We start from the raw sequence: 86,819 nt of genomic DNA on the forward strand, positions 1-86,819 counted from the left end.
CGCCGGCGCCCACCCCCCAGCCCGAGCAGCCGCCCGCCGAGACGGTCGCCCCCGAGCGTCCGCAGCCGGTGCCCGCCGAGTCCGCGCCGCCCGCGGACACCTCGAAGCTCACCGACAAGGACAAGAAGTACCTCGACGCGCTCAAGCAGCAGGGCGTCACCCCGTCCACCCCGGATATCGCGCTGAGCGTGGCGAACTACGTCTGCCAGGGCACCGCGTCCGGGGCCTCCGATCAGGATCTGATGACCTTCGTGACCGCGATGGCCGGCTCCGATCCCTCCTTCGATCCGGCGAAGATGCCGGTCGAGAAGGCCGGAGAGGTCTACATCAGCGCCGCGAAGCAGACCTACTGCAAGGCGTGAGCGACGTGAAGGAGCGCGGCGAGTGAACCGGGAACACAGCTGCACCGCAGGCACGACCGCGCCGAGCGCTAGCGAGGCGCAGCTGTGAATGCGCGCCGTGGCGGCACATCCCGCCGGTCGAGGCCGGTGGGATGTCTCCTGCTGATCGGGATCCCCGTCCTGATCATCATCGTGGTGTTGCTGCTGTGGTACCTGCTCGCCGGGCTGCTGCGCCAGCCGAAGCCGGGACCGAAGCCGCCCGAGGAGCCGACCTCGCAACCGGCGAGTTGTCCGGACGTGCAGATGATCTCGGTGCCGGGCACCTGGGAATCCAACAGCAACGACGACCCGCACAACCCGACCGCGAACCCGATCTCGCTGATGCTCAACATCTCCAACCCGGTCGGCCAGCAGTTCCCGAAGGAACGGCTGGACGTGTACACCGTCCCGTACGTCGCGCAGTTCTCCAATCCGATCGCCATCCCGCCGGACGGCCAGCAGTCCTACAACAACAGCCGGTCCGAGGGCACCCAGCGGATGATCGACGCGATGCAGCAGCGGCACCGCGAATGTCCGTTGACCACCTACGTGATCGCCGGGTTCTCGCAGGGCGCGGTGATCGCGGGTGATGTGGCTTCGCAGATCGGCCAGGGCAAGGGGCCGGTGCCTGCGAACAAGGTGCTCGGCGTGACGCTCATTTCCGATGGCAGGCGCACCGGCGACACCGGTCCCGGTCAGCCCGTCCAGATCGGGGCGGTGCCCGCGGGCGTCGGTGCCGAGGTCGCGCTGAAGGGGCTCAACGTCCCCGGTATCACGATGACGGGCCCGCGCCCGGGTGGTTTCGGCGAACTGGCCGAACGCACCTTCACGATTTGCGCGCAGGGCGACCTGATCTGCGACGCACCGCGCGAAGCACTGAGCCCGTGGAACATCATGGGCAGCGTCGGCGCGCTGGTGCGTGCGGCGGGCAACCCGGTGCACGCGCTGTACAACGGTTTCATCGTCGACGAGAACGGCACCACCTCCACCCAGTGGGCCGTCAACTGGGCGAACGGCCTCATCGAATCGGCACCGCATCCGCCACATTCGTGAGTGCGCGAGCCGGTGATACAGCGTGGAATCGTGAGATTTCACAGTCAGCGCTGAGGTCGGCACGCAGAAGACCAGTACTGCCCCGACAAGCGCGACTCCCGTTGGACAGCACGCTGTAAAGTGCCGCAGGTGATCGCGACGCAGGTAGCACCGACGCCGTGTTCGGGACTTCACCCTGCACCGTCGCGCCCGAGTTTCCTTACAGCCAGGAGCATGAGTTCATGACAGAAGCCGCCGCACCAGCCGGTGAGTTGACCGCGCTGGGTACGCCGCTGCGCAGCTTCCGCTTCGCGGCAGCGGGCGAGGGAAATAAGCAAGAGGGTGGCGCCCGCAAGTTCATCCAGACGGCGCAGCAGGCCGAGGAGTACGGCTTCGACACCTTCGTCGTGCCGGATCACCTGGGTGACCAGATCGGCCCGATCGCCGCCCTCGGCGCGCTGACCCAGGCCACCGAGAAGATCCGCCTCGGAACGTCGGTGCTGGCCAACGGTTTCCGGCACCCCGTGGTGCTGGCCAAGGATCTGGCCACCATCGACGTGCTGTCCAAGGGCAGGCTCGAGGTCGGTCTCGGCGCGGGCTGGAAGCAGGACGAGTTCGTCGCCGCGGGTCTGCCCTATGAGACGCCCGGTGTTCGGCTCGCGAAGCTGGACGAGGCGCTGACCATCCTGGACGTGCTGCTGCGCGGCCAGGAGTGCACCTTCGAGGGCAAGTACTACCAAGTACAGGGCATCAAGGGCACGCCGAGGCCACGGCAGGGTCCGCGCCCGCCGATCTGCACCGGCGGCGGCGGTCCGAAGATGCTGCGGCTGGCCGCCAAGCACGCCGACATCATCTCGGTCGTGCCGGTGACCACCAAGAACGGTAAAGGCCTCTTGTCGGGCATCACGCTCGAGAAGACGATCGAGAAGGTGAACCTGATCCGCGAGGCCGCGGGCGACCGGTTCGCCGATATCGAGCTGAACTGGGCCATCACCGCCATCGTCATCACCGACGATCGCGAGAAGACCGCTGAGATGGCGCTTTCCGCGATCGACCGCGGTCTGCACCCGGATCTCGAGGTGGACGTGAAGCTTTCGGTCGAGGACATCTTGAACTCGCCGTACGTGGCCATCGGCAGCTTCGAAGAAATCGCCGAGCAGATCCGTCGTGTGCGCCAACTCACCTCGATGTCGTATGTCGGGGTCTTTCCCACCCAGATGGACGCATTCGCCCCCGTTATTCCCCTGCTGCGAGACGAGTGAGCCGGTCTTCTCTGTAACATGACTCTGGTTTGAGTACATCTAGCCGATAGCGGTCACCGCGCAGACCGCCCAATAACTGCAGGCTGACTCGAGCACTTGGAGCCACCCGCGGGCGAAAGCGAGTCGGGGCCTCACAGGTAACAACGGCGTTGTCGCCGTCTTGCTGCGTGTGCCTCGGAGGAGAAGAAGGAATGGAAGAGACTTTCGACGACTACCTGGACGAGACCGGGAACATCCGAATTCCCGAGGATCACACCCTGGTCGATCACGTCGAGAAGCACACCCGGAACGACGCGAACACTCTGGCGTACCGCTACATCGATTACTCGCGTGAGCGTGATGGCGAGGCGCAGGAACTGACGTGGCGTGAGTTCGGCATTCGGCTGCGCGCGGTGGCCGCTCGACTGCAGCAGGTGACCAACCCGGGCGACCGGGTCGCGATCCTCGCGCCGCAGGGCCTGGATTACGTGATCTCCTTCTTCGCCGCGATCTACGCGGGCACCATCTCGGTGCCCCTGTTCGACCCGGACGAGCCTGGTCACACCGACCGCCTGCACGCCGTGCTCGGCGACTGCGAACCCGCCGCGATCCTGACCGCCAGCTCCTCGGCGGCCGGTGTGCGGCAGTTCTTCCGGTCGCTGCCCGCCGCGCAGCGCCCGCGCATCATCGCGGTCGACGCGATCCCGGACAGTGTCGGCGAGGGCTGGGTGCGCCCGGACATCGCCATCGACGACATCGCCTACCTGCAGTACACCTCGGGCTCGACCCGTACTCCGGCCGGTGTGGAGATCACCCACCGCGCGGTCGGCACCAACCTGCTGCAGATGGTCGACGCGATCAACCTGGACTGGAACTCGCGCGGCGTCACCTGGCTGCCGCTGTTCCACGACATGGGTCTGCTGACGGTGATCCTGCCCGCGGTCGGCGGCAAGTACATCACCATCATGTCGCCGAGCGCGTTCGTGCGCCGCCCGTACCGCTGGATCAAGGAACTCGCCGCGCAGTCCGACGGCGCCGGAACCTTCGCCGCCGCACCGAATTTCGCGTTCGAGCACGCTGCGGCGCGTGGCCTGCCGAAGAACGGCGAGTCGCTGGATCTGTCGAACGTGATCGGCCTGATCAACGGCAGCGAGCCGGTGACCACCTCCTCGATGAAGAAGTTCAACGAGGCGTTCGCGCCCTACGGCCTACCCAAGACCGCGATCAAGCCCTGCTACGGCATGGCCGAGGCAACACTGTTCGTGTCCGCGACCAAGGCCGAGGACGAAGCGAAGGTCACCTACGTCGACCGCCACGAGCTCAACGCGGGCCGCATGGTCAAGGTCGAGCCGGGCTCGGAGAACGCCATCGCGCAGGTCTCCTGCGGTTACGTCGCGCTGTCGCAGTGGGCCGTGATCGTCGACCCGGAGACCGTCGAGGCCGACGGCGGGCACGAGCAGCCCGACGGCCGGGTCGGTGAGATCTGGTTGCACGGCAACAACATGGGCATCGGGTACTGGGGCAGGCCGGACGAAACCGCCGCGACCTTCCAGAACAAGGTCTCGCACCGGCTACCCGAGGGTAGCCACGCCGAAGGCACCGACCGCGACGCCAACTGGATGCGCACCGGCGACTACGGCGTGTACCTGGACGGCGAGCTGTACATCACCGGGCGGGTGAAGGACCTGGTGATCGTCGACGGCCGCAACCACTACCCGCAGGACCTCGAGTTCTCCGCGCAGGAAGCCTCCAAGGCGCTACGCCCCGGCTTCGTCGCCGCGTTCTCGGTGCCCGCGAACCAGCTACCCGCGCTCGTCTTCGACCAGGGCAGCCACTCCGGACTCAAGTTCGACGCCGACGACGCCTCCGAGCAGCTGGTCATCGTGGCCGAACGCGGCCCGGGCGCGGGCAAGGCCGATCCACTACCCATCGCCGACGAGGTGCGCGCCGCAGTCGCGTCGCGCCACGGCGTGACCGTTCGAGACGTACTGCTGGTTCCCGCGGGTTCCATCCCGCGCACCTCCAGCGGCAAGATCGCCCGGCGGGCCTGCAAGGCCGCCTACCTCGAGGGAACGCTGCGGGGTGGTTACACCCAGCAGGCGTTCCCCGATGCACCGGAAGAGTAATTGCCCAGGGGTGGCCTCGGACAGCCGACATTCGCGGTGCGCCCGGTACGCAGACAGGTAGCTTGAGGAATTGATGGCTGACAACGAGGGCACGTCCACCACGACGACCGAATCCCTGCCCGCCGACGCGGACGCCGACCAGGCATCCGCGCAGGTGGCCGCTGCCTCCACCGAGGTTTCCGGCGCGCAGACCGACATGACGGTGTCGGAGCTGCGGGACTGGCTGCGCAACTGGGTTGCCGAGGCGACCGGGCAACCTATCGAGCAGATCAGTGTCGACCGGCCGATGGAGGAGTTCGGGCTTGCCTCGCGCGACGCCATCGCGCTCGTTGGCGACATCGAGGATCTGACTGGCGTGGTGCTCACGGCGACCGCCTACTTTCAGCATCCGACGATCGCCTCGCTGGCCGAGATGGTCATCAACGGCGAGCCGGAGATTGCCGAAGAGGCATCCGACGATGCCTTCTACACTGCGGGCCACACGCCGGGCGACGCTCACGACATCGCCATCATCGGCTTGTCCACCCGGCTGCCCGGAGCGGGCGACACCCCGGAGTCGACCTGGGAGTTCCTCATCGGTCGCGGCGACGCGATCCGTGAGCTGCCCGAGGGCCGGTGGGAGGAGTTCTCCAGCAACCCTGCCGCGGCCAAGGCGATCGCCGAAGGCAACACGCTCGGCGGCTATCTCGACCAGGACGTGGTCAAAGGCTTCGACGCAGAGTTCTTCGCGATGTCGCCCATCGAGGTCGAACGGGTCGATCCCCAACAGCGCCTGATGATGGAGCTGACCTGGGAGGCATTGGAGCACGCCCGGATTCCCGCGAGTGAGCTCAAGGGCGCGCCGGTCGGTATGTTTATCGGCTCTTCTACCAGTGACTTCATGCTGATCGCCGCCCTGGGGCTTGGCGCCGACCAGGGGCCGAACGTGCCCGTTTCCGCGCAGGCGTACGGAATCAGCGGCAGCTCGAGCGGCATCATCGCGAACCGGGTCTCCTACTTCTATGACTTCCGTGGCCCCTCGGTCACTGTCGATACCGCGTGCTCATCGACCCTGGTCGCGGTGCATCAAGCGGTGCGCGCATTGCGCGAGGGTGACGCCGATGTGGCCCTGGCCGGTGGCGTCAACATGATCCTGGCTCCGATGGCCACCCTCGGCTTCGATCTCGGCGGCGGCGTCGCCAAGAACGGCCGGGTCAAGGCGTTCTCATCCGACGCCGACGGCATGGTCCGCTCCGAAGGCGCAGGGCTGTTCGTACTCAAGCGCCTCGCCGACGCCGAACGCGATGGCGATCGAATCATGGCCGTGATCAAGGGTTCCGCGGTCAACAGTGACGGCCGCTCCAACGGCCTGTACGCGCCGAACCCCGATGCTCAGGCCGATGTGCTGCGCCGGGCGTACCGGGACGCGGGCATCGTGCCGTCCACCGTCGACTACATCGAGGCGCACGGCACCGGCACCCCGCTCGGCGATCCGATCGAGGCCGATGCGCTGGCCAAGGTGGTCGGCCGTGGTCGCGACAAGGACAAGCCCGCGCTGCTCGGTTCGGCGAAGACCAACTTCGGTCACCTGGAGTCCGGTGCGGGTGCAGCCAGCTTGGCCAAGGTGCTGATGGGCTTGCAGCACAACATCATTCCGCCGAACATCAACTATGCGGGCCCCAACCCCTACATCCCGTGGGCTCAGTCGAATCTCGAGGTAGTCGTCGAGCCGACGGAATTCCCGCGTTACAGCGGCAAGGCGACCATCGGTATCTCCGGCTTCGGCTTCGGCGGCACCAATGCCCATGTCGTTGTGCAGGAATACGTTCCAACTTCGGCCGAGGCGGTAGCGGCCCCCGAGCTGGCACCTGCGGGCGAGGACGCGGCGGTCGCCTCCGCTGTCGCCGCACCGGATGCCGAACTCGACGACGAGACAACCGACGTGGCCGCGGAAGCGGATGCGGTTGTCGATGAAGCGTCCCGAGCCGACATCGAAACGTCCGCGCCCGTCGCGGAAGCCACGGTTTCGGTCGTGGAAAGCGTTGCTCCCGTTGCCGAATGGACCGCCGAGCGCACCGAGCCGCTGCCGGTGATCCTGCCGGTCTCCGGCTACCTGCCCTCGCGCAGGCGTCGCGCCGCCGCCGAGCTCGCCGACTGGCTGGAATCCGAAGTGGGCCACAATGTTTCGCTCGAGGATGTGGCACGGTCGCTGGCCAAGCGCAGCCACTGGCGTTCGCGCGGCGTGGTGCTCGCGACCACCCATGAGGAGGCCATCGCCGGCCTGCGCGCCATCGCGGCGGGCAAGCCCGGTGCCGGTGTATTCACCGCCGACGCGCCTGCGGTCATGGGCCCGGTCTGGGTGCTCTCGGGCTTCGGCGCGCAGCACCGCAAGATGGCCAAGCGGCTCTACCTGGAGAATTCGATCTTCGCCAAGGCAGTCGACGAGGTCGACGAGCTGGTGCAGGACGAGGCCGGGTACTCGGTGCGTGAGCTGTTCCTCGATGACAGCCAGGACTACAACGTCGGCACCTCGCAGGTCGGCATCTTCACCATCCAGATCGGCTTGGCGGCGTTGCTGCGTGCGCACGGTGCCCAACCCGAGGCGGTGATCGGCCATTCGATGGGCGAGGTCGCCGAGGCATACATCGCCGGTGGTCTCGCTCTGGAGGACGCGGTGCGGGTCATCTGCGCGCGCTCGCGGCTGATGTACGAGGGCGAGCAGATGATCACCGATGACGACGTGCGCAACATGGCGCTCGTCGAATACAGCGCCGAGGACATCGAAAAGCTGCTCGCCGAGTACCCGGACGTCGAGGTCGGCGTGTACGCGGCACCGACCAACACCGTTATCGGCGGTCCGCAGGACCAAGTCGCGGCGATCGTGGCGCGGGTCGAAGCGGCGGGCAAGTTCGCGAGGGTGCTGCAGACCCGCGGCGCGGGCCACACCTCACAGATGGACCCCCTGCTCGGCGAGTTGGCGGCGGAGCTGGCCGGTATCGAGCCGACCAAGCTGAAGACCGGTCTCTACTCGACGGTGCAAAAGGAGCAGTACTACCGCCCGGGCAGCGATCCGGTGCACACCGAGGACTACTGGGTCAAGAACATGCGCGGCAGCGTGTACTTCACCAATGCGGTGAAACTCGCGGTGGATGCCGGGCACACCACCTTCTTGGAGCTCGCTCCGAATTCCGTTGCGCTGATGCAGGTGCTCGGTACGACTTTCGCGGCGGGCCTGCCCAATGCGCAACTCATCCCGACGCTCAAGCGCAAAGAGGACGAGGCGAGCGGCGTGATCGGCGCCCTCGCCCAGCTCTATGTGCACGGGCATCAGGTCGACCTGTCGTCGCTGCTGTCCCCTGGCGACTACGCCGACATTCCACGAACCAGGTTCGTGCGCAAGGAGTTCTGGCCGAAGGTTTCGCTGGCTGCGACCGGAAGCACCGGGGTGCCCGGTGTTCACGTGGCGCTGCCGGACGGTAGGCACGCGTGGGAAGTGCCGGCCGAGTCGGTCACCGACCTCGCCGCACTGGTGAATGCCGCTGCGGCACAGGTGCTCAGCGATGTATCGCTCGGCGCGTCGATTCCGCACGCTGTGGTTCCGGCCACCGGCACGCTGACCACCACGCTGACCCCGCACCCCGGCGGCGCCTCGGTGCAGGTGCATGCCAAGGAGGGCAACGCCTTCCGGCTGCTGTTCGACGCCGTGGTCACCTCCGGTGCGCCGCTGCCCGAATCCGTTGTGGCCGAGGCTGTTCCGGCGGTCACGGCAGTCGCGACCACGGGTGATGCGGATCTAGAGGTCGTCGAAACCTTCGGTGAGCGCTGGGATCCCAACGGCACCCAGCCGCTGGAGGACCGCCTCGCACTGATCGTCGCCGAGTCGATGGGTTACGCGGTCGAGGACCTCCCGATGGAGATCCCGCTGATGGAACTCGGTCTCGACTCGCTGATGGCCATGCGCATCAAGAACCGCGTCGAGTACGAGTTCGACATCCCGCAGCTGCAGATCCAGGCCGTGCGCGACGCCAACCTGACCGAGGTCGGCAAGGTGCTGCGCTACGCCATCGACCATCGCGAAGAAATGCTCGCGGTGGCCGAGCGGCAGGCCGCGGGTGAAGAGATCGTGGTCGACAGCAACTTCATCGCCGCCGCCCGCGCGGCCGTCGAAGCCGGTGCGGACCCGGCCGCCGCGGTCACCGAAGCGGCTGCCGCCGAAGGTGTTTCGCTGGACGTCGAGACCACGTCGGTGCAGGCGGAGGCCGAGCAGATCGTCGCGCAGGCGGAGACGGCCGCGGGCATCACCGGTGCCGCCGCCGGTACTGCGACGCCCGCTCCGGTTTCGCCGGAGCAGTCCGCCGCGGCAAATGCGAAGGAAGCGGCGAACGAGCGGGCGCTCGACAGTCAGGACACCACTGCGGTGGGTGCCGCCGAATCGGTTGCCGCACAGGCGGCTCCGGCTGCCGGAGCAGCGGCGATGGAGTCAGTGTTCGGTGCGCAGCAATCGGGCGACGAAGATGATGTGCCGCCGCGCGACGCTGCCGAACGACTGACGTTCGCTACCTGGGCGGTCGTGACCGGAAAGTCGGCGGGGGGCATCTTCAACACCTTGCCGATCCTCGACGAAGACACTGCCGAGAAGCTGGCTGCCCGACTCACCGATCGGGTCAAAGCCGAGGTCACCCTCGATGACGTGCTGGACTGCGAGACCATCGAGCAACTGGCCGACATCGTGCGTACCTTGCAAGACAGTGGCGCTGACGTCGACGGCTTCGTTCGCCCGCTGCGTGCACGCGTGGATGGCTCGAACGCGGTGCCGGTCTTCGTATTCCACCCGGCTGGCGGCAACACCCTTGTGTACGAACCGCTGCTGAAGCGCCTTCCCGCAGACACCCCGATGTACGGCTTCGAGCGGGTCGATGGTGCCATCGAGGAGCGGGCCCGTCAGTACGTGCCGGAGCTGCGCAAGTTGCAGGGCGATGGACCGTTCGTGCTCTACGGCTGGTCCCTCGGCGCGGTGCTCGCCATGGCCTGCGCGCAACTGCTGCGCGCTGAGGGCGCGGACGTCCGCGTGGTCGGCCTGATCGACCTGGCAATCCCGAGCGAGCCCGAGGACAACAGTCCCGAGGAGCGGGTGCGTCGCATCGAGCGGTACCAGGCCTTCGCGAAGAAGACCTACGGCGTCGACGGTGAACTCCCGCCGGAGCAGCTGAAGGAACTCGCCCAGGCGGGCGACGAGGAACAGTTCAAGATGATCTCGGACCTCATCAAGATCAGCGGCGCGAAGATCCCCGGCGGCGTGCTCGAGCACCAAAAGACCTCGTGGATCGAAAACCGTGCGCTGCAACAGGTCCGGCCGACTCAGTACGACGGTGACGTGGTGCTCTATCTCGCCGATCGCTACCACGACGGTGCGATCGAGCTGGAGCCGCGCTACGCAGAACGACTGCCGAACGGTGGTTGGGACGAGTACCTTTCCAACCTGGAGATCGTCCACATCCCGGGCGATCACCTGCAGATAGTCGACGAACCACGGATCGGAAAGATCGGAGCCGACCTCGCCGCGAAGCTGGCGGCAATCGCCCCTTAGCGGGTGCGCCTTACGAAAGGGACGAAGTGAGCACTACTGCCGAGAAGCTCGCCGACCTGCGTAAAAGGATGGATCTAGCGCAGGAACCGGCGGGTGAAGCGGGGGTGGCGAAGCGGGCGAAGAAGGGGATTCCCAGCGCCCGTGAACGGATCAACATGCTGCTCGATCCGGGTACCTTCGTGGAAATCGGTGCGCTGGTGCGCAAGCCGGGTGACCCCACCGCGCTCTACGGCGACGGCGTGGTCACCGGGCACGGCCTGGTCGAGGGTCGGCCGGTGGCGGTGTTCTCACACGACCAGACCGTCTACGGCGGCTCGGTCGGCGAGATGTTCGGCCGCAAGGTCGCCGGGATCATGGAGTACGCGGCCAAGGTCGGTTGCCCGGTGGTCGGCATCAACGATTCCGGCGGCGCGCGCGTGCAGGAGGCGGTGACCTCGCTCGCCTGGTACGCCGAGCTGGGTCGCAGGCAGGAACCGCTGTCCGGTCTGGTGCCGCAGATCTCGATGATCCTCGGCAAGTGCGCGGGCGGCGCGGTGTACGCCCCGATCAACACCGACGTGGTGGTGGCGACCGAAGAGGCGTACATGTTCGTCACCGGCCCCAAGGTGATCCGCGAGGTCACCGGCGAGGACGTCAGCCTCGAGGAGCTCGGCGGCGCGCAGAGCCAGGCCGAGTACGGCAACATCCATCATGTCGCACCGGACGAGAAGTCGGCGTTCGGGTGGGTGCGCGACTACCTGAGCTTCCTGCCGACCAGCTGTCAGGAGCTGGCGCCGATCGTGAACCCCGGCCTGGAGCCGGAGCTCACCGACAGCGACCGGGAATTGAATTCCCTGGTGCCGGACTCGGATAACGCCGCCTACGACATGCACGACATCCTGCTGCGGATCTTCGACGACGGCGGTTTCCACGAGATCGGCGCCACCGCCGGCCGCAACATGATCACCGGCTTCGCCCGCGTTGACGGCCGTCCTGTCGGTGTCGTGGCGAACCAGCCGATGGTCTACGCGGGCGCGCTGGACGCGCGGGCCTCGGACAAGGCGGCGCATTTCGTGCGGCTGTGCGATGCGTTCGAGATCCCGCTGGTCTTCATCGTCGACACCCCCGGCTTCCTGCCCGGGGTGGAGCAGGAGAAGATCGGCGTGATCAAGCGCGGCGGCCGGTTCCTGTTCTCCTTCGTGGAGGCGACCGTGCCGAAAGTCACTGTGGTGATTCGCAAGTCGTACGGCGGCGGCTACGCGGTGATGGGCTCCAAGCAGCTCGGCGCCGACGTGAATCTGGCCTGGCCGACCGCGCGCATCGCGGTGATGGGCGCCGAGAGCGCGGTGAGCCTGATCGGCGGTAAGCAGATCGAGGCGGCGCCGGAGGAACAGCGGGCGGCCGTGCGCCAGCAGATGATCGACTTCTACAACGCCACCATGGCGACGCCGTGGGTGGCCGCCGAACGCGGCTACATCGACGCGGTGATCGAGCCCGCCAACACCCGGTTGGAACTGCGCAAAGCCTTGCAGCTGCTGCGCGACAAGTCGCTCGCGCGCAACCCGCGCAAGCACCACCTGCTGCCGCTCTGACGCCGGAATCGGGCCGCATCCGTTGCGGCGCGGCCCGATTCACCGAGGTCGGTCAGCTCAGCCGAGGCTGGCGGATTCGATGACGACGTCGTCGACCGGCACATCCTGGTGCCCGCCCGCGCTGCCGGTGGCGACGCCGGCGATCTTGTCGACCACCTCGGTGCCCTCGATCACCTTGCCGAACACCGTGTAACCCCAGCCCGACGGCGTCGGCGCCGAGTGGTTGAGGAACGCGTTGTCGGAGACGTTGACGAAGAACTGCGCGGTCGCCGAGTGCGGGTCGTTGGTGCGCGCCATCGCCACGGTGTACTTGTCGTTCTTCAGGCCGTTGTTGGCCTCGTTCTGGATCGGCGCCTGCACGCCCTTCTGCCGCAGGCCGCGCTCGAAGCCGCCGCCCTGAATCATGAAGCCGGGAATGACACGGTGGAAGATGGTGCCGTTGTAGTGGCCCGCGTTCACGTAATCCACGAAGTTCTGCACCGTGTTCGGCGCCTTCTGGTCGTCAAGTTCCAGGACGATCGGTCCGTAATTCGTCGAGAGATTCACCTTGGTCATACCCACACCTTGCCAGCCCGCCATCGCACGCCTTTTGCCGGTCTTGGCGTGCGGCGTGGGTATCGCCGTGCGCCGTGTGGCATGGGAACGGGCGGCACGCTGGGTAGGACCGGCGAGCTACCCGCGTTCCGGCCGGATCTGCTGTGACATTTGTCCAGGTCGGAAGGCGAAAAGTTCACTCGCATTTCAAATGGCGGAGAAACGAACAACTGATCTTGCGGGGACCCGGGTAACTCGCCGGGTTCGTCCGCAACGTAACTCGTGGATATCCATCGGACGTCAACCAAACTTACTGCGCGAGTAAGTCCGGCCTGAAGTCGCGGAGAAGCGGGAGCACCTTGCCGGAAAACGCGTAGACGCGGGGGAGCGGGCCTGAAGACGCGGGAGGGCAGGGGAGCTAGCATTGCCAATCGTGCCCGACGCCGCTACTGCTGTCCTGACGAAACCGCCTGCCGTGCCAGCGGCCTCCACGGCCGATTTCCGCACCGCGCGAATAATCGCGCTGGTCGCCGGATTGCTCGGTGCGCTGTTCGCCTTGGCCACCCCGTTCCTGCCGGTCACCCAGACCACCGCGGAACTGAACTGGCCGCAGGGCGCGACGCTCGGCAATGTGCAGGCCCCCTTGATGTCTCAGGTCCCGATCGACCTGCGCGCCACCATTCCGTGTAGCGCGGTCGCGCAGCTACCGGAGAAAGGCGGCATGCTGCTGGCCACCGCGCCGCCGCAGGGCCACAAGGCCGCGCTGGAGGCCATGTTCATTCGAGTGTCGGACACCTCGGTGGACGTGGTCGACCGCAACGCCGTCGTGGTGTCGGCGCCGCGCGCGGACATGGAGCGGTGCTCGGCGCTCGAGTTCACCTCCGACCACAAGCGCACGCACGCGGTGTTCACCGGCCTGACCACCACCGTCACCAAGCCGGTCGAGGGTGCGGCGCCCGGGACCGAGCAGCAGGTCGAGGTGCCGGTCGAGGGCGCGCTGAACGGTGACCTGCGGCCGCAGGTGGTCGGCGTCTTCTCCGATCTGAAGGGCGCGGCGCCCGCCGGACTCGACTTCCACATGACGGTGGACACCCGGTTCAGCACCAGCCCGACCGTGATCAAACTGATCGCGATGATCGCGGCGGTGTTGTGCACCCTGGTTGCGCTCGCGGCGCTGGCTCGGCTCGACGGCAGCGACGGGCGCGGGCACCGCCGGTTCCTGCCGGCCAACTGGCTGAAGCCGACCTGGACCGACGGCGCGGTGGTCGGCACGCTGCTGGCGTGGCATTTCGTGGGCGCCAACACCTCCGACGACGGTTACATCCTGAGCATGGTGCGGGTCGCGCCGCACGCGGGCTACATGGCCAACTACTTCCGCTGGTACGGCGTGCCGGAGGCGCCGTTCGGCTGGTACTACTACGTGATCCAGGTCTTCTCGGAGATCTCCACCGCCAGCCCGTGGGTGCGGTTGCCCGCGCTGGCATGCGCCATCCTCTGCTGGATGGTGATCAGCCGCGAGGTGGTGCCCCGGCTCGGGCGCGGGGTGCGCAACAGCAAGGTCGCACTGTGGACCGGTGGTCTGGTGTTCCTCGCGTTCTGGATGCCGTTCGACAACGGCCTGCGCTCGGAGCCGATCGTCGCGCTCGGTGCGCTGCTGACCTGGGTGTCGATCGAGCGGGCCATCGCGACCGGGCGGCTGTTGCCCGCCGGTGTCGCGGTCTTGGTCGCGGCGTTCACGCTCGCGGCCGCGCCGACCGGATTGATGTGTGTGGCGGCGTTGCTCGCCGGTGTGCGCCCGCTGGTGCGGATCGTGGTGCGCAGGCGCAGGCAGTTCGGCTCGGCCGGAGCCAAGTGGTGGTCGACGCTGCCGCTGCTCGCCCCGATCGCCGCGGCCGGGTTGCTGGTGCTGATCGTGGTGTACAGCGACCAGACCTTCTCGGGTATCCAAGAGGCCAACCGGGTGCGTCAGGTCAAGGGGCCGAACCTGGCCTGGTACGAGGACTACCTGCGCTACTACTACCTGTTCGTGGAGACCGTCGACGGTTCGCTGGCCCGCCGGTTCGCGTTCCTGGTGATGCTGCTGTGCCTGTTCACCACCATGCTGGTGTTGTTGCGGCGCAGGCAGGTTCCCGGCATCGCGAGCGGGCCGACCTGGCGGTTGATGGGCGTCGTCTTCGGCACCGTCTTCTTCATGATGTTCAACCCGACCAAGTGGACGCACCACTTCGGCGCGTACGCGGGTATCGCCGGTTCGCTGGCCGCGGTGACCGCGGTCGCCGTCTCGGCGTCGGCGTTGCGCGCGCGCAAGAATCGCGCGATCTTCCTGGCGGGCCTGTTGTTCGTGCTCGCGCTCGCGTTCTCCGGCATCAACGGCTACTGGTATGTGTCCAGCTTCGGGGTGCCGTGGTTCGACAAGCGAATCTCGCTGCACGGCTACCAGTCGAACACTCTGATGCTCGGTTTGTTCGGTCTCGCGCTCGCATTGGTGGCCTGGCACTCGCTGCGCGAGGGTTACGCCAAACCGGAGGCCTCACCGAAGTCCGCGCGCGGCAAACGAATTCGCAAGTTCGCCGCGATCCCGCTGACCGTGGTCGCCGCGCTGATGGTGTTGCTCGAGGCGATGTCGCTGGTCAAGGGCGCGGTCGCGCAGTACCCGGCTTACTCGCTGGCCCGCTCGAACTTCGACGCGCTGCGCGGTAGCAGCTGCGGTCTCGCCAATGACGTTCTGGTGGAATCGGATCCGAACGGCGGCGCGCTGGCGCCGATCATCGATCCGGCGAACCCGCTCACCGATCCGAACGATCCGCTGGCCGGCGTCGACGCGGTCGGCTTCGCTCCCAACGGGGTGCCCAACGACCTGTCCGCCGACAGCGTGGAGGTGAAGCCGGGTACCGGCAACACCTCGAAGCAGTCCGTCGGCGCCGCGTTCGCCGATGGGCAGAGCGCGGGCACCGGCGGTGGTCAGGGCGCGCGCGGCGTCAACGGCAGCACCGTGGCGCTGCCGTTCGGGCTGGACCCGGCCACCACGCCGGTCCTGGGCAGCTACCAGGACAATGTGCAGCAGCCCGCGCATCTCACGTCGAGCTGGTACGGGCTCGCCCCGCGCTCGGCGGACAGCCCGCTCGTGGTGATCTCCGCGGCCGGTCGCGTCCTGTCGGTCGACGACACCGGCGACACCGAGTACGGCCAGTCGCTCACCCTCGACTACGGCAAGCGGCAGCCGGACGGCAGCGTTGCGAAGCTCGGCACCTACCTGCCGCGCGATATCGGCCCGGCCCCGTCCTGGCGTAACCTGCGCGTCCCGCTCGCCGAGATCGCGCCCGAGGCCGACGCGGTGCGGATCGTCGCCAACGACCCGATCCTGATCGGTGACCAGTGGCTGGCGTTCACTCCGCCGCGGATGCCGAAGTTGCAGTCGCTCAACACCTTCCTCGGCCCCGATCAGCCCGTGCTCGAGGACTGGGCCGTCGGTCTCCAGTTCCCCTGCCAGCGCCCGCTCTACCACAAGAACGGCGTCGCAGAGGTCCCCGGCTACCGCATCCTCCCTGATCGGCCGCTGGCAACCACCTCCACCAACACCTGGCAAGCCCAGGAGTTCGGCGGCCTCCTCGGCTTCTCCCAAATGCTCGCGACCTCCGTCACCATCCCCACCTACCTCAAGGACGACTGGGCCCGCGACTGGGGCTCCCTGGAGCGCTACGACCAGTACGACCGCACCGCCACCCCCGCCCGCCTGGAAACCGGCACGGCCACCCGCTCCGGCCTCTGGTCCCCAGGCAACCTCCGGGTGTTCTAACCACCCCGACAACACCACAGGCCCGTCGCACCGGCACTCCAGCCGGCCTCGACGGGCCTGTGTTCGTTTGTCGGCTATGGCCGATGACTGTCGTAGGGGAAGTGGGATTCGGGCGACGTCGTGCAGGGCGAGACGGGATGACCGATTCGAGACTGTGTCGCAGTTCGGTCAGGGCGCAGTCGGCCCGGGAGACAAACCTTGGGGGTCGGGACTCCGATTGTGTTGCGCGGCATCGACATACCGTGGATTGCGCGGTATGGATCGCTTCGCGCCGGTTCTGTGGCCGGGGGGTTGCTCAGACCTTGGTCATACGCAGACCGAGTTCGCGGCGGAGGACCTCCTGGGCGGGGAGGCGGTCGAGTACGCGCAGGACTGCGGGTCGCAGTTCGCGCTGTTCTTCTGCGGTGAGGAGACCAACGAGATCGCGCAGATCCATGTGGTCGAAGGTCGACGTCATACTGCACAGATTACGGATTTATGTGGGTTTCGTCCTGCGATCGTGCGGCGAAATAGGCTTCCAACCGGTCTGTTTACGACATCTTTGCGCCGGCGCAACACCGAACCGGCTGGTTCGGTGTCGCGCGCAGCTGCCGCCTAGCGAACCCGGATCGGATCATCCTTGGCCAGACCGGTGCGGGTCTCGACGGTGACGCCGATCCGCGCCGGTTCGGCCTGCGGGTCGTAGGGGGTGAACTTTTCCAGCGACCCCCAGTCGCGCGACCAGTCGTGGTCGAGATAGCTGGGGATGGTCTCCGACTTCAGCAGCAGCCCGGTCCAGCCGAGCGGCCCGCCGCCGATGTCGTCCTGCCAGGCGTTGGACGCGTCGGAGCCGACCCGGTCGGGCAGGATGCGCCAGTTCGGCACCTCGGCGACACCGTCGCGATGGTTGAACGGACGCTGGCACGGGAAGGCGAGCCCGACGTGCCAGTCGAGTAGCACCGGATCTTGCGAGCCGACAACGGTATTCAGCGGAGCGAGCTTGGGCAGCCGGGGCGGGGTGACGGCGAGCCACTGCTTCGGCGTGATGTCGTTGTCCACCGCGACCAGCCGTACTGCGTTCGCTTCGATCGGCAGCTGGTCCAACGGCACCCGCAGGTTGCGCCAGGACGGCGCGGGCCCGATGTCGATCGGATCGACCGTGCCGAGCTTGCGCACCGAGCCGTCCGCCTCGTGCACGCCGTACTCGAGATGCAGTTCCTGCCCGTAGGTGACCACACCGTCGGCGTCGACATGCCTGATCCGGCCCGCCGCGGTGATCGCGAGCACCTGGTAGGCGGGGTCGTGGCGCATGCTGTCGGCCAGGTCGAGGCGGTACCACTGGGAGGTCAGCGAAGCCTGCTGCTGCTCGTCCTCCTGGTAGCTGCCCATGATCGGCGTGGTCGCCGGGTCGAGGCCGAATGGCAAGGCGACCGTGCTGCCGTTGATGCCGGTCTGCGTGGTGGTGCCGCCTCCGGTGCCCGCGCCGGTGGTCTTGGTTGTTTTGTTCTTGGCGTCGGAGTTCACCGAGTTCGCGCCACCGGCCACGGTTTCGTCCGCATCGGCGGTCAGGTCGCTCGCGACACCGTTGGGCGTGAATCCCTTTGTTTCAGCGGCCAATCCGTCGGCGGGCGAACCAGAGTAGGGGAGCAGCAGCGAGTTGGCGGTGTCCGTCTCCACCAGCACCTCGTTGGCCAGCGCGCACGGATCGCCCTTCAACGACTGGAGATTCGACTTGGCGACCGAGTACGCGGGGTACTGCGCGACCGCCGCTTTCGCCAGCGACATCACCTCGAACAACACCAGCATCGCCGCGGCGATGGTCAGCGGAGCGGTCGCGAATCGATCGAATCGCTTTGGTGCCGTGCGGGCCTGACGGTACGGCTCTCGATAATGCAGCCAGACTGCGACCACCAGCGCGACCCCGCTGAGCCCCAGGAACAGCGTGGAGAAGCCCTTGCCCGCGAACAGTGGCGCCTTGTCCCACCACGGCACCCCGTAGCTGGACACATACCACCAGCCGTTCGACCCGGTGAAGGTGATCGCGAGCAGGAAGAGCACCGCCGCCGCGAACAGCGCCCGGTTGCGCGGCGAGCGAATTCCCTCGCTGCCCACCGCTACTGCCGCGAGCGCGGCCAGCGATCCGGCCAGGCCGGCGTACACACCGAAGTGGTGCGTCCACTTGGTCGGCGTGAACATCATCAGGACCAGCGACGCGAACACGATGCCGAGGATCCGCACCGACGGCCCGCGCGAGGTGCCGGGGATGCGACCCTTGCGCAGCACCTGCAGCACGCAGACCAGCAGGCACAGCAGCATGACCAGCACACCGAACCGCCGCGCCAGCGATCCGTCCGGGGACAGCATCAACAGCGAATCCCACCGTGTACGTTCGTCGAACCAGGCCACGTTCGGGCCGACGATGGTGCGCACCCGGGTGGCTTCCAGCACGGTGGAGAGGGTCTGATCGGCGAAAACCACCACCAGCACGAGGGTTCCGGCGGACAGGCCCGGTGCGAGCAGTGCGAGGTAGCGGAAAACCGTTGTCGCCCAGGAGGGACGGCGCTGGGGCTCGTGTGCCCCGGACGTCGTTGTCTGGCTGTGGTTCTCGGCCGCTACCGTCCCCGCACCCGCGGGCGCAGTCTCCGAACTTGCGTAGGAGCCACCTTCGGTACCGAGCCCCATTGCCCCGGTTGGGCTTTCGGCCACTCCACCGCCTACCGCAGGCACCACCCCGCGCGCCCGCTTGATGATGATCTGCAACACCGGCCGCGATCCCGCGATCAACGCCGCGATGCAGATGAGCCCGGTCGGCCCGGCGGCCAGTGAGAACCCAGCGATCAACACCGCGACCGCCGCGGGCAGCAGCCGCCCGGTGGCAATGGCCCGTTCGATCGAGCACCAGGTGAGCAGCGCACCCGCCGCGATCAGCGGCTCCGGCCGCAGCCCGTTGTCATAGGGCAGCCAGAAGGCGAGGAACACCAACCCGGCGGTCCACAGCGCGACCTTGTTCCGCCGCACCCGAGCACCCAGGCGCGGCAACACCTCCCGGCTGATCACCAGCCAGCAGACCACACCCGCGAGCACGGCGGGCAGCCGCATCCACGGACTGGCATCCGAAATCCGGGTCATCCAGGCGAGCACCTCGTACGACCAGCCGAACGGCGCCTCGGGCACCGCGAACCAGCGATAGTAGTTCGCCATGTACCCGGCGTGCCCGGAGGCCCGCGCCATGTTCAGGATGTAGCCGTCGTCGGAGGTGTTGGCGCCGATGAAGTGCCACAGCCCGAGCGTGCCGAGCACCACGCCGTCGGTCGCGGTGAACCGCCACCAGTGCGCGGGCAGGAACCGGCGGGCCCGGCGCCGGTCACTGGTGTCCAGCAGGTGCAGTGCGATCAGTGCGATGAGCGTGCACAGCACGGCCGCGATGATCGCGGCCAGCTTCAGCACCGACGGCGACGAGGAGAACCGGGAGTCGATGTCGGCGTGCAACCGCGCACCATCCAACCGACCGGCCGCCAGATCGGTGAACGCCCCGACCACCTGCGGGCGGATGTCCCGAGTCACGGTGTTACGGAAGGGCGTTCCGTCCTGCCGGGACGCGCCGGTGATCTCGGTGGTCGTCGCGGCGGCGGTCGAGTCGACGGTGAGTGCCGTGCAGCCCGCCGCGGTGATCTCGGCGACCGGCGCGGACAGCAGCGGAACGTCGCGCAGCACCACCGAGAGCGTGTCGTCGGCGACCGAGACGACCAGTCCCTTGCTCGCGGCCTGGCCCGAGGCGACCGGCACGGTGGACACCACCGTGCCCGTGCCCACCGCCTGGATGACCGAGCACGGCAGCGTCGTGGTCAGCCGCAGCGGCTGATACGACACCAGCGGCGCCTCGACACTGCTGAGTCCGGCCTGTGGCCAGTCCAGCGTGGCCTGGTCCTGCCGCACCGGCAACAGCGGTGTCAGCAGCGCCAGCACGAATCCCAGGAACCCGGAGACGAGGGCGATCAGGCGGTAACGGGTGAACGCTCGAGTTGATCGGTCCGGTCGCACGGGGGTTGATGCTAGCTACCCGATGGGCCGGACCCGGTGATCACCACTGTTACCGGCGCTCACCGCAGCGCGCGAACGTTCCAAACCCACACGTCGTCCACCCGGGTCGGCCCGAAGCCGAGCAGCCGCGTCACGGTGGCGGACAGCGTGTCGCCGTTCGCGGTCGCGGGCAGCACCAGCACGTCGGCCCGCCAGAAGTTCAGGTCGTTCAGCAGCTGCGCGCGTTCCTCGTCGCCGATCGGCGGCACCACCCCGGTGTCCTGCGCCTGCACCAGCAACGCGGTGGTCGGGCGCATCTCCGGACCGTAGATGCCTTTCTTCTGCGTCCCGGTCGGTCCGACGAAGTACCCGCCGGCCAGCGGGAAGTCGAAGCCCGCGTCGGCCTGCCAGCGCAACGCCCGCGCATCGGCCGGGCGCGGCGGCGGCACCATGACCACCGACCCGTCGCGGACGTACTCGCGCACCGCGCCGTCGGCGAAGAACTCCGGCGTCGGCGCGCGCTCGATCACGGGCAGCACCGTCGGCACCAGCGGCAGCAGCGCACACGCGAGCGTGCCGAACCAGGCCAGCGGTCGCCAGTCGACCGGCGACTCGCGCCAGGCCCGGACCGCCCGATCGGTCGCCAGCGCGAGGATCACCGCGATGGCGGGAATCGCCGCCATGGTCAGCCGGGACTCCAGCACCGTGTTGAGCAGCGGGACCTTTTCCGCCCAGCGCCACGGCAATTCGACGCCGGTGCTCCGCTTGCCGAGCATGGCGACCGCACCCAGTGACAGCACGCCGAACACCGCGATCACCGCGCCCGCGGCACGCACCAGGCGATCACGCCACAGCAGCGCGGCGGTGGCGGCGACGAGCAGCAGTAGCGGCCAGCCGAAGTAGGCGTTCTGCTCGGTTTCGTTGATTGCCACATATTGACCCGGCGAGAACATTCCGCCCAGCGATTCGGACGGGAACTGCACGATCGCCTTCAGGTCGTTGCCCATCGGCCCGTGATCGATCGAGCGGTAACTCTGCGGCCCGAAGAACTGCCACCACAGCGGTATCACGGTGAGCATCAGGGTGATCACCGCCGCGAGCAGTACCGTTGGGGTGATCCGGCGCAGCGCGCGCAGCCCCAGCCGCGGCGCGTGCAGGTAGTACACGACCGCGAACAGCCCGAACGACAGCGCGAAGATCAGCAGCGGCTCCTCGCCGAGCGCGATCTGCATGGCGACGAGCAGTCCGAGCACGACGGCATCCCGGATCCGGCTGCGCGCCCCCGCCGCACCGGCCCGCCGCGCCATCCGGATCAGGTGACCGGCGATGACCGGAAGAAGCACCAGCACAACGAAATTGGGGTGGGCGTTGGCATGCGAGATCATCGCGGGCGCGAAGCCGCAGAACAGGCCGCCGATGCTCGCCGCGAACTTCGATTCGACGAGCTCCCTGGAGAACAGCCAGTACCAGCCGAGCGCGGTGGCGGCCAGGCCGAGGGTGAGCACGAGCACGAACGTCACCGTCGGCCCGAACAGCAGGGTGATCGGCGTGAACGGCACCCCGACCCCGAACATGGCCGTGTTGGCCATCATGTTCACCCCGGCGGGGAAGTTCTGCAGGTTCGTGCCGAGCGGGTTCTCCAGATTCGCCACCGAGTGCGCGGTGACCGCGAAGAACCACTCCCACATCGTCTGGTCCTGACCGCTCTTGATCAGGTACCCGCTCTGCGTATTGCGCCACTGCCCGGACAGGACCAGGACGGCCAGCGCGAGGTAGCCGAGTCCGGCGATCAGGTCGAACCGATTGACCCGGATGCGGGGGAGTCTTCGCCTCCGAACCGGAGCCGACGGGCCCTTCGTGAGCACTCCGGTCGCGTTGGATTTCCTATCCGCGACCCCGACCGCCGACCCGTCCAGACTGCCCAGATCGACCTGCTCTACCCGTACCACCTGCAAACTTCTCCTACTAGCTAGCTCTAACTCAGCCGCCCACGGTAACCGAACAGGCTGTGTTGTGCCTGGCAACGGGGGCTGACGGGCGCACGGAACATCGCGGACGCGCAGGTAGCGACGCGCTTCTGCGATGTTCCGCGCGGAGTTGCGCTATCGACGGAGAGTGACCAGGGCGAACGGGCCGATGTCGGTGGTCGTGAAGCGCGGGTCGGCGAAGAGTTCCTTGGGGAAGCTGACGGTGTAGCGCTCGACGTTGGGATCGTTCGGGTAGACGTCCTTGGCGAGGCGCAAGGTGTAGGCGTCATCACCGCGCCGGAACAAAAAGGCATCCGGAGCCCGCCACGGGCAGGCGGCCAGGGCGTCCAGCAGCGCACCGGAGGACTTCAGCTTGCTCCAGCCCTCGATGGTCGCGGCCCGGCCGGCGAAATCGGCGAGCGGGTTGGCGTAGTGCGAGGTGAGTGCCTGGAAGCCGTAGTACGGGTAGAAGGACAGGAAGCTGGTGTCGGCGGTGAGGACCACCGTCTCCGAGCGCGGGCGGCCGGTCTGCGCGGTGAGCGTCGCGTCCACCGCCTGGTAGTGCGCGACGGCTGAGGGCGGTCGTTGATCCGCACGTTCGCCGTTACCGTCGGTGTCGGTGTACGCGGTGGTGATCTCCGGCGCCAGAATGTGCGGGATGTTCTGAGTGAACGCGAGCGCGCCGACGATGGCGACGGCCACCGCCGCGAGCCGGAACCGGCTCGGCTCGCCGATCGCCTGGTAGACGGCCCTGGCACCCTCGATGAAGCCGAACGCGCCCGCCGCCCCGAGCAGTACCAGCAGGACCGGCTCCAGCCGGAACGACAGCAGCGTGGTGCCTGCCGCGGTGGCGGTCATCGACAGCAGCGTCCACAGGTAGATCGCCAGCACACCGATGCCGAGCGCCTGCGCCCGTCGCGACGAGGCCGCGCGTACCACCAGCCAGATCAACCCGACCAGGCACAGCGCGCCGCGCAAGGAGAACTCCGCCATCGGGAACGCCAGCTCGGCACCGCCCTCCGGCAGGTAGTGGAACGCCGAACCGGACCTCGTCGGCACCCCGTCCAGCGCCTTCAACAGGATCGGCAGCCACACGATCAACGCGACCACCGCGGCGATCGCGGCGATTACCACCAGTCGTACCAGCGGCGGGACGGCTGCCCGCCACACCGGACGAACCGCGCCTTCGGCGGTACGAGCCCGCCGGGGATGACCGGCGAGCCGTCGTTCCCGCACCGCGAGCCACGCCGCCACCAAACCCATCAGCCCGACGGCGAAAGCCGCGACGCCGAAGTACAGCGTGTAGAAGCTCGCCGCCACACCGAGGAAGAGCCCGGTGCCGACCACCGCGCCCCAGCCGCCGGCGGTGCCGCGCGCGGTCGGTTCCTCCGGCCGGTGCAGCGCGCCCCACGCGAGGACGAGCGCGGGCGGCAACAGGATGACGATCACCGAGCTGTACGCCTCCGGCGCGGCGTATGCCACCGCGAGTGCGGTGACCGCCGCCGTGACCGCGATCGCCCAGTCCGCGCGAATCAGCTTGGACCACAGCACGAGCGAGATCACGGCCGCCACTGCGATCGACCCGATCGCATACGGCTTGAACGCCTCCCAGCCGTCCATCCCGAGCACGTTCGCGACGCGCCCGCCGATCCAGAACCAGCCCGCCGGATAGAACGGCGGCAGATCCGCATAGGTCATGTCGTGCAGCGCGGCCGTATCGGTGAGGCGGGTCAGGTATTCGGTACGAAACTCCTGATCCACCGAGACACCCAACAGGTACAGCTTGGTCGCGGCCAACGGCATGCCGAGGGTGAATGTGACAAACGTCGAAATGCCCACCCAAGAAAGCAGTTTCGCGACCCACGGCCGCGTGAACCACTTGCCCGCGCGCTGTCCGTGGCGAACCAGCGCGATCGCCGCGACCACGAAGACCGCGGCGACGACCTGTCCCACCGTTGTCAGTGCCCGAGTCACGTTGGAGGAGTTGAACGCGGGCCACTGCACCATCGAGAACGCCACGAGCCCCACCGCGGTCACCGCGATGGCGACCAGCGCTGCCAGCATCGCCTCACCGACGCCGGACCCGATGTGCCTGAGCAGCAACGCACCTCGCCCGCCGATGGGAGCGGGTGCTTCGCCCCGCTCGGCGACCGTGGCCGTCATCGGCCCACTCCGGCGGCCTCGACGTGCGGCAGGCACGCCGTGCCGGTGCGGCCTTCTCGGATTACTCGCATGGCATCTCCGGGTTCACTCGGGCTGAGCATTCGCGTCGGCGCCGCATGGTCTCGGTTCGAGAGCGTGCGGGGGATCGGCGATCATGCTGCCAGGTCCGGCTTCGGATGCGGCGACCTGTGCCGGTCGTGGCGAAACGAAAACCGCACCTCGCCGCCCCGCGTACCGGATGCGGGATCGGATCGAGGTGCGGCTCGAAGCAAAACTCAGATGGGCAGCTTGCGGAAGATCGGGCGCGGGATGTGGCGCAGGATCATCATCACGTAGCGGAAGGCACCGGGTGCCCAGATCAGGTCCTTGCCCCGCTGGGAAGCCGAAACGGCAAGTGCCGCAACGTCTTCCTTGTCGACGGTGAGCGGAGCCTCCTTGACGCCGGCCGAGGCCCACGCGTCGATGGTGGTCTTGGTGCGCACCTGACCGGGCCGGATGACCAGCACGCGCGGGCCGTACGGCCGCAGCGCCTCGCCGAGGCCGAGGTAGAACCCGTCCAGGCCGGCCTTGGTCGAGCCGTAGACGAAGTTCGAGCGGCGCACCCGCTCACCGGCCGCCGAGGACATGGCGATGATCCGGCCGTAGCCCTGCGCCTTCATCTTCTCGCCGATCAGCACGCCGACCGAAACCGCGGCGGTGTAGTTGATTCCGGCGATCTGCACGGCCTTGCGCTGGTCCTGCCACAGCTCCTCGGCATTGCCGAGCAGCCCGAACGCGACGATGGCGACATCGACGTCGCCGCCGTCCCACGCCGCGTCGATCACCTTCGGGTGGCTGTCGGTGTCGAGGGCGTCGAAGTCGATGACGTCGACCTGGCTCGCGCCCGCCGCCTTCATCTGCGCGACCGCCTCGTCGCGCAGCGGATCGTTGGGCAGCGCGGCGAGCACGATGCGCGCGGGGCCCTTCTTCAGGTATTCCGCGCAGATCGCCAGGCCGATTTCGGAGGTCCCGCCGAGCAGCAGGATGGCCTGCGGGTTTCCTACGGCATTGATCACTGCAGCTCCAGCCTTCTCGCCATATCGGACATGAAAACGCCTGTGGGATCGACGCTTCGGCGGATCTTGATCCATTCGTCGATCCGCGGGTACATCTGGTGGAACGTCTCCGCGGTGGTTCGCGAGTCCTTCGCGGTGTACAGCCTGCCGCCGAACTCCAGCACCCGCCGGTCCAGCTCGCTGACCAGCTCGTTCAGGCCCGGCCGGATCGGGAAGTCGACACAGATGTTCCAACCCGGCATCGGGAAGCTCAATGGGGACGGATTTCCCGCGCCGAACAGCTTGAACACATTCAAGGCCGAGTAGTGACCCGACGCCTGGATGTCGATGATGATCCGCTTGAACTCTTCGACCGCTTCGGTCGGAACCACGAACTGGTACTGCAGGAACCCGGCGGGCCCGTAGGCACGGTTCCACTCGGCGATCATGTCGAGCGGGTGGTAGAACTGCGTCAGGTTCTGCACCTTGCCGGTGTAGTTGCCGCCGAGCGCGTAATACGCCTCGCCCACCGCACCTAGGCTGAGCTTGTTCGCCGTCCAGCTCGGGAAGATGTTCGGCACCGTCATCAGCTGTGGCGCATCGAATTTCAGTGGATTCGCACGCTTGCGCTTGGGCAGTTCGTCCACCTTGGCAAGGCGGCCACGGGTGATGTTCGCCCGGCCGAGCTTCGGCAGCGGGTTCATCACGTCGAACCACGCGCTCGAATACGTGTAGTTCGCCTCGCTGCCGTCGCTGTGTGCCGCGATGGTCTCGTCCAGCGTGGTGGTCTTCACACCGTCATTGAGGAAGTACGCCGTTTCGGTGGGCGTCATCTCGATGGTCGCGCGCAGGATGATCCCGGTGAGCCCGTTGCCGCCGACGGTCGCCCAGAACAGCTTGGCGTTGCGCTTCGGGGTGATGTGCTGCACCTGCCCATCGGCGGTCAGCAGATCGATCGAGCGCACGTGGTTGCCGAAGCTGCCCTCGCTGTGATGGTTCTTACCGTGGATGTCGGAGGCGATGGCGCCGCCGATCGTCACCTGACGGGTGCCCGGCAGCACTGGAACCCAGAGCCCGAACGGCAGCGCCGCCTTCATGAGCTGGTCCAGGCTGACGCCACCGTCCACGTCGACGATCCGCGTATCGCGGTCGATCCGGTGGATATGGTTCAGCGCCGTCATATCGACGACCAGCCCGCCTGCGTTCTGCGCGTGGTCGCCGTAGGAGCGCCCGAGCCCGCGCGCGATGATGCCGCGGCGCAGGTGCGGTGGCTTCGAGTCGTTGTCCTCGGCGACCATGGCGACGGCCTTGGCGATCAGTTCTGGATCGCTGGTCGAGAGCACTTCGGAAGAGGTTGGTGCGGTGCGACCCCACCCGGTCAACGTGCGGGTGTGCGTCGGCAATGCGAACGCGTTCCCGGCGTCGGCCCCATCGTTTGTGACGGTGGTGCCGCTCTCGTTACCGGTTGTCGTGGTGGCGGTCGGAGCTTTCGTGGACATCGGGATAGAGGCTACAGGTATGACCGGACATCCGGTCGAGGTCTCTTACTCCGGAGTAGTGATCTACATATCGTTTTGGCGACCGCTACGCTCGTCGCGTGCATGCCGAACCCCACCTGCCGCTCCCGGCCGAGCTGCCGCTGGTCGACGAGCCGGGCGGTACCGACGTCGACCTGAAGACCCAGATCGTCCGGTTCACACTGACCGGCGGGCTGTCGGCGGTCGTCGACTTCGGGCTGTACAGCCTGCTGTTCAACGTGCTCGGGCTGCCGCGCGAGGCCGCGAAGTCGCTCAGCTTCATCGCGGGCACCACCACGGCCTACCTGATCAACCGCCGATGGACCTTCCAGGCGGCGCCGAGCCGAGCCCGGTTCGTCGCCGTGGTGATCCTCTACGCGGTCACCTTCGCCGTCCAGGTGGGTATCAACGCGGTGCTCTACGAAGCCCTGCCCGACGCCGTCTGGCGTCAGCTGCTGGCCTTCGTCGTCGCCCAGGGCACCGCCACTGTGATCAACTTCGTCGTGCAGCGCCTGGTGATCTTCAAGATCCACTAGGCCCGCGGGACGGCTCGATCAGCGGGTGACCAGCGCGGCCACCTCGACCCGGTCGCCGCTCTCTGCTTTGGCGCCGAAGTAGTCGCCACCCTTGGCGCGGACATTGTCGGTGCCCCAGTCGCGGCGTTCGCGGTCGGCGGGGACCAGGTGCGGAATGTGCTTGCGGCAGTGGATGTAGGCCTCTTCGATGTCGACCACCACCCAGCGTTCGGCGGTGCGGCCCTTGAGGTTCTCCGGTAGCCCGGATACCGCGTTGCGCAAGGTTGCGTCGGGGATGATCCGGGCCGAGCCGTTGATGTGCAGGCCGATCAGGTCGCGCACGAAATCGATTAGCAGGATGCCTACGTGCGGGTTCTCCAGAATGTTGCCGAGGCTGGCCAGCACCCCGTTGCCGCGGTATTCGGGGTACGCAATCGTGCGTTCGTCGATGACGTGCAGAAAACCGGGTTCGCCTGCCCGGAAGGTCGAGTCGCACTCGCCGTGTTTGTCCGCCGTGGCGATGAAGGCCATGTCCATCCGCCCGATGAACTCGATCATCGTGGGATTGAGCTGTTCGAGCACCTGGTCGTGGTAGAAACGCGCCGCTCTGTCCTGTGTGCCGTACCGCTCCTGTAGCTCGTGCTCGCCGTCACTGCCGCACTGCGTACTGGGCATCTTCGTCACCCTCTGGTAGCCGGAATCCGGATCCTGCGAGGGTTCGGCGTTGAGCCCCGCGACTAAACCGAAATCCTGTCCATGTTAAGTCCGTTCGGCCTGGCAAAACTACGAAATCCACGTTGAGAATGCACCGAATGCGTAGTTAGCGCAAGGGATTCCGAAACTTAGCTAAAAGCCGACCGGCCGGAATTATCGTCCGAGCCGGCCGACGTGCGGGAGAGGATTTCCGGACGCGCGTCACGCCGGGTTCAGGGTCACCGGGACACCGTTGAAGACCGCGTTGCCCGACGGCACGTCGACCACCGAATCATCGGTCAGCACATTGGCGTTGACGCCCGCGTGCGCCCGCGCCACCGTCTGCGTGCTGTCGGTGTGGCCCCAGCCGTGCGGCAGGCTCACCACGCCGGGCATGATCGTCTCGGTCGGCTCCAGCGGCACCGTCAGCGTGCCCGCCGCCGACTTCACCACCGCGTGCTCGCCTAGCCCGAGCCGCGCCACATCGGCCGGATTGATATGCAGCGTGCAGCGATTCGACCCGCTCACCAGCTGGCCGATGTTGTGCATCCAGCTGTTGTTGGACCGCAGCTGACGCCGCCCGATCAGCACCACGTCCGGCGCGGTATCGGCCAACCGGGCCCGCATCCTGGCCACATCGTCGAGCAGCTGCCGCGGGGCGAGTTCCACCATCTTCGACTCGGTGCGCAGCGCGCCGGGCAGCTTCGGCTGCAACGGCCCGAGGTCGATACCGTGCGGATTGTCGAGCAGCACTTGCAGATTCAGCGTGCCGCCGTTCCATTCGCCGTACGGCCCGAGGCGAAGCATCAGGTCGAGGCGTTGTTCGGTGGTGTCGGCCCCGATCAATTCGCCGCGCCGGTCCGCCATTCCGGCTTTCTGCAGCATGCCCGCGATGATCAGTTCGTCCACTCCGGTGAGCGGGTCCACCCCGTCCGCACCCTCGTGCGGCATGCCCGAGACCGCCGCGGCGAGGCGCGCCAGCACCCCCGACTCCGACGGGCGATCGCCGAGCGGCACCAACGGCCGGGAGTAACGGGCGTAGTTGTGCACCGCGAACTGCAGCAGGGCGAAGTCGTAGTGCGGCGACTGCACCGGTCGCGGCGGCGGCAGGATCACGTCGGCGTGCCTGGTGGTTTCGTTGCGGTAGCGGTCCACGCTGACCATGAAGTCGAGCTGGGCGAAGGCGGCGTCGAGCCGGGCACCGCTCGGCGCGGAGAGCACCGGGTTGCCTGCGACCGTCACCAGCGCGCGGATCTGACCCTCGCCCGGGGTGAGGATCTCGTCGGCCAGCGTCGCGACCGGCAGTTCACCCATCGCCTCGGGCAGGCCCCGCACCCGGCTGGCCCAGCGGCCGAGCCGGAACGGCCTGCTGCGCGTGATTCCGCCCGCCGCCGCGGTGGCGAACATCGCCCCGCCCGGCGAGTCCAGGTTGCCGGTCAACGCGTTGATCGCATCGACGAGCCACTGGGTGATGGTGCCGAACTCCGCCGTGCAGGTGCCGATCCTGGCGTACACCGCCGCGGTCGGCGCGGCCGCGAGCTCGCGGGCGAGGCGGATCACCGTCGCCGCGGGCACCCCGGTGCGTACCGCCACCGAGTCCGGGCTGAAGGCAGCTGCGGCCGTGCGCAGTTCATCGAGCCCGGCGACCTCGACCCGCAGGTCGGTGAGCTGCTCGGCGAACAGCGTGTGCACGATGCCGAACAGCAGGTACGCGTCGCTGCCCGGCCGGATGAACAGGTGCTCGTCGGCCAGCTTCGCGGTCCGGGTGACGCGCGGGTCCACCACTACGAACCGGCCGCCGCGGCGCTGCAACGCCTTCAACCGCCCGGGGAAATCCGGTGCGGTACACAGTGACCCGTTCGACTCCAGCGGATTCGCGCCGAGCATCAGCAGGTAGTCGGTGCGATCCAGATCCGGGACCGGCACCGTCAGCGGATCGCCGAACATCAGCCCGCTGGCCACCTGCTTGGGCATCTGGTCGGCGGTACTCGCCGAGAAAAGGTTCTTGGTACTCAATGCGCGCAGCAGCACAGGTACGTAGAGCGCCCCGGCAACGGTGTGTGCGTTCGGGTTGCCCAAATAGGCTGCCGCCGCCTGTTTTCCGTGTTCGGCGACCACCGCGGGAAAGCGTTCCGCGATCAGATCGAAGGCCTCGTTCCACGAGGCGGTCCGCCAGGTATCGGTGGCCCGGTCGCGAATCATCGGCTCGGTCACCCGATCGGGGTCCTCGTCGAGATGGCCGAAGCTCGCCCCCTTGGGGCAGATGAAGCCCTTGCTGAAGGGGTCCTGCTTGTCGCCGCGAACCGAGGTCACATGATCATCGGAATCGAGGGTGAGTTCGAGTCCGCACACCGCCTCGCAGAGCGGGCAGGTGCGCAACAGGTTGCGTGAATCCGTGATCGAGGCCATGCCACATCCTCCCGCGCTATGGCCGGTCTGAAAAGAGAACACGGGATATGCGACGCGGGTGGCAGCTACAACGACCGATACCCGCTACCTCTTCTTCGGACATCGAAGACGTGGTGCGGGTGTCCAGGGCGGCTACGGCGCCCTTCGTATCGACCGAGCGACTGCTGGAAGCAGAACGACCGATACCGGAGCGCCGGGGCTGTCGACGCGAATCGGATATCGGTCGTGATGGCCGGGGTTGCCCCGGCCGTCGTTCAAACCTCTAGCAGGCGACGCTGGTGAGCTGGTCGCGCTTCTGCGCGGTCGCGGCCCGGACGGCGGCGCTGATCGCGACCACCGGCGGAACCCAGCGGGCCTCGCCCGGTGCGACACCCCAGCAGGCCGAACCGGCCAGCAGGTGGGTGGGCGGCAGCGGGACGGTCGCGCCGTCGGTGTGCACGATGGCACCCGCGGATGTCAGCGCCTCGAGCGCCATGGCGGCCTTGCGGACGCCGGTGACCAGGTGGATCTCGCGACGCTCCGCGCCGGGCAGTTCGATGACCGGGCCGGAAAGATTGTTCGCCCGCAAGAAGCGGCGAACCTCGCCGGCCAGCTCGCCGCTGACCTCGATGGCCGAAAGGTCGTCATCGGTGATCAGGCAGAGACCGTTGGCCGTTTCTGCGACCGTCCATCCGCGCTGGGTGTAGTCCTGCGCAGCGGCGGTCATAGCGGCCGCCGAGACGGAAGTCGGAAACGTGGTGCGCACTGTTCTCTCCATTCCCCGGTAGATCTGGGTCCTGCATTCATGGGTCGTATCGGTGCCAGCTGTCCGCAGCGTTACGCGATCTTCGAAACTTCTTCGTCAGTGTTGGCTACGTCTCTTTCAGGTGCCCTTGAAAGCAAATTGCTATGACGTTGCTCGAACTTCGCAAATTTTGTTGTCCCCCGGCTACTTTGAGTCGCTGACCTGTCCTTTCGCTGTGCCATTCCTGCGAGACCGCTGAGGATGATGGGACGGATGTGGTCTGCGCTACTTCTCTGGCTGGCTCGGATGTGGGATTGCGGGGAGGATTTCGACCATGAGCGATGAGTCCACCGGTGCGGGCAAGGGGACCGAGCCGCCCGACCCGGAGGGGTACGAAGCCGAATCGCGGTGGATCACCTGGAAAGAATCAGCGACCCGCCGGTTCTCCCGCGCCGCTGTCATCGAGGAGGAGCAACCGGCTGAGCCGTTCGAGAGTCCGCGCGCCTTCGGCCAGTGGAGCGTCGAGGCGGCGCGCGGTTTGCTCGATGTGCAGTTCCGGCGGCCCGCCACGCGAACGCTGCTGCCGCTGGCCTACATCCTCGGTCTGGTGTTCGCCTGCGCCGTTCCGATCGCGCTGACAGTACTCATGTGGCGGGTCTCCGCGGTGCTGGGGGTGCTTGCCGCGGTGATCGGAATTCCGTTGGGGCTGACCATCGCGGCCGCGGTGCGCCTGATGCTGGAATTCCTGGTGAACGCGTCCCGGTTGGCCACCAGGGTGGAGCACATCAGCGAGCTGGCCGACGATTTGTTCCAGGCGCTGTCCGATGTCGCCGAACCGGTCAATCAGCTCTCCGAAGACGTTCGCGCCGTGCAGTTCTGGCGCTTCCGCAAGGGCGGCTCGCGCAGGTAGGCGCGTCGAATCTCGCCCGGCACAGGGTATTTGGCGTTGTTTTGCCACCGGCCTAGCTGTGACACCCATCGTGACCTATGTCCGTTTTGCTGTGAAACAATGCTGTTTGGATGCCGGTATACCGACGACAGCATCTGGTAGGGATGGTCCCAATGGCGAACTCGTGAGGGGTTCGGCAGTGCGACCGGCGCACGGCAACGAGGGGGGAACAACTATGGCTTTACCGCAGGGGACCACTGGATCGACGATGCCCCGGCGTCAGCTGGGGCGTCACTTGCGTGATCTGCGCAATCGCGCCCGGATGACCACCAGGACGGCGGCTCAGCAGCTGGAATGGTCGGAGGCCAAGATCTGGCGGATCGAGACGGGCCAAACCTCCTTGCGCAGCCTCGATGTCGAGGCGATGTGCAAGGTCTACGGCGCGCCGTCCGATCTGATCGGTCCGCTCACCGCCTTGGCGCGGGAGACCAAGGCGCGGGGGTGGTGGACCGCCTACGGTGACGTCATCGCCGAGGGTTTCGAGGTGTACATCGGTCTCGAGGAGGCGGCGTCCCGGCTGTCGACCTACGAGAACGAACTGGTGCCCGGCCTGTTGCAGACCGAGGCGTACACGCGGGCGATGCTGGCCGCCGCGCGCCCCGATATGTCCGCGAGCGAGATCGATCGCCGGGTGCAGCTGCGGATGGCCAGGCAGGCCTTGGTCACCCGGGCCGACGCGCCGTTGCAGCTCGACGCGGTGATCAGCGAAAGCGTGCTGTGGCGCCGCATCGGCGGGGCCGAGGTGGCCGCCGGGCAGCTGGCGCACCTGCGGCAGATGTGCGACCTGCCCAACGTCGGCATCCGGGTGGTGCCACCGGATTCCGGCTACCACGAGGGCATGGACTCGGGCCGATTCGTCATGCTCGAATTCCCCGAGTTGCGCGTCGGCGAGCAGCCCGAGCCGCCGGTGGTCTACGTCGAGGCGTTCACCGGACCGGTCTACCTGGACAAGGACAACGACATCGACCGGTACCGAAGGGCTTTCGCGAGCCTGGGTGCGGTGGCGGTGGACGCGCGCGAAGGCATCGAAGCGGCGCGCGATAGCTGCACCGTCTGAAGTTCGTTGTGCCTCAGCAGTTTCGGCTGGGTATCAGCACTTTCGACCGGGCGAGGGCCACGTGTCGCTCAGCACCGCACGGTGGGTGGGCAGCGCCTGCTGGTAGACCTCGCGGCCCTTCTCGGTGAGGCAGACGAACACGGCGCGCCGGTCCTCGGGGCACATGGTGCGCGAGACCAGGCCGTCGCGTTCCAGCCGGGCCACCGCGCGCGAGAGCGCGCTCTGGCTCAGGTAGATGTCGTTGGCCAGGTCGCTCATTCGATAGTCGCCACAGTTGGCGTCGACCAGCCGGTCCAGCGTCTCGAACTCGCTGAGTCCGATCCGATGCTGTCCCTGTAGCGCTTTTTCCAGTGCGCAACTCACCGTCGCATGCCGGTCGAGCAGCTCTCGCCACTCGCCAACCAGCCCGGTCGGCGCGACGGTGCGCCGGGCTGTCTCGATTGCCGACGGGTTCGACATGGCCCCATCCTAGTGGCCGCCGGAGGTCTATGCAACTGCATTAAATGTGTTGGCATTTAATGCGTGCGCATGTAACGTACCCCGCATGACTTCACCGGCAACCCCGGCGGCCGCCTCCGCGACCGACGCGAATGTATGGACTACCCGGCTTTGGGGCATGCTGATCACGCTGTGCATCGTGCTGTTCCTCGATGGCCTCGACGTCTCGATGATCGGCGTGGCGCTGCCGTCCATCGGCAATGAATTGGATCTCTCGACCTCCACCCTGCAGTGGCTGGTCAGCGGCTACATCCTCGGCTACGGCGGCCTGCTGCTGCTCGGCGGACGCACCGCCGACCTGTTCGGGCGCCGCAAGGTCTTCCTGATCGCACTGGCCGTCTTCGCCGTCGCCTCGCTGGCCGGTGGCCTGGTCAGCTCCGGGCCGCTGCTCATCCTCACCCGATTCATCAAGGGCCTGGCCGCCGCGTTCACCGCGCCGACCGGCCTGTCGATCATCACCACCAACTTCGCCGAGGGCCCGGCCCGTAACAAGGCGCTGTCCATCTACACCGTGTTCGGCGCGGGCGGTTACTCCTCCGGCCTGCTGTTCGGTGGCCTGATGACCGGGGTCGGCTGGCGCTGGACCTTCCTGCTGCCGGTCCCGATCGCGCTGGCCGCGCTGGCCGCCGCGTGGGTGCTGGTCCCGAAGGACAAGCCCGCCGAAGAAGGCGGCCACGACCTGTTCGGCGCGCTGCTGTCCACCTCCGCGATGCTGCTGCTGGTCTACACCGTCGTCACGGCGCCGGAGGCGGGCTGGGCGTCCGCACGCACCCTCGGCTCGTTCGCCGCGGTGCTGGTCTTGTTCGTCGGCTTCGTCGCGGTGGAGAAGCGGGTCAAGCACCCGCTGGTCCGGCTCGGCATCCTGCGCAAGGTCTCGCTGGTCCGCGCCAGCCTGGCGATCGTCGCGGTGGCCGGTTCCTACTTCAGCTGGCAGTTCATCGTGACCCTGTACATGCAGGACACCCTGGGCTGGTCGCCGCTGAAGCTGTCGATGGCGCTGCTGCCGGTCGGTCTGATGGTCGCGTTGTCCGCGGTGTTCTCCGACAAGCTGGTCGACCGGTTCGGCACCGGCCCGATCATCGGCGTCACCATGGCCGTGATGGCCGTCGGCTACCTGATGTTCCTGCGACTGGACACCGCGCCGTCGTACTGGACGATGCTGCTGCCCGCGATCATGCTGATCGGCATCGGCTGGGTCGGCTTCCCCGCCATCAACATTCAGGCGACCAACGGGATCGACGACGACGAACAGGGTCTCGCGGCGGGCGTGCTGCAGACCTCGATGCAGGTCGGCGCGGCCATCGTGCTCGCCGTGACCACCGCGATCATCGCGTCGGGCAGCCACGGTGACACCTCGCCCACCGCGATGCTGGATACCTACCGCCCCGGCCTGATCTTCGCCGCGGCCGTCTCCATCGCCGGTGCGCTGGTTGCCCTTTCGGCCTTCTTCGTCAAGCGCACCAAGCAGGCCGAGCGTGCTCCCGAACCGGAGCTCGAGCTCGTCGGCTGAACTCCGACAGCCGATACGGAGCAGGCCGGTGCCACCGCGAGGTGGTGCCGGCCTGTTTCGTGCTACTCAGGAAAAGGGCGGTGCGGCAGTGTCTTTGGCCGAGCGGATGAAGGTCAGCGGGCTACCGTCGCGGCCGACCGTCGGCCAGTCGATGCCGAGCTGCGGGTCGAAAGCGTCGATGTCCCTGTCGAACTCGGGCGTGTACTCCAGCGAGCACAGATAGGTGACGGTGGAGTTGTCCTCCAGCGAGAGGATCGCGTGGCCGAGGCCCTCGGACAGGAACATCGAGCGCCGGTCGACATCGTCGAGCAGCACGCTGTCCCAGCGCCCGTAGGTGGGTGAACCCGGGCGCAGGTCGACGACCACGTCGAGAAACGCACCGCGCACACAGGTTACGTACTTCGCCTGCCCCGGCGGATCCTCGGTGTAGTGGATGCCGCGCAGCACCCCGGCGGCCGAGACCGAGCAGTTCACCTGCCGCAGATCGAACGGCCGGCCCGTCACCTTCTCGAACTCCGAGGCCTTGAAGCCCTCGAGAAACATGCCGCGGCCGTCGCCGAGCTGGCGCGGGGTGATCACCCAGGCGCCGGGGACGTCGAGCTCCCGGAACTCCATGCTCACCAGTCCCGGCCGCGTTCGAGGATGTCGAGCAGGTAGCTGCCGTAACCGGAGCGGGTCAGCGGTTCGGCCAGCTTGCACAGCTGTTCGTCGTCGATGTAGCCCATCCGCCAGGCCACCTCCTCCGGCACGCCGATCTTGAGGCCCTGCCGCTCCTCGATGGTGCGCACGTAGTTGGCGGCGTCGAGCAGCGAATCGAAGGTGCCGGTGTCGAGCCAGGCCGTACCGCGCGCGAGCACGTCGACCCGGAGCCGATCCTGTTCCAGGTAGGCCCGATTGATGTCGGTGATCTCGTATTCGCCACGCGCGGACGGCTTCAGCGTGCGCGCGATCTCGACCACGTCGTTGTCGTAGAAGTACAGCCCCGGGATGGCGTAGTTCGAGCGCGGGGTCTTCGGCTTCTCCTCGATGGACACCGCGCGCCCCTCGGTGAACTCGACCACGCCGTACGCCGTCGGGTCCGATACCCAGTAGGCGAACACCGCGCCGCCGTCGATCCCGGCGAAGCGGTTCAGGCTGGTGCCGAGCCCCGGGCCGTGAAAGATGTTGTCGCCGAGCACCAGCGCCGCGTTGTCGGTGCCGATGTGGTCGGCGCCGAGCACGAAGGCGCGGGCCAGGCCGTCCGGCTCGGGTTGCACCACGTAGCTGATCGAGAGGCCGAACTGCGCGCCGTCGCCGAGCAGCCTGCCGAACGCGTCGGCGTCCTCGGGCGTGGTGATGACGAGGATGTCGCGGATGCCCGCGAGCATCAGCGTGGACAGCGGGTAGTAGACCATGGGCTTGTCGTAGACCGGGACAAGCTGCTTGCTGACCCCGCGTGTGATCGGATGCAACCGGGAACCGGTGCCACCCGCCAAGATAATGCCCCGCATGACCAGGAGTCTGCCAGTTCGGCCTGCGCCAAGCGTCGGCGAGGTTCCGAGTGTTCGTCGAATTGATTACGGAATCGGCGTTCACGGTTTCCGGAGCGGTCGGTTCAGCGATTCTGTTGCTTAGGTCACACAAGCATGGTGTTCTGAAACAACACTGTGTGAGATGTCAGCGCCGACAGCTCGCCTGGGACCGCTCGGTCGTGGCTCGGCGCGCCAGTTGGTGAGGTAGGTGCGCGATGGCAGCGACCAGGGTCGGCGAGTCAGCCACTGTCATGAATCCGGAAAATCTGAGTGCCCCCGCGCGTCTGGTCCTGGCGGCCTGCCTCGGCGTGGTCCGTCCCGCGTTGCGCGCCGCACCGATCACCCGCGCGACCATCCCGATCGGTGCGCTGGCGATCGACACCCTCGCCAGGTTGCGGCCGGAGCCCCAGGGGATCGATCGGGAGCAGGTGTCGCTCAACGGTTTCCGGATGGAGATCGTGCGGCCCGCGGGCGCGGCCAGGGCACTGCGCCACGGTGCCCTGCTGTACATGCACGGCGGCGGATTCGCAGTTTGCGGGTTGCGTACCCACCGGCCGGTCGCGGCGAGCCTGGCGCGGCGCACGGGCCTGCCCGTGGTGAACGTCGACTATCGGCAGTTGCCGAGCAAGCGCATCACCAACTCGGTCGACGACTGTCTCACCGCCTACCGCTGGCTGCTGCGCCACGGCGCGGACGCCCGCCGGATCGTCTTCGCCGGTGACTCGGCGGGCGGCTACCTGGCCTTCGCCACCGCACTGCGCGCGATCGAGGAGGGCCTGCCCGCCCCCGCCGGACTGGTCGGGCTGAGTCCGCTGCTGGACCTGGATTACGCGGCGAAGCGAACCCACATGAATGTGCGGAAAGATCCGTACATCCCGCTGCTCGCCCTGGAAGCCGTCGTCCGCATCGGTGCGGAGACCGACGGAAAACTCGATCCGCTGCTGTCCCCGGTCAACGGGCTGCTGGCGGGCCTGCCGCCGGTGCTGCTGATCGCCGCCGAAGACGAGGTGCTCCGGTACGACTGCGAGTTGATGGCGCAGCGGCTCACCACGGCAGGCGTACCGAACGCGGTAGAGCTCTGGCGCGGCCAAGTGCACGCGTTCATGAGCATCGCGCCGAGTCTGCCGGAGAGCAGGGCGGCCCTGGCCAGGGTGTCGCGCTTCGTCCGGGCTCGGATCGAGGAAGGCCAACAGGCGCGGACGGCGTAAGCCGGCCGGCCTGTCCAGGCGAGCCCCGTTCCGCTGTGGCCGGGACGGGGCTCGCGCATGCCGGGACCACGAAAAACCCCGCCCGGCAATGGCCGAGCGGGGTTCTGCTTCGTATTCGGTTGTGCGCGTTGCCTACTTGGCCGGGGCGGCCGGGGGAACGAAGGGGGCGTTGATGGTGGTGAAGTACTGAATCGCCGCACCGATCGCGACCGGGGCGGTCACGAGGATCTGGCCCGCGATGACGCCGAGGGCGCCCATGGCGGCCGCGCCGCCGAGGCAGCCTGCGATGATGCCGCCGACGAAGGGACCGAACAGGCCGACGATGGTGCCGCCGACGATGACGCCGCCCAGCGCGCCACCGAGGACACAGCCGACGGCCGCGCCGCCGAGGCCACCGACGAGGGTGCCGATGGTGGCGCCCATCGAGATGGTGCTGGTCATCCGGCTCCAGGCCGCCTGCTCACGGTCGTACTCGTTCTTCCACGGCGCCTTGTCCTCGAACGGAAGCGCGACCGGCTTGTAGACGGCCTTGTTCATGTCGAGCTGCGGGGTGATGGTCGCGGTGCGGTCGGAGATGTCGGCCGCGAGCGGGAACTCGAAGTCGTCGAGGCGGAACTTCAGCGGCGTGCCCGCGACGGTGGTGCCGTTGGCGGCCTTGATCTTCAGCGCGTCGTCCTCGACGACCAGCGAGCCGGAGTCGATGGAGATGATCGATTGGGTGTCTGTTGCCTGGGACGTGAAATTGATCGGCGCCTCCGTCTCGGCGGCCGGTGCCGCGTTGACGGTGCCCGCAGTCACGCCGAGCGCGGCGATCAGCAGCGCCGAAGACACGGCGAATTTCCTCATCAGCATGTGGTGCAACCTCAATGTGAAGCGTTCGGAGGGGACTAGACGATCGAAATCTAGACCAGCCAACGAGTGGTGAACGGGTTGTGACCTTTTATTCAAATTTTGTTCACCAAAGAGACTTGTCGCATGGTGGGGTCTCGGAAATGCACACTCTAAGTGCGGTTTTGGGCTGTAAACAGGACTGGATGTCCGACTTCTACTGAAGAGTAAGAGACGAAGGTCACAGAGCGCAACTCTGGCGGCATGGGCTAGTTCGATCGATAGAGCGCGCCTATCTCGAATCGATCACGCTGTGCCGAACCGGTGGAAGTAAGGTCATGGGGTGCGCTTGCTTGTCACCGGCGGAGCCGGATTCATCGGAGCCAACTTCGTCAAGCAGACCGTTGCCGACCGCCCCGATACCACCGTAACGGTGCTCGACGCACTGACCTACGCGGGAAATCGTGCCTCGCTGGACCCGGTGGCCGACCGGATCGATTTCGTGCACGGCGATATCGCCGACCTCGATCTGGTCGACGAACTGGTCAGCGGTGTCGACGCGGTGGTGCATTTCGCCGCCGAATCGCACAACGACAACTCGCTGGCCGAGCCGTGGCCGTTCGTGCAGACCAATATCATCGGCACCTATTCACTGCTGCAGGCCGTGCGCCGCTACGACGTGCGCTACCACCACGTCTCCACCGACGAGGTCTACGGCGATCTCACCCCCGACGAGCCCGCGTTCACCGAACGCACTCCGTACAACCCGTCCAGCCCGTACTCGGCCACCAAGGCCTCGAGCGATCTGCTGGTGCGCGCCTGGACCCGCTCGTTCGGTGTCCGCGCCACCCTGTCGAACTGCAGCAACAACTACGGTCCCTATCAACATGTGGAGAAGTTCATCCCGCGCCAGATCACCAATTTGATCGATGGCGTCCGGCCGCGGCTCTACGGCGCCGGCCATCAGGTGCGCGACTGGATCCACGTGGACGACCACAACCGCGCCGTGTGGGACATCCTGGAGCGCGGCCGGATCGGGCAGACCTATCTGATCGGCGCCGACGGCGAACTGGACAACAAGTCCGTGGTGCGGATGATCCTGCAGGCCTTCGACCGCGATCCGGACGACTTCGACCACGTCACCGACCGCCCGGGCCACGACCAGCGCTACGCCATCGACGCGACGCTGCTGCGCACCGAACTCGGCTGGTCCCCGCGCTACGCCGACTTCCGCGCGGGCCTCGCGGCGACCGTCCAGTGGTACCGCGACAACGAATCCTGGTGGCGTCCCTACAAAGCCATCACCGAGCGCGCCTACGTCGCGGCGGGCGAACAGACCCTCACCCCAACCGACTAGCCGCACACCTGTCGATTTCCCACACCGAGATTCGCATGCGATTCCAGGTGCGGGAAATCAATAACGGTGCGGCTCAGCCCCAGACGATGTCGTAGTACTTCCAGACCGCGCCGATGAGGGCGATCACGGTGGCGACGATGATGGTGACGGCGGGGCCGACGGTCGGCGTGCGGCCCGCGATGTTGGTGAGCCGCAACGGCATCCAGCGCAGCAGCACCGCGAAGGCGACGATCGCCAGCGGCACGAAGTAGCGGCCCTGCACACCGTCGATGATGTAGTAGCCGACCGGCGTGAACGACATGTACAGCGTCACGTAGATCATCGCCACGCTGGCCGCCACGGTCAGCGCGACGAGCAGGGTGCGCCGGAAGGTGGCCGCGCTCAGTCGATCCGCGACACCGATGCTCACCGCGAAGGCGAACAGGCAGGCCAGCATCGTCAGCGCGGGGACATCGATGTAGGCGAAACCGAGCTCGCCGAAGAACTGGCTGAACCACCGTTGGTCGCGCAGTGCGATGCTCTCGCCGAACACGGAGATGAAATGCCCTGGGTCGGTGAGAATTCCGCGCAGCTGCTCGCCCGGCTGCACCGAGCGCCACTGGTGCTCGGGTCGCATCAGGCCCATGCCGTCGCCGGTGGGTGCCGCGATCTTCATCCACGCGGCGAAGACCAGACCGCCCGCTGCCGCGAAGGCCCACGGAATCCAGCGCCGCCAGCCGGTGAAACCGAGCCGGTCCGCGGGCACCAGCACCACCAGCATCGCGAGCAGCACATAGGTCGGCTTGCTCACCGGCAGCAGGATCGTCGCGGCAAGCAGCGCACCGGTTTCCACCCGACCGAGCTGGTCGCCGAGGAACAGCGCCTTTACCAGCAGCGCCGACACCATGATGGCCAGCGCGTTGGTCATGGTGTCCGCCGTGACGGTGCCCGCCTGGAACACCGCGATCGGCAGCACCGCGACGGTGAACGCCAGCCACTGCACTCGATGCCTGCGCAGCGCGTACAGCCCGAAGCCGACCACCGTCAGGTAGGCGAGCAGACCGGCGAGCCTGGTCAGTGCGATCATTCCGCCGACGTCGAGCCCGAACAGCTCGGCCAGTCGAATACCCACGGCCGCAGGGATATACGGCACCGGCGAGTAGGCGGCGGTGTTGGTGAACCAGACCGGTTCGGTGGCGTCGGAGACCGCGGCCCCGCCGAGCCGGTCGTAGGCACCCGGGTCCTCGACCATCGAGCCCGGCTCTTCGGGGTTGGTCGTGTAGTCGCGCAGCGCGTAACCCATTACGGCGGTGATGCTTTTCGGCACATCGCCGCCGTAGGCGACGCCGCGGGTGTCGTGAATCTGCTGTGGCAACAGCCCGCCGTGCGCGACCTGGTAGGCGCGGCCGAACTGGGTGATCTCGTCGTGGCCCCAGAAGGGCGGCGTGAGAACGGTGAACAGCCCGCCGAAGATCGCGACGAGCACGGTGAACGCGACCGTTGCCCCGCCGAGACGCGTCACGATCCGGGCGCCGAAGTCACGGGCCGATCCGGACTTGGCAGGAGCCTCGACCGAGGTGGTCTTCGTCGACCCGTTGGTCGATTCAGCAGCCGATTCGTCCAGCGCCGGTGTCGAATTCGATTCGGTGTCCTCCGCCGCGGTGGTCACAGCCCTGCTCCGCCGGTGCGGGCGTCACCGCCGTTGCCGTTGGGCTGGTGCTCGTCCGCGCTCACCGCGGAGTAACGCAGGTACACCAGTCGCGCGGCCTCGTGCCGCGAGCGCCGGATGCCGTCCAGGATCAGACCCGCGGTCCACGCCAGGCTGCCGAGCAGCAGCAATGTGAACGCGAGGAACAGCGTCGGGAACCGGGGCACCTCACCGGTGTTGTAGAACTCGACCACGATCGGAACGCTCAGAATGATGGAGACCAGCCAGCTCAGCGTGCCGAACAGTCCGTAGAACGCGACCGGGCGTTCGTGCCTGGCCAGACCGATGATCAGCGCCAGGATCTTGAACCCGTCGTGATAGGTGCGCAGTTTGCTCTCACTGCCCGCGGGGCGGTCGCGGAAGCCGACCGGCACCGCGGTCCGCGGCACCCGCAGGTGCAGCGAGTGCACCGTCAGTTCGGTCTCGATCTCGAACTCGCGCGACACGGCGGGGAAGCTCTTCACGAACCGGCGGGAGAACACCCGGAAGCCGCTCAGCATGTCTTCGACGTTCTCGCCGAACACCTTGCCGACCACGCCGTTGAGCACCTTGTTACCGGTCTCGTGGCCCGTGCGGTACGCCGAACCGCTCTCGTCCTGCCTGCGGACGCCGAGCACGTGGTCGTACGGACCGTCGAGCAGGGTCTTGATCATCAGCGGCGCGGCCGACGCCTCGTAGGTGTCGTCGCCGTCGATCATCAGGTAGACGTCGGCCTCGATGTCGGCGAAGGCGCGGCGCACCACATTGCCCTTGCCCTTGGTGTATTCGTGGCGCACGATCGCACCGGCCTCGCGGGCGCGTTCGGCCGTCTTGTCCGTACTCAGGTTGTCGTAGACATAGACGACGATTCCCGGCACGGCGGCCAGCAGGTCGGCCACGACCTTGGCGACGGACGCCTCCTCGTTGTGGCACGGCACCACGGCGGCAATTCGAAGCTCGGTGGAGTCCACCCGGGTCAATCCTCGCGATCGGTGGTGAATGTGGGAACACCGGGAGGGTACAGGGAACTCACTGCGGACGTGTGGCCGACCTCAGCGCGCCGACGGGGGAATTTTCGGTCGCGCCATGCCGCGCCGGGGCTGCGGTACCGTCGGGCCGTGCCAACCAGTGAATCGACCGCGCGGGCGGGCGAGACCGTGCCGCCTGCCCAGGGATCGATCGTCGGCAAGGTGCTCGCCGCGCTGCGGCAGGGCAGCGCGTTCCTGGTGGTCGGGGCGATCGGCTTCCTCGTCGACGCGGGCACCTACAACCTCCTGGTGTTCTGGGGCGGCGAGGGCATGCTTTATCACTACCCGCTGCCCGCCAAGATCATTGCGATCGCGGTGGCCACGGTGGTCACCTATTTCGGCAACAAGTGGTGGACCTTCGCGCACAAGAAGACCGACAACCCGGGCCGCGAATACCTTCTCTATGCCGTCTTCAATGTCGTCGCGATCGGCCTGCAACTGGGGTGCCTGGGTTTCTCCCGGTACGTGCTGGACCTGTCCTCGCCGCTCTCGGACAACATCTCCGGCACGCTCATCGGCCAGATGGTGGCGGTGATCTTCCGCTATTGGGCCTACGACAAATTCGTCTTCACGGGCGCGGGCAAGCGTGGTGACGAGGCAGGCACCGACGGAGCAGCGAACGTTCAGCAATCGAAATAGGACACGGCGGCACCACGGCTGAGCAGGCAGCTCGCTACGGTGGTTGATATCCTCACCCCCGCCGCGAACGGCATCCAGGGGCAGTCTGTCCCGTCCGGCACGATAACGATTTCGAGGACTTCATGGATCAGTCGGCTACCCAGGCCGTTACCGAAACGAACGATCGAGCGCCGGCCGTTGTCGCGCCTGCCTCGCTGCGCTCCGACCACCGGGCGCCGGATCGGCTGGTGTTGCAGCGCGGCATCTTCACCGGTCCCTCGGCGAAGGTGAGCGACGAGCTGTATGCCGTCGTCAAGGGTCGCGCGCATCGGGAACGCCAGGTGCTGCGGCTGGAAAAGGGCGCGGCCGCGCACACCAACACCTACTTCGGCCGATTCGCCGCGAGCTACTGGCAGCGCTGGACCACCGTCACCGAGGTGCGGGTGGCCATGGTGCTCGACGTGACCAAGAAGGCCAGGATCCGGCTGGTCGCCTCCGATATCGCGGGGCACCGCCGGATCATCGACACCGCGCAGGTCACCGAGAGCGGCCCGCTGACGCTCACCGCGCCGCTGGATCAGTACGTCGACGGCGGGGCGATCTGGCTCGAATTCGACGCCATCGGTGGCGACCTCGGCATCACCGAGGTCAGCTGGACCACGGCAGCGCCGGACCACATCCGGCCGGTCGCGATCGCCATCTGCACCTTCAACCGCGCCGAGGACTGCGCGCACACCGTCGCGGCGCTGGCCTCCGACGAGGTCGTGCTCGGCGCGATCGACGCGGTGTACGTGGTGGACCAGGGCACCGACCTGGTGCAGGACCGGCCGCTGTACCAAGAGGTCGTTCCGGTGTTCGGCGACAAGCTGCGCTACCTGCGCCAGCCGAATCTCGGTGGGGCGGGCGGCTTCACCCGCGGGCTCTACGAGGTGTCCGCGGCGAACGAGCACGCCGACGTCATCCTGATGGACGACGACATCCTGTGCGAACCGGAAACGGTGTTGCGGCTCAACGCCTTCGCCAACATGACGGTGGAGCCGACCCTGGTCGGCGCGCAGATGTTGTTCCTGCTCAACCCCGATTACCTCAATGTCGGCGCCGAAGAGGTGCATCTGCAGCAGCTGCGGCACGGCCAGAAGGTGCCGAAGGCGTTGCGCAACACCAGCATGCTCAAGCGCAACCAGGAGCGTCGCGTCGACGCCGGGTACAACGCGTGGTGGACCTGCCTGATCCCGGCCGAGGTGGTCGCCAAGATCGGGCTGCCCGTCCCCATCTTCTTCCAGTGGGACGACGTCGAATACGGCATCCGCGCCCGCGAGAACGGTTTCGTCACGGTCACCCTGCCGAACGCCGCGGTGTGGCACGCGGACTTCTACTGGAAGGACTACGACGACTGGGCGCGCTACTTCAGCACGCGCAACTCGTTGATCGTCGGCTCGCTGCACACCGATCTCGACGGAAAGGCGATCACCCGCAAGCTGTTCCGTGAGCTGGCCGAACAGCTGGTCGCGATGCAGTACGGCCTGGTGCATACCACCCTGCAGGGCATCGAGGACTTCCTGAAGGGCCCGAAGGTGTTGCAGGACGGCGGTATCGCCGCGCTGGCCGCCGCCCGCGGCAGCCGGGCCGACTACCCGGAGACGATCAAGCATCCGGCCTCGACGCCGCCGGTGCGCTCCGGTGACATCCAATTGCGCCGCGCCACCGGCGAACCCAGTCGCCCGATGCTCGTGCTGATCAAGCGCGCCGTCAACCAGTGGTTCGGCCGCACCCAGCACGGCGTCATCGGCGTCACCCGCGAAGACGCGTACTGGTGGCATGTCTCGCTGTTCGACCACGTGGTGGTCACCGACGCCTCGCAGTCCGGCGTTCGCGTCCGGCAGCGGGACAAAGCGCGGGCCCGTCAGCTGCTGCGCCGCACCATTCACGTGCTGCGCAGGCTCCGCAACGAACTGCCCGCCCTGCAACGGGAATACCGCGCCGCGGTGCCCGAGCTGACCAGCCGCGCCAACTGGGAGCGGCTGTACGGCATCGCGAATGCCAAGCAAGACAACTGATCTCGCACGGACATGAGCGGGGGACGGGCCTGGCCCGTCCCCCGCTTCCGTGCTACCTGCCCAGTGGCGAGTCGGACAAGAACAGGTCGGTGGTGAGCGGGCCGTCGCCGGGGATCACGCGGTATTTCTCCAGATCCGTGATGCCGTGCGCGGCAAGGACATCGTCGTCGATGAAGAAGTTGCCGGAGGTCGACTTGGCCGGCGAGGTGAGCACCAGGTAGGCGGCGTCGGCGTAGATGTCGGGGGTGCGTGAGGTGGCGATCATCTCCTCGCCGCCGAGCAGGTTCTTCACCGCGGCGGTGGCGATGGTGGTGCGCGGCCACAGCGAGTTCACGCCGATCCCGTCGCCCTTCAGCTCTTCGGCCAAACCCAGTGTGGTGAGCGACATTCCGTACTTGGCGATGGTGTAACCCAGTGCCATGCCCGCCCATCTCGGGTCGAGATTGAGCGGCGGGGACAGGGTGAGGATGTGCGGGTTGCGGTCGGCCGCGGCCGAGGCGCGCAGATGCGGGATGCTCAGCTTGGACAGCAGGAAGCTGCCCCGGGTGTTGATGTCCTGCATCAGGTCGTATTTCTTCATCGGCAGCGCGTCGGTGGGCGACAGATCGATGGCCGAGGCGTTGTTCACCACGATGTCGATGCCGCCGAACCGCTCGACCGTCTGTCGCACGGCCTCGGCTACCGAGTCGTCGATGCGCACATCGCCGACGAACGGCAGTACCTGAGCGCCGGCCGCCTCGAGTTCGGCCGCTGCGGTATGGATGGTGCCGGGGAGCTTCGGGTGCGGCAGATCGGTCTTGGCGATCAGGGTGATGTTCGCGCCGTCGGCCGCTGCCCGCTTGGCGATCTCCAGACCGATGCCGCGGCTGCCGCCCGACATGATCAGCGTTCTACCCGCGAGCGGCTTGGATCCCGGTTCCGTCATTGACCTGCTCCTGTCGTCAGCGCCGCAGGGGGAGACCCCGCAGCGTCCACCGTGTGCACACTAAGCGTAAACCCTCGTCATATGCAACCAGTTGCATAGCATGCTGAGCGGGTTCTTCATGATCAACAACGTTGGCTCGTGCCGTTGCCTGAGGCAACGCGGTGGCCGGGGCGGACGGCGCTGATCACCGACTGCTACCACCCGCCCGGCCGCCGGGTTCAGCGGCGGGAACCTCGTTCCTTGTAGCCCTGTCGCTGCTGTCTGATGACGCTGCGCCATTGGCGGTCGCGCTCGGCCTGCAGGCGTTTGTCGGTGCGCGCCGCCATCCAGGCGTTCTCCTTGGCGAGCTTGCGGTAGCTGTCGAAGCGCCGCTGCGGGAGTTCACCGTTGTCGATGGCGGCGAGCACGGCACAGCCGGGTTCGCCGTTGTGCGCGCAGTCGCCGAATCGGCATCGGGCGGCAAGGGATTCGATGTCGCTGAAGGTCTTCTCGAGGCCTTCGGCGGCGTCCCACAGCCCGATTCCGCGCAGTCCCGGTGTATCGATCAGCGTGCCGCCGTTCGGCAGCGGCCGCAGTTCCCGATGCACCGTCGTGTGCCTGCCCTTCTTGTCCGCGGCGCGAACGGCGTTGGTGGCGAACACTTCCTGCCCGAGCAGGGCATTGGCGAGAGTGGATTTCCCCGCGCCGGACGGTCCGATCAGCGCGACGGTGCCGTCGAGCACGGCGGCGAGCACATCCAGGCCGGCCCCGCTGTTCGCGCTCACCGCGGCCACCGCGGCGCCGGGTGCGACCGCCCGCACGTCGTCGAGCGGAATATCTTCTGCCGCATCGGCTTTGGTGAGCACCACGATGGGCTGGGCGTTGCTTTCCCAGGCCAGCGCGAGCATCCGCTCGATCCGCCCGAGGTCGACGTCACCGTCGGCCGCGGTGCAGATCAGCACCGTGTCGACATTGGTGGCGAGCACCTGCCCTTGCGAGCGTCCGGACGCCGACGATCGCATGATCGCCGACCGGCGTGGCAGCAGCTGCCGCACCACCGATTCGGCATCGATCGTCACCCAGTCGCCGGTGCAGAGCCCACTGACCTCGGCGTCGGCGCGCGGACACTTGGCCCTGGCCGGTCCGGTGGGGGTCGCGACATCACATTCGCTGCGATCCATCCGGACAACCCGGGCGGGCACACAGCCTTCCTCGATCAGCGAGGCGTATTCATCGGCTACGGCTTCGGTCCAGCCGTAAGGGACAAGGAGGTCGTTCTCGACCATGATGGAAGGAATCTTTCGTTGGGCACCGAGCCCAACGCGGACTCAGTGACTGAAGAATGAGGGGGCGTTTCGTGTGGCGGCGTGCGCAGGCACAGCTCGTCCGAACACGACAATCCGCAAGCTCCTAGCCACGGTCCACACCTCCTCGCCTCACTCGCAGTTGCCCAACATTGACATGGCTCGACACCCCACGCAACTCATTTATTGCCGGGTTCCGACTCCCTCGTGCGCGCAGCCTGGCTGTGCGCAGGTTCAGGGACGCTCGTCGGGTTTGCCGAACTGCTCGTGGCGGCCCAGCGAGCGCAGATGGAACCATTCGCGCAGGCCCGCCGGGTCGCGGCGGGTGACCAGGAAGAACCAGGAGAAGCGAATCCATTCCTGCGGCAGCAGCTTCCGCATACCGGGCTGCGACATCAGGTATCCCCGGTTCCGATAGGTGAAATAGCGCTTCACCGGGTCGTCGGGGTACTGGGTGTGCATCCGGCCGCCCAGGATCGGCTTGAACTCGGCGGCACCGTTGGGATGCAGGTACGCGGTCTGCAGACAGGTGCCGAAGGGCAGCCCGGAGCGGACCAGCCTGCGGTGCACCTCGACCTCGTCGCCGCGCACGAACAGGCGCAGATCGGGCACGCCGATCACGTCGACGGCCTTGGCGGAGATGAGCGCGCCGTTGAACAGCGAGGCGATGCCGGGCAGGAAGTCCTCGTCGCCGAGTTCGGAACGCAGCCGCCGCCACACCACGCCGCGGCGCAGCGGGAAGGCGAGCTGGTCGGGCTCGTTGATGTCGCAGACCACCGGCGATACCTCGACCAGGCCGTGCCGTTTCGCGCAATCCAGCAGGATGGCAAGGACTTCCGGGCCTTCGGGCCGACCGTCGTCGTCGGCCAGCCAGACCCAGTCCGCGCCGAGGCTCAGCGCGTGCAGCATGCCGAGCGCGAAACCGCCCGCGCCGCCGAGGTTGTGCGCCGAACCGAGGTAGGTGGTCTCGATCGGCTGGTCCCGGACCAGGTCCGCGACCTCGGGCTCGTTGGCATTGTCGACCACGATCAGGTGGTCGACCGGACGAGACTGGGAGGCAATGACTTTGAGCGACTCGGCGAGCAGCTCGCGACGCTTGTGCGTGACCACGATCGCCACGATCCGCGCCTCGGGGCCGGTGCCGACGGCAGCGCCGCTCGCGCTCACCGACGGTGTGGTGGCGTCGACCGGAGCAGATGCCCCTTCCTCGATCGGGGTGTCCTGCCCGGTCGGCTCACTCATGCCTGGTTCCGCTCCAGTTCTCGTTCGGTGTCCATGGTCTTTTCGGCTTCCAATTCGCGCAGCACGGTCGCGACGTGGTTTCCCGCGTCCGGACCCTCGTAGGCTCGCACCACTTCTTCGATACCGCCGCGCAGGCGGATCTGTCCGTGATCGATCCACAACGCGGAATCGCAGAGTTGCGCGAGAAATTCGTTGGAATGGCTGGCGAATACCAGGATGCCCGATCGGGCCACCAATTTCTGCAGACGCAGCCGGGCTTTCTTCATGAATTCGGCGTCCACCGCGCCGATGCCCTCGTCCAGCAGCAGGATCTCCGGGTCGATCGAGGTCACCACGCCCATGGCCAGGCGAACCCGCATACCGGTGGAGTAGGTGCGCAGCGGCATGGACAGGTACTCACCGAGCTCGGTGAAATCGGCGATCTCATCGATCTTGGCCAGCATCGACTTTCGCGTCTGCCCGAGGAAGAGCCCGCGGATGATGATGTTCTCGTAGCCGGAGATCTCCGGGTCCATGCCGACGCCGAGGTCGAACACCGGGGCCACCCGGCCGCGGATGCGCGCACTGCCGCGCGACGGTTCGTAGATGCCCGAAAGCAGCCGCAGCAGCGTGGATTTACCCGCGCCGTTGTGCCCGACCAGGCCGACCTTGTCGCCTTCCTTCAGCGAAAGGGTGATGTCGCGCAACGCTTCAACCACCACCACGTCGGATTGGTTGCGCCCGATCGCGCCGCCCGCCTTGCCGAGGAACGCCTTCTTCAGCGACCGCGATTTGGCGTCGAAGATCGGGAATTCGACCCAGGCCTGGCGGGTTTCGATACTCACATGGTCGGTCATCGATGCCTCCTAAACCCAGTACGGCACGCGCGAGCGGAACTGCTTCATCGCGTAGATCGCGACGAGCCAGCCGACCACGGTGATGGCGCCGACGATGCCCCAGTGATACAGATGCTGATCGTCGCCGAGCAATGGCGCGCGGATGATCTCCAGGTAGTGGAACGTCGGGACCAGCTCGGCCAGTTTCGCGCGTTCGCTGACCTGGCCGCCCTGCGCCTCGAGGCTCTTGGTATTCCACATCACCGGCGTCAGCACGAACAGCATCAGCGTGAGGCTGCCGAGGATCGGCGCGATATCGCGGTAGCGGGTGCTGAAGATGCCGAACACGATCGACACCCACATCGCGTTCAAAAACAGCAGCCCGAGCGCGGGAATGGCGAACAGCGCGGTCCAGTGCAGTTTCTCCCACACACCGAACGCGACGAGCACCACGAGATAGATCAGCATGTTGTGCGCGAAGAACAGCAGCTGCCGCCAGACCAGCCGGTAGACGTGCACGCTCAACGCCGACGGCAGCTGTTTGATCAGCCCCTCGTTGGCGATGAAGACATCGGAGCCCTCGAGGATGCTCGCATTGATCACATTCCAGACGATGATGCCCACCGCCACGTACGGCAGGTAGTCCTTGATCGGCTGATTCAGCAGCGCTGCGTACAGCAGGCCGATCGCGGCCGCCTGGACACCGGTCGCGATGGTGATCCAGAACGGCCCGAGCACCGAGCGCCGGTACCGCTGCTTGATGTCCTGCCAGCCGAGCGACAACCACAGTTCCCGCTGGCCGAAACCGACGCGGAAATCCTTGAACGCCCGCTGCAGGGTCTGCGAATCCGAGGCGATCGGCTCGGTGTCCACCGGCTCGGCCGTCTGCTCGGGCGCAGCCGAGGTCTCCGCGGGACTCACCGGATCCTCTTCCGCCGCGCCGTCATCGGAGCGCACCGTGCTGTCGCCGGAGGAATCCTCCTCCGGACGCACGGAGTCATCTGAACGCACTTGGCTGTCATCTGAACGCACTGAGCTCTCTTCAGGACGCCCCGGACTCTGTTCCGAGTCGGGGCGAGCGGCAGCGGCGGGCACGGTGCTCGACACTACCCTTGGACATTCCTACCGACCCGCGTGGCACACGCGGGTCAGCGCCTCACAGATACTGCCCGGAACCGCCGGTCACGTGATTGGCCGGGCCGCCGCGGGGGTCGCTCGCGTGGATGCCGGGCGGTAGCGCGCCCTGGCGCATTTGCTCGAGTTGCGCCCGTGCGGCCATCTGCTGCGCGAACAGTGCGGTCTGGATGCCGTGGAACAGGCCCTCCAGCCAGCCGACCAGCTGAGCCTGCGCGATCCGCAGTTCGCCGTCGGACGGAATGGCGTCGTCGGTGAACGGCAGCGTGAGCCGCTCGAGTTCGTCGCGCAGTTCCGGGGCAAGGCCCTGTTCCAGCTCGCGCACCGACGACTTGTGAATCTCCTTCAGCCTGCTGCGGCTGGCGTCGTCGAGCGGAGCCGCGCGCACCTCTTCCAGCAGCTGCTTGATCATGGTGCCGATGCGCATGACCTTCGCGGGCTGCTCGACCATGTCGGCGAGCGATTCGCCCGTATCGTCGCGGTCGTCCGACTTGTCCTTCTTGTCCTCGTCGGTCACCACCTGCGCGGTGAAGGGCGCGTCGTCCGCGGCCTCCGCTGGGATGACCAACGGGCGGCCGTCGGGTCCGACTACGACGATGTGGTCCGGGGCCTCATCCGATTGCGTCATGGTCCCTATCATGTCGCGTCGCTCCCGAACGCGCTAAGCCGGTGTTCACGCCGCCTGTGGATAACCGGCTGCGACCAGGTTGCCCGGTCCTCGTCATAGGCGCGGGGCGGCGTTCTATTCTGTTCGGGTCGTGTGGTTCGGATTTGCTGAAAGTCGGTCGCCATGCTGAGTCCCAGGTCGCTGTGCCCCCGCTGTGAAGCGGAGGGGAACACGGTTACACAGGCTCGCCCGCTGCCCTTAGAGTGGCCAACATGACTTACGACGTCGCGAGGGTTCGGGGCCTGATACCGTCCCTCGGCGACGGCTGGATCCATCTCGACCCGCAAGCGGGCATGCTGGTGCCCGATGCGGTATCTCGCGCCGTCTCAACAGGATTCCGAACTTCCTCTTTTTCGCATATCGGTCGCAATGGTGCGGCGGTGCGTAGCGCCGCCATTCTGGACGCGGCCCGCGAGGCGGTGGCGGATCTGGTGGGCGGCGATCCGGCGGGCGTTGTGCTCGGCCCGGATCGGGCCGTGCTGCTCGCCTGGTTGGCCGAATCCTTGAGCTCGCGGCTCGGGCTCGGCACCGGCATCGTGTTGTCCCGGCTGGACGACGAGGCCAATGTCGCGCCGTGGTTGCGCATCGCCAATCGCTACGGCGCGCACGTGCGCTGGGCCGAGGTGGAGATCGAGACCTGCGAGATGCCGTCCTGGCAGTTCGAGGAGTTGATCGGGCCCACCGCGCGGCTGGTGGCACTCACCGCCGCCTCGCCGATCGTCGGCTCCGCTCCCGCGGTCCGGGTGGCCGCGGACCGGGTGCACGAGGTGGGCGGACTGCTCGTCGCGGACGCGTTCGGCGCGGCGCCCTACGCGCTCATCGACATCGACGAACTCAACGCCGACGTGGTCGCGCTGAGCGCGCCCGCCTGGGGCGGTCCACAGATCGGCGCGCTGGTATTCCGCGATCCGGCCTTCCTGGACCGAATTCCCTCGATGTCGTTGAACCCCTACGCGAAGGGCGCCGAGCGGCTCGAGGTCGGCGGACACCAATACGCCCTGCTCGCCGGGCTGACCACCTCGATCGACTTCCTGGCCGGCCTCGACGAGCGGGCGCGCGGCAGTCGCCGCCAGCGCCTGGAGATGTCGATCACCTCGCTGCAGGACTACCACGATCAGCTGTTCGAGCACCTGATGGATGTGCTGGACAAGATCCCGAACCTGACCGTGATCGGCCGGGCCTCCACCCGAATCCCCACCGTCAGTTTCACTCTCGCGGGCATGCAGGCCGAGAAGGTCGCCGCCAAGCTCGCCGACAACCGCATCGGCACCCTCAGCGGTGTACACGGTGGCAGTCGGCTGCTCGACGCGCTCGGCGTGAACGACGAAGGCGGCGCGGTCACCATCGGCCTGGCGCCTTACACCACCAAGTTCGAGATCGACCAGCTCGGCCGCGCGCTCGCGGCGATGGAGTAGTCGAGCGCCGTTCTCTCGCGCTCCCGATCAGCTCCCCGCGCCCGTATTCGCCAGCAGCTCACGCGCCCGAATTCGCTGGCAATCGCTGCGCGCCATGGCAATTCGTCCGCGAGGTGAGGGCAGCCGCGTCAGTCGGTGACGTGAGCGGCATCCCCGTACGAGCTCAGAGCTCCTGTACTCGCAGCACGACCTTGCCGAAGGCGTCGCCGGATTCCAGCAACCGATGCGCCTCGCCCGCTTCACTGATCGGCAGTTCCGCGTGGATCACCGGCGCGACGGTGCCGTCGGCGACCAACGGCCACAGCTGCCGGCGCACCTCGGCGATGATCTCAGCCTTGCTGCCGTGGCCGGTGGCCGGCCGGTTGCGCACATTGGTGGCGTGCACCGTGCCCCATTTCCGCAGCAGCGCACCGATATTCAGCTCGCCGCCGACCCCGCCCTGCATGCCGATCACCACCAGGTGCCCGAAATTCGCCAGGGCCTCGACATTGCGGGCCAGATAGGCCGCGCCCATGTTGTCCAGGATGACGTCGGCGCCCGCACCGTCGGCCCGCACCGCGGCGACGAAATCGTCGTCCCGGTAGTTGATCAGCACGCTCGCGCCGAGTTCCTTGCATCGCTGCAGCTTGTCGGCCGACCCCGCGGTGACCGCGACCCGCGCGCCGAGGCTGCGCGCCACCTGGATGGCGTGCGTGCCGATCCCGCTGCCGCCACCGTGGATCAACACCAGCTGACCCGCTTGCAGCCCAGCCGTCATGACCAGGTTCGACCACACCGTCGCCGCCACCTCGGGCAGCCCGGCGGCCGCGCCGAGATCCAGCCCGTCCGGCACCGGCAGCAGTTGCGTGGCCGGGACGACCACCTTTTCGGCGTACCCGCCGCCGGAGAGCAGCGCGCATACCCGGTCGCCGACCTGCCAGTCGTGCACGCCGTCACCGAGCTCGGCGATGACGCCGGAGCATTCGAGACCGAGCACCTCGCTGGCACCCGGCGGCGGCGGATAAAACCCTTGGCGTTGCATCAGGTCGGCGCGGTTCACCCCGGCCGCCGCCACCTCGATCAGCACCTCACCGTGACCGGGCGCGGGATCTACCGCCTCGGCCCACGTCATTACCTCGGGTCCGCCGAATCCGTTCAGCTCGATAGCGCGCACGGGTTCCATAGTGCCCCCGTCCGCGCCGTCCCGAACTGCGGGCCCCTCGCGAGCGGTCGCGGCACCGGTCGGCTCAGGCGCAACCACAAGCGCATTCTCGCGGTTTCGCGAACCGCGCCGAGCTGGAGAGATCACTGCGCGAGACTGTCCACTGAGCGATACATCTTTCCCCACAGGGAATTTCCGCAGTTGAGGGCGGCATAGAATGAGCACCGTGCATCCAGAACCGAGTAGTCCCGTGGCCGAACCGAGGTGGCTCACCCCGGCGCAGCAACGGGCCTGGCGGGCCTATATGGATGGCCACCAGCGACTGATGACCGCGCTGAACCGGCAGTTACAGCGCGACAGCGACCTCAGCGTCGCCGAATACCGCATCCTGGTGCTGCTGTCGGAAGCGCCCGGGCGTGCCTTACGGATGAGCGAACTCGCCGACGGCGTGCTCTCCTCGCGCAGCCGCCTCACCCACCAGATCCGGCGCCTGGAAGGCGAGCGCATGGTGCGCCGCAACACCTGCCTAGAAGACGGCCGCGGCGTCCTCGCCGAGCTCACCGACGAGGGCATGCGCCGCCTCGAAGCCGCCGCTCCCGGCCACGTCGAAGCCGTCCGCCGCGACTTCGTCGACCTGCTCACCCCGCACCAGCTAGAGGTCATCGCCGAAGTCTTCGCCCGCATCGATCAGGAAATCGGAACGCGCCCCCTCTGACCCGTCCGCTACCATCGTGGTCCTGGAGACGTGGCAGAGCGGCCGAATGCACTCGCCTTGAAAGCGAGCGTCGAGAGATCGACCGGGGGTTCAAATCCCTCCGTCTCCGCAACAGACGCCCAGGTCACGCCGTTGGCCTGCGGCGTCCACGCGTTCGAATCGGCCGAACGGTGACCGTCTTGTCACGGTTTGTCACAACCGCGTCAAGAGCGGCGGCCCTACGGGCCGCCGCCGCCGCGCTCACGACGCGCAACGGGCCTACGCTCCGTCCCTCCGCCGCCCCGGCGCAGTCGGCGCGTCGGCGACGGCCCGTACGGCCGAGTGCCCCGCTCATCTACTAGGCTGACCTCTACCGCCATCGAGTAGCGCTGAGCACAGCGTTCGCCGTATCCGACCTGCTCTTCAGAAGCAGTGGTCGACTATGCCAGCGCCTCTGGTTGGCGCTCCGATGGTCTAGCGATAATCGCCCTCGCACTGGATCCCATGGAGCTCTGTCTTCGATATGTACGTCGTGATACACGCGATCTTTTCTCCGTCGACCGTGCCCCGGATATACACCTCCGGATGGGTCTTCTCCCCGTACTTGTCTTCACCGGCCTTCTCGAATTTGCCCGCCTCGGGCGCGCCACCGACCGCCGAACAGTCATGGCCGTACACGCCACCGCCTGCCGGGAACACCAAGGCACACTCGTACCCCGGATCGGCAGCGTAGGCCGTTGAAGCGGTTGCTATCCACCCTGCACCAGCCAATGTGGCCACTGCGACCAAGGCAGTCATCCGGGCACGATCAAAGGACATAGCGGTTCCCGTCCGTCGAGGTGTACCAGCCAATCTGATTCACCGTACGTTCCCGTATTCGGAGCCGAACGCAGTCTGGATAGACAGAGCAGTGGTGCCACCTCGACACGACTAGGGAAGGGGGCAATGCTTAGGCGATTCGGTGATTGTCACGTTCTACCGATCGACGTGGCCGGGCTGGGTATCCGCCTCCTCATGGCCCAATGATCTGACTTCGCCACGGGAGAGTAAAGGGCGCTTCGCGTCGCTGCGCGATGCCTACGGCACCCTTGACTATCCCTCTCTCAGCACAGGATGGCCGGTATGAGGAAGCGGGGTTTCTAGGTGCCGGATAGACAACCTATCCGCGAAGGACCACGACAGGGTGATGGTGTCACGCAGGTGTCACAACTCGGCCATACGACCCCGGACACGACGAGACCCCCACGGAAGCATTTCGGCACTTCGCGTAGGGGAATGGACATCGGCAGACGACGAGCGGACCTCAGATATTCGACTTGAAAGCGAGCGTCGAGAGATCGACCGGGGGTTCAAATCCCTCCGTCTCCGCAACAGACCTTGACCTGAACCAGCAGGTCAAGGTCGTGCGCGGCTACTTGCCGGTGTTGATCAGGTCGCCGATGAGCGTCCAGTGGTCACCTTCGAACTTCTGGATCCGCATGGCTTCGAGCGGGAACGCGTCGCCGGGGCCGGTCTTCACGGTGATGCCGGGCAGCAGCAGGCCGATATCGATGTTGTCGAGGGCCCGCATGGCGTCGCGGAGTCCTTCGCGGGTGGGGCATTTCGCCGCTTCCATGGTCTTGTGGAAGGTCTGCGCCATCGCCCAGCCGACGGCCGTGTACTGGTTGGTGGGGTCGGCGTCGCGGGTGTACTGGGCCACTTTGTCCCGGTAGGTGCGCATGCCGGCGTCGGCGTCCCACTGCGCGTCGGCGGGGTCCTTCATGAACGCGACCGACACCACGTTCTGCACATTCTGGAAGCCGACCTGCTTGAGCATGGTGACGCTGTTCGCTACCTGCGCGAGGATGTGCAGCGGGTTCCAGTCGGTGTTGCGTGCATCGGCGGCCAACGCCTGCGACGCGAACTTAGGGGTCGAGAAGTTCAGCAGCACATCGGCTTTCGTGTTGGCGAGATTGCGCAGCTGCGGTTCCACGGTCGGGTCGGTGACCTCGTAGCTCTGCTCACCCACGATCTTGATGCCGCTGCCCGCGACGGCCTCGGTGAAGCTGGTCAGCAGGTCTTTGCCGAAGTCGTCGTTCTGGTAGAGCACCGCGACAGTGGCGTTGGGCCGCTGTTCGCGGACGTAGCGTGCGAACGCCTGCCCCTCGGCCCGATAGCTGGGCTGCCAGCCGATGGTCCAGGGGTGTTCGGTGTCGCTGCCCCATTTGGTCGCACCGCCCGCGATGAACGCCTGCGGCACCTTCCGCTGATTGAGGTAGTCCCACACCGCGGCCGAGGTCGCCGTGCCCAGGGTGGAGAAGACCGCGAACACCTGATCCTGTTCGACGAGCCGCCGGGTTTCCTCCACCGTTTTGGGCGGCTGGTAACCGTCGTCGCGGATCAGGAACTCGACCTTGCGCCCGTCCACCCCGCCTTGCTCGGCATTGACGTAGTCGAAGTACGCGCGCACGCCCTTGGGCAGTTCGCCGTAGGCGGAGGCGGGCCCGGACAGCGGGTAGACGCCGCCGAGTTTGAGGCTTGTCTCGGTGATGCCGGTGGTCTGCTGCCCCTTGCAGTCGCCCTGTCCCACGGTGCCGCCGTCTTCGCCGCGGCCACCGCAGGCGGTCGCCGTGAGCAGCACGGCCACCGCCGCTCCCACGGCTCGGATCGCCTTAGTGCGCATGGGTTTTCCCTTTCCGAAGGAGGTTTTCCAGCCAGCGCGCCGCCCGACCGATGAGCCCGGCCAATCCGTTCGGCGCGAGGTACATGACCGCGATGATCAGCAGTCCGAAGATGACGCCCGGCGCGGCCTGGTTGATGTCCTGGGCGAAGCTCGGCACGTACAGCACGAACAGCCCGCCGAGCAGCGGTCCCCACTGGGCGCCGAGCCCGCCGACGACCAGTCCGGCCAGCAGTGTGATCGACAGCCCGACCGCGAACGAGTCGGGGGAGACGAAGGCGATCACCCAGGTGTAGACACAGCCCGCGACGCCGGCGAGCATCGCGCTCCAGGCGAAGGCGAGCGTCTTGTAGAACGCTGTGCGCACGCCGAGCATCTCCGCGGCGATCTCGTTGTCCCGGATGGCGTGTAGTGCGCGACCGACCCGCGATCTGAGCAGTCCCGCGACGAGCAGGAAGCACAGCCCGGTGGTGACCAAGGCCAGAAAGTACAGCCACTGGTCCTCGGCCAGCCCGGTCCATTGCGGCGGCAGGGGTTTGGTCAGGGTCAGCCCCATGGACCCGCCGGTCAGCGTCTCGAATCGCTTGAGCAGCGGCACCAGGAAGATCGCGATGGACAGCGTGACCAACGCCAGATAGAGCCCGCGCAGCCGGAGCGCGGGCACGCCGAGCGCGAAGCCGAGCACGAACGCCACCAGCGCCGCGACCGGCAGCGTCGCGAGATACGGTGTGTCCCAACGGTTCATCAGCACCGCGGTGGTGTAGGCGCCGATGGCGAAGAACGCGCCGTGTCCGAGTGAGATCTGACCGGTATGTCCCACCAGCAGATTGAGCCCCACCAGGGCGATCGCGTAGATCATCGCCATCGCGAGCTGGAAGGTGCGAAACGGCACCAACTGGAACGGCGCATAGCAGGCGAGAACGATCACCGCGGCTACCGCGAGCCATCGCCAGTGTTGTGCCGCGAGTCCGCGCAGCGATGTCTTCCGTGGTGGCACAGCCTGTTGCACAGCGAGTTCGGCGGTCACCGTCTCGGTGACCGGCTTGGTGGTGTCGCTCATACCCGCTCCACCGCCGCCCGGCCGAACAGGCCTTGCGGCCGGACCAGCAGCACGCCGAAGATGATCACCAGTGGCACACCGATCTTGAGTTCGGTCCCGATCACGTCGACGTATGCGCCGGTGAGGGTTTCGGCGATGCCGACGATCAAACCGCCTGCCACCGCACCGCCCGGGCTGTCGAAACCGCCGAGCGTCGCCGCCGCGAAGGCGTAGATGAGGACCCCGCCCATCATGGTGGGTTCGAGGAAGAGCAGCGGGGCGGACAACACCCCCGACACCGCGCCGACCAAAGCGGCCAGCCCCCACCCGAGCGAGAGGACGGTGCCGACCCGAATCCCGACGAGCCTGGCGGACTGGGGATTACACGCGACCGCCCGCATCGCCAACCCGATCTTGGTGTAGCGGAACAGCAGATACAGCAAACCCATCACCACACCGACTACCGCAAGCACACCGAGGTTGCCGTATCCCGCGGTCACGCCACCGGCTCGTAATGCACCGTCCGGGAACGGATTCGGGAACGACTTGACCTGGAAAGACCAGATCCAGCCCGCTGCGGCGTTGATGAAGAAGAACAACCCCACGGTCACGATGACCAGCGTCAATTCCGGGGCGCCTTCGACCGGCCGGATGATCACCCGTTCGATGAGCATCCCGCCGATGAACGAGACGATGAGTGTCGCGATAAGCGACAACCAAAAAGGAAAGCCGTGCTGCATGAACTGCCACGCGAGAAAAGCCGAGAACATGGCCAGCTCACCCTGGGCGAAATTCACGATCCCGGTGAACCGGTAGATCAGCACCAAAGCCAGCGCCAGCCCGGCGTACAACGCGCCGGAACTGATGCCTTCGAAGATCTGCTGTAGGAATCCGGCCACGATCACACCCGGTATCCGAGGTAAGACCTGGCGACCTGCTCGTCGGCCTTGATCTCGGCGGCGGTGCCGGACAACACGATTCGGCCGGTCTCGAGCACGTGCGCCTGATGCGCGTTCTCCAGTGCCAGATGAGCGTTCTGCTCGACAACGATCACCGTGGTTTTTTCCTCTTCGTTGATGGTGTGCACGATGCGAAAAAGCTCCTGGGTGACCAGCGGCGAAAGCCCGAGCGACGGCTCGTCCAGCAGCAACAGTCGGGGCGCCAGCATCAGCGCCCGGCCGATGGCCAGCATCTGTTGCTGGCCGCCGGACAGGCCACCGGCCGGCTTGCGCAGGTTGTCCGCGAGCACCGGGAAGTAGCCGAACACCCGCTGTAGGTCCGTCTCGACGCGGGCGCGATCGCGACGTGGGTACGCGCCGAGCCGCAGGTTCTCCTCGACGGTCAGCGGCATGAAGGTGCCGCGCCCCTCCGGCACGTGGGCGACGCCGAGCCGGGCCATCGCCTCCGGTGCGCGTCCGGTGACTTCAGCGCCGTCGAGCCGTACCGTGCCGCGCGGCCGGATCATGCCGCAGATAGCGCGCAGCAGGGTCGATTTCCCCGCACCGTTGGCGCCGAGGATCGCGCAAACCTCGCCGCGGCGGACCGTGAAACTCACTCCGTGCAATACCTGGGCACCGCCGTATCCGGCTCGCAGCTCGGTGACGGACAGGAAGGGTTCCTCGCTCATGCCGCCGTCCCCAGGTACGCCGCGATGACGGCCGGATCACGTTGCACCGCTTCGGGATCACCCTCGGCGATCAGCCGCCCGAAGTCGAGGCAGACGACCCGATCGCAGGTGCCCATGACGAACCCCATGTGATGCTCGACGACTATGACCGTCAGATCCGATTCGTCACGCAGCGCCCGCAGGCGATCGGCGAATTCGCCGACCTCACTGTGGTTGAGCCCGTTGACCGGCTCGTCCAGCAGCAGCAACCGCGGCTGGACGGCCAGCGCCCTGGCCAGTTCGATCCGTTTGAGCGTGCCGAACGGGAGCCCGGCAGCCGGATGATCGGCCACGTCGGCCAACTCCAAACGGTCGAGCAGCGCGTCGATTTCGATGCGTAAGGCTCGCTCCTCGCGACGCACCCGCGGTAACCGCAATGCCGCGCTGGTGAATCCGGCACCGGCCCGGTGGTGTGCGCCCACCAGGACGTTGTCGCGCACCGACATCCGAGGGAACAGCCCGAGATTCTGAAAGGTTCTGGCGATCCCGAGCGCGGCGAGCGCATCCGGTCGCACGGTCAGCAGATCGGTGTCCAGATAGCGCACAGCACCCGAATCCGGCAGGTGGCGGCGGGTCAGGCAGTTGAACAGCGTGGTCTTCCCGGCGCCATTGGGTCCGATCAGGCCGACCATCTGTCCCGGCTCCACCCGGAATCCGACCTCGTGCAGTGCGGTGATGCCGCCGAAGCGGACGGTCAGGTCGGATATTTCGAGCATTCGGCCTCCCAGCCCACGTTTGAGACGTGGGAAAAAATCCCTGCGCGACAACAACTTCAGCTGCCCGCCTGGAGTGCAGATGGTCAGCGTAAGTGCGCTGGTCAGCGGGCACATCGGCCGTGGAGGCCAAAGCCGCCCCGCGATGTTGTCCTCGCCGGACATGGACGGCCCGGCTCTAGTCGTGTTGACACCCCCGATACAGCGATGGAGTATCCGCATATGTCAGCTGGGTCACATTCGGACAGCACGGTGTATCCGGACGAAGTACAGGCCGAGCGCATTCGAATAATCGGCAACGCCTATGCCCAGGCGGAGGAGATCGCCGACGCCGGACTGTCGGCGATCCTCGCCCAGATTCCCAGCTACGCGGCTCGCGACAGCACCTTCCACGCCGACGTGCACGATCAACTGACCAGGCTGTGCCGGTGCGGGCTCAGCGCGTTCCTGGAGCACCGCAAGGTGACCGTCGAGGAACTCGCCTACACCCGCCGGGCCGCGGTGCGCCGGGCCAGGGCCGGGCTCACCCTGGTCGACTACATCACCGCCTTCCGGCTCGGCCAGCAGGCGACGTGGAAGGCGCTGCTGGCCTTCGCCGGTGAATCCGAGGCCGGGCGGCAGGCCGCGCTGTCGATGGTCGCTCCACTGGCGCGCTACAACGATCTGGTCAGTACCGAGGCCGCCAACGCCTACCTCGAGTTCCAGCAGGCGTGCTCGGCCGACTTCGGTCGCGAAGGACAGGACCTGCTGGAACGGCTGCTCGCCGGCGCACTGCCCGAGCGGGGACCCCTACTCGCCAAGGCAAGCGCGCACGGCATCGGCGCGGAGAGCACCGCCGCGATGGTGGTCGTCACCGCGACCGTGCTCGACAGCCAGCTGCGCGAGGCGCAGGACGGAACCGACACCGAGGCAAGACAACTCGCCGCCGCGGCGATGGCAGGTGTCGGCGTCAACGGACTGCGCACCCTCGCGGTGGTGCGCGGCAGCGAGATCATCGCCGTCCCCGCGCTCAACCGCAGCGCGAGCACCGGCGAACTCTGCGAGCGACTACAGGCGATGCAGCGCAAACTGAGCGCGGCAGGCATCACCCTCGCCGTCGGCGTCAGCACCGTCGTCGCCGGCATCGCGCAACTGCCGAAGGCGTACCAGCAGAGCCGCAACGCCCTCGGTCTGCTGCTCGAGGCGGGCGGCGTACTGGCGCTGCCGCACATCACCCCGTTCCGCTACCTCATGCTGCGCGCCGACGACACCGCCCGCCACCTCATCGACCCCGGGATCGCGGCGGTCCTGTCCGACGACCGGACCCGCGGCGGCGTGCTCGCCGACACCATCCGCGCCTTCGCCGCCGCCGACATGAACCTGCGCGAAGCCGCCGACACCCTGCGCATCCACCACAACACCGCCAAATACCGCCTGCGCCGCATCCAAGACCTCACCGGCCGCAGTGTCCGCAGCGTCAACGACCTGATCGAGTTGCTGGTGGCGATCGAGCTACAGCAGCCCGCGGCGCCGGTCGGCTCCTGAGTGGTTGACCGACACCACGTTTGGTGTCCAGGGCAGGGGCGATAGGTGCCGCCCCGGCTTATCGCCGCCCAGAACGCGTGTTTGTCACCCGCGACGCCGGGTAACCGGCCGTCGACTGGGAGGTGCCAAATGACAGAAGCGCGGAGCGGGCCACCGGCGGAGACTCGGTCGGTCGGCGAACTGGTCAACGACGCTACCGAGCAGATCAGCAGGCTGATCCGGGACGAGTTGCAGCTGGCCAGGCTAGAGGTACAGAAAAAGGGCAAACTCATCGGCCGTGGTGCCGGGCTTGCCGGAGTCGGCGCCCTCTTGGCGCTCTACGGCGGAGCGGCCTTGATCGCCGCGGCGATATTCGCCTTGGCGATACCGCTACCGGCGTGGGCTGCGGCGCTGATCGTCGGTGGAGTGCTGGTGGTCGTCGGTGCCGTACTCGCCCTCCTCGGCAAGAAGGACGTCCAGGAGGCGGTCCCGCCGGTGCCGCAGGAAGCGGCCGCGGGCGTCAAACGCGACATCGAAACCATCAAGGACGGGAGACACCGATGAGCGACCAGGGACGCCGGGCCGCCGACGACACCACCGAAGTCGACACGCCGATCGTGAGCGGTCCGATCGAAGAGGAAGCACTGCGCGCGGACCGTGATGCGACCAGAGAACAACTCGGGCAAACGGTTTCGGAGCTGACCGACAAACTGGACGTCAAGGGTCGAGCGCAGGACAAACTGCACGACACCGCCGACACCGTGCGCGAAAAGGCAACGGAGGCAACCGAAGCCGCCGCCGAGAAGACCGCGCAGGCCAAGTCCGCTGCCAGCCGCAAGGCGGCCGAAACCAAGGAAGCCGCGGCCAAGAAGGCTGCCGCGACCAAGCAGGCCGCGAGCAAGAAGGCCACGGAGGCCAAGGAATCCACCAGCAGGAAGGCCGCCGAGGTGGAGGCGGCGACCGCCGAGAAGGCCGCGCAGGTGAAGCAGGCCGCCGAGGAGAAGGCACAGCAGGCCAAGGCGCAGGCGCGCGACCTGGTCGACAAAGCCGAAGCCGCCACCCCCGAGCCGGTCGTCGAACGCGGCAGGCAGGCCGCGGACGTGGCGCGTCGGCAACCCGCCGCCGTGGCCGGTGCCGCGGCACTCGCGGCGCTCATCGTCTGGTGGATCCTGCGCAGGCGGCAGGCATGAAGACGCTGTACAAGCCGCTCGGCATGCTGGTCAGCGTGGTGGGCGGCCTCGCGGCCAATGCGGCGTTCACCCGCGTGTGGCGAACCGTCAGCGGTGAGGACGAAGCCCCCAGCGCCACGGCGCGGAACTACACCTGGAGCGAGGTCTTGATCGCCGCCGCGCTCCAGGGTGCCATCTTCGGCCTCGTCAAAGCCGCCATCGACCGGGCGGGCGCGACCGGCTACAAGTCGTTGACCGGCACCTGGCCCGAGTAACCGGCTGGTTCATTCGTCGCCGCTGAAATCCCGGCGGACGAAGTTGGGGCGGATGTCGGGGTCCGGCGGATCGTAATACCGGTGGAACGTCGGGGTCAGACCCGACGAGATCGGCGGGTTGATCCAACTCCAGTCGGTCGGGCAGGTCCGGCCCGCGGCCTCCTCCCGTTTGACGTGATCGCAGAACTGCTTTGCCACCGTGTGGTGATCGACGATGTACACCCCCGCTTTGCGGAAGCTGTACAGCACCGCGCGATTGAGTTCGACCAGCGCCGAGTCCCGCCACAGCGTGCGCTCGGAACGCGTGTCCAGGCACATCATTTCGGCGATCAGCGGCAGCATGTTGTAGCGGTTGGTGTCGCTCAGGTTGCGTGCGCCGATCTCCGCGCCCAGATACCAGCCGTTGAACGGCGCGAACGGGTAAGTGACACCGCCGACCTCGAGGTTCATGTTGGAGACCGCGGGCAGCGCGTGCCAGCGCAGGCCCAGCCCGGCGAACCACTCGAACTCCGGGTGCTCCAGTTCCACCTCGCGGGCCAGCTCGGGCGGAATGTCGAACCAGCGGATCGGCTCGTCCGGCGTGCTGATCAGTAGCGGCAGAATGTCGAAAGGTGTTCCGGCACCGCGCCAGCCGAGTTTCATCGCGAACTCGGTGAGCGTTACATTCGCGGCATCGCCGGTGACGGTGCCGTCGCCGTTGCGGTAACCGGCGTAGCGGATGAGCTGCGGGCTGACGATCCGGAACTCGCGCCCGTCCGGCTGCCGCGGCGGTCCGACGGTGATCATCGATTGAATAGCACCACCATTGGTGGCCATCTGCAGATGTTGCCAGCAGACCTCGGCCAGATCACGCGCGGACCGCACGCGCCGCGCGTCGAGCAATTTCAAGGAGCGCCAATGCTTTCGGCCGACACAGCGGGCGTGATTGCGCCACGCGAGCTTGGCGCCGATCAGGATCTCCTCGGCGGTCTGCAGATAGCCGCCGGTCTGTTCGAGCTGCTCCAGCGCGGTGCGGCGGCGCTGGGACGACAGATGGGCCAGTTCCGGCATGCGGAAGAATTCGTCGCACTCACGTAGCCGGCGTTTCAGATCGGTACTGAAAGGCTGTGTGTCAGGAGAGTTTTCGAACGGTGGCACGGGTAACACAGGATTCACGGTTTTCTCCGGTCGGGCATCGGTACTGCGGTGAAACAGACAAGTTCGAGCGGGAGAATTCGTACGGGCGCGTGGCCGACACCGTCGCCCGCCGGTGGCCCGCGCGGGTGGGCACGCAGGGTGATGCCGCGAATTAGCTTCGGCTCGAAGGAGAGTGCGCGCCGACACGGGCTGTCGCGACTCCGTACCGAGCGGCCGGTCCGCTTGCTGGGCATAAGCGCAGCGCGGCGAGCTCGGTGCCGATAGTGCGGATCCACGATCATGTGCGTCCTTGGTCATGCCCGGGAGAGGCCCGGAGAGTAGCGTACGGCGGGTGTGCTGGCGGTGTGCCCGGATTTGCTGGATTTGCTGGGCCGGACCGAGTCGCGGATCGAAAACGGGTGGCGTCGAGTCCCGTTGACGGCGTGGCGGGTTCGCGCACCAGGAGTTTGCTGCGTGTGCAGGACGGCCATTTTGCGGTGGTGATTCATGGGGTCCAGGGGCACCGTCGACATCCCGCGCGGCTGGGGCGCCGCCGACGCAAGCCGCGGCACCCGGATGCTGTCGGTTGTGCGGGCGGGCAACGCAGTCTGTCGGCGGATCCACGTGATCTCGGCAACAGCATTGCCGGACGCGTTGTGGCCCGCCGGGTCGCCACCTTCGCCATCGGGCGGTCGGCGGGATCAGAACGTTCCTGGCAGGGCTCGAATGCAGGCGCTCCAAAGCTCAAACGTGGCCCTGGTCACACATTATTGCGACTCGCTATGGCCGCCCGATCGATCCGCACATTTCTGGCAGGATGGGTCGCATGCTGTCTCGGCGCAGGATGCGGCGCTGGGTTTCCAGCGTCTTGGTCAGTGCGGCACTGGTTTCCGGTGCTGTGGTGTTCGGCGCTCCCCAGTTGTCGGCGGCCCCTTCGGATGCACCCAAACCAAGCACCGGCTCCTCGGACGGCCCGGCCCCGGCCGAGCCGACCACGGGCCGGGCCGCGAAACCGGCGATCGACCGCATCGAACCGGTCAACGATCGGTGGCTGCGGGTCTTCGTCGAATCGCCCGCCATGCGCCGCGCCGTGGAGGTGCAGGTGCTGCTGCCGCGCGACACGTCGAAACCCCGTCCGACCGTCTACATGCTCGATGGGCGCAGCGCGAGCCCCGACAGCAACAACTGGACCGAAATGGGCCACGCCGACCGGTTCTTCGAGGACAAAGACGTCAATGTCGTGCTGACCGTCGGCGGCCCGGCTAGCTTCTACACCGACTGGAAGAAGCCCGATCCGGTGCTCGGCACCAACATGTGGGAGACCTTCCTGGCCCGCGAGCTACCGCCGCTGATCGACGCGAAGTTCAACGGCAACGGACGCAACGCCGTGATGGGTGTCTCGATGGGCGCCGAGGCCGCGATGATGCTGTCGTTCCGGAACCCGCAGCTGTACACCGCGATCGCGGCGCACAGCGGATGCTTCTCCATGGGCACCGACCTCGGCCAGGCGCAAGCCAGGACGGTGATCGCCACCTATCAGGGCGAGCCGGACAACATGTTCGGCCCGCAGGACGATCCCGCCTGGCTGGACCACGACGTGACGCTGCACGCGGAAGCGTTGCGCGGCAAGACGATCTACATGTCCGTCGGCAGCGGTATACCCGGCATCCACGACGTGCCCGGCAACCCGGACGTCGACGTGGCCACCGCCATCAGCTTCGGCGGTCCGCTCGAGGCCGCTACCAATATCTGCACGCACCGGCTCACCGATCGGCTCCGCGTGCTCGGCATCCCGGTCACCGCGCACTTCCGGCCGACCGGGACCCACTCGTGGCCGTATTGGGCCGACGAGTTGGTCCGGTCGTGGCCGGTCGTGGCGGGCGCCCTCGGTGTCTGACCCCGCTGCGGTCTAGATCGAGAAGCGTTCCAGCACTGCGGGATCGGTGGCGAAGCTCAGGAACAGGTCGTTCTCATGCGGATCTCCGGTGGTGATTCGCACCCCGTCACCGCCGTAGGGCCGGACGAGCACGCCTGCCTCGGCACTGGCCTCGCCGAACTCGACGCTGCGCGCGCCCAGCGGCAGCCAGACGAAGTTCGCCTCGCTCGGCGGCACCTGATAGCCCGCGGCCAGCAGCGCGTCCCGCACGCGGTCGCGTTCGAGCACCAAAGCGTGGGTGCGGTCCAGCAATTCGTGCCGCGCCTCCAGCGAGGCGATCGCCGCGGCCTGCGCGACCCGGTTGACGCTGAACGGGATGTGCACCTTCGTCAGCGCCGTGATCACGGCCGGATCGCCCACCGCGTAACCCGCGCGCAGGCCGGCCAGGCCGTACGCCTTCGAGAAGGTGCGCAGCACAACCACATTCGGACGGGTGCGACCCAGCTCGATACCGTTCGGGTAGTCCTCCTCGGCCAGCCGCAGATACTCGAAGTACGCCTCGTCCAGCACGATCAGCACCCGCTTGGGCACCGTGTCCAGGAAGCGGGTCAGCTCGGCCTTGCCGACCGCGGTGCCGGTCGGGTTGTTCGGGTTGCAGACGAAGATCAGCTTGGTTCGCTCGGTCACCGCGGCGGCCAGCGCGTCCAAATCGTGCACGTGATCCGGTGTGAGCGGCACCTGGACGGCGGTCGCGTTACCCACCTTGGTGACGATCGGGTACGCCTCGAACGAGCGCCAGGCGAACAGCACCTCGTCGGTCGGTGCGTCGCAGGTGATCTGCACCAGCTCTTGGCACAGCGCGACGCTGCCGCAGCCGACCGCGACGTTGTCCTGCGCGACGCCCAGGAACTCGGCCAGCGCGGCACGCAACTCCAGGGCCAGATTGTCCGGATACCGGTTGGCCAGCTCGGCGGCCTCGGCGATCGCCTTGGCCGCGGCGGGCAGCGGGCCGAAGGTGGTCTCGTTGCTGGCGAGCTTTACCGCGCCGGGGTGGTTGCGGCCGGGAACATACGCCGGAATCGAATCGAGGTCCGGCCGGGTTGACGCTGTCACATACCAACCATAGGTGGCCCGGCGCAAAGCATGGCCCGCGTACCGGAAAATCTGTGGTCGATGGGCCCCCAACAGCAATTTCTACCGAAGATCAAGAAGTCGCCCTACGCTGGTTTCATGTCGGGCACTTACAACGACCTCGCCCCCCTGCGCCGCGACGACCCGTCGCCCGAACCCGAGACCGGCTCGAAACCTCAGGCCGCCGACACCCAGGTGCCCATCATCGTGGTGGAGCCCGAGGGCAATGCCCGCGGCGGCATCGTGATGCTGCACGAATCCCGCGAGTTCACCGGTGCGCTGCTCGCGCTGATGAACTCGCTGGCCTCCGAGGGCTGGACCGTGGTCGCGCCCAACCTGTTCCACCGGTCCGGCCGCGAATCGGTCGCGGAGGTGTTCGGCGACGAACTCTTCGACGACTTCGACGCCTGCTTCGACTGGCTGACCCGGCACGGGGTGTTCCCCGACACCATCGGCGTGCTCGGCTTCGACTCCGCGGGCACCGCCGCGTTCCTGGTCGCCACCAACCGCCCGGTCGGCGCGGCGGTCAGCGTCGCCGCGCCCGGCATCGTCGAACCGCTCACCGAACAGGCCGACGCCCTCGTCCGCGTCGCCCCGCACCTGCAGGCGCCGTGGCTCGGACTGTTCGGCACCGACGACCCGGCCACCCCGCCCGCGGAGGTCGAACGACTACGCGACGCGACCGGCCGAGCCGCGGTGGCCAGCCTGGTCGTCAGCTATCCCGGCCTGCGCCACCGCGCCGACCATCCCGGCACCGAAGACGACAACGGTCTGGTCGACTCCCAGACCCGTATTTTCGACTGGTTCGACAGCAACTTACGCTGATAACCAGCCGTTTTGCGATCTGGACAACGGCTACTGTAATCTTCATGCTCGGCGGTTCGAAAGGACCGGTGCCCTCGAAGAGAAGGCTCCAGGAGGCGTGCCAGAGCGGCCGAATGGGACTCACTGCTAATGAGTTGTCCCTTCACGGGGACCGGAGGTTCAAATCCTCTCGCCTCCGCCACAACCCGGGCAACCGGTACACAACTGAATAACCATGCGGCTGTAGCTCAACGGATAGAGCATCTGACTACGGATCAGAAGGTTAGGGGTTCGAATCCCTTCAGCCGCACATCGGTAGAAGGCCCCTCTCGGGTAATCGGGAGGGGCCTTCTCGCATGTCTGATGGAGCTGCCTGTGGTGGAGCTGTGGTGCAAGATTCGCTACACGGGCCCGCGTCGACGTCCATCGAGAACGGCCCCCTCGCCTACCGAGATCGATTCGCTTGGGGTTCGGTTCATCTTCGCTCGAGATTCGCCTGACCCGGTATAGTTGGGACATCACGCAAGTGATGCTGGCGGTGGGACGCCGATTGCAGTCGACGCCCCACCTGATGGGTTACTTAGCCCCTCAACCAGCGGACCAGCACGAGCGCCCCGGCGACCACGGCAGCTGTAGCAAGCAAGATGCCGTAGTCGACCGGGGCCTTGCTCTTTGCCCGGCGATGTTTCGCCAAACCCACTACCTCCCTTCTCGGCACGGTATGGCTGGACCGATTCCATACCGCCCCTGAGCTGGAGGTGGCACCACCCTACGCCGGGCCGCCGACCAGAAACCGTTACAACGCAGCCCATTCCGAGGTGCGTGCAGATTCCGTGCTGAATCTGCTTGTGTTTCTGGAACCTATTCCCGTGCTACAGGATTCACGCGGGCTGAGAATCCAGTGAGAGGCTCATCGCGGGTCGGTTCGAAAAGCTCTGCGGTAAGCACCCGGGGTGGTGCCGAGGGCGCGGAGGAAGCGTCGGCGGAGGTTGGTGGCGGAGGAGAGGCCGACGTGGCGGGCTACGGCTTCCACCGGGAGGTCCGAAATTTCCAGTAGTTCGCGGGCTGCCGCGATGCGCTGGGCCAGCAGCCACTGTCCTGGTCCGATGCCGAGTTGGTCGGTGAAGCGGCGGGCGAGGGTGCGGGGGGAAACTGTGGCTCGGGCGGCCAGGTCCTCGACGGTGAGGGGGTCGCCGAGGCGTTCGGTGGCCCATTCCAGCAGCGGTGCCAGGGAGCCGTCGATCTGGGTGGGATGGGGCGGTGCGGCGTACTGCAGTTGCCCGCCCTCGCGGTGCGGTGGCATGACCATCCTGCGGGCGACCTGGGCAGCGTATCCGGCACCGTGATCCGTGCGGACGAGGTGCAGGCACAGGTCTATGCCGGCTCCAGCGCCCGCGCTCGTGGCCACATCGCCGTGGTCGACATAGAGCACGTCGCGATCGACGTCGACAGCTGGGAACCGGGTGGCCAGTTCGTCGGCGCGGGCCCAGTGGGTGGTCGCCCGGCGTCCGTCCAAGACTCCCGCGTGGGCGAGCGCGAAAGCGCCGGTGCAGATGCTGACCAGCCGCGCACCGCGATCGTGCGCGTGCCGGAGGCACCGGATAACGGCGGGGCGACCCGGGCCCCGAGGAGGTCTTCGTGGTATCCGGGGTCTTCAACGACGGCGTACGCGACTATCCCGCAGGCTCTTTCATCCATGCCCCCGCGGGTTCCTCACACATTCCGCAATCGGTGACCGGTTGCACGCTGTTCGTTTTCTATCCCGAAGGGTAGGGGCTGCCACTAGAACTGGGGTCAGCGAAGGTGATCGAGGGAGGCGGAGCCAGCCGCTACATTGCACCGAAAGGCCTAACGAACGGAGATCGAAATGGTAGCTGTCCGGCGCCGCATCATCACTGGTTCGACTCTCTTCGGCGTCGCCGCGGCCGCGGCCATCGCCACCGCCGGTTCGGCGGTGGCGGAGCCGAGGGATTGTGTCCTGGATCGGTCGGTGACCGGGGCGACGGGCTTCTGTCCGGGCGGGGACGGGTATTTCACCGTGGAAGCCGACTGCTTCGGTGTGTTCGTCACCCGTGGCGGCCTGGGGTTCGGCCCGTACCGGCAGACAAGTCAGCGCCACGCCTACGCGGGCCCGCACCCTGAGATGGATGCGACGCAAACCCATCCCAGGGCCGAGTGCAACGAATTCATCACCGGTCACTTCGGTATCGCTACCGATGCTCGCCTGTACGAGACCTTCCGCTGACCTTCAGCGAAGGAGAACTATTGCGCGACTGGCTCATTCGGAAGCCGGACGGCACTACTTCCAGGCGGGAAGCTCGGGCAGCTCACCGGTGAGATCAGAACCATCGGACCGCCCGATGAGCCATGCGGCAATGGACGACGCGGGACCGGCCACGGAGCGGGTGGGGGCATCGGCGCCGACGATGCCGTGGAAGCCGGTGTCGGTGGCATCGAGTTCGAAGCCGGGGACGGGTTCGGTTGCGGCGGCGGTGATTCGGTTCATGTCGACGGTGGCCTGGTGCAGCACGCGAGCCACGAAGGGGGCGGGCCAGTCGGCGGGGGTGTACCCGGCGTTCAGGTCGACGTGGTGAATCTCCACCTCCTGCAACCGCATCCATCGCACTTCGCTGGCGGGGATCGGCCGCCCTTGCCGGGTACGGACTTCCGCGTGCCAGGCCTCCTCGGTAAACGAATTGGCCAGGGCGAACCAGCGTTTGGTGGCCGCTTCGTTGTCGATGAGTTGTTCGGTGGCGGGCCGGGGCGCACCGGCTTCGATGTCGAAATCGCGCAGGAACATGCTCGCGTACTGGGGGATCTCCACCCCGGTGTGCGCCCACAGCAGCAGGTTGAGCAAGCTGTCGGCGTTGCGCGCGGTGTGCGCCAACACATGTCCGCGGGTCCAGCCGGGAAGCAGCGACGGTTCGTGCACATCGTCGTTGCTCAGTTTGCGCGCGGTGTCGAGGAAACGATCGGTCGCCTCGGCGAGAATGTCGAGTGAGACGGGGCCTTCCAAAGCAGCACTGGTCACAGTCCCGACCCTAGCGATCCCGGGCTGGCCTTGCCGGGCTTCTTCATGATCAACGGGACAGACGAGTAATCATCATGTCCCGTCGATCACGCGGGACTACTCGGCGATGATCGCGTCCGCTTCGATCTCGACCAGCAGCGCGGGGGTGATGAGCGCGCTGATCTCGTACATGGCGGTGGCGGGCCGGATGTCCCCGAAGACCTCGGCGTGCGCCTTGGCGACCTCGGGCCAGCGAGAGATATCGGTGACGAAGATGCGGGTGCGGACAACGTCGGCGAGGCTCGCACCAGCCTCGGTGAGGGCGCTGCCGATGCGCCGCAGGGTTTCCCTGGCCTGTTCGCCGATATCGTCCCCGCCGACCGCGCCGCCGCCGGTGATCGAGGCGGTGGTGCCGCTGACCGCGACGTGGTTGCCGACTCGGACGGCGCGGCTGTAGCCGACGATGTCCTCGAACTCGGAGCCGGAGGAGATGTTCACGCGTGCGGTCATGGCGACAGCATCGCATGGGACGTCGATCGGGTAGTAAACGGCTGGCAACGCCGATGTTCGACACCGAGTTGTCACCTGCGCGTCGGTCAGAAGTCGGATCGGCGGGGTAGGCAGTCCCGGTGAAAGCTCATTCTCGTCCTCGCGTCACCGCCGCCGCCGTCCTCTGTGTCGGCGCGCTGGCCGTCGGCTGTTCCGCCTCGGATTCGCCCGCGGATTTCACCGCGACCGCGGACCAGCCGCTGGTGATCTCCCTGGATGACTTGCTCGACAAGACGGGTGGCAGCGCCGCCGTCCGCATCGCCGACCCGGAGCACGGCAAGCTGAGCCGCCGGGTGGACGGTGCGCTGGTCTACACCCCTGACGCCGGCTACCGCGGCTCCGACACCTTCGAGGTGACCACCACCGACGCGGTGCGCCTGTACACCACCGACATTCCGCCGCTGGGTGAATTCGGCGGAACCACGGTGCAGGGCAGCGGTTTCGGCTCCGCGTGGACCCCGGTGCCGGGCAGCACGGACGAGTTCTACGGGCTCACCGACCGCGGCCCGAACGTGGACGGCCCCGGCAAGAACGAGAAGCTCGCGCCGATAGCGAGTTTTGTGCCCAAGATCGGCCGGTTCAAGCTGGTCGGCACCCGCGCGGTGCTGCAATCGAGCATCGACCTGCACACCGCGGCAGGCGTGCCGTTCAACGGCCAGGTCGACGTCGCCGCGAACACCGGCGAAACGATCAAGGATCTGGCCGGAAATGTGTTGCCGCCCACCGATCACGGCCTCGATCCGGAGGGGCTGGTCGCACTGCCCGACGGCACCTTCTGGGTCTCCGACGAATACGGCCCGTTCCTGGTGCATTTCGACGCCAAGGGTGCCGAGATCGAGCGGCTCGCACCGGGATCCGGCCTGCCCAAGGAACTTTCGCTGCGCACACCGAACCAGGGCATGGAAGGCCTGACCATCACCCCCGACGGCAGCACCCTCGTCGGCCTGATGCAGAGTGGCCTGAACACGCCCGGCCTCAGCGGTTCCGCCAAGGAGACACCGCTGACCCGCATCGTCACCGTCGACCTGAAGACGAAGGCGTTGAAGGAGTTCGTGGTCCCACTGGAGAACCCGAAGAGCAGCAAGGTCGCCGACTCGGAGATCACCGCGCTGAGCGCGACCACCTTCCTGATCGACGAGCGCGACGGCAGCTTGGCGCCGAAGGCGGACAAGAAGCTGTGGACCGTCGACATCGCCAGCGCCACCGATGTCGGACCAGACGCGAAAGTGCCTGGCGCGCAGTACGATCCGGAACGCGGCCTGCAGATCGACGGCAAGTCGCTGGAGACGCTGGTCGGCTCGGTCTCGACCGCCGACGGTGTCGCCGCACTCACCAAGGCGGGCGTCACCCCGGCCGCCAAGACCAAGAATCTCGACTTCGCGGCCCTGGTCCGGGAACTCGACGCCGACGGAAAGTTCTTCGGCCACGACAAGATCGAGGGCGTCGCCACCCTGGACGGCGGTACGACGCTCTACATCGCCAACGACAGCGACTTCGGTCTGGCCGGCAGCAAGGGCGAGCTGCCGCCGTTCGCGCTGAAGCCCAAGACGCTGCCCAACGGCGTCCAGGACAGCGGCGAGATCTTGTTCATCGACACCACCAAGCTGCCCGCGAAGACCGCGGAACACACGGTCAAGCTGACGGTGGAGTAGCTAATCGCCGCGATCGGTCCACTCACGGCCCTCCAGAATCACCGCCGCGGCCAACGTGATCAGCCACAGCGACATCGAACCGACCTGGATCCGCTGGGCGATCCCCAGCGCGTAATTGCCGGAGAGGTTGTCGGCGACCAGCATCCACACGGTCGCCGCCGACCCGACCACCAGCACGACCAGCCCGGCTTCGCGCAGGATCCGCCAGCGGTGATAGCGGAACGCGGCCAGGCTGAACGCGAACGTGGCGACGGCGATCGAGGTGACCGCGATGGTGCTCGACAGTGCGTGCGGTTGGTGCAACTGCGGGAAGAGCTCGCTTTCCCCACCGCACGCACTATCGCTCGCCGTGCAATCCTGCAGCGGCAGCAACACATCGGCGATCGTCGCGGCACCGAAGCAGAGCAGCGCGACCCAGCCGATCGTGGTGAACCGGCGCCGCGGAAAAACCAGCAGTCCGCCGATCGCCGCGGGGATCAACAGCGCGCCGACGATCTTGTCCGCGGTGGCGAACACCGCACGATAGGGCTTACCTTCGGCATCCAACTCGCTGAGGAACGAGTTGACCGGGTCGACGTCGACCTTCAGGAAGAACTCGAGCACCCAGGACGAGTAGCACACGCCCGCCACCAGGATTGCCGCTGCGATCGCCAGGGACGCCACTCGCGTGCGCCGCTCGGCGACCTCCTGGCTATTCGTCACGGATCCATTCTCCTCCCTGCCGCCGGACCGATAATCGAACGGTAGGTCAGCGCGTCGGCAAACACACGCCATTGACAACCAGCACACAGGCTCCTGTCAGGTTCGACCGACAGGCTGACAGGGAAGCGTTCCCAAGGAGGTCCCACATGATCGGCTTCGCAACAGCCGCCGCCGGAATAGCCGTGATGTCGGTGATGGTGGCGTCGAGCTACCTCGCCGCCCACGCACCGCGCACCCTGGTCCGGGTCAGGTCTCGCTAGGTCGGTGTCCCAGCGCGGCCTGCACCCGATCGGCGGCGGCCACCGCGTCTTCGTGCTCCCACACGCGAACGACCTGCCAGCCGGCCGCCGTCAACGCCGCATCGGTCGCCCGGTCCCGCGCCACGTTCCCGGCCAGCTTGTCGGCCCACCACTGCGCGTTGTTGCGCGGATCGGTCGCATGCTGCGGGCAGCGATGCCAGAAGCAGCCGTCGACGTACACCGCGACCCGTAGTCGCGGAAATACCAGATCGGCCCGCCGCCGCTGCCCACGCAGTGGTGCTCGATCGACGAAGTACCGCATCCCGCGCCGATGCAACTCCCTGCGCAACGCCAGCTCCGGCTTGGTCCCGCTGCGCCGCTGCCGCGCCATCCGCGCGCTGGTCGCCGCATCGGTCAGCGGACGAGACGCGCGTCCAACCGGTTGCTGTCGCGCATCGCCGGGCGCGTCGTCCAGACCGTCCCGCGAGTCGCTCATGCCGCCCAGCCGCCCATCCGATCGAGATGACTCTCCACATCATCGAGGAAGCCCGGTGGAAACCGCAGGCTGCCCATGCCGGTCCGGCGCAAGAACCCCGCGGTCGCCCGCGCGGAGAGCAGTCGTGAGTCGGTCAGGAAGTTCCGCAGGTCCTCGTACGGCTCGTGCACCGGCCAGGTCGACACGGCCACCCGATGGGCCACCCCGTTGTGTCCCCAGGCCGCAACCGGCCACGGTGTTCCCGGCGGTAGTGGCTGGTCACCGGGCAGCGGAGTCAGCGGCGCGGCCAGTCGGGACCCGACCCACCCGGCCATCCGCACACTCACGGCATTGCCGACCAGCTTCCACCGATGCCCCTGCCGGATACCCGGCACGTCACCCGCGGGTGCGGTCCAATCCGGCTCGAAGCCTTGCAGCCGCTCCACATCCACCAGTCCGGGCGTGACGATCTCGCCGGACGGCAGCCGCACCGCGGGCGGGCTCGCGATACCCAGCGCGGACCCACCCTTCAGCGTCGGCACCGCGTTCACGGCCCAGCCCAGCCCGCGCACTCCCTCGGTCCAGTAGAAGCCACACGGATCGCGGTCCGCGTCGCCGACGATCCGCGGCCCCGCGTCCTCGCCGAACAACACCCCACGCGGGTCCTCGGTCCGGGAAGCCAGCATCAGCACCCGCTGCCGCCGCTGTGGCAAGCCGAACGCGCGTGCGTCCACCACCCGATAGGCCCAGGTGTAGCCGAGCTCCTCCAGGGCGGTAGTGATGTGGCGCATCGCGGCACCGCGACCGAGCTGCAGCATGAACGGCACGTTCTCGATCAGCAGCCAGCGCGGCCCGCGCTTACGGCGCACCAACCGGAAGACCTCGTCGACCAGACCCGAGCGCTTGCCGGTGATGCCGGCGGTGCGCCCGGCCTGGGAGAGGTCCTGGCAGGGGAAGCCTGCCGCGACCAGTTCGGTGCCCGCCGGTAGCGCGCGCAGACTGGTGATGTCGGAATGCAGTGGCACATCGGGAAAACGGGCGGCCAGCACGCCTTGTGCGCCCGCGTCGATCTCGCACAGCAGCTCGGACTGCCAGCCATTGCGGGCGAGACCGAGCTCGAGCCCGCCGATCCCGGCGAACAGCCCGACCATCCGCGCGCCCGTCACCGACTGTCCCTTCTTCGCGTCCTCGGTTCCCCTGTGCTCGGCAGAGGTTACTCGAGTTGCCGGTTGCCGTCCGCGAACACCGCCATGACGGCGCGACGGAGCAAACCCGAGGGTGGCCTGGTACCGTCCGCGTGTCAGCAACATGATCGGTCTGCTGCTGCTCGATAATGCTCATCGGCCGATCATGTGTGCGGCCCTGATGACAGGCTCGGCAGGCTGATCTGCCTGCGCTCCAGCGCTATCCGCGCGGACGCCGCCCCACGTGCTCGGCGGCGCGTCCGCATGCGAAACGCATTTGCTCCACACAGCGTCTGTGCTCCACAAGGTTTTGGGCTCGACAAATTTCTTAGTCGTCACGCTAGGGAAAGTGAGCGAACATGCAGATACCTTCGAAAAACAGGAGCTTTCCCAACGTCGTGGTCACCAGCCTCGCGGCGACCACCTCGATTGCGGGCGATATCGACTCGACGTGGAAAGGCCTGCTCAACGGGGAGAGCGGGATCGACGTCCTGGAGGACAGCTTCATCGACCAGTTCGAACTGCCGGTCCGCATCGGCGGGCACCTGAAGGTCTCGCCCGCCGAGAGCCTCACCAGGGTCGAGGCGACCAACATGTCCTACGTCGAGCAGATGGCCACGGTCCTGTGCCGCGAGGTATGGCGCAACGCAGGCAGCCCGGAGGTCGACAAGACCCGGCTCGGCGTCGCCATCGGCACCGGTCTCGGCGGCGGCGAGTACATCATCGACGCGCGGGACCGGATCAAAAACGGTGGCTACCGCAAGATTTCACCGCTGACCGTGCAGCGGATCATGCCCAACGGCTCGGCCGCCTGCGTCGGCATCGAGCTCGGCGCGGGCGCGGGCGTCGTCACGCCGGTGTCGGCCTGCTCGTCCGGCTCCGAGGCGATCGCCAACGCGTGGCAGATGATCGTGATGGGCGACGCCGACATGGTCGTCACCGGCGGTGTCGAGGGCTCCATCCAGGCGGTGCCGATCGCGGCGTTCACCATGATGCGCGCGATGAGCACCCGCAACGACGATCCGAAGAGCGCGTCGCGCCCGTTCGACAAGGACCGCGACGGCTTCGTGTTCGGTGAGGCCGGGGCGATGATGATCATCGAGACCGAGGAGCACGCCAAGGCGCGCGGCGCGACCATCCACGCGCGGATCATGGGGGCGGGCATCACCTCCGACGCCTTCCATCTGGTCGCGCCCGATCTCGAGGGCAAGGGCGCCGCGCGCGCGATGACCAGGGCGATCGAGAAGGCCGGGCTGACCAAGAAGGATGTCACCCACGTGAACGCGCACGCCACCGCCACCCCGATCGGGGATACCGCTGAGGCGCAGGCCATTTCGTCGGCTATCGGGAGTCACACGTCGGTGTACGCACCGAAATCGGCGCTCGGGCATTCGATCGGTGCGGTCGGAGCGCTGGAGTCGGTGATCACCGTGCTGTCCATTCGGGACGGAATCGTCCCGCCGACCCTGAATTTGGACAATCAGGACCCTGAAATCGACCTCGATGTGGTCAAGGGGCAGAGCAGGCCGGGTCGGATCGATTACGCCGTGAACAACTCGTTCGGTTTCGGCGGACACAACGTGGCGATCGCCTTCGGGCGGTACTGAGCGTCGGAAGGCTGCGCACCTGCTAGCCTTCCCGACGCTTCGTTATCGACCTGTGTTCGGTGTAACTGCACGGCATGTGCGTGCTTTGGCAAAAGGATAAGGCGATGATCGACGAGACCTTCGACGACTATTTGGACGACCAGGGCAATATCAAAATCCGCGGCGACAAGACCCTGATCGACTTCGTCGACAAGCACAGCGCGGAGAACGGCGACGACCTCGCCTACCGCTATATCGACTATTCGCGGGAACGCGACGGTGAGTACCACGAGTTGACCTGGCGACAGTTCGGCGTCCGGCTACGGGCCGTTGCGGCACGGCTACAGCAGGTGACCAAACCCGGTGACCGGGTAGCGATTCTGGCACCGCAGGGGCTCGACTATGTCGTCTCCATCTTTGCCGCCGTCTACGCGGGCAATATCGCGGTGCCGTTGTTCGACCCGGAGGAGCAGGGGCACACCGACCGGCTCACCGCGGTGCTCAGCGACTGCACGCCGGCCGCGATTCTCACGGTCGGCACCGCGGCGGGCGGTGTGCGGAACTTCTTCCGCCATCTGCCCGCGGTACAGCGGCCGCGGATTATTGCGGTGGAAGCGATTCCGGACACCGTCGGCGCGACGTGGGTGCGCCCGGATATCAATATCGACAGCGTCGCTTACCTGCAATACACCTCCGGGTCCACCAGAACGCCTGCGGGCGTGGAGATCACGCACCGGGCCGTCGGCACGAATCTGCTGCAGATGATCGATGCGATTGGTGTCAAGGAGAATTCGCGCGGCGTCACCTGGCTGCCGCTGTTCCACGACATGGGCCTGCTGTGCGTGATTCTGCCGACCGTCGGTGGCGGATTCATCACCATCATGTCGCCGAGCGCGTTCGTGCGTCGTCCGTACCGCTGGATCAAAGAACTGGCCGCCGCCTCCGACGGGGCCGGAACTTTCGCGGCGGCACCGAATTTCGCCTTCGAACACGCCGCGGCGCGCGGTAAGCCGAAACCGGGCGAAGAGCTCGACCTGTCGAATGTGATCGGGTTGATCAACGGCAGCGAACCGGTGTCGGTGTCGTCGATGCGGAAATTCAACGAGGCGTTCGCGCCGTACGGGTTGCCGAAGACGACGATCAAGCCGTGCTACGGCATGGCCGAGGCGACGCTGTTCGTGTCCGCGACCAAGGCCGAGGACGAGGCGCGGGTCGTGTATGTCGATCGCGCCCAGCTCAATTCGGGCCGGATGGTCCAGGTCGAAGAGGGCGCGGAGAACTCGATCGCGCAGGTGTCCTGCGGCTATGTGGCTTTGTCGCAGTGGGCCACGATCGTCGATCCGGAGACCGGCGTCGAGCGGGCCGACGGTGAGGTCGGCGAGATCTGGTTGCACGGCGAGAACATGGGCATCGGTTACTGGGGGCGTCCCGAGGAAACCGAGGCCACCTTCCAGGCCAAGCTCGCGGCTCGGCAGCCGACGGGCAGCCATGCGGAGGGCACACCGGAGGACGCCCACTGGATGCGCACCGGCGATTACGGCGCCTACCTCGACGGCGAGTTGTACATCACCGGCCGGGTGAAGGACCTGGTGATCGTCGACGGTCGCAATCACTACCCGCAGGACCTGGAGTTCTCGGCACAGGAATCCAGCACCGCACTGCGACCCGGTTTCGTCGCGGCCTTCTCGGTACCCGCGAACGAACTGCCTGCGCTGGTCTTCGAGAAGGGCAGTCACTCCGGGCTGAAGTTCGACGCCGACGACAACTCCGAGCAGTTGGTGATCGTCGCCGAACGCAACACCGGCGCGGGCAAGCTGGAGACCGAACCGGTCGCGGACACGGTGCGGGCGGCCGTCTCGCAGCGGCACGGCGTCACCGTGCGCGATGTGCTGCTCGTGCCCGCGGGTTCGATCCCGCGGACCTCCAGCGGCAAGATCGCCCGACGGGCCTGCCGGGCCGCGTACCTGGATGGCACCCTGCGCGGCGGATATCAGCAGCAAGCTTTCCCGGACGCTCCCGCAGAGGAGCGGGAGAGCGCGGGCGTTCGCTAGAGGCGCACCTCGTTCGCACAGTCGAATTCACTGACCTCGGCGCCCACGATGTGGGCGCCGAGGTCGTTTGTCGTTCCAGTGCCACGGAACCTGTCCACCGCGGCCCTGGTCGTCCAGCGCTCGTAGATATTCACGCGATCGGGCTCGACCAGATCGGCCCCGAGGGTGAAGTCCAGGCAGCCGTCGGTGCCGCGGGCGAGTTCGACCACCTCGCGGCAGGCGGCGAGATAGCGGTCCCGGTCGGTGACCTTCAGATACCCGGCGACGATCAGCATGCCGCGGAGTCTATTCGGCGAATCGACCCTTGACCTCGAGGTTGCTCGAGGTTGTTGGCTTGGCTCATGAAGGTTGTCGTGACCTGTGGGCAGACCGTGATATCCAGCACGGATACCGATGCTGCGGTATCGGCCGACGCGGAAAACCAGTTGGCTGGCCCAGGTGATGCTGCCACTCTGAGATGTCGGACCTCGATGCGAACATCACCGAGTGTCCGGGTTCTCGACACTGCCATCCACAGACCTCGAGGGGGAACTATGTCGGTTGCACTTGATGTCGCGACGGTGGATCCGGAGGCCGACAGACCGGAGCGGCCCGGTGCGTCCGTGCCGGGTCGCCTGCATTCGCTGCGGCGTTTCTGGCCGTACGTGCGCCCGTATCGGCGCGCGCTGCTCGGTGCCACCACGCTCGCGATCCTCGCCTCGCTGACCGCGATCGTGATCCCCCTGGTGATCGCCAAAATCATCGACGGGCCGATCGCCCAGCGCGATCTCGGCGCGGCCGTCGCGCCGGTGCTGCTGGTGTTTGTGCTCGGCCTGCTGGAAGCCCTCGGCGTATGGGGGCGCCGCTGGTTGGTGTCCAAGCCGGCGTCGATGGTCGAGATCACCATGCGCGCCAAGATCTTTCGCAAGCTGCAGTCACTGGCGATCGGACGGCACGAGGCCTGGGAGTCGGGTCAGCTGCTGTCCAGGGCGGTCGACGACATGGCCACCCTGCGTCGCTTCGTCGCGTTCGCCGGTCCGTTCCTGATCATCCACATCATCCTGATCCCGGTCGGCCTGCTGGTGCTGGTGTGGCTGAGCTGGCAGGTCGGGCTGATCTTCGCGATCATCTCGATTCCGTTGACCTACATCTGCATTCGCTTCGAGCGCGAGTACTCGTTGGCGTCGCGGAAGTCCCAGGACCAGTCGGGTGACCTGGCCACCATCGCCGAGGAGTCGGCGCAGGGTGTGCGGGTGCTGAAGGCGTTCGGGCGCGGTGCGTTCTTCGGTGGGCGCTTCCTCGCCCAATCGCGCGAACTCCAGCAGACCGAGCTGCACAAGGTGCGGCTGGACGCGCGGCTGTGGTCGGCGATGACGGGTCTGCCGCAGCTGGCGATCGCGTTCGCGCTCGGTTTCGGCGGCTATGCGGTGGTGCAGGGCTCGATGACGCTGGGCACCTTGGTCGCGGCGATCACGCTGGCGAACTTCCTGCAGTGGCCGATCATCTGGACCGGCTTCCTGCTGGCCGAGTTGAACGATGCCCGCACGGCGGGGGACCGGTACTGGGAGATCATCGACACGCCCGTCGATATCACCGACCCGGCCGATCCGGTCGAGTTGCCGGAGACAATGGTCGGCGAATTGCGCTTGGAAGGCGTGAAATTCGCTTTTCCCGACGCGGAATCGCCAGTACTGCAAGATGTCTCGATCAAGATTCGGCCCGGCGAGACGGTTGCGCTGGTCGGTGCGACCGGCAGCGGAAAGACCGCGCTGCTCAACCTGATTCCACGGCTCTACGACCTGTCCGGCGGCGCGATCACCATCGACGGCATCGACATCGCGTCCATGCGGCTGAGCGATCTGCGTTCGCTCGTCTCGGTCGCGTTCGAGGATCCGGTGCTGTTCTCGGCGAGCGTGCGGGAGAACGTCGCGCTCGGCGACCCGACGGCCACCGACGCCGATGTGCGGCGCGCACTGGATGTCGCGCAGGCCACCGAGTTCGTCGACAACCTGCCGTGGGGACTCGACACCAGGATCGGCGAGCAGGGACTCAGTCTGTCCGGCGGCCAGCGGCAGCGGCTCGCGCTGGCTCGCGCCGTGCTGAGCGGGGCTGGCCCGGGCAGTCGCAGCCGGATCATGGTGCTCGACGACCCGCTGTCCGCGCTCGACGTGGAGACCGAGGAACGGGTGCAGGAGCGACTGCGCACCGTGCTGGCCGGCGCGACGACGCTGCTGGTCGCGCACCGGCCCTCGACGGCCGCGCTGGCCGACCGGGTGGCGGTGCTGGCCGAGGGCCGGATCGTCGCCGAAGGCACCCACGACAACCTGCTGCGCACCAGCAGCCGATACCGCGACCTGATGGGAGGTGAACAGCGGTGAGCACGGAGACAGTTACGTCGAAAGATGGGACTACCACCGAGAATTCGACGGTCCTGGACAAACCACGCGACGAAGCCGCCGATTGGCGCGGCATCGCCAGCGAGGACAAGGAGGTCACCCAGGCCGGAAACCTGGTGCTGGCCGAGCGATCTCGCCGACTGCTGCTCGACCTGGTCCGGCCCTACCGCAAGCTGGCGGCGTTCGCGCTGGTGCTCATCGTGGTCGACAACGCCGCGATGGTCTCGGCGCCGCTGTTCGTCGCGTACGGGCTCGACAAAGGCATAGCCGAAGGTCGCCAAGGGAATTGGGCCCCGCTGACCTGGACGGTCGGCGGGTACCTCGGCGCGGTGCTGCTCGGCATCGCGACCACCTTCCTGTTCCTGCGGGTGTCCGGCAGGCTCAGCCAGAGCGTGCTGTTCGACCTGCGGGTGCGCTCATTCACGCACATGCAGCGGCTGAGCGTCGCCTTCCACGAGAAGTACACCTCGGGCAAGGTCGTCGCGCGCCTCACCGGTGACATCGAGACGCTGCAGGAACTGCTGGAGAGCGCGCTGAACCAGGCGTTGAGCGCGATCCTCTCGGTGGTGACCATCGCGGCGCTGCTGATCTACCTGGATCTGATGCTGGCCGCGATCGTGCTGATCGGTTTCGTGCCATTGGTGTTCGTCACCCGGTGGGCGCAGCGCAGGCAGCGGGCAGGCTACCGCCGCACCCGTGGCGCCATCGCGAAGGTGGTCGTGCAGTTCGTCGAGTCGATGGGCGGCATGCGGGCCGTGCAGACCTTCCGCCGCGAGCAGCGCAACGAGTCGGTGCTGGCTTACGAGGACGCCGAATATCAGCAGGCGACCACCACGGCCATGCGCGGCATGGGCGACTACGCGGGCTTGACCAGGCTGCTCGGCAACCTGACCACGGTGATCATCATCCTGGTCGGCGCCTGGCAGGTGATCGAGGGCAATCTCGCGGTGGGCGTGCTCGCGGCATACCTGTTGTACCTCAACGAGTTCTACGGTCCGCTCGATGAACTCGCCCAGGTGTTCAACTCGTATCAGTCCGCGGCCGCGGCACTGGAGAAGATCTCCGGCGTGCTCGAGGAAGAGCCCTCGGTGGTGGAGCCGACCGATCCGACGCCGCTGGCGAAGGCCGAGGGTGCGGTCCTGATGGATCGGGTGTCGTTCGGCTACGGCACCGAACGTCAAGTGCTGCCGGAGTTCTCCCTGGACATCCCGGCCGGACAGGTCGTCGCGCTGGTCGGTGCCACCGGCGCGGGCAAGTCGACGCTGGCCAAGCTGCTGACGCGGTTCTACGACCCGTCCGACGGCGTGGTCACCCTGGACGGCATCGATCTGCGCCGGATCTCCGACGTCGATCTGCGCCGCAATGTCGTGATGGTCACGCAGGAGTCCTATCTGTTCTCCGGTTCGGTGGCCGACAACATCCGGCTCGGCAGGCCGGACGCGTCCGACGAGGAGGTGTTCGCGGCGGCCCGCGCCGTCGGCCTGTACGACTTCGTGCAGGCGCTGCCGGAGGGCTTCGACACCGACGTGCGCAAGCGCGGCGGCAGGCTCTCCGCGGGGCAGCGTCAGCTGGTCGCGTTCGCCCGGGTGTTCCTGGCGGATCCGGCGGTGATCGTGCTGGACGAAGCCACGTCCAGCCTGGACATCCCGAGCGAGCGGTTGGTGCAGCGGGCACTGGAAACGGTGCTGCGCGAGCGCACCGCGGTGATCATCGCTCACCGGCTGTCCACGGTGGCCATCGCCGACCGGGTGCTGGTGCTGGAATCCGGGCGCATCGTGGAGGACGGCACCCCGGCCGAGCTGATCGCGGGCACCGGTCGGTTCGCCAGCCTGCACGCGGCATGGCGCGAATCCCTCGTGTGATGCGAGCTGGTGTGGTGCGGACTACAGCTCGGTGTCGCTTACGGTAGATACGTGACGACTCCAGCCCCCGAGAGCCAGGCCCCCGGCCCCGAGACGCCCCCGGCCTCCCGTTGGCCGGCGATTCTCACCTGGCGCGCCCACAACGCGTCGCGGATGGAGTCGGTGCGCGTGACCTTGAACGGCAATCGCATCCGCGCCGCCGGTCGCATGATCGGCGGCGCGTGCGACGACCACCCGGCGTTCAGCGCGTCCTACGACCTGGTCACCGACGAGAGCGGCGCCACCAAGCGGCTCTCGCTGCGTACCACCACGGCCGCCGGTGAGCGGCACGCGTCCATCGCCAGGGACGAGGAGAACTACTGGCTGGTCGACGCGGGCGGCAGCCACGTGCGCTCCACCTTCGCCGGGGCGCTCGATGTGGACGTAGTGCTCAGCCCGTTCTTCAACACGCTGCCGATCCGCCGCTTCGACCTGCAGCACGCGGTGCACGACGTCCAGGTCCCGGTGGTCTACGTGCGCCTGCCCGACCTGCTGGTGCAGGAAGCGAGCCTCACCTACAGCAGCGCCGCCGACGGCATCAGCGTGCTTTCCCCGGTTTCCAGCGCGACGGTCACCGTCGACGCGGACGGCTTCCTGCTCGACTACCCGGGTCTCGCCGAGCGCATCTGAGTTTTCAGCGCGTCGCGTTTTCTCGGCGGTGCTTCGGGATCAGGTCAGTCGAGTGATTACGCCGCCGCGTTGTCCGGCATCCCGAAGGCTCGCGAGCCAATTGTGGTCGCCGGGACGGATGTCGGTGATTTCCCATCGGCGCGCGGTTTCGTAGCGTTGCCGGGCATCGTGTCCGGCTTCGACGAGATCGGCCAGGGAATTGTCGGCGCGCAGGCTGTCGCGTGCGGCGCCGAGTACGGTGAGCGTTTCCTCGAGGACCGTCAACAGTGCGCCGGAATTCGGTTCGCAAATGGCGCGCACTAGATCGGGTGCGGTGCCCGCGACGCGGGTGCCGTCCCGGAATGAGCCCGCCGCCAGACCGAGGGCCAGCCCGCCGCCCGCCGCCCCGGCCAGCGCCAGCGCCTCGGCGAGCACATGCGGCAGATGCGAGATCCGGGCCACCGCGCGGTCGTGCTCGTCGGCGACGATCGGGACGACCACCGAACCGCAGTCCAACGCCAGCCGCACGACCCTGGTCCACGGCTCGACGTGGGTGCCTTCGTCGACGCCGACCGCCCACACGGCGTCCCGGAACAAGCCGGAATCGGTGGCTGCCCACCCGGATTCGGCGGTACCCGCCATCGGGTGCCCACCGACGTAGCGGGCCGACAAACCCTCCTTACGCACCCCCTCGGCGACGGGTGCCTTCACACTGACCACATCGGTCAGCGCACTATCCGGCGCGTAGGTGGCGATGGCGGAGAGCATGTGCCCGACCGCAGGCATCGGCACGGCGATGACGACCAGCGCGTCCGTCGCCGCCGCCCGGGTGAGCGCGGTGGGCAGCTCCTCGGTGACGTCGAAGCCGTCGGCCCGCGCGGCCTGTGCGCCGGCCGGCGATCGGTTGTAACCCCAGGCGTCGTACCCGGCGCCGACGGCCGCGCGCAGCAGGGAACCGCCGATCAAGCCGGTGCCGAGGACGCACACGGACGCTTTCTCAGTCGAAGTCACCGGAACAGATTCGCATACGACTTCAACATTTCGGGTCGGGCAGACTACCGTTGCGCCCATGGCAGCACAGCGCTCGGGCACGAATAGGGCGGCGTCGGATGATTACGACGACGTAGAAGGGTTCGCAGTGGCGGTTGTCCGCGAAGAAGGCAAATGGCGGTGCAGCCCGTTGAGCCAGGCCGCGCTCACGGATTTGTCCGCCGCGGAAAACGAACTGAAGGCCTTGCGTAGCTCGGGAGCCGTGTTCGGTCTGCTGGACATCGATGACGAGTTCTTCATCGTCGTCCGGCCCGCGCCGAGCGGCACCCGGATGCTGGTTTCGGATGCGACCGCCGCCATTGATTACGACATCGCCGCGGACGTCCTCGACGCCCTCAACGTGGAAATCCCGGACATCGACCCCGACGAGCTCGACGACATCGAGCCGTGGGAAGAAGGCGACCTCGGCGTGCTCGCCGATCTGGGTCTGCCCGAGCCGGTACTGAGCGTCATCCTCGCCGAGACCGACCTTTATCCCGACGAGCAGCTCGGCATGATCGCCCAACGCCTCGGCTTCGCCGACGAACTAGCGGCGGTGCTGGACAAGCTCCCCCGCTGACATGACCGCCCCGTCGGACGCCGACATGGTGCGCGCCGCGATCGCCGCGGCCGCCG

Annotated in this window: 70 protein-coding genes, 3 tRNA genes and 1 pseudogene; 35 read left to right on the plus strand and 39 right to left on the minus strand. The window is 67.2% G+C overall.

The window, feature by feature from the left end:
- The 6 genes from NN4_RS23770 to NN4_RS23795 all read left to right on the plus strand — a co-directional run.
- Nucleotides 1-362 (plus strand): DUF732 domain-containing protein (locus NN4_RS23770; RefSeq protein WP_147135430.1); only part of this gene is annotated, 362 nt, incomplete at its 5' end.
- 126 nt (nt 363-488) lie between these two features.
- A complete protein-coding gene (locus NN4_RS23775) occupies nt 489-1,433 on the plus strand; it encodes a cutinase family protein (RefSeq protein WP_147135433.1) in 945 nt (314 codons plus the stop codon).
- Nucleotides 1,434-1,654: 221 nt separating this feature from the next.
- Nucleotides 1,655-2,674: an LLM class F420-dependent oxidoreductase gene (locus NN4_RS23780; RefSeq protein WP_107653612.1), complete on the plus strand. Its 1,020-nt coding sequence runs from the start codon at nt 1,655-1,657 to the stop codon at nt 2,672-2,674.
- Between the two features lie 191 nt (nt 2,675-2,865).
- On the plus strand, nt 2,866-4,779 hold the full coding sequence (gene fadD32, locus NN4_RS23785) for a long-chain-fatty-acid--AMP ligase FadD32 (RefSeq protein WP_135234272.1): 1,914 nt from the start codon (nt 2,866-2,868) through the stop codon (nt 4,777-4,779).
- 73 nt (nt 4,780-4,852) lie between these two features.
- Nucleotides 4,853-10,345 (plus strand): polyketide synthase Pks13, encoded by a 5,493-nt coding sequence (gene pks13, locus NN4_RS23790; RefSeq protein WP_147135436.1) that lies wholly within the window; start codon nt 4,853-4,855, stop codon nt 10,343-10,345.
- A 68-nt stretch (nt 10,346-10,413) separates the two neighbouring features.
- Nucleotides 10,414-11,916, plus strand: a complete 1,503-nt coding sequence (locus NN4_RS23795) for an acyl-CoA carboxylase subunit beta (RefSeq protein WP_186818600.1) — start codon at nt 10,414-10,416, stop codon at nt 11,914-11,916.
- Nucleotides 11,917-11,973: 57 nt separating this feature from the next.
- Here the strand turns inward: NN4_RS23795 and NN4_RS23800 are convergent, their stop codons facing one another.
- Nucleotides 11,974-12,471, minus strand: a complete 498-nt coding sequence (locus NN4_RS23800; RefSeq protein ID WP_135234275.1) for a peptidylprolyl isomerase — start codon at nt 12,469-12,471, stop codon at nt 11,974-11,976.
- Nucleotides 12,472-12,883: 412 nt separating this feature from the next.
- Here NN4_RS23800 and NN4_RS23805 point away from each other — a divergent pair, with 412 nt between their 5' ends.
- The gene (locus tag NN4_RS23805; RefSeq protein WP_147135445.1) at nt 12,884-16,246 is read left to right on the plus strand and encodes an arabinosyltransferase domain-containing protein; all 3,363 of its coding nucleotides are present in this window, start codon (nt 12,884-12,886) and stop codon (nt 16,244-16,246) included.
- A 295-nt stretch (nt 16,247-16,541) separates the two neighbouring features.
- On the opposite strand, the gene NN4_RS45140 is transcribed toward NN4_RS23805, so the two are convergent.
- The 6 genes from NN4_RS45140 to dprE1 all read right to left on the minus strand — a co-directional run bounded on the left by NN4_RS45140 (nt 16,542) and on the right by dprE1 (nt 26,908).
- Entirely contained in the window at nt 16,542-16,703 is a 162-nt protein-coding gene (locus tag NN4_RS45140; RefSeq protein ID WP_167768902.1) for a hypothetical protein, read from the minus strand.
- A 137-nt stretch (nt 16,704-16,840) separates the two neighbouring features.
- A complete protein-coding gene (locus NN4_RS23810; protein ID WP_147135447.1) occupies nt 16,841-20,266 on the minus strand; it encodes an arabinosyltransferase domain-containing protein in 3,426 nt (1,141 codons plus the stop codon).
- Nucleotides 20,267-20,325: 59 nt separating this feature from the next.
- On the minus strand, nt 20,326-22,194 hold the full coding sequence (locus NN4_RS23815; protein ID WP_147135450.1) for a glycosyl transferase: 1,869 nt from the start codon (nt 22,192-22,194) through the stop codon (nt 20,326-20,328).
- 153 nt (nt 22,195-22,347) lie between these two features.
- Entirely contained in the window at nt 22,348-24,276 is a 1,929-nt protein-coding gene (locus tag NN4_RS23820; protein ID WP_246181050.1) for a galactan 5-O-arabinofuranosyltransferase, read from the minus strand.
- A gap of 374 nt (nt 24,277-24,650) precedes the next feature.
- A complete protein-coding gene (gene dprE2, locus NN4_RS23825; RefSeq protein ID WP_246181041.1) occupies nt 24,651-25,430 on the minus strand; it encodes a decaprenylphospho-beta-D-erythro-pentofuranosid-2-ulose 2-reductase in 780 nt (259 codons plus the stop codon).
- Nucleotides 25,427-26,908, minus strand: coding sequence for a decaprenylphosphoryl-beta-D-ribose oxidase (gene dprE1, locus NN4_RS23830; RefSeq protein ID WP_371865691.1), 1,482 nt, complete (start codon nt 26,906-26,908; stop codon nt 25,427-25,429). The genes dprE2 and dprE1 overlap by 4 nt, the downstream gene beginning before the upstream one ends.
- Before the next feature lie 98 nt (nt 26,909-27,006).
- Here dprE1 and NN4_RS23835 point away from each other — a divergent pair, with 98 nt between their 5' ends.
- Entirely contained in the window at nt 27,007-27,462 is a 456-nt protein-coding gene (locus NN4_RS23835; protein ID WP_147135459.1) for a GtrA family protein, read from the plus strand.
- An 18-nt stretch (nt 27,463-27,480) separates the two neighbouring features.
- Here NN4_RS23835 and NN4_RS23840 read toward each other — a convergent pair whose 3' ends face one another.
- From NN4_RS23840 to NN4_RS23850, 3 genes are all read right to left on the minus strand, one after another.
- The gene (locus NN4_RS23840; RefSeq protein ID WP_147135464.1) at nt 27,481-28,116 is read right to left on the minus strand and encodes a pyridoxamine 5'-phosphate oxidase family protein; all 636 of its coding nucleotides are present in this window, start codon (nt 28,114-28,116) and stop codon (nt 27,481-27,483) included.
- A gap of 240 nt (nt 28,117-28,356) precedes the next feature.
- Nucleotides 28,357-30,543 carry a molybdopterin-dependent oxidoreductase gene (locus NN4_RS23845; protein ID WP_147135468.1) on the minus strand — a complete coding sequence of 729 codons (2,187 nt, stop codon included), beginning with the start codon at nt 30,541-30,543 and terminating at the stop codon, nt 28,357-28,359.
- 262 nt (nt 30,544-30,805) lie between these two features.
- A complete protein-coding gene (locus tag NN4_RS23850; protein ID WP_147135471.1) occupies nt 30,806-31,288 on the minus strand; it encodes a hypothetical protein in 483 nt (160 codons plus the stop codon).
- 313 nt (nt 31,289-31,601) lie between these two features.
- Between NN4_RS23850 and NN4_RS23855 the strand changes: the two genes are divergently transcribed.
- Entirely contained in the window at nt 31,602-32,177 is a 576-nt protein-coding gene (locus tag NN4_RS23855) for a DUF4282 domain-containing protein (RefSeq protein WP_147135475.1), read from the plus strand.
- A 247-nt stretch (nt 32,178-32,424) separates the two neighbouring features.
- Nucleotides 32,425-33,273: a helix-turn-helix domain-containing protein gene (locus NN4_RS23860; protein WP_281289399.1), complete on the plus strand. Its 849-nt coding sequence runs from the start codon at nt 32,425-32,427 to the stop codon at nt 33,271-33,273.
- Nucleotides 33,274-33,306: 33 nt separating this feature from the next.
- On the opposite strand, the gene NN4_RS23865 is transcribed toward NN4_RS23860, so the two are convergent.
- Nucleotides 33,307-33,732 carry a MarR family winged helix-turn-helix transcriptional regulator gene (locus tag NN4_RS23865; RefSeq protein WP_135234286.1) on the minus strand — a complete coding sequence of 142 codons (426 nt, stop codon included), beginning with the start codon at nt 33,730-33,732 and terminating at the stop codon, nt 33,307-33,309.
- An 85-nt stretch (nt 33,733-33,817) separates the two neighbouring features.
- On the opposite strand from NN4_RS23865, the gene NN4_RS23870 reads away from it, so the two are divergent.
- Entirely contained in the window at nt 33,818-35,281 is a 1,464-nt protein-coding gene (locus tag NN4_RS23870) for an MFS transporter (RefSeq protein ID WP_222595151.1), read from the plus strand.
- Nucleotides 35,282-35,347: 66 nt separating this feature from the next.
- Here NN4_RS23870 and NN4_RS23875 read toward each other — a convergent pair whose 3' ends face one another.
- Together NN4_RS23875 and rfbA are read right to left on the minus strand one after the other, a co-directional pair.
- Nucleotides 35,348-35,896, minus strand: a complete 549-nt coding sequence (locus NN4_RS23875; RefSeq protein ID WP_135234287.1) for a dTDP-4-dehydrorhamnose 3,5-epimerase family protein — start codon at nt 35,894-35,896, stop codon at nt 35,348-35,350.
- A 2-nt stretch (nt 35,897-35,898) separates the two neighbouring features.
- Nucleotides 35,899-36,771, minus strand: a complete 873-nt coding sequence (rfbA, locus tag NN4_RS23880; RefSeq protein ID WP_147135482.1) for a glucose-1-phosphate thymidylyltransferase RfbA — start codon at nt 36,769-36,771, stop codon at nt 35,899-35,901.
- A 236-nt stretch (nt 36,772-37,007) separates the two neighbouring features.
- Between rfbA and NN4_RS23885 the strand changes: the two genes are divergently transcribed.
- Nucleotides 37,008-38,000, plus strand: a complete 993-nt coding sequence (locus NN4_RS23885; RefSeq protein ID WP_147135485.1) for an alpha/beta hydrolase — start codon at nt 37,008-37,010, stop codon at nt 37,998-38,000.
- A gap of 132 nt (nt 38,001-38,132) precedes the next feature.
- Here the strand turns inward: NN4_RS23885 and NN4_RS23890 are convergent, their stop codons facing one another.
- Nucleotides 38,133-38,852, minus strand: a complete 720-nt coding sequence (locus NN4_RS23890) for a DUF8020 domain-containing protein (RefSeq protein WP_147135487.1) — start codon at nt 38,850-38,852, stop codon at nt 38,133-38,135.
- Nucleotides 38,853-39,171: 319 nt separating this feature from the next.
- On the opposite strand from NN4_RS23890, the gene rfbB reads away from it, so the two are divergent.
- Nucleotides 39,172-40,185 carry a dTDP-glucose 4,6-dehydratase gene (gene rfbB, locus NN4_RS23895; RefSeq protein WP_147135490.1) on the plus strand — a complete coding sequence of 338 codons (1,014 nt, stop codon included), beginning with the start codon at nt 39,172-39,174 and terminating at the stop codon, nt 40,183-40,185.
- Between the two features lie 73 nt (nt 40,186-40,258).
- Here the strand turns inward: rfbB and NN4_RS23900 are convergent, their stop codons facing one another.
- Complete coding sequence (locus NN4_RS23900; RefSeq protein ID WP_147135493.1) at nt 40,259-41,833, minus strand: DUF2142 domain-containing protein; 1,575 nt, start codon at nt 41,831-41,833, stop codon at nt 40,259-40,261.
- Nucleotides 41,830-42,822, minus strand: a complete 993-nt coding sequence (locus NN4_RS23905; protein WP_135234294.1) for a glycosyltransferase — start codon at nt 42,820-42,822, stop codon at nt 41,830-41,832. Before NN4_RS23905 ends, NN4_RS23900 begins: the two co-directional genes overlap by 4 nt.
- Nucleotides 42,823-42,969: 147 nt before the next feature.
- Between NN4_RS23905 and NN4_RS23910 the strand changes: the two genes are divergently transcribed.
- Complete coding sequence (locus NN4_RS23910) at nt 42,970-43,518, plus strand: GtrA family protein (RefSeq protein ID WP_246181043.1); 549 nt, start codon at nt 42,970-42,972, stop codon at nt 43,516-43,518.
- A 122-nt stretch (nt 43,519-43,640) separates the two neighbouring features.
- Nucleotides 43,641-45,554: a glycosyltransferase gene (locus NN4_RS23915; protein ID WP_147135497.1), complete on the plus strand. Its 1,914-nt coding sequence runs from the start codon at nt 43,641-43,643 to the stop codon at nt 45,552-45,554.
- A gap of 52 nt (nt 45,555-45,606) precedes the next feature.
- On the opposite strand, the gene NN4_RS23920 is transcribed toward NN4_RS23915, so the two are convergent.
- The 6 genes from NN4_RS23920 to NN4_RS23945 form a co-directional block, all read right to left on the minus strand.
- On the minus strand, nt 45,607-46,479 hold the full coding sequence (locus NN4_RS23920) for an SDR family oxidoreductase (protein ID WP_147135499.1): 873 nt from the start codon (nt 46,477-46,479) through the stop codon (nt 45,607-45,609).
- Between the two features lie 218 nt (nt 46,480-46,697).
- A complete protein-coding gene (gene rsgA, locus NN4_RS23925) occupies nt 46,698-47,744 on the minus strand; it encodes a ribosome small subunit-dependent GTPase A (protein WP_147135502.1) in 1,047 nt (348 codons plus the stop codon).
- Between the two features lie 252 nt (nt 47,745-47,996).
- On the minus strand, nt 47,997-49,004 hold the full coding sequence (gene glfT1 / locus NN4_RS23930; protein WP_246181044.1) for a galactofuranosyltransferase GlfT1: 1,008 nt from the start codon (nt 49,002-49,004) through the stop codon (nt 47,997-47,999).
- A complete protein-coding gene (gene wzt, locus NN4_RS23935; protein ID WP_135234298.1) occupies nt 49,001-49,840 on the minus strand; it encodes a galactan export ABC transporter ATP-binding subunit Wzt/RfbE in 840 nt (279 codons plus the stop codon). Before wzt ends, glfT1 begins: the two co-directional genes overlap by 4 nt.
- A 9-nt stretch (nt 49,841-49,849) precedes the next feature.
- The gene (gene wzm / locus NN4_RS23940; RefSeq protein WP_246181052.1) at nt 49,850-50,692 is read right to left on the minus strand and encodes a galactan export ABC transporter permease subunit Wzm/RfbD; all 843 of its coding nucleotides are present in this window, start codon (nt 50,690-50,692) and stop codon (nt 49,850-49,852) included.
- A 283-nt stretch (nt 50,693-50,975) separates the two neighbouring features.
- On the minus strand, nt 50,976-51,581 hold the full coding sequence (locus NN4_RS23945) for a bacterial proteasome activator family protein (RefSeq protein ID WP_147135505.1): 606 nt from the start codon (nt 51,579-51,581) through the stop codon (nt 50,976-50,978).
- Nucleotides 51,582-51,832: 251 nt separating this feature from the next.
- On the opposite strand from NN4_RS23945, the gene NN4_RS23950 reads away from it, so the two are divergent.
- A complete protein-coding gene (locus NN4_RS23950) occupies nt 51,833-53,035 on the plus strand; it encodes a cysteine desulfurase-like protein (RefSeq protein WP_107659911.1) in 1,203 nt (400 codons plus the stop codon).
- A gap of 163 nt (nt 53,036-53,198) precedes the next feature.
- Here the strand turns inward: NN4_RS23950 and NN4_RS23955 are convergent, their stop codons facing one another.
- Complete coding sequence (locus tag NN4_RS23955) at nt 53,199-54,188, minus strand: NAD(P)H-quinone oxidoreductase (RefSeq protein WP_147135509.1); 990 nt, start codon at nt 54,186-54,188, stop codon at nt 53,199-53,201.
- A gap of 292 nt (nt 54,189-54,480) precedes the next feature.
- Here NN4_RS23955 and NN4_RS23960 point away from each other — a divergent pair, with 292 nt between their 5' ends.
- Nucleotides 54,481-54,891, plus strand: coding sequence for a MarR family winged helix-turn-helix transcriptional regulator (locus NN4_RS23960; protein ID WP_308633336.1), 411 nt, complete (start codon nt 54,481-54,483; stop codon nt 54,889-54,891).
- Nucleotides 54,892-54,915: 24 nt separating this feature from the next.
- Nucleotides 54,916-55,000: transfer RNA gene (locus tag NN4_RS23965), tRNA-Ser, on the plus strand.
- A gap of 344 nt (nt 55,001-55,344) precedes the next feature.
- On the opposite strand, the gene NN4_RS23970 is transcribed toward NN4_RS23965, so the two are convergent.
- The 6 genes from NN4_RS23970 to NN4_RS23995 all read right to left on the minus strand — a co-directional run bounded on the left by NN4_RS23970 (nt 55,345) and on the right by NN4_RS23995 (nt 60,950).
- Nucleotides 55,345-55,668 (minus strand): hypothetical protein, encoded by a 324-nt coding sequence (locus NN4_RS23970; protein ID WP_147135512.1) that lies wholly within the window; start codon nt 55,666-55,668, stop codon nt 55,345-55,347.
- Nucleotides 55,669-56,281: 613 nt separating this feature from the next.
- Nucleotides 56,282-57,532, minus strand: a complete 1,251-nt coding sequence (locus tag NN4_RS23975; protein WP_147135515.1) for an ABC transporter substrate-binding protein — start codon at nt 57,530-57,532, stop codon at nt 56,282-56,284.
- Nucleotides 57,522-58,589 carry a branched-chain amino acid ABC transporter permease gene (locus tag NN4_RS23980; RefSeq protein WP_147135518.1) on the minus strand — a complete coding sequence of 356 codons (1,068 nt, stop codon included), beginning with the start codon at nt 58,587-58,589 and terminating at the stop codon, nt 57,522-57,524. The genes NN4_RS23975 and NN4_RS23980 overlap by 11 nt, the downstream gene beginning before the upstream one ends.
- Nucleotides 58,586-59,473: a branched-chain amino acid ABC transporter permease gene (locus tag NN4_RS23985; RefSeq protein ID WP_246181046.1), complete on the minus strand. Its 888-nt coding sequence runs from the start codon at nt 59,471-59,473 to the stop codon at nt 58,586-58,588. Before NN4_RS23985 ends, NN4_RS23980 begins: the two co-directional genes overlap by 4 nt.
- The gene (locus NN4_RS23990) at nt 59,470-60,195 is read right to left on the minus strand and encodes an ABC transporter ATP-binding protein (protein ID WP_147135521.1); all 726 of its coding nucleotides are present in this window, start codon (nt 60,193-60,195) and stop codon (nt 59,470-59,472) included. Before NN4_RS23990 ends, NN4_RS23985 begins: the two co-directional genes overlap by 4 nt.
- Nucleotides 60,192-60,950, minus strand: a complete 759-nt coding sequence (locus tag NN4_RS23995; RefSeq protein WP_147135524.1) for an ABC transporter ATP-binding protein — start codon at nt 60,948-60,950, stop codon at nt 60,192-60,194. The genes NN4_RS23990 and NN4_RS23995 overlap by 4 nt, the downstream gene beginning before the upstream one ends.
- A gap of 219 nt (nt 60,951-61,169) precedes the next feature.
- Between NN4_RS23995 and NN4_RS24000 the strand changes: the two genes are divergently transcribed.
- The 4 genes from NN4_RS24000 to NN4_RS24015 all read left to right on the plus strand — a co-directional run bounded on the left by NN4_RS24000 (nt 61,170) and on the right by NN4_RS24015 (nt 63,894).
- Nucleotides 61,170-62,471 (plus strand): PucR family transcriptional regulator, encoded by a 1,302-nt coding sequence (locus tag NN4_RS24000; protein ID WP_147135527.1) that lies wholly within the window; start codon nt 61,170-61,172, stop codon nt 62,469-62,471.
- Between the two features lie 129 nt (nt 62,472-62,600).
- Entirely contained in the window at nt 62,601-63,014 is a 414-nt protein-coding gene (locus tag NN4_RS24005; protein ID WP_147135529.1) for a phage holin family protein, read from the plus strand.
- A complete protein-coding gene (locus tag NN4_RS45790; protein WP_147135531.1) occupies nt 63,011-63,640 on the plus strand; it encodes a DUF3618 domain-containing protein in 630 nt (209 codons plus the stop codon). Before NN4_RS24005 ends, NN4_RS45790 begins: the two co-directional genes overlap by 4 nt.
- Nucleotides 63,637-63,894, plus strand: a complete 258-nt coding sequence (locus tag NN4_RS24015) for a DUF4235 domain-containing protein (RefSeq protein ID WP_107653649.1) — start codon at nt 63,637-63,639, stop codon at nt 63,892-63,894. Before NN4_RS45790 ends, NN4_RS24015 begins: the two co-directional genes overlap by 4 nt.
- Nucleotides 63,895-63,903: 9 nt before the next feature.
- On the opposite strand, the gene NN4_RS24020 is transcribed toward NN4_RS24015, so the two are convergent.
- Nucleotides 63,904-65,031 (minus strand): nitric oxide synthase oxygenase, encoded by a 1,128-nt coding sequence (locus NN4_RS24020; RefSeq protein ID WP_147135534.1) that lies wholly within the window; start codon nt 65,029-65,031, stop codon nt 63,904-63,906.
- Between the two features lie 805 nt (nt 65,032-65,836).
- On the opposite strand from NN4_RS24020, the gene NN4_RS24025 reads away from it, so the two are divergent.
- Nucleotides 65,837-66,907 carry an alpha/beta hydrolase gene (locus tag NN4_RS24025; protein ID WP_147135537.1) on the plus strand — a complete coding sequence of 357 codons (1,071 nt, stop codon included), beginning with the start codon at nt 65,837-65,839 and terminating at the stop codon, nt 66,905-66,907.
- 12 nt (nt 66,908-66,919) lie between these two features.
- On the opposite strand, the gene hisC is transcribed toward NN4_RS24025, so the two are convergent.
- Complete coding sequence (hisC, locus tag NN4_RS24030; protein ID WP_107659915.1) at nt 66,920-67,999, minus strand: histidinol-phosphate transaminase; 1,080 nt, start codon at nt 67,997-67,999, stop codon at nt 66,920-66,922.
- A 117-nt stretch (nt 68,000-68,116) separates the two neighbouring features.
- Between hisC and NN4_RS24035 the strand changes: the two genes are divergently transcribed.
- From NN4_RS24035 to NN4_RS24045, 3 genes are all read left to right on the plus strand, one after another.
- Entirely contained in the window at nt 68,117-68,842 is a 726-nt protein-coding gene (locus NN4_RS24035) for a dienelactone hydrolase family protein (protein ID WP_147135540.1), read from the plus strand.
- A 91-nt stretch (nt 68,843-68,933) separates the two neighbouring features.
- A tRNA-Ser gene (locus NN4_RS24040) sits at nt 68,934-69,023 on the plus strand.
- A 35-nt stretch (nt 69,024-69,058) separates the two neighbouring features.
- Nucleotides 69,059-69,131: transfer RNA gene (locus NN4_RS24045), tRNA-Arg, on the plus strand.
- 600 nt (nt 69,132-69,731) lie between these two features.
- Here NN4_RS24045 and NN4_RS24050 read toward each other — a convergent pair.
- Nucleotides 69,732-70,466: a GlxA family transcriptional regulator gene (locus NN4_RS24050; protein ID WP_308633337.1), complete on the minus strand. Its 735-nt coding sequence runs from the start codon at nt 70,464-70,466 to the stop codon at nt 69,732-69,734.
- On the opposite strand from NN4_RS24050, the pseudogene NN4_RS24055 reads away from it, so the two are divergent.
- Nucleotides 70,439-70,594 (plus strand): annotated as a pseudogene (locus NN4_RS24055) (cupin domain-containing protein); the annotation flags it as partial. The gene NN4_RS24050 and the pseudogene NN4_RS24055 overlap by 28 nt on opposite strands.
- Nucleotides 70,595-70,688: 94 nt before the next feature.
- On the plus strand, nt 70,689-71,066 hold the full coding sequence (locus tag NN4_RS24060) for a hypothetical protein (RefSeq protein ID WP_147135543.1): 378 nt from the start codon (nt 70,689-70,691) through the stop codon (nt 71,064-71,066).
- 54 nt (nt 71,067-71,120) lie between these two features.
- Here NN4_RS24060 and NN4_RS24065 read toward each other — a convergent pair whose 3' ends face one another.
- The gene (locus NN4_RS24065) at nt 71,121-71,852 is read right to left on the minus strand and encodes a maleylpyruvate isomerase family mycothiol-dependent enzyme (RefSeq protein ID WP_147135546.1); all 732 of its coding nucleotides are present in this window, start codon (nt 71,850-71,852) and stop codon (nt 71,121-71,123) included.
- Between the two features lie 96 nt (nt 71,853-71,948).
- Nucleotides 71,949-72,341: a RidA family protein gene (locus tag NN4_RS24070; RefSeq protein ID WP_147135549.1), complete on the minus strand. Its 393-nt coding sequence runs from the start codon at nt 72,339-72,341 to the stop codon at nt 71,949-71,951.
- Nucleotides 72,342-72,460: 119 nt separating this feature from the next.
- Here NN4_RS24070 and NN4_RS24075 point away from each other — a divergent pair, with 119 nt between their 5' ends.
- On the plus strand, nt 72,461-74,032 hold the full coding sequence (locus NN4_RS24075; protein WP_246181047.1) for an esterase-like activity of phytase family protein: 1,572 nt from the start codon (nt 72,461-72,463) through the stop codon (nt 74,030-74,032).
- On the opposite strand, the gene NN4_RS24080 is transcribed toward NN4_RS24075, so the two are convergent.
- The 3 genes from NN4_RS24080 to NN4_RS24090 all read right to left on the minus strand — a co-directional run bounded on the left by NN4_RS24080 (nt 74,033) and on the right by NN4_RS24090 (nt 76,599).
- Nucleotides 74,033-74,734 carry a DUF998 domain-containing protein gene (locus NN4_RS24080; RefSeq protein ID WP_246181048.1) on the minus strand — a complete coding sequence of 234 codons (702 nt, stop codon included), beginning with the start codon at nt 74,732-74,734 and terminating at the stop codon, nt 74,033-74,035.
- A 246-nt stretch (nt 74,735-74,980) separates the two neighbouring features.
- Complete coding sequence (locus tag NN4_RS24085) at nt 74,981-75,391, minus strand: very short patch repair endonuclease (RefSeq protein ID WP_147135597.1); 411 nt, start codon at nt 75,389-75,391, stop codon at nt 74,981-74,983.
- 74 nt (nt 75,392-75,465) lie between these two features.
- Nucleotides 75,466-76,599, minus strand: a complete 1,134-nt coding sequence (locus NN4_RS24090) for a DNA cytosine methyltransferase (RefSeq protein ID WP_186818603.1) — start codon at nt 76,597-76,599, stop codon at nt 75,466-75,468.
- Nucleotides 76,600-76,991: 392 nt separating this feature from the next.
- On the opposite strand from NN4_RS24090, the gene NN4_RS24095 reads away from it, so the two are divergent.
- Both NN4_RS24095 and fadD32 (NN4_RS24100) read left to right on the plus strand, forming a co-directional pair.
- Entirely contained in the window at nt 76,992-78,239 is a 1,248-nt protein-coding gene (locus NN4_RS24095) for a KasA/KasB family beta-ketoacyl-ACP synthase (RefSeq protein WP_147135557.1), read from the plus strand.
- Nucleotides 78,240-78,343: 104 nt separating this feature from the next.
- On the plus strand, nt 78,344-80,269 hold the full coding sequence (gene fadD32, locus NN4_RS24100) for a long-chain-fatty-acid--AMP ligase FadD32 (protein WP_371865692.1): 1,926 nt from the start codon (nt 78,344-78,346) through the stop codon (nt 80,267-80,269).
- On the opposite strand, the gene NN4_RS24105 is transcribed toward fadD32 (NN4_RS24100), so the two are convergent.
- Nucleotides 80,266-80,544 carry a putative quinol monooxygenase gene (locus tag NN4_RS24105; RefSeq protein ID WP_147135560.1) on the minus strand — a complete coding sequence of 93 codons (279 nt, stop codon included), beginning with the start codon at nt 80,542-80,544 and terminating at the stop codon, nt 80,266-80,268. The genes fadD32 (NN4_RS24100) and NN4_RS24105 overlap by 4 nt on opposite strands.
- 258 nt (nt 80,545-80,802) lie before the next feature.
- Here NN4_RS24105 and NN4_RS24110 point away from each other — a divergent pair, with 258 nt between their 5' ends.
- Genes NN4_RS24110 through NN4_RS24120 form a run of 3 tightly spaced genes read left to right on the plus strand, consistent with a single transcriptional unit; the run spans nt 80,803 to nt 85,175 of the window.
- Nucleotides 80,803-82,626, plus strand: a complete 1,824-nt coding sequence (locus tag NN4_RS24110; protein WP_147135563.1) for an ABC transporter ATP-binding protein — start codon at nt 80,803-80,805, stop codon at nt 82,624-82,626.
- A gap of 53 nt (nt 82,627-82,679) precedes the next feature.
- The gene (locus NN4_RS24115; protein WP_246181054.1) at nt 82,680-84,506 is read left to right on the plus strand and encodes an ABC transporter ATP-binding protein; all 1,827 of its coding nucleotides are present in this window, start codon (nt 82,680-82,682) and stop codon (nt 84,504-84,506) included.
- Nucleotides 84,507-84,557: 51 nt separating this feature from the next.
- Nucleotides 84,558-85,175 (plus strand): putative glycolipid-binding domain-containing protein, encoded by a 618-nt coding sequence (locus NN4_RS24120; protein WP_147135568.1) that lies wholly within the window; start codon nt 84,558-84,560, stop codon nt 85,173-85,175.
- A 39-nt stretch (nt 85,176-85,214) separates the two neighbouring features.
- On the opposite strand, the gene NN4_RS24125 is transcribed toward NN4_RS24120, so the two are convergent.
- Entirely contained in the window at nt 85,215-86,165 is a 951-nt protein-coding gene (locus tag NN4_RS24125) for a prephenate dehydrogenase (protein WP_246181049.1), read from the minus strand.
- Between the two features lie 58 nt (nt 86,166-86,223).
- On the opposite strand from NN4_RS24125, the gene NN4_RS24130 reads away from it, so the two are divergent.
- Complete coding sequence (locus NN4_RS24130; RefSeq protein ID WP_107653664.1) at nt 86,224-86,763, plus strand: tRNA adenosine deaminase-associated protein; 540 nt, start codon at nt 86,224-86,226, stop codon at nt 86,761-86,763.
- Nucleotides 86,764-86,819: the final 56 nt, after the last annotated feature.

The organism is Nocardia ninae NBRC 108245 (assembly GCF_007990755.1).
GTDB classification, from domain to species: domain Bacteria; phylum Actinomycetota; class Actinomycetes; order Mycobacteriales; family Mycobacteriaceae; genus Nocardia; species Nocardia ninae.

Coding starts and splice junctions, on each gene's coding strand:
- NN4_RS24095 (WP_147135557.1), top strand. CDS start 76,992: ATGCAGATACCTTCGAAAAACAGGAGCTTTCCCAACGTCGTGGTCACC.
- NN4_RS23860 (WP_281289399.1), top strand. CDS start 32,425: ATGCCCCGGCGTCAGCTGGGGCGTCACTTGCGTGATCTGCGCAATCGC.
- NN4_RS24090 (WP_186818603.1), bottom strand. CDS start 76,599: ATGGTCGGGCTGTTCGCCGGGATCGGCGGGCTCGAGCTCGGTCTCGCC.
- NN4_RS23885 (WP_147135485.1), top strand. CDS start 37,008: ATGGCAGCGACCAGGGTCGGCGAGTCAGCCACTGTCATGAATCCGGAA.
- NN4_RS23890 (WP_147135487.1), bottom strand. CDS start 38,852: ATGCTGATGAGGAAATTCGCCGTGTCTTCGGCGCTGCTGATCGCCGCG.
- rfbA (WP_147135482.1), bottom strand. CDS start 36,771: ATGCGGGGCATTATCTTGGCGGGTGGCACCGGTTCCCGGTTGCATCCG.
- NN4_RS24110 (WP_147135563.1), top strand. CDS start 80,803: ATGTCGGTTGCACTTGATGTCGCGACGGTGGATCCGGAGGCCGACAGA.
- NN4_RS23960 (WP_308633336.1), top strand. CDS start 54,481: ATGGATGGCCACCAGCGACTGATGACCGCGCTGAACCGGCAGTTACAG.
- NN4_RS23855 (WP_147135475.1), top strand. CDS start 31,602: ATGAGCGATGAGTCCACCGGTGCGGGCAAGGGGACCGAGCCGCCCGAC.
- NN4_RS45140 (WP_167768902.1), bottom strand. CDS start 16,703: ATGACGTCGACCTTCGACCACATGGATCTGCGCGATCTCGTTGGTCTC.
- NN4_RS23970 (WP_147135512.1), bottom strand. CDS start 55,668: ATGACTGCCTTGGTCGCAGTGGCCACATTGGCTGGTGCAGGGTGGATA.
- wzt (WP_135234298.1), bottom strand. CDS start 49,840: ATGACCGACCATGTGAGTATCGAAACCCGCCAGGCCTGGGTCGAATTC.
- NN4_RS23875 (WP_135234287.1), bottom strand. CDS start 35,896: ATGGAGTTCCGGGAGCTCGACGTCCCCGGCGCCTGGGTGATCACCCCG.
- NN4_RS45790 (WP_147135531.1), top strand. CDS start 63,011: ATGAGCGACCAGGGACGCCGGGCCGCCGACGACACCACCGAAGTCGAC.
- NN4_RS23915 (WP_147135497.1), top strand. CDS start 43,641: ATGGATCAGTCGGCTACCCAGGCCGTTACCGAAACGAACGATCGAGCG.
- NN4_RS24025 (WP_147135537.1), top strand. CDS start 65,837: ATGCTGTCTCGGCGCAGGATGCGGCGCTGGGTTTCCAGCGTCTTGGTC.
- NN4_RS23780 (WP_107653612.1), top strand. CDS start 1,655: ATGACAGAAGCCGCCGCACCAGCCGGTGAGTTGACCGCGCTGGGTACG.
- NN4_RS23920 (WP_147135499.1), bottom strand. CDS start 46,479: ATGACGGAACCGGGATCCAAGCCGCTCGCGGGTAGAACGCTGATCATG.
- NN4_RS23865 (WP_135234286.1), bottom strand. CDS start 33,732: ATGTCGAACCCGTCGGCAATCGAGACAGCCCGGCGCACCGTCGCGCCG.
- NN4_RS23800 (WP_135234275.1), bottom strand. CDS start 12,471: ATGACCAAGGTGAATCTCTCGACGAATTACGGACCGATCGTCCTGGAA.
- NN4_RS24000 (WP_147135527.1), top strand. CDS start 61,170: ATGTCAGCTGGGTCACATTCGGACAGCACGGTGTATCCGGACGAAGTA.
- dprE1 (WP_371865691.1), bottom strand. CDS start 26,908: ATGTCCACGAAAGCTCCGACCGCCACCACGACAACCGGTAACGAGAGC.
- NN4_RS23820 (WP_246181050.1), bottom strand. CDS start 24,276: ATGCTGGCAGCGCTGGTCGCCATCGCGGTGACCGCGGTGGGGCTCGTG.
- NN4_RS24070 (WP_147135549.1), bottom strand. CDS start 72,341: ATGACCGCACGCGTGAACATCTCCTCCGGCTCCGAGTTCGAGGACATC.
- NN4_RS24105 (WP_147135560.1), bottom strand. CDS start 80,544: ATGCTGATCGTCGCCGGGTATCTGAAGGTCACCGACCGGGACCGCTAT.
- NN4_RS23995 (WP_147135524.1), bottom strand. CDS start 60,950: ATGCTCGAAATATCCGACCTGACCGTCCGCTTCGGCGGCATCACCGCA.
- NN4_RS23945 (WP_147135505.1), bottom strand. CDS start 51,581: ATGACGCAATCGGATGAGGCCCCGGACCACATCGTCGTAGTCGGACCC.
- NN4_RS23950 (WP_107659911.1), top strand. CDS start 51,833: ATGACTTACGACGTCGCGAGGGTTCGGGGCCTGATACCGTCCCTCGGC.
- NN4_RS23845 (WP_147135468.1), bottom strand. CDS start 30,543: ATGGCCTCGATCACGGATTCACGCAACCTGTTGCGCACCTGCCCGCTC.
- NN4_RS23840 (WP_147135464.1), bottom strand. CDS start 28,116: ATGCCCAGTACGCAGTGCGGCAGTGACGGCGAGCACGAGCTACAGGAG.
- fadD32 (WP_371865692.1), top strand. CDS start 78,344: ATGATCGACGAGACCTTCGACGACTATTTGGACGACCAGGGCAATATC.
- NN4_RS24035 (WP_147135540.1), top strand. CDS start 68,117: ATGTCGGGCACTTACAACGACCTCGCCCCCCTGCGCCGCGACGACCCG.
- NN4_RS23795 (WP_186818600.1), top strand. CDS start 10,414: ATGGATCTAGCGCAGGAACCGGCGGGTGAAGCGGGGGTGGCGAAGCGG.
- NN4_RS24015 (WP_107653649.1), top strand. CDS start 63,637: ATGAAGACGCTGTACAAGCCGCTCGGCATGCTGGTCAGCGTGGTGGGC.
- NN4_RS23980 (WP_147135518.1), bottom strand. CDS start 58,589: ATGAGCGACACCACCAAGCCGGTCACCGAGACGGTGACCGCCGAACTC.
- NN4_RS23870 (WP_222595151.1), top strand. CDS start 33,818: ATGACTTCACCGGCAACCCCGGCGGCCGCCTCCGCGACCGACGCGAAT.
- NN4_RS23990 (WP_147135521.1), bottom strand. CDS start 60,195: ATGAGCGAGGAACCCTTCCTGTCCGTCACCGAGCTGCGAGCCGGATAC.
- NN4_RS24005 (WP_147135529.1), top strand. CDS start 62,601: ATGACAGAAGCGCGGAGCGGGCCACCGGCGGAGACTCGGTCGGTCGGC.
- rsgA (WP_147135502.1), bottom strand. CDS start 47,744: ATGGTCGAGAACGACCTCCTTGTCCCTTACGGCTGGACCGAAGCCGTA.
- glfT1 (WP_246181044.1), bottom strand. CDS start 49,004: ATGAGTGAGCCGACCGGGCAGGACACCCCGATCGAGGAAGGGGCATCT.
- pks13 (WP_147135436.1), top strand. CDS start 4,853: ATGGCTGACAACGAGGGCACGTCCACCACGACGACCGAATCCCTGCCC.
- NN4_RS24130 (WP_107653664.1), top strand. CDS start 86,224: ATGGCAGCACAGCGCTCGGGCACGAATAGGGCGGCGTCGGATGATTAC.
- NN4_RS23975 (WP_147135515.1), bottom strand. CDS start 57,532: ATGCGCACTAAGGCGATCCGAGCCGTGGGAGCGGCGGTGGCCGTGCTG.
- NN4_RS24060 (WP_147135543.1), top strand. CDS start 70,689: ATGGTAGCTGTCCGGCGCCGCATCATCACTGGTTCGACTCTCTTCGGC.
- fadD32 (WP_135234272.1), top strand. CDS start 2,866: ATGGAAGAGACTTTCGACGACTACCTGGACGAGACCGGGAACATCCGA.